This is a genomic window from Cryobacterium sp. CG_9.6 (genome assembly GCF_029893365.1).
Taxonomy (GTDB): domain Bacteria; phylum Actinomycetota; class Actinomycetes; order Actinomycetales; family Microbacteriaceae; genus Cryobacterium.
The window spans coordinates 1,267,718-1,383,060 of sequence record NZ_JARXUZ010000001.1 but is presented as its reverse complement, the minus strand read 5'-3'; the positions used below and the strand labels follow the sequence as shown (position 1 = coordinate 1,383,060).

The 115,343-nt window shown below is 63.6% G+C and carries 98 protein-coding genes and 2 tRNA genes (2 of these 100 running past the window's edge); 31 read left to right on the top strand and 69 right to left on the bottom strand.

The window, feature by feature from the left end:
• The 4 genes from infB to H4V99_RS06225 all read right to left on the bottom strand — a co-directional run.
• Positions 1-2,289: the 5' portion of a translation initiation factor IF-2 gene (gene infB, locus H4V99_RS06240; protein WP_280676504.1), read on the bottom strand. 603 nt of this gene lie to the left of the window's left edge; 2,289 of the gene's 2,892 nt are visible here — the first part of the coding sequence; its start codon is at positions 2,287-2,289; its stop codon lies off the left edge, out of view.
• Positions 2,290-2,365: 76 nt separating this feature from the next.
• Positions 2,366-2,623, bottom strand: a complete 258-nt coding sequence (locus H4V99_RS06235; protein ID WP_280676502.1) for a YlxR family protein — start codon at positions 2,621-2,623, stop codon at positions 2,366-2,368.
• An 8-nt stretch (positions 2,624-2,631) separates the two neighbouring features.
• Complete coding sequence (nusA, locus tag H4V99_RS06230; protein ID WP_280676500.1) at positions 2,632-3,642, bottom strand: transcription termination factor NusA; 1,011 nt, start codon at positions 3,640-3,642, stop codon at positions 2,632-2,634.
• Positions 3,643-3,758: 116 nt separating this feature from the next.
• Positions 3,759-5,540, bottom strand: coding sequence for a proline--tRNA ligase (locus tag H4V99_RS06225; protein ID WP_280676498.1), 1,782 nt, complete (start codon positions 5,538-5,540; stop codon positions 3,759-3,761).
• 659 nt (positions 5,541-6,199) lie between these two features.
• Here H4V99_RS06225 and H4V99_RS06220 point away from each other — a divergent pair.
• The gene (locus H4V99_RS06220; protein WP_280676496.1) at positions 6,200-7,687 is read left to right on the top strand and encodes an HNH endonuclease signature motif containing protein; all 1,488 of its coding nucleotides are present in this window, start codon (positions 6,200-6,202) and stop codon (positions 7,685-7,687) included.
• Between the two features lie 293 nt (positions 7,688-7,980).
• On the top strand, positions 7,981-8,886 hold the full coding sequence (locus H4V99_RS06215; RefSeq protein WP_280679859.1) for a transposase: 906 nt from the start codon (positions 7,981-7,983) through the stop codon (positions 8,884-8,886).
• 368 nt (positions 8,887-9,254) lie between these two features.
• Here the strand turns inward: H4V99_RS06215 and ispG are convergent, their stop codons facing one another.
• On the bottom strand, positions 9,255-10,406 hold the full coding sequence (gene ispG / locus H4V99_RS06210; RefSeq protein ID WP_280676494.1) for a flavodoxin-dependent (E)-4-hydroxy-3-methylbut-2-enyl-diphosphate synthase: 1,152 nt from the start codon (positions 10,404-10,406) through the stop codon (positions 9,255-9,257).
• Between the two features lie 159 nt (positions 10,407-10,565).
• On the opposite strand from ispG, the gene H4V99_RS06205 reads away from it, so the two are divergent.
• Entirely contained in the window at positions 10,566-11,750 is a 1,185-nt protein-coding gene (locus tag H4V99_RS06205) for an acetyl-CoA C-acetyltransferase (protein ID WP_280676492.1), read from the top strand.
• A 40-nt stretch (positions 11,751-11,790) separates the two neighbouring features.
• Here H4V99_RS06205 and H4V99_RS06200 read toward each other — a convergent pair whose 3' ends face one another.
• Positions 11,791-12,663, bottom strand: coding sequence for a histidine kinase dimerization/phosphoacceptor domain-containing protein (locus tag H4V99_RS06200; RefSeq protein ID WP_280676490.1), 873 nt, complete (start codon positions 12,661-12,663; stop codon positions 11,791-11,793).
• Between the two features lie 73 nt (positions 12,664-12,736).
• Positions 12,737-14,113 (bottom strand): site-2 protease family protein, encoded by a 1,377-nt coding sequence (locus H4V99_RS06195; RefSeq protein ID WP_280676488.1) that lies wholly within the window; start codon positions 14,111-14,113, stop codon positions 12,737-12,739.
• Between the two features lie 109 nt (positions 14,114-14,222).
• On the opposite strand from H4V99_RS06195, the gene H4V99_RS06190 reads away from it, so the two are divergent.
• Both H4V99_RS06190 and H4V99_RS06185 read left to right on the top strand, forming a co-directional pair.
• Positions 14,223-15,509 (top strand): serine/threonine-protein kinase, encoded by a 1,287-nt coding sequence (locus tag H4V99_RS06190; protein WP_348522376.1) that lies wholly within the window; start codon positions 14,223-14,225, stop codon positions 15,507-15,509.
• Positions 15,506-15,994: a mucin-associated surface protein gene (locus H4V99_RS06185; RefSeq protein WP_280676486.1), complete on the top strand. Its 489-nt coding sequence runs from the start codon at positions 15,506-15,508 to the stop codon at positions 15,992-15,994. Before H4V99_RS06190 ends, H4V99_RS06185 begins: the two co-directional genes overlap by 4 nt.
• Positions 15,995-16,000: 6 nt before the next feature.
• Here H4V99_RS06185 and dxr read toward each other — a convergent pair whose 3' ends face one another.
• The gene (gene dxr, locus H4V99_RS06180) at positions 16,001-17,092 is read right to left on the bottom strand and encodes a 1-deoxy-D-xylulose-5-phosphate reductoisomerase (RefSeq protein WP_280676484.1); all 1,092 of its coding nucleotides are present in this window, start codon (positions 17,090-17,092) and stop codon (positions 16,001-16,003) included.
• 143 nt (positions 17,093-17,235) lie between these two features.
• Here dxr and H4V99_RS06175 point away from each other — a divergent pair, with 143 nt between their 5' ends.
• Together H4V99_RS06175 and H4V99_RS06170 are read left to right on the top strand one after the other, a co-directional pair.
• Positions 17,236-17,919 carry a lysophospholipid acyltransferase family protein gene (locus tag H4V99_RS06175; protein WP_280679980.1) on the top strand — a complete coding sequence of 228 codons (684 nt, stop codon included), beginning with the start codon at positions 17,236-17,238 and terminating at the stop codon, positions 17,917-17,919.
• 77 nt (positions 17,920-17,996) lie between these two features.
• The gene (locus H4V99_RS06170) at positions 17,997-19,343 is read left to right on the top strand and encodes an aminotransferase class III-fold pyridoxal phosphate-dependent enzyme (protein ID WP_280676483.1); all 1,347 of its coding nucleotides are present in this window, start codon (positions 17,997-17,999) and stop codon (positions 19,341-19,343) included.
• A 123-nt stretch (positions 19,344-19,466) separates the two neighbouring features.
• Here the strand turns inward: H4V99_RS06170 and H4V99_RS06165 are convergent, their stop codons facing one another.
• From H4V99_RS06165 to H4V99_RS06150, 4 genes are all read right to left on the bottom strand, one after another.
• The gene (locus H4V99_RS06165) at positions 19,467-20,552 is read right to left on the bottom strand and encodes a hypothetical protein (RefSeq protein ID WP_280676481.1); all 1,086 of its coding nucleotides are present in this window, start codon (positions 20,550-20,552) and stop codon (positions 19,467-19,469) included.
• On the bottom strand, positions 20,549-20,908 hold the full coding sequence (locus tag H4V99_RS06160; RefSeq protein WP_280676480.1) for a PadR family transcriptional regulator: 360 nt from the start codon (positions 20,906-20,908) through the stop codon (positions 20,549-20,551). Before H4V99_RS06160 ends, H4V99_RS06165 begins: the two co-directional genes overlap by 4 nt.
• 401 nt (positions 20,909-21,309) lie before the next feature.
• On the bottom strand, positions 21,310-22,971 hold the full coding sequence (locus tag H4V99_RS06155; protein WP_280676478.1) for a GMC family oxidoreductase N-terminal domain-containing protein: 1,662 nt from the start codon (positions 22,969-22,971) through the stop codon (positions 21,310-21,312).
• Between the two features lie 29 nt (positions 22,972-23,000).
• On the bottom strand, positions 23,001-24,785 hold the full coding sequence (locus tag H4V99_RS06150; RefSeq protein WP_280676476.1) for an aldehyde dehydrogenase family protein: 1,785 nt from the start codon (positions 24,783-24,785) through the stop codon (positions 23,001-23,003).
• A gap of 132 nt (positions 24,786-24,917) precedes the next feature.
• On the opposite strand from H4V99_RS06150, the gene H4V99_RS06145 reads away from it, so the two are divergent.
• On the top strand, positions 24,918-26,150 hold the full coding sequence (locus tag H4V99_RS06145) for a helix-turn-helix domain-containing protein (protein ID WP_280676474.1): 1,233 nt from the start codon (positions 24,918-24,920) through the stop codon (positions 26,148-26,150).
• A gap of 37 nt (positions 26,151-26,187) precedes the next feature.
• Here the strand turns inward: H4V99_RS06145 and H4V99_RS06140 are convergent, their stop codons facing one another.
• Positions 26,188-26,676, bottom strand: a complete 489-nt coding sequence (locus H4V99_RS06140) for an OsmC family protein (RefSeq protein ID WP_280676472.1) — start codon at positions 26,674-26,676, stop codon at positions 26,188-26,190.
• Positions 26,677-26,753: 77 nt separating this feature from the next.
• On the opposite strand from H4V99_RS06140, the gene gabT reads away from it, so the two are divergent.
• The 3 genes from gabT (at position 26,754) to ald (ending at position 30,422) form a co-directional block, all read left to right on the top strand.
• Positions 26,754-28,136, top strand: coding sequence for a 4-aminobutyrate--2-oxoglutarate transaminase (gabT, locus tag H4V99_RS06135; RefSeq protein ID WP_280676470.1), 1,383 nt, complete (start codon positions 26,754-26,756; stop codon positions 28,134-28,136).
• A gap of 45 nt (positions 28,137-28,181) precedes the next feature.
• Positions 28,182-29,174: an asparaginase gene (locus H4V99_RS06130; protein ID WP_280676468.1), complete on the top strand. Its 993-nt coding sequence runs from the start codon at positions 28,182-28,184 to the stop codon at positions 29,172-29,174.
• Between the two features lie 132 nt (positions 29,175-29,306).
• Positions 29,307-30,422: an alanine dehydrogenase gene (gene ald / locus H4V99_RS06125; RefSeq protein ID WP_280676466.1), complete on the top strand. Its 1,116-nt coding sequence runs from the start codon at positions 29,307-29,309 to the stop codon at positions 30,420-30,422.
• Here the strand turns inward: ald and H4V99_RS06120 are convergent.
• The 14 genes from H4V99_RS06120 to H4V99_RS06055 all read right to left on the bottom strand — a co-directional run bounded on the left by H4V99_RS06120 (position 30,419) and on the right by H4V99_RS06055 (position 55,103).
• The gene (locus H4V99_RS06120) at positions 30,419-33,400 is read right to left on the bottom strand and encodes an FtsK/SpoIIIE domain-containing protein (protein ID WP_280676464.1); all 2,982 of its coding nucleotides are present in this window, start codon (positions 33,398-33,400) and stop codon (positions 30,419-30,421) included. The two genes, ald and H4V99_RS06120, sit on opposite strands and share 4 nt — an antisense overlap.
• Before the next feature lie 109 nt (positions 33,401-33,509).
• Positions 33,510-34,064: an FHA domain-containing protein gene (locus tag H4V99_RS06115; protein ID WP_280676461.1), complete on the bottom strand. Its 555-nt coding sequence runs from the start codon at positions 34,062-34,064 to the stop codon at positions 33,510-33,512.
• Positions 34,065-34,081: 17 nt separating this feature from the next.
• Positions 34,082-36,436, bottom strand: a complete 2,355-nt coding sequence (locus H4V99_RS06110) for a transglutaminase domain-containing protein (protein WP_280676459.1) — start codon at positions 36,434-36,436, stop codon at positions 34,082-34,084.
• Positions 36,433-37,764 carry a DUF58 domain-containing protein gene (locus H4V99_RS06105; RefSeq protein WP_280676457.1) on the bottom strand — a complete coding sequence of 444 codons (1,332 nt, stop codon included), beginning with the start codon at positions 37,762-37,764 and terminating at the stop codon, positions 36,433-36,435. The genes H4V99_RS06110 and H4V99_RS06105 overlap by 4 nt, the downstream gene beginning before the upstream one ends.
• Complete coding sequence (locus H4V99_RS06100) at positions 37,757-38,731, bottom strand: MoxR family ATPase (RefSeq protein ID WP_280679978.1); 975 nt, start codon at positions 38,729-38,731, stop codon at positions 37,757-37,759. The genes H4V99_RS06105 and H4V99_RS06100 overlap by 8 nt, the downstream gene beginning before the upstream one ends.
• 49 nt (positions 38,732-38,780) lie before the next feature.
• Positions 38,781-44,720, bottom strand: a complete 5,940-nt coding sequence (locus H4V99_RS06095; RefSeq protein WP_280676455.1) for an Ig-like domain-containing protein — start codon at positions 44,718-44,720, stop codon at positions 38,781-38,783.
• A gap of 37 nt (positions 44,721-44,757) precedes the next feature.
• Positions 44,758-46,269, bottom strand: a complete 1,512-nt coding sequence (locus H4V99_RS06090; protein ID WP_280676453.1) for a serine/threonine-protein kinase — start codon at positions 46,267-46,269, stop codon at positions 44,758-44,760.
• A gap of 118 nt (positions 46,270-46,387) precedes the next feature.
• Positions 46,388-47,221 (bottom strand): protein phosphatase 2C domain-containing protein, encoded by an 834-nt coding sequence (locus H4V99_RS06085; protein ID WP_280676451.1) that lies wholly within the window; start codon positions 47,219-47,221, stop codon positions 46,388-46,390.
• A gap of 50 nt (positions 47,222-47,271) precedes the next feature.
• Positions 47,272-48,354, bottom strand: a complete 1,083-nt coding sequence (locus H4V99_RS06080) for an FHA domain-containing protein (protein WP_280676449.1) — start codon at positions 48,352-48,354, stop codon at positions 47,272-47,274.
• A gap of 83 nt (positions 48,355-48,437) precedes the next feature.
• Positions 48,438-49,673, bottom strand: coding sequence for a DUF4192 domain-containing protein (locus H4V99_RS06075; protein ID WP_280676447.1), 1,236 nt, complete (start codon positions 49,671-49,673; stop codon positions 48,438-48,440).
• 97 nt (positions 49,674-49,770) lie between these two features.
• Positions 49,771-51,735, bottom strand: a complete 1,965-nt coding sequence (locus tag H4V99_RS06070; RefSeq protein ID WP_280676445.1) for an ABC transporter ATP-binding protein — start codon at positions 51,733-51,735, stop codon at positions 49,771-49,773.
• Positions 51,732-53,465, bottom strand: a complete 1,734-nt coding sequence (locus H4V99_RS06065) for an ABC transporter ATP-binding protein (protein ID WP_280676444.1) — start codon at positions 53,463-53,465, stop codon at positions 51,732-51,734. The genes H4V99_RS06070 and H4V99_RS06065 overlap by 4 nt, the downstream gene beginning before the upstream one ends.
• Positions 53,466-53,475: 10 nt before the next feature.
• The gene (locus tag H4V99_RS06060; RefSeq protein ID WP_280676441.1) at positions 53,476-54,063 is read right to left on the bottom strand and encodes a helix-turn-helix domain-containing protein; all 588 of its coding nucleotides are present in this window, start codon (positions 54,061-54,063) and stop codon (positions 53,476-53,478) included.
• A gap of 77 nt (positions 54,064-54,140) precedes the next feature.
• On the bottom strand, positions 54,141-55,103 hold the full coding sequence (locus H4V99_RS06055; RefSeq protein ID WP_280676439.1) for an aldo/keto reductase: 963 nt from the start codon (positions 55,101-55,103) through the stop codon (positions 54,141-54,143).
• Between the two features lie 124 nt (positions 55,104-55,227).
• Between H4V99_RS06055 and H4V99_RS06050 the strand changes: the two genes are divergently transcribed.
• The gene (locus H4V99_RS06050) at positions 55,228-55,728 is read left to right on the top strand and encodes a methylated-DNA--[protein]-cysteine S-methyltransferase (protein ID WP_280676437.1); all 501 of its coding nucleotides are present in this window, start codon (positions 55,228-55,230) and stop codon (positions 55,726-55,728) included.
• Positions 55,725-56,321: a DNA-3-methyladenine glycosylase I gene (locus H4V99_RS06045; protein WP_280676435.1), complete on the top strand. Its 597-nt coding sequence runs from the start codon at positions 55,725-55,727 to the stop codon at positions 56,319-56,321. Before H4V99_RS06050 ends, H4V99_RS06045 begins: the two co-directional genes overlap by 4 nt.
• Positions 56,322-56,328: 7 nt before the next feature.
• On the opposite strand, the gene H4V99_RS06040 is transcribed toward H4V99_RS06045, so the two are convergent.
• From H4V99_RS06040 to prmC, 14 genes are all read right to left on the bottom strand, one after another.
• The gene (locus H4V99_RS06040) at positions 56,329-57,318 is read right to left on the bottom strand and encodes a malate dehydrogenase (protein WP_280676433.1); all 990 of its coding nucleotides are present in this window, start codon (positions 57,316-57,318) and stop codon (positions 56,329-56,331) included.
• A gap of 49 nt (positions 57,319-57,367) precedes the next feature.
• Positions 57,368-58,150 (bottom strand): peroxide stress protein YaaA, encoded by a 783-nt coding sequence (locus H4V99_RS06035; RefSeq protein WP_280676431.1) that lies wholly within the window; start codon positions 58,148-58,150, stop codon positions 57,368-57,370.
• A gap of 25 nt (positions 58,151-58,175) precedes the next feature.
• Entirely contained in the window at positions 58,176-58,439 is a 264-nt protein-coding gene (locus H4V99_RS06030; protein WP_280676399.1) for a F0F1 ATP synthase subunit epsilon, read from the bottom strand.
• A 2-nt stretch (positions 58,440-58,441) separates the two neighbouring features.
• Entirely contained in the window at positions 58,442-59,905 is a 1,464-nt protein-coding gene (atpD, locus tag H4V99_RS06025) for a F0F1 ATP synthase subunit beta (protein WP_280676397.1), read from the bottom strand.
• Positions 59,906-59,922: 17 nt separating this feature from the next.
• A complete protein-coding gene (locus H4V99_RS06020) occupies positions 59,923-60,828 on the bottom strand; it encodes a F0F1 ATP synthase subunit gamma (protein WP_280676395.1) in 906 nt (301 codons plus the stop codon).
• A gap of 48 nt (positions 60,829-60,876) precedes the next feature.
• Positions 60,877-62,514, bottom strand: a complete 1,638-nt coding sequence (gene atpA, locus H4V99_RS06015; protein WP_280679976.1) for a F0F1 ATP synthase subunit alpha — start codon at positions 62,512-62,514, stop codon at positions 60,877-60,879.
• An 84-nt stretch (positions 62,515-62,598) separates the two neighbouring features.
• The gene (locus H4V99_RS06010; RefSeq protein WP_280676393.1) at positions 62,599-63,396 is read right to left on the bottom strand and encodes a F0F1 ATP synthase subunit delta; all 798 of its coding nucleotides are present in this window, start codon (positions 63,394-63,396) and stop codon (positions 62,599-62,601) included.
• 3 nt (positions 63,397-63,399) lie between these two features.
• Positions 63,400-63,966 carry a F0F1 ATP synthase subunit B gene (locus H4V99_RS06005; RefSeq protein ID WP_280676392.1) on the bottom strand — a complete coding sequence of 189 codons (567 nt, stop codon included), beginning with the start codon at positions 63,964-63,966 and terminating at the stop codon, positions 63,400-63,402.
• Positions 63,967-63,996: 30 nt separating this feature from the next.
• Complete coding sequence (gene atpE, locus H4V99_RS06000) at positions 63,997-64,230, bottom strand: ATP synthase F0 subunit C (protein ID WP_035837596.1); 234 nt, start codon at positions 64,228-64,230, stop codon at positions 63,997-63,999.
• A 49-nt stretch (positions 64,231-64,279) separates the two neighbouring features.
• Positions 64,280-65,083 (bottom strand): F0F1 ATP synthase subunit A, encoded by an 804-nt coding sequence (gene atpB, locus H4V99_RS05995; RefSeq protein WP_348522375.1) that lies wholly within the window; start codon positions 65,081-65,083, stop codon positions 64,280-64,282.
• Between the two features lie 168 nt (positions 65,084-65,251).
• A complete protein-coding gene (locus H4V99_RS05990; protein WP_280676389.1) occupies positions 65,252-65,734 on the bottom strand; it encodes a hypothetical protein in 483 nt (160 codons plus the stop codon).
• Complete coding sequence (locus H4V99_RS05985) at positions 65,731-66,966, bottom strand: MraY family glycosyltransferase (RefSeq protein ID WP_280676386.1); 1,236 nt, start codon at positions 66,964-66,966, stop codon at positions 65,731-65,733. Before H4V99_RS05985 ends, H4V99_RS05990 begins: the two co-directional genes overlap by 4 nt.
• A 3-nt stretch (positions 66,967-66,969) precedes the next feature.
• Positions 66,970-67,755: an L-threonylcarbamoyladenylate synthase gene (locus H4V99_RS05980; RefSeq protein ID WP_280676385.1), complete on the bottom strand. Its 786-nt coding sequence runs from the start codon at positions 67,753-67,755 to the stop codon at positions 66,970-66,972.
• 50 nt (positions 67,756-67,805) lie between these two features.
• The gene (gene prmC / locus H4V99_RS05975) at positions 67,806-68,672 is read right to left on the bottom strand and encodes a peptide chain release factor N(5)-glutamine methyltransferase (protein ID WP_280679972.1); all 867 of its coding nucleotides are present in this window, start codon (positions 68,670-68,672) and stop codon (positions 67,806-67,808) included.
• A 129-nt stretch (positions 68,673-68,801) separates the two neighbouring features.
• Between prmC and cysK the strand changes: the two genes are divergently transcribed.
• Together cysK and epsC are read left to right on the top strand one after the other, a co-directional pair.
• Positions 68,802-69,740 carry a cysteine synthase A gene (gene cysK / locus H4V99_RS05970; RefSeq protein WP_280676384.1) on the top strand — a complete coding sequence of 313 codons (939 nt, stop codon included), beginning with the start codon at positions 68,802-68,804 and terminating at the stop codon, positions 69,738-69,740.
• Between the two features lie 21 nt (positions 69,741-69,761).
• Positions 69,762-70,352 carry a serine O-acetyltransferase EpsC gene (gene epsC, locus H4V99_RS05965; protein WP_280676383.1) on the top strand — a complete coding sequence of 197 codons (591 nt, stop codon included), beginning with the start codon at positions 69,762-69,764 and terminating at the stop codon, positions 70,350-70,352.
• A 785-nt stretch (positions 70,353-71,137) separates the two neighbouring features.
• Here epsC and prfA read toward each other — a convergent pair.
• From prfA to argS, 8 genes are all read right to left on the bottom strand, one after another.
• Positions 71,138-72,217 (bottom strand): peptide chain release factor 1, encoded by a 1,080-nt coding sequence (gene prfA / locus H4V99_RS05960; RefSeq protein WP_280676382.1) that lies wholly within the window; start codon positions 72,215-72,217, stop codon positions 71,138-71,140.
• Positions 72,217-74,673 (bottom strand): transcription termination factor Rho, encoded by a 2,457-nt coding sequence (gene rho, locus H4V99_RS05955; protein WP_280676381.1) that lies wholly within the window; start codon positions 74,671-74,673, stop codon positions 72,217-72,219. The genes prfA and rho overlap by 1 nt, the downstream gene beginning before the upstream one ends.
• Before the next feature lie 294 nt (positions 74,674-74,967).
• A complete protein-coding gene (gene thrB / locus H4V99_RS05950) occupies positions 74,968-75,915 on the bottom strand; it encodes a homoserine kinase (RefSeq protein ID WP_280676380.1) in 948 nt (315 codons plus the stop codon).
• Entirely contained in the window at positions 75,912-77,063 is a 1,152-nt protein-coding gene (gene thrC / locus H4V99_RS05945) for a threonine synthase (RefSeq protein WP_280676379.1), read from the bottom strand. The genes thrB and thrC overlap by 4 nt, the downstream gene beginning before the upstream one ends.
• A complete protein-coding gene (locus tag H4V99_RS05940) occupies positions 77,063-78,397 on the bottom strand; it encodes a homoserine dehydrogenase (protein WP_280676377.1) in 1,335 nt (444 codons plus the stop codon). Before H4V99_RS05940 ends, thrC begins: the two co-directional genes overlap by 1 nt.
• Positions 78,394-79,905, bottom strand: a complete 1,512-nt coding sequence (gene lysA / locus H4V99_RS05935) for a diaminopimelate decarboxylase (protein ID WP_280676375.1) — start codon at positions 79,903-79,905, stop codon at positions 78,394-78,396. Before lysA ends, H4V99_RS05940 begins: the two co-directional genes overlap by 4 nt.
• Before the next feature lie 189 nt (positions 79,906-80,094).
• The gene (locus H4V99_RS05930; RefSeq protein ID WP_280676373.1) at positions 80,095-80,850 is read right to left on the bottom strand and encodes a DUF2993 domain-containing protein; all 756 of its coding nucleotides are present in this window, start codon (positions 80,848-80,850) and stop codon (positions 80,095-80,097) included.
• A gap of 2 nt (positions 80,851-80,852) precedes the next feature.
• Positions 80,853-82,529 (bottom strand): arginine--tRNA ligase, encoded by a 1,677-nt coding sequence (gene argS / locus H4V99_RS05925; RefSeq protein WP_280676371.1) that lies wholly within the window; start codon positions 82,527-82,529, stop codon positions 80,853-80,855.
• A gap of 42 nt (positions 82,530-82,571) precedes the next feature.
• Between argS and H4V99_RS05920 the strand changes: the two genes are divergently transcribed.
• The 4 genes from H4V99_RS05920 (at position 82,572) to H4V99_RS05905 (ending at position 86,073) form a co-directional block, all read left to right on the top strand.
• On the top strand, positions 82,572-83,210 hold the full coding sequence (locus H4V99_RS05920) for an iron ABC transporter ATP-binding protein (RefSeq protein WP_280676369.1): 639 nt from the start codon (positions 82,572-82,574) through the stop codon (positions 83,208-83,210).
• A gap of 37 nt (positions 83,211-83,247) precedes the next feature.
• Positions 83,248-83,319: transfer RNA gene (locus H4V99_RS05915), tRNA-Arg, on the top strand.
• Positions 83,320-83,690: 371 nt separating this feature from the next.
• Entirely contained in the window at positions 83,691-85,088 is a 1,398-nt protein-coding gene (locus H4V99_RS05910) for a S8 family peptidase (RefSeq protein WP_280676367.1), read from the top strand.
• A 478-nt stretch (positions 85,089-85,566) separates the two neighbouring features.
• The gene (locus H4V99_RS05905; protein ID WP_280676365.1) at positions 85,567-86,073 is read left to right on the top strand and encodes a hypothetical protein; all 507 of its coding nucleotides are present in this window, start codon (positions 85,567-85,569) and stop codon (positions 86,071-86,073) included.
• A 300-nt stretch (positions 86,074-86,373) separates the two neighbouring features.
• Here the strand turns inward: H4V99_RS05905 and H4V99_RS05900 are convergent, their stop codons facing one another.
• On the bottom strand, positions 86,374-86,565 hold the full coding sequence (locus H4V99_RS05900; protein ID WP_280676363.1) for a hypothetical protein: 192 nt from the start codon (positions 86,563-86,565) through the stop codon (positions 86,374-86,376).
• 522 nt (positions 86,566-87,087) lie between these two features.
• Between H4V99_RS05900 and H4V99_RS05895 the strand changes: the two genes are divergently transcribed.
• The gene (locus tag H4V99_RS05895) at positions 87,088-88,512 is read left to right on the top strand and encodes an alpha-amylase family protein (protein ID WP_280676361.1); all 1,425 of its coding nucleotides are present in this window, start codon (positions 87,088-87,090) and stop codon (positions 88,510-88,512) included.
• A gap of 779 nt (positions 88,513-89,291) precedes the next feature.
• Here H4V99_RS05895 and H4V99_RS05890 read toward each other — a convergent pair.
• The 6 genes from H4V99_RS05890 to H4V99_RS05865 form a co-directional block, all read right to left on the bottom strand.
• Positions 89,292-89,657 (bottom strand): VOC family protein, encoded by a 366-nt coding sequence (locus tag H4V99_RS05890; RefSeq protein WP_280676359.1) that lies wholly within the window; start codon positions 89,655-89,657, stop codon positions 89,292-89,294.
• A 306-nt stretch (positions 89,658-89,963) separates the two neighbouring features.
• On the bottom strand, positions 89,964-90,191 hold the full coding sequence (locus H4V99_RS05885; RefSeq protein ID WP_280676357.1) for a hypothetical protein: 228 nt from the start codon (positions 90,189-90,191) through the stop codon (positions 89,964-89,966).
• 119 nt (positions 90,192-90,310) lie between these two features.
• Positions 90,311-90,778: a prevent-host-death protein gene (locus H4V99_RS05880; protein WP_280676355.1), complete on the bottom strand. Its 468-nt coding sequence runs from the start codon at positions 90,776-90,778 to the stop codon at positions 90,311-90,313.
• Positions 90,779-91,036: 258 nt separating this feature from the next.
• Entirely contained in the window at positions 91,037-91,951 is a 915-nt protein-coding gene (locus H4V99_RS05875) for a DUF1524 domain-containing protein (RefSeq protein WP_280676353.1), read from the bottom strand.
• 164 nt (positions 91,952-92,115) lie between these two features.
• Positions 92,116-92,892, bottom strand: a complete 777-nt coding sequence (gene heR, locus H4V99_RS05870; protein WP_280676351.1) for a heliorhodopsin HeR — start codon at positions 92,890-92,892, stop codon at positions 92,116-92,118.
• Between the two features lie 233 nt (positions 92,893-93,125).
• Complete coding sequence (locus H4V99_RS05865; protein ID WP_280676349.1) at positions 93,126-93,575, bottom strand: MarR family winged helix-turn-helix transcriptional regulator; 450 nt, start codon at positions 93,573-93,575, stop codon at positions 93,126-93,128.
• Positions 93,576-93,703: 128 nt separating this feature from the next.
• Here H4V99_RS05865 and H4V99_RS05860 point away from each other — a divergent pair, with 128 nt between their 5' ends.
• Positions 93,704-94,798 carry an alcohol dehydrogenase family protein gene (locus H4V99_RS05860; protein WP_280676347.1) on the top strand — a complete coding sequence of 365 codons (1,095 nt, stop codon included), beginning with the start codon at positions 93,704-93,706 and terminating at the stop codon, positions 94,796-94,798.
• Positions 94,799-94,833: 35 nt separating this feature from the next.
• Here H4V99_RS05860 and H4V99_RS05855 read toward each other — a convergent pair whose 3' ends face one another.
• Entirely contained in the window at positions 94,834-95,232 is a 399-nt protein-coding gene (locus H4V99_RS05855; protein ID WP_280676346.1) for a PPOX class F420-dependent oxidoreductase, read from the bottom strand.
• Positions 95,233-95,414: 182 nt separating this feature from the next.
• On the opposite strand from H4V99_RS05855, the gene H4V99_RS05850 reads away from it, so the two are divergent.
• A complete protein-coding gene (locus tag H4V99_RS05850) occupies positions 95,415-96,437 on the top strand; it encodes an NYN domain-containing protein (RefSeq protein ID WP_280676344.1) in 1,023 nt (340 codons plus the stop codon).
• Between the two features lie 58 nt (positions 96,438-96,495).
• On the opposite strand, the gene H4V99_RS05845 is transcribed toward H4V99_RS05850, so the two are convergent.
• Complete coding sequence (locus tag H4V99_RS05845) at positions 96,496-97,302, bottom strand: GntR family transcriptional regulator (RefSeq protein ID WP_280676342.1); 807 nt, start codon at positions 97,300-97,302, stop codon at positions 96,496-96,498.
• Positions 97,303-97,538: 236 nt separating this feature from the next.
• Here H4V99_RS05845 and H4V99_RS05840 point away from each other — a divergent pair, with 236 nt between their 5' ends.
• The 4 genes from H4V99_RS05840 (at position 97,539) to H4V99_RS05825 (ending at position 102,154) form a co-directional block, all read left to right on the top strand.
• Entirely contained in the window at positions 97,539-98,987 is a 1,449-nt protein-coding gene (locus H4V99_RS05840) for an APC family permease (protein WP_280676340.1), read from the top strand.
• 3 nt (positions 98,988-98,990) lie between these two features.
• Positions 98,991-99,911 (top strand): acetamidase/formamidase family protein, encoded by a 921-nt coding sequence (locus tag H4V99_RS05835; RefSeq protein WP_280676338.1) that lies wholly within the window; start codon positions 98,991-98,993, stop codon positions 99,909-99,911.
• 12 nt (positions 99,912-99,923) lie between these two features.
• On the top strand, positions 99,924-100,580 hold the full coding sequence (locus H4V99_RS05830) for a GNAT family protein (RefSeq protein WP_280676336.1): 657 nt from the start codon (positions 99,924-99,926) through the stop codon (positions 100,578-100,580).
• 62 nt (positions 100,581-100,642) lie between these two features.
• Positions 100,643-102,154, top strand: coding sequence for an HNH endonuclease signature motif containing protein (locus tag H4V99_RS05825; protein WP_280676334.1), 1,512 nt, complete (start codon positions 100,643-100,645; stop codon positions 102,152-102,154).
• 161 nt (positions 102,155-102,315) lie between these two features.
• Here the strand turns inward: H4V99_RS05825 and istB are convergent, their stop codons facing one another.
• Positions 102,316-103,047: an IS21-like element helper ATPase IstB gene (gene istB / locus H4V99_RS05820; RefSeq protein ID WP_280676332.1), complete on the bottom strand. Its 732-nt coding sequence runs from the start codon at positions 103,045-103,047 to the stop codon at positions 102,316-102,318.
• Entirely contained in the window at positions 103,044-104,525 is a 1,482-nt protein-coding gene (gene istA / locus H4V99_RS05815) for an IS21 family transposase (RefSeq protein WP_280679970.1), read from the bottom strand. Before istA ends, istB begins: the two co-directional genes overlap by 4 nt.
• 596 nt (positions 104,526-105,121) lie before the next feature.
• Here istA and H4V99_RS05810 point away from each other — a divergent pair.
• A protein-coding gene (locus tag H4V99_RS05810) for an IS3 family transposase (RefSeq protein WP_280676330.1) occupies positions 105,122-106,305 on the top strand; the annotation gives its coding sequence in 2 pieces (ribosomal slippage) (positions 105,122-105,383 and positions 105,383-106,305; 1,185 coding nt in all).
• Positions 106,306-106,512: 207 nt separating this feature from the next.
• Here the strand turns inward: H4V99_RS05810 and H4V99_RS05805 are convergent.
• On the bottom strand, positions 106,513-106,911 hold the full coding sequence (locus tag H4V99_RS05805; protein ID WP_280676328.1) for a helix-turn-helix domain-containing protein: 399 nt from the start codon (positions 106,909-106,911) through the stop codon (positions 106,513-106,515).
• 257 nt (positions 106,912-107,168) lie between these two features.
• On the opposite strand from H4V99_RS05805, the gene H4V99_RS05800 reads away from it, so the two are divergent.
• The gene (locus tag H4V99_RS05800; RefSeq protein WP_280676327.1) at positions 107,169-107,690 is read left to right on the top strand and encodes a GNAT family N-acetyltransferase; all 522 of its coding nucleotides are present in this window, start codon (positions 107,169-107,171) and stop codon (positions 107,688-107,690) included.
• Between the two features lie 163 nt (positions 107,691-107,853).
• A complete protein-coding gene (locus tag H4V99_RS05795) occupies positions 107,854-108,477 on the top strand; it encodes a maleylpyruvate isomerase N-terminal domain-containing protein (RefSeq protein WP_280676326.1) in 624 nt (207 codons plus the stop codon).
• Between the two features lie 245 nt (positions 108,478-108,722).
• Here the strand turns inward: H4V99_RS05795 and H4V99_RS05790 are convergent, their stop codons facing one another.
• The 4 genes from H4V99_RS05790 to H4V99_RS05775 all read right to left on the bottom strand — a co-directional run bounded on the left by H4V99_RS05790 (position 108,723) and on the right by H4V99_RS05775 (position 110,519).
• Positions 108,723-109,013: a transcriptional regulator gene (locus H4V99_RS05790; RefSeq protein ID WP_280676325.1), complete on the bottom strand. Its 291-nt coding sequence runs from the start codon at positions 109,011-109,013 to the stop codon at positions 108,723-108,725.
• Positions 109,014-109,018: 5 nt separating this feature from the next.
• Complete coding sequence (locus H4V99_RS05785; protein ID WP_280676324.1) at positions 109,019-109,282, bottom strand: hypothetical protein; 264 nt, start codon at positions 109,280-109,282, stop codon at positions 109,019-109,021.
• 173 nt (positions 109,283-109,455) lie between these two features.
• Positions 109,456-109,986 (bottom strand): GNAT family N-acetyltransferase, encoded by a 531-nt coding sequence (locus H4V99_RS05780; RefSeq protein WP_280676323.1) that lies wholly within the window; start codon positions 109,984-109,986, stop codon positions 109,456-109,458.
• A gap of 110 nt (positions 109,987-110,096) precedes the next feature.
• The gene (locus H4V99_RS05775; RefSeq protein ID WP_280676322.1) at positions 110,097-110,519 is read right to left on the bottom strand and encodes a GNAT family N-acetyltransferase; all 423 of its coding nucleotides are present in this window, start codon (positions 110,517-110,519) and stop codon (positions 110,097-110,099) included.
• A 299-nt stretch (positions 110,520-110,818) separates the two neighbouring features.
• Here H4V99_RS05775 and H4V99_RS05770 point away from each other — a divergent pair, with 299 nt between their 5' ends.
• Both H4V99_RS05770 and H4V99_RS05765 read left to right on the top strand, forming a co-directional pair.
• A complete protein-coding gene (locus tag H4V99_RS05770; RefSeq protein ID WP_280676321.1) occupies positions 110,819-111,382 on the top strand; it encodes an AAA family ATPase in 564 nt (187 codons plus the stop codon).
• A 124-nt stretch (positions 111,383-111,506) separates the two neighbouring features.
• Positions 111,507-112,391 (top strand): aminoglycoside phosphotransferase family protein, encoded by an 885-nt coding sequence (locus H4V99_RS05765; RefSeq protein ID WP_280676320.1) that lies wholly within the window; start codon positions 111,507-111,509, stop codon positions 112,389-112,391.
• A 300-nt stretch (positions 112,392-112,691) separates the two neighbouring features.
• Here H4V99_RS05765 and H4V99_RS05760 read toward each other — a convergent pair whose 3' ends face one another.
• The 4 genes from H4V99_RS05760 to gltX all read right to left on the bottom strand — a co-directional run.
• Entirely contained in the window at positions 112,692-113,465 is a 774-nt protein-coding gene (locus tag H4V99_RS05760) for a hypothetical protein (protein WP_280676319.1), read from the bottom strand.
• Between the two features lie 184 nt (positions 113,466-113,649).
• On the bottom strand, positions 113,650-114,234 hold the full coding sequence (locus tag H4V99_RS05755) for a GNAT family N-acetyltransferase (RefSeq protein ID WP_280676318.1): 585 nt from the start codon (positions 114,232-114,234) through the stop codon (positions 113,650-113,652).
• Positions 114,235-114,941: 707 nt separating this feature from the next.
• Positions 114,942-115,013: transfer RNA gene (locus H4V99_RS05750), tRNA-Gln, on the bottom strand.
• Positions 115,014-115,114: 101 nt separating this feature from the next.
• Positions 115,115-115,343 carry the end of a glutamate--tRNA ligase gene (gene gltX / locus H4V99_RS05745; RefSeq protein WP_280676316.1) on the bottom strand. It continues 1,307 nt past the right edge of the window, so 229 of the gene's 1,536 nt are visible here — the last part of the coding sequence; its start codon lies off the right edge, out of view; the stop codon is at positions 115,115-115,117.

Below are 115,343 nucleotides of genomic sequence, written 5' to 3'. Positions count from 1 at the left end.
GTTGAGCGACTCGACCTTGCCCTCTTCGAGTGCACGGGTGAAGTCCTCGAGGCTGATGCGCTTGCGGGCCTTGGCCAGCAGGGCGTTGCGCTCGGCGGCTTCACGCTTCTCAGCGATCTGACGTGCGGTGCGGTCTTCCTGAATCACGAGGAAGGTGTCACCGGCACGAGGAACGCTGGAGAGGCCCTGTACCTGAACGGCACGCGACGGTGTTGCCAAAAGAACAGCAACGCCGTTCTCGTCGGCCATTGCACGAACGCGACCATAGGCCGTTCCGGCAACAATCGAGTCTCCGACCTGCAGGGTTCCCGACTGGATGAGCACGGTTGCGACGGCGCCGCGACCCTTGTCGAGCTTGGCCTCAATGGCCACACCGCGAGCATCCTTGTTGGGGTTGGCACGCATGTCGAGTCCGGCATCCGCTACGAGAAGCACGGCGTCCAGGATTTCCTGGATTCCGGTCTTGTTCTTCGCCGACACGTCCACGAACATGACGTCTCCACCGTATTCTTCGGCGACGAGGCCGAACTCGGTGAGCTGCTGGCGAACCTTCTGCGGGTTGGCACCGGGCTTGTCGACCTTGTTCACGGCAACCACGATCGGCACGTTGGCGGCCTGTGCGTGGTTGAGCGCTTCAATGGTCTGGGGCATGATTCCGTCATCGGCAGCAACCACGAGGATCGCAATGTCCGTCACCTGTGCACCACGTGCACGCATGGCGGTGAACGCCTCGTGGCCCGGGGTGTCAATGAAGGTGATGGCACGGTCAATGCCCTCGTGCTCGGTGACCACCTGGTAGGCACCAATGTGCTGCGTGATGCCTCCGGCTTCACCGGCGGCAACCTTGGCGTTACGGATCGCATCGAGCAGCGCGGTCTTACCGTGGTCAACGTGACCCATGACCGTGACGACGGGAGGACGAACTTCGAGGTCTTCGTCGGTTTCGTCTTCGAGTTCCTGGTCGATGTCGATGTCGAAGGCCAACAGAAGCTCGCGATCCTCATCGTCGGGCGACACCATCTGAATCTTGTAGCCGAGCTCTTCACCCAGTACATCGAAGGTGGCCTCGTCGAGAGACTCCGTAGCCGTTGCCATTTCACCGAGGTGGAAGAGCACGGTCACGAGGTTTCCGGGGCTCGCATCAATCTTGTCGGCGAAGTCGGTGATCGACGCGCCGCGACGCAGGCGAACAACCGTTCCACCGTCTCCACGGGGAACGCTCACGCCACCCAGCGACGGGGCTTCGCGCAGTTCGAATTCTGCTCTCTTCGTACGCTTCGACTTGCGCGCCTTGTTCTTGCCGCCTCCGCGACCGAACGCACCAGCGGTTCCACCACCGGGGCCACGACCACGACCAGCGCCACCACCACCACCGGCGGGACGGGGCGGGCCGAAACCGGGTGCACCGGCCGGTGCACCACCGGGACGAGCGAAGCCGGGACGTGCGCCGCCGGCTCCTCCGGGTGCTCCACCGGGACGCTGGAAGGCGCCCGGACGCTGACCGAACCCGGTCGGGCGTGCCGCCTGGCCAGGGCCGCCGGGGCGAGGTGCTCCGGGGCGAGGCTGTGCGGGACGCGGGATGTTGCTCGGCGTGGGTGTTGCGGGACGCTGACCCATACCCTGTGCGCTCGCGAACGGGTTGTTTCCCGGACGCGGCGGCTGGGCGGGACGCTGACCCATGCCCTGGTTGCTGGCAAAGGGGTTATTGCCCGGACGTGCTGCTCCGGGGCGAGGTGCACCGGGCTTGACCGGGGTGGCTGAGCCTCCGGGAGTCTTCGCTGCGGGAGCGTCTGTACCGGTTGCGGCCGCGGGGGCTGCGGCAGCTGCCGCCTTCTCCGCTGCGGCAGCCTTTTCGCTGGCCGCTGCCTTCTCGGCAGCCTGCGCCTGGCGCTCGGCAACCGTGAGGGGTGCAACGGGAACCGGAGCTGCCTCAGCCGCTTCGGTCTGCTCCACAGCAACAGGCTGTGCAGCAGGCGTTGGACGCGCTCCGGGCTTGGCGCCCGGCTTCATCGCGCCGGGCTTAGCAGCCCCTGGCTTGGCACCGGCACTCGGGCGCGGCCCGGGCGCAGGCGCCGTTGTCGTGGTGGACGCCGCGGCGGCCGGGTTAGCGGCCTTGGCGCTTGCGCTCTCTGCTTCCAGAGCGGCACGAAGACGGCGCGCTACCGGGGGCTCAACGCTACTGGACGGTCCCTTGACGAACTCGCCCATTTCTTTCAATTTTGCAAGGGCAACCTTGCTGTCGACTCCGAGCTCGCTAGCGATCTCGTGTACGCGTGGTTTCGCAGCCACAATTCTCCTGTTCCGGGCCTGCACCCGGAAAGGGGCAGGCCGTTAGTAACGGACGGGTCTCATTTCGAGCCGCTCATTAGTTATCCATAAGCCAAGTCAGCCTGTTCTCTAGTTGTTTCGCGTCCAGCGAGCTGGTCACGCGAAGGGCACGCCCGAAAGCGCGGCGCCTCTGTGCGTCTTGGAAGCACGAGACGGTCGGATGAAGCCACGCACCCCGGCCGGGGAGAGTGGCGGTTTCATCCACCAGAATCTCTGAGTCCCGGGCAACAATCCTCAGAAGAGAGGATCGTGCGGCGCGCGAACGGCATCCAATGCACGTTCTAACGGAGTCCATCGTACCCCCTATTCGGCATCCTCCAGAATGCTATCGGGCTGAATGTCGATTTTGGCACCCGTGAGCTTGGCCGCAAGGCGAGCATTCTGACCCTCTTTACCGATGGCAAGAGAGAGCTGATAGTCGGGAACCAGGGCGCGAACGGCCTTGATCGATTCGTCAATGACGTACGCACTGGTCACCTTTGCGGGTGACAGCGCGCTGGCCACAAAGGTGGCCAGATCGGGTGAGAAGTCGACAATGTCAATCTTCTCATTGTTGAGTTCATTGGTGACGGCACGAACGCGCTGCCCGAGTTCGCCAATGCACGCACCCTTGGCATTCACACCGGGTTCGGTGGCCCGAACCGCGATCTTGGTGCGGTGTCCAGCCTCACGGGCCAGAGAGACGATTTCCACGACTCCGCTCGCGATTTCGGGAACCTCGAGTGCAAACAACTTGCGCACCAGTGACGGGTGCGTGCGCGACACGGTGATCTGCGGGCCCTTGAGTCCGCGCCCGACCGCCGTGACGAACACGCGGATGCGCGCACCGTGCACATACGTCTCGTTCGGAACCTGCTCTTCAGGAGGCATGATGGCCTCGATCGAACCCAGGTCCACGTGAATCATGCGCGGGTTGGGTCCCTGCTGAATGATCCCAGCAACAATGTCACCCTCGCGGCCCTTGAACTCACCGAGAACGGCATCATCCGCGAGGTCGCGTAGGCGCTGGTTGATGACCTGCTTGGCGGCGTAGGCCGCGATTCGACCGAAATCGGTCGGGTTGTCGATGGCTTCGCCAATGACGTTGTCGTCTTCGTCGTGCTCCGGCACATAGATGTCTACGTGCCCATTCTTGCGGTCGAGTACAACGCGTACTCCCGCCTCTTCCAAGGCTGCCTGCTTCGTGGGCTCATCCGGGTGGGTGTGCTTCAGATAGGCCGTCAGGATTGCCTGCTCAATAATCTGCACGAGTTCCTCAAAGGGAATCTCTTTCTCGCGCTCCAATTGCCGCAAAACACTGAGGTCGATGTCCATGGCCGGCCTCCTCTATTCAGATCTTGCCGCCGCGAAACTGCGCAGCGGGCTCACACTAACGGTACCCGACTCCGCAGGCCGTTGTCACCGCACGTGGCCCGGATCGCACCGCGTGTCTAGGCGAAGTGGGCAGCGACGTCGGCAACCGTCACCTGCTCGCGCTCCCCCGTGCTGCGGTTCCACAGCTCAACAATGCCGTCAGCAGCTCCGCGGCCCACAATGACGATCCACGGCACACCGATGAGTTCGGCATCACCGAACTTGACACCGGGCGAGACCTTGCGACGATCGTCGTACAGCACCTCGCGGTTGCTCGCTTCGATCGCGCCCACCACGAGCTCGGCCGTCTCGTAGACGATCTCATCCCGTCCGGTCGCAATCACGTGAACGTCAAAAGGCGCCACGGCTTCCGGCCAGATGAGGCCCTTCGCATCGTTGTTGAGCTCGGCGATGACGGCCAGAATACGGGTCACACCGATTCCGTAGGACCCCATGGTGACGGTCACCAGCTTCCCGTTCTCGTCCAGCACCTTGAGGCCGAGCACTTCCGCGTACTTGCGTCCAAGCTGGAACACATGCCCGATCTCCATTCCGCGAATGAGCTCGACCGGTCCGGAGCCATCGGGCGCCTGGTCTCCCGCGCGAACGTCGGACGCCTCCACAATGGCATCCACGGCAAAGTCGCGTCCGGCAACAAGGCCGAAGACGTGGCGTCCGGCTTCGTTTGCTCCGGTGATCCATTCCGTTCCAGCAACAACACGGGGGTCAACGAAGAAGCGGATGCCGGTGGCCGACTTCTCGCCCAGCAAGGGTCCCGAGGCGCTCCACGGGCCGATGTAGCCCTTGATGAGACCGGGCTTGCCCTCGACCTTGTCCAGGCGATCAAAGTCGCCCTCGTTCGCAGCCTCCACCTCGGCGGGACCAAAGGCCACCTCAACGCGTTTGAGGTCCACCTCCCGGTCGCCGGGGAGGCCGATGGCGATGATCTCGCGAGTTCCGTCGGGCTGGATGAGCGCCAAAACCACGTTCTTCAGCGTGTCGGCGGCAACCCACTCACGTCCGTCGGGCCGCGGGTGCTCGCGGTTGGCCATATCGACCAGCGTCTGAATCGTGGGGGTATCGGGCGTATCGAACACGGTGGGGGCGGGCAACGCGGTCCAGTCCACGGCCGGCGGGGCGATGGTGCGGAACGCCTCCACGTTGGCGGCGTACCCACCTGCTGAGCGCACGAACGTGTCTTCTCCGACCTCGGTGGGGTGCAAGAACTCTTCGCTCTTGGATCCACCCATGGCGCCGGCATCCGCTTGCACGATGGCGTACTCGAGGCCGAAGCGGGTGAAGATGCGCTCATAGGCGTCACGCTGGGCCTGGTAGCTGGCGTCCAGACCGGCATCGGTGTAGTCGAAGGAGTAGGCGTCTTTCATGGTGAACTCGCGGCCGCGCAGCAGGCCTCCACGGGATCGCGCCTCATCACGGTACTTGTCCTGGATCTGATAGATCGACAGCGGCAGGTCCTTGTAGGAACCGTAGAGGTCTTTCACCAGCAGGGTGAAGACCTCCTCGTGCGTGGGTGCGAGGAGAAGGTCGGAGCCCTTGCGGTCTTTCAGGCGAAAAATTCCGTCGCCGTACTCGTCCCAGCGGCCGGTGAGGTCGTAGGGCTCGCGCGGCAACAGAGCCGGGAAGTGCACCTCGTGCGCGCCCGCCGCCGTCATCTCCTCGCGAATGATGCGCTCCAGCTTCGCCTTCACCCGCAGCCCCAGGGGCAGCCAGGCAAAGATTCCGGGGGCCTGGCGACGAATGTACCCGGCACGCACCAAAAGGCGGTGGCTGGTCACCTCGGCGTCGGAGGGATCTTCGCGGAGTGTACGGAGGAAGTAGGTGGAGAGACGTGTAGGCACCCAACTACCTTACGGCGAACCGGGCGCCCGTTCGGCGACGGGTATCCGGCACCCACGAGCGCAACGTTGGCAAAAGGGGTGGCCTCACCGGTTCTGATACCGACCGGGAGAGTTTCTTCAGAGCGAAACGGGCCTCGATGGTCGAGCACCGACCCTCCCGCGGGTCGAGCGCGAGCCTGCGAGCAGTCGAGACCTGGTGAGCTGGTTTGCGAGGCTGGCTCACGGGGTCTCGAGACGCCGGCGAAAAGCGTGCCGACTCCTCGACCAGCGAGACCCACCCGCTGGTCGAGCGCGAGCTTGCGAGCGGTCGAGACCTCGGGAGCTGGTCTGCGAGACCGGCTCACGGGGTCTCGAGACGCCGGCGAAAAGCGTGCCGGCTCCTCGACCAGCGGGACGGGGAGCGCAGCCCGTGCAGAACGAATGGCGAGGTGGTTTGCGAGTGTTTAGGTGACGGTGCGGGCGTTGGCGGCAGCGTGGGGGGCCTGATTATGGCGGTCGGTGGGGTCTGTGGGTGGCGAGAACAGGCGTCAGGTAGGCGCATAGAAGCTCTGAAGGGCTCTGTTGGAGCCGATGCTGTGCGTGGAAATATTTACTAAGGTCACGAGTTTTAAACGTGAGTAAGTCTCGCTTTCTTGTTCTATTCGGGGTAAAATGGGGACATGTTCACGACGATGAAGTCCGGTCCCGAAGTGGTCGCCCTGCTGCAGCAGGCCAGCGATCTGATCGGTGACGCTCTTGACGAAGTGCATTTCACCCTCCTCGACGATGACGCCGCCCTGAGTGTGATGGGAGCGTTGGAGGCGGTGGGGCGCCGGGTGGATGGGGGCCGGATCTGGTCCGCCGCCGACGTGGGCATGCGTGCCGAAACCAGTAGAGGCCATGACTCGTTGGCGTGGAAGAGCGGATGCCGCACCAAGTACGAACTCATTACCGGCATCACCCGGGTGTCCGCCTCGGAAGCCAAGCGGCGGATGCGCCTCGGAGGCATTGTCACCGGTACTGCGGCGGCCACCAGTGGCCTGCTTGGCCAGAGCGTTCCGGTGCAACACCCCGCTGTGGCCGAGGGGTTGACGTCTGGGAACCTCGGTGTTGATGCCGCCGACGTGATCGTGGCGGCGTTGGAGCAGATCTCCTCCCGGGTCGCCCCGGACGACCTTGACCGGGCCGAACGCGCGCTTGTGGCCTCGGCAACCGGAGCGATCACCCCCGAGACCGAGGGCCTTCCCGGGGCAGGGATCGCGTTCTCGGCGGATTTGATTCGGGCGCAAGCACATGAGTGGGGCGCGATCCTCGACCCCGACGGCGCCGCACCGAGTGATGAGCAGACCGCCGCGACCAGCACTGTGGGGTTCGGACTCCTGAAGAACGGGTTGTATCCAATGCGAGGCGGAGTGACACCCGAACTGCGCGGCGTGATGAACGGTGTCTTTGCCACTTTCATTAGTGCCCACGCGACACCGGCGTTTCCGTCGGCGGAGGATCAGGCCCGCATGGAGGCCGGGGAACTGATCCCCGGTGCCGAAGACATCTGTGATGACCGCACCGGCGGGGAAAAGTGCGCCGACATCCTCCGGGCCGTCTTCGACAAGACAGCGCGGGACCCGAAAACACCGCGCGTGGGCGGTGCGGCGCCGACGGTGATGGTGCACGTGAATGCCCGAGATCTGAAGAACGGGCGCGGCGTCGGCTGGATCGATGGCGTGGATGCCCCGATCAGTCTGAAGGCGGTGCAGGAGCGACTGTGTGCGGGCGGGTATCAGCAGGTGATCATCGGTGAGAACGGCCAGGTCCTGCATCTGGGCGAAAAAGAGCGGTTCTTCAGCCCAGCGCAACGCCGGGCGATTGCCGCCCGCGATGGGGGCTGCGTTATTCCCGGGTGCACCATTGCGGCCGCCTGGTGCGAGGTGCATCACGTCTTCCCGTGGAAGTTCAACGGACCCACCAACATCGACAACGGATGCCTGCTGTGCTGGTACCACCACCACACCATTGACACGGCCGGGTGGCAGATCAAAATGGTGAGCGGCAGACCCTGGATTCGCGGGCCCGTGCTCTTTGACCCCGGCCAGAAGTGGCGACCCGCCGCTAGTCATCGGGCCAACACCCCCAGCACCGACCCGCCTTGGGCATCCGATAGCCAACGGTAAGACGGCTCACGAGGTCTCTGTAATGGTTATAGCTGGTCTGGTTATCAGCTGGCAGGCTGGTCTTGATTCGTGTGGGTTGCGTGACTCTTTTGGTCTCTGACTCTCTTCACGGAGGTGTCTTCGTCTCGACATGTCCGCTCCACGCATCGAATCAGGCCGGCCTGTGACCCTCAGAGTGACTTGATTAGAAGCCTGTCCGTACCCCCAACAGGGTCGTGACTCATTACAGAGATGTTCTCCGAGGAACCCCAGACCGGCACGACATAACACCCATCGAAGGAGTTATCGTGACCATGGTCTCACAGCAGTTCAGTTATGTCATCGGGGTGGATACCCATGCCAAGACACACACGCTGGTCGCCCTCGACCATCTGGGCGGGAAACACGGCACCGCGCAAACATTCCCGACAACTCCGCCCGGACTCAAACGGGCTCAGGCGTGGATCGAACGCGAAACAACAGGGCCGGTTTTGGTGGCCATGGAGGGCACCGGGTCCTACGGAGCCCAGTTCTGCGACCTCCTGACGGCCGCCGGCGTGCGCGTCACCGAAACCAGGCCGCCCAAGCGCGGCGTTCGCCGGGCCGGCAAAACCGACCCCATCGACGCAGAGCACGCCGCCCGCTACGCCCTCGCCCTGCCAATGGAGCACCTCATCACGCCCCGCAACCACGCTGGGCACCACGCAGCCTTGACGGTGCTACTGACCGCGCGCGCCGCCCTCAAGAAGGCCCACAGCGCCTCCAACAACCGCCTCACAGCGCTGCTGCGCGGGTACGGCTTCGGCCTGGACGTTCGCCTGGCCCTCACAGCCGAGCAAATCAAAGTCGTCGCAGCCTGGCGCGCCCATCGAAACGATGACGTCGGCATGGTCACCATCCGCGCCGAGGCTGCCCGCGAAGCGCGAGAGATCCTCAGCCGTCAAGCCGAGCTCACGGCGAACGAGAAGGGCCTCCTCAAGCACGTGAAAGCCCTCGCCCCCTACCTGCTGCTTGAGCACGGCGTCGGCGCGATCGTCGCCGCGCAGCTGATCGTGTCGTGGTCGCACCAGGGACGCATCCGCTCCGAGGCCGCGTTCGCCCGCTTCGCGGGCATCGCGCCCATCCCCGCGTCATCGGGCAACACCATCCGCTACCGTCTGCACCGCGGTGGCGACCGGGCGCTCAACACCGCCATCTGGGTCACCACGTTCTACCGCTAACACCACGACCCGGCGACCGCCGCCTACGTCGAGAAACGGACGAAGGAAGGCAAGACACCCAAAGAGATCCAACGCGTCCTGAAACGCTACATCGCCCGGCACCTGTTCCGCGTCCTCGATAACCACACCACCTAAAACGACACCACCGCCCAGCGGACAGGCCATCTTCGACGGCCCGCCCGCCACCCTCACGCGCCCAAAAACACGCCACACGACTCACGAAACATCATCAAAAAAGACCTCAACAGCTTGACAACTCCCATAGAAGCGTCGAGACGCCGGCGAAAAGCGTGCCGGCTCCTCGACCAGCGCAGTGGGCGAGGAAGTGGGCGAGGCGGGCGAGACCCCCGCCACCGCGGAAGAAATCGCTACTGGGCGACGACCACCGTGGGTGCACCGATCTCGGCAGCAGGCATCTCGGCCGCGAGGCGGTTGGCCTCTTCGATGAGCGTCGCCACAATCTCGCTCTCCGGCACGGTCTTGATGACCTCTCCGCGAACAAAGATCTGTCCCTTACCGTTACCGGAAGCAACACCGAGATCAGCATCACGGGCCTCGCCCGGTCCGTTGACAACACAGCCCATCACGGCCACCCGCAGCGGGACAGTCATGCCCTCAAGGCCGTCGGTGACATCGTTGGCAAGCTTGTACACGTCAACTTGGGCGCGTCCACAGCTGGGGCACGACACGATCTCCAGCTTTCGCTCCCGCAGGTTCAGCGACTGCAGAATCTGCAGACCCACCTTGATCTCCTCGGCCGGAGGCGCACTCAGTGACACTCGAATCGTGTCGCCGATACCCTCCCCCAGCAGAATGCCGAACGCCGTAGCGCTCTTGATGGTGCCCTGGAACGACGGTCCAGCCTCGGTGACTCCGAGGTGCAGCGGCCAGTCACCGCGCTCTGCGAGCAGACGGTAGGCCTTCACCATGATGACCGGGTCGTTGTGCTTAACCGAAATCTTGAAGTCGTGAAAGTCGTGTTCTTCGAACAGGCTCGCCTCCCAGACGGCACTCTCCACGAGCGCCTCCGCAGTGGCTTTGCCGTATTTCTCCATGAGGCTCGGCTCCAGAGAACCCGCGTTCACACCGATGCGCAGACTCACACCCGCGGCCTTGGCTGCGGCTGCAATCTTGCCCACCTGGTCGTCAAACTTACGAATGTTGCCCGGATTTACGCGAACCGCAGCACAACCGGCGTCGATCGCCGCGTACACATAATTCGGCTGAAAGTGGATGTCGGCAATCACCGGGATCTGGCTCTTCTTCGCAATGATCGCCAAAGCCTCGGCATCTTCCCGGGTGGGAACAGCCACACGCACGATGTCGCATCCGCTTGCCGTAAGTTCGGCAATTTGCTGGAGCGTGCCGTTGATGTTGGTCGTCTGCGTCGTCGTCATCGACTGGACGCTCACCCGAGCGTCACCACCAACAAGAACCTTTCCGACCTTGATCTGGCGAGACTTGCGTCTCGGAGCGAGTATCTCGGGTATTTTGGGCATTCCCAAATTAGTTGCAGCCACGACATGAGCTTACTCGTCGGTGCCCGCACGCACCTGTCCACCACCACAGCAAGTTCAGTGGGCGTTTGCACCCGATTACGTCACCAATCGTCAGGGTGTCAGAGGGCACTCACGCTGGAGCGGTACTGTCGAAACATCGCAGTAGACGAAGGAGTCCTCATGATCGCAATTGACGTCGTTATTCTTGCCGGGTCACGCACGCCCCAGGGCCGAGTGAACGGCCAGCTGGCCTCCCTGACCGCAGTGCAACTCGGCTCGGCCGCCATCACGGGTGCCCTGGAGCGTGCGGGTGTCGCCCCCGATCAGGTTGACGTTGTTCTCATGGGCCAGGTCCTGCAGGCTGGCGCCGGCCAGAACCCGGCCCGACAGTCGAGCATCGCCGCCGGCATCCCGTGGAATGTACCCGCCATGACACTCAACAAGGTGTGCCTGTCTGGCCTGGCCGCCATCATTGACGCAGCTCGCCTCGTGCGTCTCGGTGAAGCGGATGTCGTCGTGGCCGGCGGTCAGGAATCGATGACCCGCGCGCCGCACCTGCTGCCCGGATCACGCACGGGGTGGGCGTACGGAACGGTCTCGATGATCGACCACGCCGCACACGACGGCCTGACCGATGCCTTCGACGGCCTCTCCATGGGGCTCTCCACCGAACTGGCCAACGAGAAGCTGGGACTCACTCGCCTCGAGCAGGACGCCGTTGCTGCCGCCTCCCACCAACGCACCGCTGCCGCCATTGACGCGGATGTCTTCGCCCACGAAATCACACCGCTGAGCGTTCCGCAGCGCAAGGGTGACCCGCTCGTGCTCACGACCGACGAGGGCGTTCGCGGTGAAAGCACCACGGACACCCTGGGCCGCCTGCGTCCCGCCTTCTCGACCGAGGGCAACATCACGGCCGGAAACGCAGCACCCCTCAGCGACGGCGCCAGTGCCGTCGTCGTCACGAGCAAGGCCTGGGCCGAAGCACACGGCCTGAGCTGGCTCGCGGTCATTGAAGCCTCCGGTCAGGTGGCCGGTCCCGACAACTCACTCCATTCCCAGCCCGCCAACGCCATCGCAAGCGCCCTCACGAAGCAGGGCTGGACCGCCCAGGATCTCGACATTGTGGAGATCAACGAGGCCTTCGCATCCGTTGTGGTTCAGTCGTCGAAGGAGCTTGGCGTCTCGGCCGACAGGGTGAACATCCACGGTGGCGGTATCGCCATCGGTCACCCGATCGGCGCCTCGGGAGCACGCGTTGCCCTGCATGCCGCCCTCGAACTGTCACGCCGCGGTGGCGGCAAGGCTGCCGTTGCTCTGTGCGGCGGTGGCGGGCAGGGTGAAGCTTTGCTTCTCTCGCTGTAGACATCCACGTCAACACCCGCGTAAACGGTCACAGCCCAAATTATCGGGCGGACTCGACGTTCGTCTGCCCGAACTCGGTCGCCACATCGATGGTCAGACCCACCTCATCGTTTGACCGCAAGATTCCCAGCACCATCCGCACCTCCTCGAGAGCAGTTGTGCTGGTGGCTGTGATGCTCGAAAGCGCCTGCGCGGCCCTGTCGGGCTCAACGTCTATCAGCTGAAGTGCTAGCTGGGCCTGCGCATTAATCTGCGAGAGGGAGCGCGCCACAACATCGTGCAGCTCCCACGCGATGCGGACGCGTTCTTTTTGTTCCGCGTCAATGCGAAGGGCAGATGCCGATCGACGCAGCTCGCCGAGCCGGTCCTGACGAGACCTACTGAACTCCCCCACACCCATGAGCAGGGTGAGCGCAAGCGTTGTGAATGCCACACGAAGCGGATGCAGTTCGAGGTTCAGAATACTCGCCAACGCTATCGTGGCGACCCAGGTGGAAACCACGGTGGTGTAGACCCACACGCGGGCCCCGCCCCCGATTCCGAGCACGATGGCGAACGCAAGCGCAACCGGCGGCACGTCCAAATCGGGGTGCAGCAGAAGCAGCGCTCCGGCCGACCCTGCAGCCACGGCCACAACCTGGCCCGGAAACCGGCGTGCACCGATGAGCGCGACCGGGCCAGCGGCCGCAAGAACGACGGTGAGCACCCAACCGGCCAGACCCGAGTCACGCCCCGGCCACGTGAGCAGCACTATCGCGGGAACCTGCACGAGGAAGGACACAATGACGGGAACCCACAGCCTCACGCCGGGCGGCAGCCCACCAGACCACGTCTGTTCACCGGCGTAGCGATGGCCGGACTGTCCTGGTGCAGTCGGGTACCACGCTGCGTCAGAATCCCAGTGTGGAGGCATATGTCGATGTTACGTCTGCGCGACCGGATCGGCATCTTCTCCCGGAGCCGAGCACGTTATCTGAGCCCGCCACCTATCCGAACAGATTCACCGGCTTCACAATGTCGGCATAGATGAGCAGCAGACTCATGCCACCAAGCAGAATGACCACGGCAAGGGTGAGCGGCATCAGCTTGGCCATGTCCACCGGCCCCGGCTCGGGTCGCCGAAACAGCTTCGCAAATGCCCGACGGATGCCCTCCCAGAGTGCTCCCGCCACGTGACCTCCATCAAGCGGAAGCAGCGGCACCAGGTTGAACACGAACAGGGCGATGTTGACCGAACCCAGCACGCCGAGCAGGCTCGCCACCTTGTCGGCCACCGGAATGGTGTCGATGCTCGCGATCTCGCCCGCAACCCGGCCCACGCCGACCATGCTAATGGGGCCGTTCGGGTCGCGCTCCCCCGGACCAAACGCCGCATTTGCCACATCAACGAGACGCTGCGGCAAATTGATGATGATGCCGGCCGTCGACGCGATTGTTGACCCGACCGCGGGCAGGACCGCCGTGACGGGCTGGCGCACCGTTTCGACGGCGGCTCCGATACCCACGAAACCCACCTGCTCGGTGATCGGGTTTCCTGCGGCATCCTCGGTCGGCTTGCCTGCGGAATCGAGCACGTACCGCTCGGTGAGCCTGGGCGTGATGGTGAGATCCGTTGCCGTACCGGCCCGGTCAACAACCACCTGAAGCGCAGTGCCGGGTGCATCGCGAATGATCTGTGTGGACTGGCTCCAGCTCGTAATGGCGGTGCCGCCAATGCTCACAAACCGGTCACCCGGCTGCAGCCCGGCCGCCGCACCGGGAGACGCCTCATCGCCAAGGGCGCAGGTCTGACGGTCACTCGTGGCTGGGAGCACGCAGGCATTGACCGTGCCCACGGTGGTGCTGGTCTGGGGGGTCCCGAAACCCATGAGCACAATAGAGAACAAGACGATGGCGATCAGAAGGTTCATGGTGGGCCCACCCAGCATGATGATGATGCGCTTGAACACGGGAAGCTTGTAGAACGCGCGGTGCCCTTCACCCTCGCCGATGGACTCCGCACTGGCCTGCCGAGCGTCATCCACCATGGTGGCCATCGCACCCTGCTTCTTCTCAGTGCCGCCTTCCTGCACCAGGGTGTCAAAGAAGCCCGTACTTGCGCTTTGCACCGCCTCACCCTTTTTGGGCGGGAACATACCGATCATGGAGATGTAGCCGCCGAGAGGAAGGGCCTTGAACCCGTACTCGGTCTCACCCTTTTTCTTGGACCACAGCGTGGGTCCGAAGCCAATCATGTACTGCGTTACCTTGACGCCGAAGAGCTTGGCGGGAAGCAGATGCCCGATCTCGTGCAGGCCAATGGACAGGGCTATGCCGACGAAGATGACGGCGACACCGAGAATGAACAACAAGACAGATTCCACAGTCGTAGAGTAGCCGTCCCAAGCTGCAAAGCGGCTGGCCGTTTCGCCGCCGATCAACCCCGCGGATGATCCACTGTGTTTTGATTAGAGCAGTCATTGGAGGTACGCCCTGTCTACGAAACACTATTCCGGCCCGCTTGGTCTGCTCCTTGCCGACCGTTTTCACCTCGATCGCCTCGTGGGTACCGGCGGTATGGCATCGGTCTACGAAGCCACCGACACGTCCCTTGGTCGCACGGTGGCCGTGAAGCTCTTTCGCTCCGACAGCATGGACAGCGCCGGACCCGAACGCCAGAGCGGCGAAATTTCACTGCTCGCGAGCCTGAATCACTTCGCGCTCGTGACCCTGTACGACGCCGGAACCGCACACATCAACGGTTCACCGCGCACCTTCATCGTGATGGAATTCGTTGACGGGTCCGATCTGCGCACGCGCCTGATGGATGGTCCCGTCGAGCCCCGTGACCTCGCGGACATGGGAGCAGACCTCGCCGAAGCCCTGCACTACGTGCACGCGCGCGGCATCATCCACCGGGATATCAAGCCCGCAAACGTGCTTCTGACGCCCTCCGGTTTTCCCGGTCGAGCGATGCATGTGAAGCTCGCCGACTTCGGAATCGCCCGTCTGCTCGATGAAACCCGACTCACCGCCACGGGTGCCACGCTCGGAACAGCCAGCTATCTCAGCCCCGAGCAGGCCCTGGGCACCGCGCTCGGGCCCCCCACGGACATCTACTCTCTTGGACTCGTGCTACTCGAAAGTCTCACCGGCGAGCGCGCCTACCCCGGAACCGCCATTGAATCGGCCATGGCGAGGCTGCAACGCCAACCTGAGATCCCCCAGGGTGTGAGCCCGGGCTGGGCCGACCTGCTCACGGCCATGACCAGTCGGGACGCCGCCGACCGCCCCACAGCGTCGGCAGCAGCGGTGGTGCTTCGCAGCCTGGTCACCGACGATGGGCCCGGCGCGCTGCCCGGTGCGGTGCCGACCGCCCCCCTCCTCACGGACCTTGCGGAGGAAACTGGGCTCGCGACGGCGCTCATGAGTGCACCAGCAGATGCGCCCACTCGGCTTCTGCCCGCAGCAGTCACCGAGACAGCTGACAGTGCCAAACCGGACAGTGCCAAACCAGACAGCGACGATGCCGCAACCGCGCTGCTGCCCCCGAGCGACACCGGCACACCGGAACGTCCGCCGGGGCGGACGCGCCGAGCATCGGCATCCACTCTCTGGGCTCTTGTCGTGGGGATTTCACTGGGGCTGGCCATCGTTGTGGTTGTCGTGGTTATGCTCGCTCGGTCGAGCGCCCCGGAAGCCGTTGCGCCCACCTATCCCGCCGTCGAGGGTTCGCTCGGCACTCACCTGCAGCAACTTCAGGAAAGCGTGAACCCATGATTCGACGAAGACTGACAACAGTACTGGCCACGATCGCCCTGTCGACGCTTGCCCTCACGGGCTGCGCAGGTACCCCCGCCCAGCTGGAATCCGCTACCGCTGAGCAATTGCAGAGCGGAGTCCTGGACGTGTCCGAAGCCGCCGCCGCGGGCGATCTCACCGCCGCCCAGGACAGCCTCACGCGTGTGGAAGCCAATCTGCGCACCGCTGCCGCCGCCGGGCAGGTCACACCCGAGCGATCGGCCGAGATTCAGATCGCCATCAACCTTGTGGGATCCGACCTCAGCATGGCGGTCGCTGCCGCCGAGGCACAGGCCGCTGCGGACGCGCAGGCTGCAGCTGACGCAGCAGAAGCCGTGGCGAAGGCAAGCGCAGCTGCGAAGGCGGCTGCAGAAGCGGCTGCAGAGGCGAAGGCTGACGCAGAGGAAGACAAACGGGACAAGGCTCCGGACTGCAAGAAGAATGACGAGGAGTGCTCGGACTAGCGGCCATTACCTCCCGGCAACGGTGGCAATGCGGGTGTCGGCCGTGGCTCGTGCCCACGCTTCAGCCGCAGCCAGTGAGTCGCGCGTGAGCGGCCCGTCCTGCTCGTGCGACTCGACAACGTGCAGCACCGTGTCGACGATGTCCAGAAACCCGATTTTCATCGCGTGGAAGGCAGCCACCGCCTGCTCGTTTGCCGCGTTGAACACGGCCGGATAGCTGCCTCCCAGCCGCCCAACCCGCTTCGCGAGTTCCACGGCCGGAAACGCGGTGCCGTCCAGCGGCTCAAACGTCCAGGTCTGTGGGGTTGTCCAGTCCAGAGGTGTTCCCACCGCAGCCACCCGATTCGGCCAGTCCAGCCCGAGCGAAATGGGAAGTCGCATATCGGGCGGTGACGCCTGCGCAATGGTGGACCCGTCAATGAACTCCACCATGGAGTGCACAATCGACTGCGGGTGAACCGCCACGTCAATTCGGTCATAGTCCACGTCGAAGAGCAGGTGCGCCTCGATAATTTCCAGTCCCTTGTTCACGAGGGTTGCTGAGTTGGTCGTAACCACCAGTCCCATATCCCAGGTGGGGTGGTTGAGCGCCTCGCGCGGCGTCACGTTCGCCAGCTGATCGCGGGTGCGACCACGAAACGGGCCACCGGATGCCGTGAGCACCAGACGACGCACCTCACCACTCGTCCCCGAGCGCAGCGCCTGCGCAATCGCGGAGTGCTCGGAGTCAACGGGCACAATTTGTCCCGGGGCAGCGAGAGACTTGACGAGGTCGCCACCCACAATGAGTGATTCCTTGTTGGCCAGGGCGAGAGTGCGACCGGCCTTCAGCGCAGCGAGAGTGGGACCAAGACCCACCGAACCGGTGATGCCATTCAGCACCACGTCGGCGTCGATGTCTCGCACCAGCTGCTCGGCCGCATCCGCTCCGAGGGCCGTGGCGGTCACCCTGAACTCGGCGGCCTGCAGATCCAGCAGCTCACGGTTGTGCCCGGCCGCAAGACCGACCACCTCGAACCTGGTGGGATTGGCCCTGATCACGTCGAGGGCCTGCGTACCGATTGAACCGGTGGACCCAAGGATTATTACTCTGCGCACCCCCTCATGTTAGGTGTAGGTGCCGGGCAGAGTAAGGTCGAGCAGTGACCGGTGCCAATGAAGAACCTCAAGACGACGACGTAGTCGCCTCCCCCGCGCGGACGAAACGCCCGGGATTCGTGTACTTCCTGGGCTATGGAATCATGGCTCCCATTGCCAGATTCGTCTTTCGGCCCCGCATCACCGGCCGGGACAACATCCCGACAACCGGCCCGATCATTTTTGCCAGCAACCACCTGTCGTTCATTGACAGCATCGTTATCCCGCTTACCGCACCGCGTCGTGTGCAGTTCCTCGCGAAGTCAACGTATTTCACCGGGACCGGCTTCAGCGGGTGGGTCTCCCGAAACTTCTTCACGTCAATCGGTGCGGTGGGTGTGGAGCGCGGCGCCGGACAGGCCGCACAGGTTGCACTCGATGCCGGCCGCACCATCCTCGAAGACGAGAGCGCCTTCGCTATTTACCCGGAAGGTACCCGCTCACTTGACGGTCGCCTGTACCGCGGGCGAACCGGGGTTGCCTGGCTGGCCCTCACGACTGGCGCCGTTGTCGTGCCCGTTGGACTGATTGGCACACAGGAGATCATGCCCGTGGGCAGCAAGGTTCCCCGCATTCGCAAGATTACGGTGGCTTTTGGCACACCGATCGATCTGAGCCCACACGGCTCAGCCGAGTCGGGTAAGGCGCGTCGCCAGGCAACGGATGAGATCATGGCCGCGATTCATGCACTCTCGGGCCAGGAACTCGCCAAGTCGTACAACGAATCACCGCCCGCCGGAACGCTTCTCCGGCTTGCGGACAAGGTCTTTCCCCGCGAACGGGTCTAGCTTCCTGCCCGTTCGGTATTGGCGTTCAGTATTGGCGTTCGGTGTCAGCATCCAGCCGACGGCCCTAGGCTGACCCCATGACTGCCTCCTATTCGGTCCCCCAGCAACGCAAACTCGTCACCGCCCTTCCCGGGCCCAAGTCGGTTGAGCTGCAGGCACGACGCGAGCGAACCGTCGCCCGCGGTGCCGGCACCCTGGCCAACATCTACATGGATCACGGCGCCGGCGCGATTCTCGTTGACGTCGACGGCAACCAGATCATCGACCTCGGCTGCGGTATCGGCGTGACGACTATTGGCCACGCCCACCCGGAGATCGCCGCAGCGGCCGCCGAACAGGCCACCAAGCTCACCCACACACTGTTCACCGTCACACCCTACGAGAACTACGTTCGCGTGGCGGAGAAGCTGGCCGAGATCACCCCCGGCGATTTTGAGAAGCGTTCCCTTCTCGTGAACACCGGCGCCGAAGCGGTAGAGAACGCGGTGAAGATCGCGCGCAAGTTCACCGGTCGCCGTGCCATCGTCGCCCTTGATCACGCCTTCCACGGTCGCACCAACCTCACCATGGCCATGACCTACCGTCCCTGGCCGGAACGCGCCGGCATGGGACCATTCCCCGGTGAGATCTACAGCGTGCCCACGAGCTACCCCTTCCGTGACGGCCTCACGGGTGAGGAAGCGGCCGAAAAGACCATCGACTACATCAACACCCACATCGGTGCGACGGAGATCGCCGCCTTCTTTGTGGAGCCCATTCAGGGCGACGGCGGCATCGTGACCCCCGCCCCGGGGTTCTTTGAACGCATCCGCGAATTCTGCACCGACAATGGCATTGTGTTCGTTTCCGACGAGATTCAGGCCGGTATTGCGCGAACCGGAACGTGGTGCGCGATCGAACACCACAACGTTGTGCCCGACCTCGTCACCACCGCGAAGGGCATCGCCGGCGGATTCCCACTCGCTGCCGTCACCGGTCGCGCCGATATCATGGATTCCGTGCAGCCCGGCGGCGTCGGGGGCACGTTTGGCGGCAACCCGGTCTCGACCGCTGCGGCCCTCGCCGTCTTCAACGTGATCGAGCGTGATGGCCTGCTCGCGCAGGCACAGCGCGTCGAGAAGACACTGCAGGCTCGGATTGGCGATTGGGCCGAGCGGTTCCCTGTTGTGGGCGACGTCCGCGGTAAGGGCGCCATGTTCGGTGTCGAGCTCGTGCACCCTGGAACCAAGAAGCCCAACCCGGAGGCACTCACGGCCGTGATCAAGCACGCCACAACCAACGGCGTGATCGTGCTTGATGCCGGCAGCTGGGACTCGGTGCTGCGCATCATGCCCTCGGTCGTCATCTCCGACGAGCTCATCGATGATGCGGCAACCGTCATCGAGGAGGCCCTCGCGGCGCTGTCTGCGTCGTTCCCGGCGTAGTCCGCCGGTTACGCCAGTTTCGGACGCCGAGCCGTGGCGTTGGTTAGGCTGGGGCCGGAATGAGTGGGGAGCAGGTTGATGGCCGACGGGCTTCTGACCGCCCCCGCTCGGCGGCCGTTGGCATCATCCTCCAGCCGTCGGTTCAACGGATGCTGTGGGTCTCGGCGACGGTGTGGGTGATGGCTCCCCCGACGCCGGCACCTCGGTGAGCGGCTGCACCTGGGCATAGGGGAACGGCGACGACGTCGCATCCGCTTGGTAAGCCTGGCCGAAGACGTCATAGGTGTAGTCGATATCGTCCGATGTCACCAACCGAAGCGGAAACACGTTCCAGCCGCCGCCCGCCGGCACCAGCAGGCTCGGCACGACCATGTCTTTCTCACCGGCTTTGTCGAGCTGGGGCAGGTAGCTCGTATTCACCGGGTCATTGACGACGTTGAGCGCCCGGCCATCCTGGTCGAACAACTGCACGTCAGAAATCGGCTGACCGTCGGCATCGTAGGCAAAAACGTTGGTCACCTGCTCGCCGCTCTGAATGAGTCCGGGATTCGGTGCCGGAGTGTATTCCACGTAGGCACCGTTCTCCGAACGTGCTGCCTGTTGCACCGTGAACAGCAGCACAATCGGCAGCACGAGAACCGCGCAGACGCTGACAAGGGTGCGAAACCCGGGCAGCCAGCGCCACGGCAGCCAGCGGCCGCGACCCCACTGCACGCTCAAGACAACGAAGGCCGCGAACACGAACCACCGCACCGGATCGGACGGCACTGTGCTGATCGCTCCACCCAAAAATATCTCGGCGACCACGAAGACGACCCAGCCGCGCAGCACCCACCAGAGCGGGCGCAATACGAGCAGAAAATCGAGCAGTGCGGTGCCGGTCGAAGTCGAGCGGATGCGCTGCGCAGCATCCGCTCGTGCGTCACCGATCCAGGCTCGGAGCAGGCGCAGTCGAGGTACCCGAGCCGTAGGGCGCGTTCCCCGCAGCGGAAGCCCGGCAGCGCTGCGCAGCTCGTCGGCGTAAGCGACCGGATCGCCGAGGTCAAAGGTGGGCGCATCGGCAGCAGCAACCTCAGCTGCCTGCTCGGTCAGGTCGGCTTCGAGGTCATCCGTGAGATCATCGATATCATCAGCCGGGAGGTCGCTCAGGGCGGCCCGTACAGCCAGGGCAAAGTCGTGAATGGACGGTGTGGTGGCGGTTTCGCTCATGACTGGTCACCGATCGTAGGTAGGTGGACGGCGGGTTGCGGCTTCTCGAGCAGCTGGGTGAGGGTATCGGCGAAGGCAGTCCAGTTTGAACGTTGTTCGGCGAGCATTGCCCGGCCGTTCGCGTTCATTCCGTAATACTTGCGGTGCGGTCCGCCGTCGGATGGGACGACGTAGCTCGACAGCGCCCCCGCGCTGTACAGCCGGCGGAGGGTGCCGTAAACCGATGCGTCGCCGACCTCGTCGAGCCCGGCGGCGCGCAACCGGCGCACGATGTCATAGCCGTAGCCGTCGTCGTCGACGATCACGGCCAGGACGGCCATGTCGAGCACCCCCTTGAGCAACTGGGTGCTATCCATCGGCATCTCCTTAGGTCGGCGTGCATCTTCGTGCGGCGTGCATCTTCGTGCGGCGTGGATCTTCGTGCGGCGTGCGACTTCAACGCACCCCACACTACTACGCAAACCACACTACCGCGCCATACACGCTCCACATCTCCCGCGCCGCGCCCGAAGCCTCGGACGCTTTCCGTGCGGGAAAGTCGTCAGACTCGCAGCCCGGCACTGCGCTAAGCCGCTAGGCAGTGGTGACCGGCTCGTGCTCGACGGGGAAGCTGACGGAGGCAGCGATGAAACACTGTTCGGTGTCGAGCTCGTACACCCCGGAACCAAGAAGCCCAATCCGAAGGCACTCGCGGCGCTGTCTTCGGCGTACCTCACGGACTGACCCCTCATCGGGTTGCGTCGTGGAACGCCACCTCTCAGCTCACGGTGATCCTGTCCCGTCGACCGGCCCGTGCCGCGGCGATGATGAATTCAGCAGCCTTCTCGCCGATCACAATGGCGGGTGCGTTGGTATGACCGCGAATGATCTGCGGCATAACCGACGCATCCGCTACGCGGAGCCCCTGCACCCCGCGCACACGGAGCTCACCATCGACCGGAGCCGACGCATCTGACCCCATCCGTGCCGTACTGGTCGGGTGATAGAGCGTGTGCGACAGGGAATTGAGAGCGCTGGCTGCCCGTGTTGCCGTGTCGAGTTGCTCGCCCTTCATCGGGCGCATGTACTTCCCGTTAGAGACCGCCGTCATCGACGGGGTTGACAGGATCCGCTCGGCGATGGCGAGCCCGCGCATCATCACCGCGCGGTCCTCTCCGCCGGGATCCGACAGGTAGCGCGGATCAATGATCGGTTTGTCGAACGGGTCGGCCGACGCCAGCGTGACGGTTCCAGTGCTTTTGGGCTGGATCAAGATGGGACCAAGGCTGATGCCGTGGCCGGGGATTCCCGAAAGACCCTCATCGACATACGCTGCGGGTGCGAAAATCATCTCGAGGTCGGGCAACTCCACGTGGGCGCTGGAGCGGACAAAGCCGTACGCCTCCGCCACGTTGGATGTCAGCATTCCGCGCCGCCGGAGGAGATAGTTTCCCACCTCCCCCAGTCCGGTCGCTGTGAGCAGGGTCCCTCCCGGGGTCTCCACCGTGAAGAACGACACAAGATGGTCCCTCAGATTCGCGCCGACCTCCGGGGAGTCCACGAGCACGGGGATGCCCTGCGACGTCAGGTGTGCCGCGTCGCCGATACCCGAGAGCATGAGGAGCTGCGGCGTGTTCACGGCGCCACCGCAGAGAATCACCTCACCGCGCGCTTCGACCCGATGCAGGACGCCGGCCACCGAGTACTCCACCCCCACCGCGCGGGTTCCGTCAAAGACCACCCGTGTTGCCTGCGCCCCCGTTCGAACGACCAGATTCTTCCGGTCCTTGGCCGGTCGCAGGTAGCCGTCGACCGTGCTGTGACGTGACCCCTTCTTCTGGCTGAGCATCGTTTCACTGAACCCTTCGGGCTGCCGGGAGTTCGGCGGCACGACGGCGTACCCGGCTTCGGTGACCGCCCGGAGGAAGGTCGCGGTGAGCTCTCGCGGACTCCGCTGATGCTCCACGTTCATCGCTCCCGCGGCACCGTGCTCGGGATTGCTGGCATCCTGAACCCGTTCCACCCGTTGGAAGATGGGGAGCAGGGATTCGTAGGACCAGTCGGGGCCCGCCAGATCGGCCCAGCGGTCGTAGTCCGCCGCGAACCCGCGTACCCACATCATCGCGTTCAGCGACGATGAGCCACCCAGAACCTTGCCGCGTGGCCAATAAATGGTGCGACCTCCGAGGCCCGGCTGCGGGGTGGTCTCGTAGTTCCAGTCCAGATCCGTCTTGAACAGCCCCGAGAACGCCGCGGGAATGTGAACGCTCGGGTTCGAGTCGTTCCCACCGGCCTCCAGCAACACCACCGATGTCGACGGGTGAGCACTGAGCCGGTTGGCGAGAGCAGCACCGGCCGAACCCGCCCCCACCACGACGTAATCGAACGAACCACCGTCGCGGGTGGTCAGGAGGGTGCTGCCAGGACGTGTCTGGATCATGTCGACCTTTTTCATTGGAGTCGCCGGCCCTAAGCCCGGAAGGCAGAGAGGAAGATCGCGGGCAGCTTCGCCCAGGATGGCTTGGCCGCGAAGCCCGCGAGCAGAGCGCCGGTCTTCTGCGCACTGCGTGCCGTGACGAACCACGGAGGTTTCGGGAACAGCGCAAACTCACCGTGGGCGACGGACCGCGGGAACGGACGGAACGGACCGGTGACCACCGTGCGTTCCGGGGAATCGATCAGGAGTGCGTTATGCACCACCCCGATTCCCGACTGCACGTTGTCGATGGTGTGACCCGGGAAGGCGCCCCACGATGCCGTCGCCGTCAGAAAGCCCAGGCCCGTCCACGCGTTGATGGCGATCGTCCCGTACTCCAGGTTCGCGATGGCCGTGCGGAACCCGCGACCGAGCTTCCTGATCACCGACGGGTCTGCAATCAGATTGGCGCCGAGGGTTCCGAGGAAGTCCCGATTGACGGTCGCAACAGCACCATCAAGGAACACCTGACCTGATCCCGGAAGTTCGATCACTCCCAGCACCGGCGAAAAGGTCTCCGTCGTTTGCAGATAGGTGGCGTCCTGCTCGCCCGTGATTGACACGAGGAGTCGAGTGCCCGCGGCGAAGCGCTGAGCGTTCGGGTAACACACCGCGGCGGCAGACATCCGCGAGTCACTCCCGGGATACCACGCCGGGCGAGCGGGTGTGCGCTCCAGGGCCGCCGCCAATTCGGTGAGGAACTCGGCCTTCTGCGGCCAGTCGGCACTGAGCACCACGATTTGACCGGCGATGCAGTTGTAACCGCCGTTGTGCAGCCGCATCGTGGCCACGTGTTCGGCCTGATAGCGCAGATCGTGCGCGGTCCACCGGCTCGGCAGAATGATGATCGGTGCCACACCGCCGAGCTCACTCGTGATGGGCTTGTTCAGAAGCGGTGTTCCCGCCGCTTTGCGCGCGGCACCGTCTGCTCCGGGCCCCCAGACGACCACGTCGTGAGTGGCCGCGCTGCCCGTGATGTGAACGTGGTCGACCAGAGCGTTGTGCGCGAGATAACTACCCTCGGCGGCCCCGCCCTGAACCACTCGCAGCAGTTTCGCGGTCACGAGCGGCTCCAGTGCCGCCAAATACACGCTCATCATGCCCGCCATGATCGGGTTGAGCTTCAGGATCACGGCACGGTTGTTGGCCACAATTTCGTACAGAACATCCAGTGGAGGGATCGATGTGATGTTGCCGGCACCGAGCACGAGGCCCACTCCTCCGGACACCGTGGGGTTCAGCTCGCCCAGCCCGGCCTTCTTGACCGCGTCGGTGGCGGTAACTCCGGGCCTCAGCCACACCTCCGCGTGGAAGCCGTGCAGCAGCACCGCCTCATGTGCGGTGTGCGGAAGAACCGGGATCGTCACACGGTTACCCGGAGCAGTACCCACCCTGATGCCGGCCAGCGGTGACGTGCCTGCGGCGAGCGCAGCGACACTGTGAGCCAGGGTGCCCACGCCGGCAAGCGCGGCATAGGGACCAGAAATCCATTCCTCACCAACAAGCGGAGAGGAGGCATCCAAACCTTTGATGTCACGGGCCCGGATTGCCCAGCGTTTTGCCTGCCCAGCCATGGCGGAGTGGGTGGCAGCGAGCAGCTCCGCGCGCCGCGTGAGCGGCATGGCTGCCCACCGAGCGGCGCCGTCAACGAGATCGTGAAGAGCCGCGTCCAACTCGTCCCGGACAGCCCCGGACAACTCCGTGGTGCGCGGAGACATGGTGTGCGGAGACGCAGTAGAGGCGTTCACGTCCGGCGGGGTCTGCTCTGCAATGCTCATGGATCTCCTTTGATCGTGTGTCGATCATGCACCGTTTCAGGTCAGGATCCGATAGGCAGCGGCCCTGACCTGTGCTCGATGCATTGTGCCGCTGCACAACACGTCACGGAGAAATGACGCTACTGTTCCTGCATGCGCACTCTGGACTCCGCCATTGCACTGACCCACCGTTCGAACGATCCCGCCACCGTCTCGAACGGACTGGACGCGAACGCACGGGCGCTTTTCACGGACCTTCTTGATTCCGTGCCGGCCCTCTCCGCCCGAATCGTTGATCAGATTCTCCACGGGGAGCATTCCTATGCCGAGAGCACGCTTGAACTGCACGTCCTCGAGTCGGTGGTGACCGAAAACATCGAAGCCCTCCTTCGGGGCCTGGCCGGAAGCACTCGTTCGCTCGAGGCTCCGCGGCGGGCGGGACGCGTCAAGGCGGCATCGAATATTCCGATGGCCGGACTCCTGCACGCCTACCGCCTCGCCGGTTTGCTCTTATGGGAGGAGATGATGACGCGGTCGCTCACCTCCCCGCAAAGCTCCGAAACCCTCCTCCAGGTCTCCTCCTCCGTGTGGGGGATCATCGATGAGTATTCCAATGCGGCCGCCGAGGCCTATCGCGAGGTCATGGACGACCTCGACCGCAAGGACCAGCAGGCAAAAAGCGTGAAGTTGGCCAGCCTGCTCGAGGGCGACACCGCCACACGCGACATTCCCCGCGTGCTGCGCGCACTGGGCCTCCCCGAGCAGGCCACCTATCTTGTGGTCGCAGCGGAGGGTAGTGGCACAGGCGATGACCCGATGCCGGGAGTCACACCCCGACTACGTGCGGCCGGCATCCACTCGGCGTGGGCCACAGGGAAGGGTGAATTCGTGGGCCTGCTCGCGTGCGTCCTCGACACGGATACAGCGATTGCAGTTCACATCGTTTCCGAGCGTGCGGCATCACGTATCGGTGTCAGCCGAACCTTTTCGAGCCTTACCGGTGCCCGCGACGCGGTGACCCAGGCTCGCCTGTCCCTCCGGTGCATTCCGAACGGCAGCGTGGGCGCACACCGGTACGACTCCGCACCTCTGGACCTGCTGATCGTGCGCGACCCGGCCTCAGCGGCGGAGGCCCGCGCCACCATTCTCGGCTCCCTCAACGCGATCGGTGGCCGGGAATCCGACCTGCTGCTCGATACCCTCGCCGCCTGGTTCGAGGCGAACGGCTCCACCAGCGAAGCGGCCCGCCTGATTCACTGCCATCGCAATACGGTGCTGCATCGACTGACCAGACTCGCTGCGCTCACGGGCCGCTCGGTGACCCGCCCCGTGGATGCTGCGGAATTGTTCATAGCACTGCGCGCCGCGCGGCTTGCGCGCGACTGATGCCCCGTCCCGGCTGCACTGCTGAACGGCAGCGCGGCTACAGGGCTGCGACCGTTTCTGCCTGATGCAGAACGGGAAAGTTGACGGAGGCAGCGATAAAACATTCGCGGGCTGCCTCGGCGTGCAGGGACTGGGCGAAATCAACCTGTGCCGGGCCGGCAATACTCACGCGCGGTCGGAGCGTCACGGTCGTGAAGTGTCCCCCGCCGCCAGCAACCTGCTCCATCGTGCCGAGCGGGGCATCCGTGTAAGCGGTTACCGTCACACCATTGCGCGCCGCGACGTGCAGATACGACAGCAGATGACACTGGCTGAGCGCAGCGAGCAGGAGCTCTTCGGGATTCCACCGATCGTTATCCCCGTGAAATGTGGAATCCGACGAGCCGAGGATCGGAGGCTTAGCGGCGGATGCCCGCCCCGCCGGAGTAATCAGGTGATCACGGCCATACGCCTTGTAGTGGTTCGTTCCCGTGCCGCGATTGCCGGTCCACTCCACCCGCACCGCATATTCGTGCACTCCGTTCACGTGTCTCCCTCGCTCATACAAGATTCTTGCAGGCCCTCACGGTTCCACCAGCACAGGGTCGGTAAACTGAAGTCACCATGACAGACACTCTCGCCGCCGCGCCCGCCGTATCCCCCGCTCCCTCCGCCACCTACACGGTGCCGCAGGAACGAAAGATTGTGACCGCCATCCCCGGTCCGAAGTCGGCCGAGCTTCATGCTCGCCGCCTGAGCGTCGTGTCGAGCGGTGTTAACTCGATGCTCCCCGTCTACATCAAGAAGGCAAACGGTGCGATTGTCGTCGACGTTGACGGCAACCAGTTCATCGACCTGGGTGCCGGCATCGGCGTGACCACCATTGGCCACACCGAGTCGAGCGTTGTCGCTGCCGCGGTGGGCCAGGCCGAAGAATTCATCCACACCCTTTTCACGGTGACCCCCTACGAGGAGTACGTGCGCGTTGCCGAACTCCTCGCCCAGCACACCCCCGGTGATTTCGCCAAGAAGTCGGTGCTCATTAACTCGGGAGCCGAAGCCGTAGAAAACGGTGTGAAGATCGCTCGCAAGTACACCGGCCGACGCGCGGTGGCCGTTCTCGACCACGCTTACCACGGCCGCACGGTGCTCACCATGGCCATGAACTACAAGGCCGCCCCCTACGCCACCGGCTACGGCCCGCTCGCCAGCGACGTGTATCACGCACCGAGCTCCTACCCGTATCACGACGGACTCAGCGGAGCGGATGCCGCCACGCGCACCATCGCCTACTTGGAAAAGGTCATCGGCGCGTCCGACCTGGCCTGCCTCGTGGTGGAGCCCATCCAGGGTGAGGGTGGCTTCATGGTTCCCGCCGACGGTTACCTCCCGGCCCTGCAGGTGTGGTGCACGAACAACGGCGTTGTCATGATCGCCGACGAGATTCAGAGCGGAATGGGTCGCACCGGAAAGTACTTTGCCAGCGAGCACTTCGGTTTGATTCCCGACCTCGTTCTCTCTGCCAAGGGCATTGCCGGTGGCTTCCCACTGGCCGCCGTCACGGGCCGCGCCGAAATTCTCGACGCGTCACAGCCCGGCGGCCTGGGCGGCACGTTCGGTGGAAATCCCGTCTCGTGTGCAGCCGCCGTGGCTGTCTTCGAAGCAATCGAAGCCAACAACCTTCTCGCCGAGGGTGAGCGCATCGGCGCCACACTCACCGCTGGCCTCACCGCTTTGAAGAACAAGTACGACATCATTGGGGAGATTCGCGGACGCGGGGCCATGATGGCCATTGAACTCGTCCAGGCTGGCACCGGCGACACCACCAAGCTGCCCAACGCCGCAGCGGTATCCGCCATCTCCGCGTACGCCGCGGCTCACGGCGTGCTGCTGCTCACGGCTGGAACCTACGGCAACGTTCTGCGCTTTCTGCCGAGCTTGGCCCTGACCGATGTGCTGATCGCGGACGCCCTCTCGGTGATCGACGACGCCATGGCTGCGCTCTAAACCGCACACCGTCCGTCCGACAACCAGCAGGCCAGGAGTATTACCGTGTCAGAAACCTTCACCATAACGGATGCCGTCGAGCTCGCCGTCGTTGAGCGCAGCGGCTTTGTCGAGTCCCGGCATGCCGGTTCGGCTGTGGTGCTGGGGGCGAACGGTGAGGTTCTGCGTGCTCTCGGCGACATCGAGACACCGGTCTTTCCGCGGTCAGCCATGAAGCCCTTCCAGGCGATCGCCGTGATGTCCAGCGGCGTCGCTCTGCGCGGGGAAGACGCGGCAATCGCCACCGCCAGCCACGTCGGCACGACGAAGCACACCGATCTGGTGCGCGGGCTGCTGGCTCGTGCGGGCATCACCGAATCCGCCCTGGGCTGCCCGGCCGCCTGGCCCATCGATTCCACGACCCGGGACGAACTCGTGCGCGCCGGCGCCGGTCCCGCTGCCGTGCACATGGAATGCTCGGGCAAGCACGCCGCCATGCTGGTGGCGTGCGTGCAGAACGGCTGGGCCCTCAACGGGTATCTCGACCCGGAACATCCGCTCCAAAAGCGCATTCTCGACGTGGTGGAACGCTTTACCGGCGAGCGCCCGGTGGCCTCCGGGATCGACGGGTGCGGCGCTCCCGTGCATGCCCTGTCGCTGACCGGTCTGGCGCGCGGCATCGCTCGCATTGCCACGTCGAAGTCCACCTCACCCTTTGCCATTTACCGCGAGGCTGGTTTTCTTGCCGAAGCGGTTCGCGAAAACGGCTGGGTCATTGCCGGTCCCGGACATTCCGACAGCGTGATCATCGATCGGCTGGGTCTGTTCATGAAGGGTGGTGCCGAGGGAATCATGGTGGCATCGGCTGACAACGGCATGACGGTAGCGTTGAAGATTCTGGACGGCAACCTGCGTGCGGGTGCCGTTGTGGCTCTGAGCCTGCTGGCCGACGCCGGAGCCCTTTCTCGAGCAGATGTCGACGCGACGATTTCTGAGCTCGGACTCACGGTCACCGGCGGCGGCAAGCCCGTGGGTTCGATCCGTCCCAGCTACACCTAGCTGCTCGTCCCTACCTGCTCGCGCGTACCTGCTCCTGCCAAATTCATCCGTCGCAGGGACGTGCGCGGGGATAACCTAGTTTCAGGCAGGGACAGGGTCGTCCCCGGGCGATGCCGGTGATCGAGGAGCACCATGAAGGTTGCGATCCCCACAGAGGTGAAGAACAACGAATTTCGAGTGGCTGTCACGCCCGCCGGGGTTCACGAACTCACCGAGAATGGGCACGAGGTCTTCGTTCAGGCCGGAGCCGGCCTCGGCTCCAGCATTCCCGATGAGGCATATGAAGCGGCAGGCGCCGTGATCCTGGCGGATGCTGCCCGCACCTGGGCTGCTGCGGACCTGCTGCTCAAGGTGAAGGAACCCGTCGACAGCGAATACGCCTTCTTTCGGTCCGACCTGGTGCTGTTCACCTATCTGCACCTCGCGGCGGAGCCACTGCTCACGCAGGCGCTGCTGTCGGCCGGCGTCACCTCGATTGCCTACGAAACGGTGCAGCTTCCCTCCGGAGCGCTGCCGCTCCTCGCCCCCATGAGCGAGGTGGCCGGGCGCCTCGCGCCTATTGTGGGCGCCAACGTGATGCTCAAACCCAACGGTGGCCCCGGACTCCTGGTTCCCGGGGTGCCGGGCACCCACCCGGCACGCATCGTTGTGCTCGGAGGTGGCGTTGCGGGAACCGCCGCGATGCAGGTAGCCCTGGGACTGGGCGCCGACGTCACCGTGCTCGACACCAACCTGTTCCGGCTGCGCGAACTCGACGCCCTGCACTTCGGTCGGGTCAAGACCATCGCGTCGAACAGCTTTGAAATCGACAAGGCTGTCTCGGAAGCCGACATGGTCATTGGCTCCGTCCTCATCCCCGGGGCCCGTGCACCCAAGCTCGTGAGCAATGAGCTGGTGTCACGCATGCGCCCGGGCAGCGTCCTGGTGGACATTGCCGTCGATCAGGGCGGATGCTTCGCCGACTCCCATCCGACCACGCACGCCGAGCCCACGTTCACCGTGCACCGGTCGCTCTTCTACTGCGTCGCCAACATGCCCGGCGCGGTGCCCCACACGTCGACCTACGCATTGACCAATGCCACGCTGCCCTACGTTCGTGCCATTGCCAACCGGGGCTGGAAGAGCGCCCTCAACGCGGATTCCTCCCTCGCGCGCGGGCTGACAACCTACGCCGGGAGCATCATGAGCGCTCCGGTCGCCAGTGCACACGGTCTCGAGTGTCGCTCACTCGCCGATGTTCTCGCCTAGGCTGCATCTCCGCCCGGCGTTGGTGTGGGCGCTACCGGCAGGGAGCCCCGCACCACGGAGCCGTCGGGCTGAAGCACCCACACGTGCCCGCGATCCGGCGCGAGCGCTGGAGGCAGGTCGCGCCTCCGGCCGATGACGCGATAGTCCGCGAGGCTGGCGCGATCAAAGACGATCGGCAGGTGGGAACGGAGTGTGGACAGCAGCGCCCACTGGGCCTGCCACGCCTCGGCATCGCCAATCACCACCCGAGCGCCGTGACCATCGGAGAGCTCCAACCGATCTGAGGTCGTGAGGGTGGGAATACCCGTTATCTCAACGACCTGCACGCCCGGACCGCGTGCTGCGCGCCAGAGGGCCGCCGTTGCGGCCGGGACAGACGAAACCACGATCAGTGCCTGGTCGCCGAGGTGCGTCACCTCACGGACACAGGACGGCGTCGTGCCCGCAGGAGGGGCGAGTAACTGCACCCGCAACCCGTGGAGGCGACCACCACCAGCCGGAAGGGATGGATCAAAGTGTGCGGACTGCCCACCTGCTGCGAGGTGCTCCTGCAGGCTTGACATTCGTAAGAGCAAGACAGTGCTGCAGAGAGCCGTCAGGCTATTCAGCCCACCCGTGAGGCGCTGCACAGAAATGACCACGGTCAGTCCGCGGGCCGGACCATCACGGAGAATGGTTGTGAGCATCTCCAGCGCCTTGAAGCGGTGCTCCGCTTCCCACCTGGCGCACACGGAATCAAAGTCGTCGAGCACCAGGACGCGATCTCGATCCGGAGCTGATGCCGCCAGGGCCGAGTGGGCACGACTCAACCCGTCCCAGGTGGCTTCCACGTCGGCGGACACGAGGTCGACCGGCACCCGCCGCTGCTGAGTGGCGAGGGTTCGCAGCAGGCTGCTCTTGCCTGATCCGGCACAACCCACGACCAGAAGATGCCCGTCGCTCTGGGGATTCCACCGGGCCACTCGATATCGTTGCTGTTCCGGTTCGTCCAGGAGTCCCAGCAGAAAATCATTGCCGTGCTCCGCCGTCATGTCACCGTCCGTTCCGGCGAGATGCACATCGGTCAGGGTGCTCGGGAGCGGTTCGAGCCAGGGGCGTCGCACCCCGGTCAGCTGCGTTTTCGACACTGCCCCACGCGCATCCGCTATGTCTGTCGGCTCGGTGGTGGCAACCTGACACGACGTCGGCTCCCCTGCTGATGCCGCGATGAGACACCGACCCGGAAACTGTGGCGAGATGAGTGCCGCTGCATTCGTTCCGATGACGGCCTGACTATCAGCCCCGTTGTTGACTCGCAGCGAGAGTCGCAGGCTGCAGTTAGCCAGGAGGGCATCCTTCACCACCCCGGCAGGTCGCTGAGTGCACAGGATGAGATGCACGCCCAACGAGCGTCCGCGGGCGGCAATGTCCACGAAGAGCGCATGCAGCTCGGGGAAGGCGTTGATCATTGTGGCAAATTCATCAATCACGATGACCAGCCGCGAGAGACTCTGGGGGCCGTGCGACAGACGAGCATCCGTGACGTCGCTCACCTGCGCGGCAGCGAGAACACCCTCTCGATACCGCAGTTCGGCAGCGAGGCTCGAGAGAGCACGTGACGCTGCTCCGGCGTCGAGGTCAGTGATGAGGCCCACGCAGTGCGGCAGGGTCTGCAGGGGGCGAAAAGCCGCTCCACCTTTAAAATCCACGAGGAGAAACGTGACCTGCGCCGGCGAATAGCTCCCGGCCAGCGCCGTGATCCAGGTCACCAACAGCTCGCTCTTGCCACTTCCCGTGGTGCCGCCCACGACGGCATGAGGTCCGGAGCGCACCAGATCGACAATCACGTCGCCGCCGTCACTGCGCCCGAGCAGACAGGCCAGCGAGGACGATGCTCCCGGACCGTTCTCCGGCGGGTGAAGGTGACCAATCTCGGAGAGGGTCACCACCCGGGGCATGAGGGTACTTCCACCGTCAAGCCCCGCAGCCACAGCCTGCTCCCGCGCGTGGACAGCAAAGCACAGTGCCGCCTCGGTGGTAACAAGTTCGGGGTGAAACTCCAGGTTGTCGGTGTGCCGGTCTGCCGCCAGCAGCACGGCACGTTGCGGGCCGTGAACGCGCACCACGGTGGCCGGGCCGGGCGGGAGATCTTCGATGTGCTCCGCCAGAGTGATGACCAGCGCGGTGGACGTTCCCCCGGTTGCCGGCGCCGTATCAGGCAGCACCGTATCAGGCAGCGCCGTCGTCAGAAGGGTGCGCTCGGGCGCCTCCAGAGCGGAACGAGCCTCTACCACCACGAGGCAATAGGCACTGCCGTGCGTTGCCCCCGTGCGACTGTGGGGCAGGCCCGTCAGCCACTCCCAGCCGGGCAACGTGAGCGACGAGACCGCGCATTCGGTGGGCGGCAGCGCGTGACACAGCTGCACCAGGACGCATCGCCCCATGGCACGGGTGAGGGCGGGCGGACCAATGATCCCGATACCACCGACCGCGTCCACCGTGATCGGAGCCCCCGGGAGTATCGCGGCAAACTGCCGAAGTTCGCGCTGCTCCCCGGGTGTCGTGGCAGCCGAGAGCCGCAGATCGCTGTCGATCGTGCCGAGACCGAGACTGACGGTTGTCGCTCCTGACCTCCGCCACCGCCCCACGCCCACCGGCTGCTCCAGAATGCACGCGACCGACGGTGTGCGCCGGCACAACTGCTGGCGTTGCCCGTCGAGACGTTCCGCAACGCTCGTGCGCAGCTGCTCGAGTGCATCGGCATATGTGACGGCGTCACGAAGCGCTCGTTTGCGCTGGGTGCGTCGCGCGTCGGCCATACTCGCGATGGCAATCACCGGGCTCAGCACCGCGAACACCAGTGCGAAGGCAGAACCGGTCACGAACCAGATTAGTGCGGCGGCGCCCAGTGGCGCGAGCGTCGCGAGGAGCGGAAATGGGGGCGGTGGTGGAGGCACCGGCTTCGGCGGTAGCGTGAGCGGTTCATCGGGGAGAATCATGGTGACAGCACATCACGAGCGTGCACGTTCCGCCGCGGCGAGGGCGGCCAGGGAGCATAACCGATACTGCGTCACCCTGTGGAGGAGCGGAAGGCTGAGCCTGACCGGTTTAGTTCACGGTGAAGAACTGGTCTGCAATTTCAACCCGTGACCGGCGTGACACCCGATAGCGGCGCCCGGGCTCGCATCGGACGGGAGCCTCGTTGGGCCGGCGGAGCACGGTCCCATTACCGGAAAAACGATCACTGACCCAGAATTCACCATCGTGCTGACCGAATTCCAGATGAGTCTTCGACACCGACATTCCCGCGTCCGCGATGGGCAGAAGCACATCGAAGGACTCCCCCGGCTGAGGCATGGGGCGTCGGCCAATCAAGCCGCTCCCGCGAACAGAGACCGTTTCGCCGGTGCTGAATTGCAGAACAAACCCGGCGGGTGCGTTGACGCCCGGTGCTCTAGTAGGAGCAGGCCGCGGCGCTGCCCCCATCTCGACCGGGACCGACACAACGGTAGGCCGCGCCAGCAGGGGCGGAATGATGGTTGTGTCATTTGGCCGCGGGTCCGGCCGCTTCCGGGTGAGCGGGGTAGCGGTGCTGGAGCTACCGCATTCACCACAGAACATGGCTCCCTGCGGGAGCATGGCACCACAAATCTGGCAGGTCACGAGCCCGCTCCTTCCGTCTACGCTGTCCCTCCAGCGTACCGACTGAACGAGCGAAGACTGATGAGCGCCCGCACGCGTTCCCGGCGCGTGCGGCCCACCCCGAGCTCGCGGCGCAGGTCGTCGACGCAATGCCAGAGCGCGTCGGCATCCGCCGTCGTTGGTATGACCGGAGCGAAAATGGCGTGGTCCACGGCTCGGGCCACTCGGGCGGCATCCGCGCGTGGTTCGGCCGTCGGCACAGGGTTGGTAGTGAGGTCATCAACGGCCTCGGCAACCTCCAGTCGGGTGGCATTTTTCAGCATCGGCACCTGATGATCCGTGGCCGCATCGACAAATTCATGCCACGCGCCGGCAATCCGCGCCAGTGGTGTCGCCTGACGGCGCCGCAACCGACGCCGACGCAGCTTGGCGACAATCACCAGCAGCGCTGGGGACAGCACAATCAGGAGCCCGAGCAGCGTCCACCCCGCCACGACCGCGGCGGCACGCAGAAAGGCCAGCACGGGGCTCACCGGCACGACCGGGTCGTCCACGGTGCGTTCGGCCGGAACCGGATCCCGCTGCTGGGGCGTGTCAATCTCGGGCGGTGGAAGCACGGATTGGGGACGAGAGACGACGGTTGGGTCATCCGGTTGTTCCGCGGGAATGTCCCGGATGGCGGGTGTCGGGTCGATCGTCACCCAGTTCCCTGCGTTCGATTGCACCTCGATCCAGGCTGACGCGTCGGATCCTGTGATCTGGACGGGCTCCGTGGCTTCGGGGTCGATCTGCGGGGCGAAGCCGACAACGACGCGGGCCGGAAAGCCGATCTGCCGGGCCATCAGGGCTGCGGCGACGGCATACTGCTCCTCGTCGCCGAGCATGGGGATAGCGGTGAACAGTTCGGTGATGCGATCGGCACCGTGCCCTGAACGGCTGACCGGCTCATCGTCCCCCAGCCCATGGCTCACGTAGCCCGCGTTCGCGAGCCCGGCGAGCGCCTGCTGAAGTTGCAGCCCCGGCGCGGAGTCGGCACGCACGTAACTCTCGAGCGTCTCGACGAGTCCGTCGGGAATAAGACCGATGGGCGGTTGAACCGCCGAGCCCGGGCGCAGGGTGGAGAGCCCGGACACGGGCACCGGGGTGACCGACTCGCTCCGGTAGGAATCCCCGCGGGTCAAGCCGGAGAGCACCGCGCCGGAGCCGCCATTGTCGTTGTAGAAGAACGAATCGGAGCGGGCGATCGCGGTGGCACCGGAAAATTCAATCTGCTCCAGCTGACCGATTCCCGGCACCCACCGGCCCGTGTAGCCCTCGACCGTGACCGTGAGGGTGGTCTGTTCCCCCGCCACCTGACTCTGGTCGAGTCGATAGGGCAGGCGCGTGAAAGAACCCGACGCGCTCCTCGTGGTTGCGCTGCCCGCTGAGTAGACGATTCCGTCGTAGCTGTCGAGGGTCGCGAGCCGCAGACGACCCTCGGCGGGCAGACCGGTCACCTCCAGGAGGGTGTCGTCGGCGAGCTCCGGCTGCAGGTAACTGCGAAATTCACTCAGCGGGCTGGCATAGTCCTGCGGGTTGAACGGCTGTTGCACGCGGGCCCGCAGCACGTCACGCTCGCTCGCAGCGGGCAGGGCAACCGCCGCCACCGCTCCGATGGACACCGCGACCGTCATGATGGCCCCGGCGCTCAGCACGGCGCGCCCCCGAGAACGCCGTTCTTCTGTTGCTCCTGATGCCGTCCGGGTTGCAGCGGTGCGCATGTGACGCATCCACAACACCCACCCGAGCACGATGACGAAGAAGACGACACCCGAGAGGAGCGGCGTGAATTCGCTGGTGGGTCCGAGCGCGATTCCGGCCAGGAAGAAGGCGATCGGAGCCAGGACCGCATATTCCGGTACCCGGGCCCGCAGGGCAGTCGACAGCCCAGCGACCGTCGAAACGAGCACGAGGATCAGGAGGGGAACGAGCAGGCTCTGGTAGGAACCCACGGGCAGCACAATAGTGACCAGCTGCTTCCAGCTGAGCGCGCCGGCAGCGACGAGTTCGCTGATGCCGGCGCCGGAGGGCCAGATGCCGTTGATGGCCCGATCGGGAACGGCGAGAGGAACACCGCCGAGGAGGAAGCCGGCCAGGGTTGCCAGCATGACCACCCAGCCCGGCCACCGAAACACCGTGCCGCAAAGAGCGATGAGCGTTCCGATAATGAACGCGCCGAGCACCACCACGACAAATTGCCGGCTCTGATAGACGGGCCACAGGGTGACGGATGCCGTCGCCGTGGCGAGAAAAAGCGCCATACCATGCCCCACGATGAGGCGCCCGTCGAGGCGCCCCTTCTGGCGCGTCGACCGCCGCCGTGCCGGTACTGGAGCCTCCACTGTCGCGGTCATGTCGCCCGCGTTCGGGCGAGGCTTTTCTGCAGGTCGTCGAGGAACCCGATGGTGATCACACTGAGTTCACCCATCCGACGAAAACGTGGCACCGCTTCCGGATCGCACACCACGGCCACGACCTGCACACCGGTTGAGAACCGGTTCGCAACCGCACGAAGCTCGCGGGCGGTCAGGGTGGAACCGCACACGATGAAGGCCACCGAAATTCCCTGCACGGCCTCGGAGGCGAAGCCGGCGACATCCGCTAAGGGGAGGGCCGAGCCGTCTCGTTCGACCACGCTCAGGTCGTCGAGGAGTCGCATCCGCGTCACGGTGCTGAGGCTACGCATCGCCCCAACGCGGCGGCGATCCTGCTGCGGGGTCAACGCGCTCACGGACACGGACACGGTTCGGCCGTCACGAATGGCTCGCACCCCGAGTGATCCAGCCACACTCACCGCGAGCTCGAACTCCTCGTCGGTTGCGCACTCGTCGTCTCGGATACCCAGAACAACCATCAGCTCGCTGCGCCGGGTCTCTTCGAACTGACGCACCATGAGTGTGCCGGTCTTCGCCGAACTCTTCCAGTGGATGCTGCGGCGCTCGTCCCCCGACACGTATTCACGCAACGAATTGAACGATACGTCAGTGGTGGTGAGGTCGCGGGTGGGATTCCCTTCCAAATCGCGAATGAGCCCGGTGCTCATGCTCGGAATGGAGATGGTACGCGGATGAACGCGCAGCTCAATCTGATCGGCCCATACCAATTCCTTGCGCACCAGTCCGATCGGATCGGCGCGAACCGTTCGCACCGGTCCCACCGTGACCAACCCGCGCCGACGGGTGGGCACCACAAAGTCGTGACTGAAGCTGGCCAGCCGGCGAAGGGCGGGCATCTGAATGATCGACAGCGCCGATCCCACGGGAACCTCAACGTTGACACCCGGTACGCGGCCGCGCGCCGGGTTGTGCACCCGCACGTTCCCCGCCACAACGTCACCGACGACGGCCCGATTCGTGCCGAGCGTGAGACTGACGGCGTAGGCGGTACGCCCGAGCAGGTAGGCGAGAGCAACAACAACCAGCGTCAGGCCGGTCCACGCCATGACCACCAGTTCACTCCAGCCAGCGAGGTACCCCACCAGAAACGCCACGATCACGAGGGCACCCATGGCCGCGCCAAAGGGTGTGACAACGGCCGCCACCACACGCCGGGCGGCACGGATGTGCCCACGCAGCGCCAGCGACCGGCGCATCACCAGCGCAATGAAGCGCGCCAGGCGTCCCTCGGGCGCTTCTGGCCAACCGGCGGCAAACGTTCGCGGGGTGGCGATGGTGTCAGTCACGCTGGGCTCGTTCACTCGGCGGGGGTGTCTCGACCACAATTTGGGCAATCACCTGGGAAGCCGTGACCCCATCGAATTCACTCTCGGCATCCAGAAGGAGACGGTGCGCGAGCACGGGTTCCGCAAGTACCTTCACGTCGTCGGGAATAACGTAGTGGCGGCCATTGGCTGCTGCGAGGGTTTTGACCGTTCGAATGAGCGCGAGGGCACCGCGAACGCTCACGCCCAGCCGCACCTCGGGCGCGGTACGGGTGGCGTCCACCAGCCGGGACACATAGTCGGTGATGCTCGCGTCCACAAAGACGGTGCGCGCCAGGGTCGCCAGCTCAACCACGGTCTCCGCCGACAGCACCGGCGGAACCGTCACCTCGTGGGCACGGTGGTCGGCACCATCGAGAATACGAATCATCGACGTGTGGTCGGGATAGCCGATCGACGACTTCATAATGAACCGGTCAAGCTGTGCCTCGGGGAGCCGGTAGGTACCCGCCTGTTCGATGGAGTTCTGCGTGGCGATGACCATGAAGGGTGTCCCCACCTGGTGAGTCACACCATCCGTTGTTACCTGCCCCTCCTCCATCACTTCGAGCAGCGCCGATTGCGTCTTCGGGCTCGCGCGGTTGATCTCATCAGCGAGCACAATGTTGGCAAAGATGGGCCCGCGGTGAAACTCGAATGCCCCGTGGCGTTGGTCGTAGATGCTCACTCCGGTGATGTCACCGGGCAGCAGGTCGGGGGTGAACTGCACCCGGTTGCTCGTTCCGCGAACGCTCTGCGCGATTGCCCGGGCGAGCGAGGTTTTGCCGGTGCCGGGCACGTCTTCAAGCAGCAGATGCCCCTCGCTCAGCAACGCTGTGAAGGCAAGCCGAATGACGTGGTTCTTGCCGAGCACAACCTGCTCCACACCACGCACGAGCCGGTCGAAGGCGTCGGCGAACTGGGTGGCCTGCTCGGGGGTCATCGTCATGGGAACGTCTCTCTCAGTCATTCGTCGAAGTCATCATTCGTCATAGTCGTCATTCGTCAAAGTCATAGCTGTGGGTGTTCACGGTCACGGTCAACCGCACCGTGCCGGCTGCCGGTGCGTCCGGTACGGTGCAGGTGTTCAGTGAATCAGCCGCGGTGGGCTCGTCCACCGTGTCACGCACCGAGCAGGTGTAGCTCGCCGTCAGCGTGCCGTTGGGCGGGTCGTTACTCCAGGAGAACTGCCCGGTGGCCGCGTCGTAGGCTACTCCCGCAACGTCCAGCGTGACGGATGCCTCGGCGGCCGTTGCCGAAGCCGACCACGGCCCACAGCCACCCCAGGCATTGCAGCCGCGAACCTGCGCGGACACCACCTCTCCGAACGCTCCTCCGAGGAGCTCCCGGGGCCAGCCCGTTCCGCTGAAGGGCACGACGTCTCCGGTGCCGTCGGCGGCTCGCAGCTCAAACCGATCAGCCCCCACCACCGTTGACGCGGAAATCTGGTAATCCCACGCTGTTCCACGCGCGCGCATGGTGCCGGTCACAATCGGTGCGGTTGCCGGGTCCGGTCGGATAACAGCGGAGGCGACCTCTGATACCGCGCACCCCGCCCGGTTGTAGCCCCACACCACGAAGGAGTATCGCCCGTTGTTGCCGGAGAGCCCTTCAAATTGCGCGGAGGTTGTGCTGCCGGAGACGGAAAGCTGCGCGTCCACCACTCCGCCCGCAACGGGTGCGGTCATCAAACCGGGGGCCGGGGTCGTCACCGAGCACGCCTGCGCTCCCGATGGCGCCCGGTTACCGGTGATGCGCTGCACGAAATAGCCACCGATCGCATCACCGGAGTCGGGGAAGGCGCCCCACGACACGGTCACGGTGCCATCGGCGTCGCTACCCGAGGCCGTGATCGCGGTGGCCTGCGGAGCCCCGTAGGGAGTACCGGTGTCGCGGGCAGTCGCCCAACTGGACAGCTCCGGCAGGGCATCGTTCCGGGCGCTCACCGTGTACTCCACGCTCGCGCCGTTGGTCAGGCCGTTCACGTCGATACTGCACCGCGCCGCTTGACTGCAGGCCCCTCCGCTGGCGCTCACCTCCGGCTGCGCCCGACCATTCACGGTCACGACATAGCCGCGCACGGCGGTGCCCCCGCCGTTCGGCGGGACCGCAGCCCAACTCAGTCGAAGACCACCGTCGAGGGGGGCAGCCCGAAGCGCGGTCGGCGCAGCCGGCACGACGTCAGACCACACGATGGTGCGCAGTGCCGTGGCAGCGGATGCGCCAATCGCGTTTTGCGCGCTCACCGCTACGCGCACGGCATTGTCGCGTCCGTTGCCGCGGGTGAACACCTGGCACGACGTGGCCTGGCAGTCACTCGTTTCCACGATGGTTCCAGAATCGGCATCGCGAAGCGTGAGCTGGTACCCGGTGATCGCGGAGTTATTCGCGGCACCGGCGTTGAATGACACGCTCAGAGAGCCGTCACCGAACCCACCCACGGCGAGGTTTGAGACGGCATCCGGTACGTCCTGCACCGAGATGCGCACGGTACCCCAGGCATAACGATCGGGGTCTCCCGTGGCATCCGCTACCTGATACTGCAGGGTGGTGTCGGTGGGTGCGGCCTCGGCGGCCACGCGAATGCTGAGCCGACTCGAGTCTGCGCTCGGCGTGATCGTCACTCCCGGGGGAACAGAGGCACCATCCAGGCCACGCACCGCAACGACGCGCAGCGGAACCGAGGGGAACGGGTTGGCTGCCTCATCGTTGGCGAGCACGTCGACAACCGTGGTCTGCCCGCGGGGCGCGACCGCGGCATCCGCTGCCGGAATTGCCGTTGGCCGGGTGGAGGCGACGACGCGCATGTCGATGCGGCCGGATGGACCCGCGGCGAGGCTGTCCCGAACGCCGATCAGGATGGGGCTCGACGTCCCCTTGAGAGTGGCGCTCTCGGCGCGGAGGGTGAGTTCGTAGCCGCTGAGCGACCAGGTGAAGCCCGTGGGTTTCGGATCAAGAACCGTGAATGCCAGCTCCCCCACGTCGTCCGGGTACGGGTAGGAGGTGAGTTTGCGGAGGTCGATGACTTTCGACTGCTCAGGCTCGAAATCGATGACGGCGCCGTCGAAGGCGGGGGGCTGATTGTCGCGGGGGGTCACCGTGAGGGGAAGCACAATGGTGTTCCGGCGACCCTCCGGATCGCTGACGCTCGTTCCGTCGGTCACTTCAAAGGAGATGGATGCCGGTCCGAAGTACTGCTCGGCACTCGTAAACTCGAGCGTTGTCGGCGAGGTGGTGAGCGGGGCACCATCGGCGTGCGTGGCACGAACGGTTCCGGTGTCCGTGAGACGCACGAGCTTGCCGGAGACGGCCACCACATAATCGTTGATGTCGATGGTGAGTGCGGTCCCGCTCGTCACCGTGAGCGCCGGCATGCCGGCACGCACCTGGGGCAGGGCGTCTCGAAAACCGGGTACCCAGATGAACGCATACGACACAATGCTGCGGTCGTCGGGGTGCGTGACGGAGAACGGGATGATCTGGCTCTGTTCGGCGACGGTCACCTCAATGCTCTGGTCCGGTGTGACCCGGGCGTCGGCGGTGAAGCCGGGCAGCACGGCCAGATCGAGAGAGTTCGTTGGCCCGTCGGCAAAAAACACCTGAGCGAGCACGTCCACGGTGACCGTGCTGCGATCGAGAATGTCGCTGAGGGTAAGGCGAGTGTCCCCGGCCACGGGGTGAGACCGGGGTGCATCCCGGCTCACGACCACGGTGAGGAAGTTGGAACTCGTTCCCCCACGTTCGTTCTGAATGTCGTAAATGTAGCCGTACCGGCCTTCCGCCTCCGGTGCGGTCAGCGAGATGACGAGATTATCGATCACGGCCGAACCGGAATCTAGGGCCGGGTTGCTCGGCTCCACACTCACGAGGCTAAGCGCGCCACCGTCGGGGTCGGAGTCGTTACCGAGCACCTGCACGGACACGGTGCTGCCGGGACGCACCACCACCTCGTCGGGGGCGGCGATGGGGTTGCGGGCACCGTCCAGTCGCGCGCTGATACCCACGCGCACGGTTCCGGTGGCGCGGGCTCCGAGCGCATCGACCAGGGTATAGGTGAACGTGTCGGTGCCGGCGGAATACTCACCCGCCGTGTACTCGAACGAGTCGGCGGCCATGCCCGTGACGGCGCCCTTCTCGGGGTTGGTCTCCTGCCCGAGCAGCTGCACGGAGTCGCCATCGGGGTCGATGCCGCTGAGCGGGATCGGGATGGTCACGGTGCCACCGGCGAGAACGCGGGCGGTGACGATCTGGGGTTCCGGCGGGTTGTTGGTGGCGGCATCCGCTTCACGCACCAGAATTCGCACCTCGGCGTTAGCAAACTGCCCGTCGGGGGCCGTGACCCGGTAGACGGCGGTGTAGTTTCCGGCGGTGGCCGGAGCCAGGTAGCGCAGGACGGAACCGGAGGCAAAGAGCAGCCCGGCCTGCCCGGTGAGGCCCTCGGTGAGCACCGGGTCGAGGGTGAGCGGGTCACCGTCGGGGTGCTCGTCGTTGGCGAGAACCGGAATGTCGATGGCGTCGTTGACACGAACCGAGACCGTGTCGGGCAGCGCGCGGGGCGCCTGCTTCTGTGTGACAGCGGGCAGTTCGATCACCGTCACGCTGCCCTCGGATTCAAACAGACCGTTGCTCACCCGGTAGCCAAAGGATACCGAGCCGGTGGGCAGGGGCTGGGTGAGAGTCACCCGCAGGAGGCGCTGCTCCAGAATCTCCACGCGCAGGCCACTGTCTGCGGCACCCGGCACGAGTCCGGTCACGAGGAGCACGCCACCGGCCGGGTCGAAGTCGGTCGCCAGCACGTCCACGAGGGTCGGCTGGCTGCCGCGAATAAAGGCCGTGTGTGCAACCGTGACCGGCTTGCTGTCCACGTCTGCTGCGGCGGTGACCTCCACCCGCACCTGTCCGGTGACGGTCTGCGTGCCATCGGTCACGGCGTATTCGAGGTAGTGCGTGCCTACCTCTGCGCTCGAGAAACGGAAGGTGCCGTCGTCCCAGTTGGGTGTGATCGTCACGTTGGGCTTGGCCGGAACACTACTGAGGCGCAGCACACCGGAACCACCCCGCGCGTGTTCGAGGGGGGACAGCGTGATCTCTGCGTTCGCGGTGGCGAGAGCGGAAAACGAATCGGTGAGAATGGGTACCATGCCCGCCGGTCGAACGACGACGGTGAGCGTTCCCGCGCCCAGATCGCGACCGTCTGAAACGGTCAGCGCCACATCGGTACGGGTTCCGTCCGTTCCCGTGCTCGCTCCACCGTTCGTGTACGTCACCGCTCCGGCCGGCGTGAAGCCCACCTGATCCGGTGCGGCCGTGGTCGCGGACGCCAGGTACATCGGATCCCCATCGGGATCTACCCAGTCCCCCAGCACCTGCGTGGTCACCTGCCCGGCCACCTCGGCCGTGGCCCGTGTGCTGCGCGCCTGCACGGGGGCAGAGTTCTCCTCATCGCCCCGGACCGTGACCGTCACCGAGGCCGTGGCCGTTCCCCCGCGCCCGTCGGTGATCGAGTAGGTGAAGCTGATGGGTTCGGTCGCGCCGACCGGCAGCGTGAGCTGGATCTGCTGATTATTCGCGATGAGGTCGAGACGCCCGCGGTCTGCTGGCACCTCGCCGACGCTCTCGATCATCAGCACGTCGTCGTTGGGGTCGTAGTCGTTGAGCAGAACCGGGAGCACGGTGGCTCGTCCGGGGCGGGCGCCAAACTCATCGTCGACGGCCACGGGAGGCAGCTGCGTCTGTTCAAAGGTCGGAGGCGTGTCGCTGCTGTTCTCCTCCACCGTCTGCTCGGTCTGGTTGGTGTCAATGAGATCGGCCCAGTTGTCGATCAGTTCGTTGTTTCGCGCCACAGCCCAGGTCGCGCCGTTCTGGGCGTCGTTGAGCACAATGCCCTCGCCGTTGATCCGAAATTCAAGTCGTGCTCCGGCGGCAACGCCGTTCAGAGCCACCACCCCGGAGCCGGTGTCCCCGTCGCCGGTGCACTCACGCCAGGCTGTTCCGTCCGACCACGCGGCGTAGGAGCAGGGGCCCACGGATGCCGGTGCTGCGGCCGGTCCGTTACGCCCAGTCACGAGTTGCTGCAGTGTTCCGCCGGTGAGGTCCACCGCAACGAGGCCTCCGTCGTGGGCCACCAGAAACCGGTCACCGACGGTCTGTGCCTGCTGAATCCGGGGGTTGGCGGCGACTCCCAGATCGACATCGGCGTCGCTCAGAAAGACCTGTGCGGTGGTGGCGTTGAGGAGCGCCCACGCGCCACCGGCGCTGGAGACCTGGTAGTCGTCATCCGCGCTGCCAACACGTCTCTGGCCGGGCGCTGCGGCGGGCGCCTCACCGACCGCCGTTGTGGCGAGCGTCACCGTCGTGATCTGCGCGTTGTTGTTCGTGGTGTCGACCTGAAGCAGGCTGCCCGAGCCGGGCGTGAAGGCGGTGAGGAGTCCCGCCGGATCAAGGGCAACAACGGTGCCGGCGCCGAGGCTCAGCGCCGGCGTGGACAGCCCATCGAAGGCCGTGATCTCGGTGGCGGGCAGAGTCCAAATGTCGCCGTTTGACGCGACGACGGCCCGGTCGCTGCCGAGCAGAACGGTGGGGGCAAGGGGCGGCAACGGCACGCTGCCGGCGACCTGAGCCGTGGCCGCGTCGAGGATATCGAGCGAGCTATTAGCGTGATCGAGCACCAGCACGGTCGCGCCCTGCTGCACCACGTCGAGGCTCGTGCTTGGGGCCGGGACAACGGTGTTGAGTTCCATCACCGCCGTGTTGGCGCGGCCCACCGACTGGCGGGACTCATTGGTCACCCAGACGGCAGCATCACCCAGATCGAGGCGCTGGGCGGTATATCCACCGGACACCACGGCAACGGTGGTGACCAGTGCCGCAATCACGGTTGCACTCGTGATCGTGGCGATCCGTGAGCGGTGGGCGCGAACCCAGCTACCCCTCACCATGTCACTCCGGGCATCACTTCGAACATCACTTCGAACATCACTGGTTAACCGTGGCATCGACACATTTTTCGGCGCTTTGCTCCCCGCGCACGCCGGCGCGGTTCACGGTGACGGTGACGCACACCGTGCCCGTAACGTCGGGGTCAACACCGAATTCGGTGCCGCGCTGAATGCTGGTCTCACCGGACCGAAGCTCGACAACATAGGTGTCGCTCGACTGAACCCCGGGATCATCCCAACGAAAAACGATGGAGCCGTTTTGCTCGGCTCCCGAAATATCGACGACACGAGGGATCCCGGAGGTGCTATCGCTGGCCAGCATGATCACGCCCGTCCCCGCGACTGCCGCCAGAACAACGATCCCCGCCAGGAGTCCCCAGAACGATCCACGGCGTCGACGTCGTGTCACCCGGGTATAGGAGGAGTCACGTTGCCCGGTGCGGGTCTGTGTTCCTCGGGTCTGTGTGCCACGGGTGTGGGCCAGACGAGGGTGCGCCGCCTGGCGCTCCCGTGTGACCATCGCCGACCGCGAGGCCGCAGCGTTCCCCGAACGGCGACGCCCGGTCCCGGCACCCACGAGGGCCGCTGGGCCGGTGATGCGCGTGTGGTCGAGGGAGTCCACCGGGGTGGCCGCTGCCCAGTCATCGACCGAAACCTCCAGCGGGGTTTGGGCCAGCCCCAGATCTGCTTCGACCGATTGCAGTTCGCGGATCAGTTCCAGAACGCTGTGCTGGCGTTGGCCCGGCGAGCGACGCATGGTACGTGCCAGGATTTCGTTGAGCCGAGTCGGGACATCCGCTCGGTCAAGTGGTCGCACCGTGGCGCGACCAATACGTGCGGTCAGGGCGGCCGAATCGTTGTCGCCTCCCACGAGCTCAAAGGGCGAGTGGCCGGCCAGGAGTGAGTAGAGGGTGGCTCCGAGCGCCCAGACCTCTGTGGCGATCGAGCCGTGCACGTCGCCCTGCAAGACCTCGGGTGCCGACCAGGGAATAGAGAGCCCCACGACACCGGGGTGCGGCTCGTCTCGGCCGGCGCTCTGCGCGCTGCCGGTTTCGGCATCCGCGAGCGTGGCTGCGATGCCAAAGTCAGAGAGCACCGGATGCCCATATGCCGTAATGAGAATGTTCGACGGTTTGATGTCCCGATGCAGCACACCGGAGCGGTGCGCGCTTTCCACGGCGCTGGCAATCTTCACGCCGATGCGCAACACGTCGGGCACCGCGAGCGGCTCCGCACGGTAGCGCTGGCTGAGGTTCGCGGAGCAGTATTCCATCACGAGGTAGGGCCGGCCATCGGCCGAGACGCTCGACTGAAAGACGGTGAGAATAGACGGATGCGAGCCGAGCTGAGCCATCACGTTGGCCTCCGCACGAAAGAATTCCCGCACCTGATCGTTCACGACACCGGATAGCAAAACCTTGACGGCAACGGGGCGCCTGGGGAGGTTCTGCTCGTACAGGAAGACATCCGCAAATCCCCCGGAACCCAGGGCTCGAACGTAGGTGAAGCCCGGCAAGCTCGGAGGCGTTGACGGGAGACGCCGTGCCATGATCGCCTCCGTGCCTGTTACTGGTCGGCCGGGGGAAAAGACCGACCCCACGGTGTCCGAGAAACGACACCGTGAACCTTATTGTAAGCAGACTAAGCGATTATTTTCCCGGTAAAGCTTAGTTTTCCGCCAGCGCCGGGTCGGTCTCGGGATTCACCGTGGTGGGGAGGTCATCGATGCTGATGACGTCCAGCACGATCACGGTCACGTTGTCGCGACCGCCGTTTTCCAGTGCTGCCTCGAGGAGCGCCTCTGCCGCATGCTCTGCCCGAGGATTCGACATGAGGAAGTGACGGATTCCGTAGGAGGTGATCTCCTTCGACAGACCATCCGAGCAGACCAGAATGCGCATTCCCTCCTGCAGCGGCAGAATGCGGTAGTCGGGAATCGGCGGTTCATGAAACCCCACGGCGCGGGTAATGATGTTGCCGTGCGGGTGAACTTCGGCTTCTTCTCGGGTGATACGGCCGGCATCAAAGAGTTCCTGCACCACGGAGTGATCGGTGGTGACCTGCTCCAGAACCCCCGAATTGAGCTGGTACACGCGGGAGTCACCAATGTTGAAGGCGATCCACTGTGGTGCTCCCGACACCACGGCGAGCGCAACACCGGTTACCGTCGTTCCGGTTCCCTGATCGGTAACGCCGGGGCCTTTAGCCATGTCTTCGACGGCGAGGCTCAGAGCCGAGTCAATGGAGTGGGCGTCGAGCACTGGCTTACCGATGTGCTCGGCCAGGCGGGTGACCACGGCGGCGCTGGCCACGTCACCGGCAGAATGACCGCCCATGCCGTCGGCAACAGAAAAAATGGGCGGCTGTGCCAGAAGGCTGTCCTCGTTCACTTCGCGACGGTGCCCGACGTCGGTGAGGGCAGACCAGGCGAGGGTGACACTCTTACCGGTCGAGGGCAGCTCGACCGTGAATTCGGTCGAGCTTTGACCAATCTGGGTCACGGGTGATGCCTTCCAACGTCGAATCTACACAGAATAAGCCGGCTCCCGGTTCAACGGAGGACTTCGATGATATTACCGTCCCCGATGTCGACGCGCGTACCGGGACGCACCGCAACGGACTGCCCGGCGCGTAGCCGCTGACGGCGACCCCGGGCGGGGAACACCATTGTTCCGTTCGTGGACCCCACATCGGTGACGACGACCGCATCGCCGTCCTGACGTATCTCCAGGTGAGTGGCCGAGACCGCCGACGTGCGGGACGCCAGGGTAATCAGTCGCGACGGACGCCCGGCACCCACGCGCGGCGGCGTGGGGCGTCGTCCCAGAAGATACACCGTGTCGAGACGACGCTCCGTTCCGTCGGGCAGGCGAAAACCGTAGAGTTCGAACGGGGCGCCCGGCGCATCCGCTGCCTCGTCGAAGGGCGTAGAGCTGTGGATACGCGCCGAATCCGGCACCACTGGCCGCAGAATGGTGTCGTCATTGGCGGGCAGTGTGGCCGAGGCAGGAGCTCGGTCGAGTGGGTGAGGCACCCGCAGAATCGTGTCATCAAAATCGGTGGCGACCGCCGACGTGATAGGTTGCGTCTTCGGTACCGGCGTCCGAGCCGCTCCGGCAGCCTGCTCCGGAGCCAGAATCGACCAGAACAGGGTGCTTCCCGAGATGGCACCGATGTCCACCGTCTGGCCGGTATCGAGTTCGTCAGGACTCACTCGTGCGGTGCCCGGGATTCCAATGGCGAGTCCCGTCACCGACACAAAATCGGCCGACCGCCACGGTGGGACTCCCCCATCCGTGATGCGCCGGGATCCACCGGTAGAGAACACGTCCACCGCCACACCACCGTGAACGAGAACGGATGCTGACACGCCGTCGGAATCCGCCGGCTCCCCCACGATCACAATGGCACAGCTCTGCACGGCGTCATCGCCCTGCAGCGGAAGGAGCGCAGCGACGCGGTCAACCGTGGGCTGTGGCAGGCCCTCCCATTCACTCAGCGTCTCGAGGAGCGTCTCGAGCAGATGCGCCGGCGTGCCCACCGGAACGGCTGCAAGGAGGCCTGGTCCCACGATGAAGGTCCACTCGGGTGATGCTCCCGGCCCCAGAACACATCCCACTCGTCCAATGTTCATGTCGCACCTCTTTCTGCGAGCACTCACGTGCACTGTTCCCCGCTAAGCCCGCATATCCAGTATGTGCCGTCTGGGCGGCGAAATCATGTCGGCCCCGACCCACGCCCGGCCCCCCTGTCGTCGAAGGGCACCGCGTAGGCCCAATCGGGAAGGAGGCCGGCACACAGCATCCGATACAGCAGCTCCGCCATGCCATAGTCGGGGTCGATGGCCAAAGCCTGCTCCACGAAGATACCCGCGACGGACCCCCGGCCAAGTGCCCACGACAGCCAGGACAGCATGCACAGCGGGGCGAGTCGCGCTGCTTTCGGGGCACTGGCGACCACGGTTTTCAACAGCGCGATGGCGCGCTCAATCCGCTCAGGGTCGGGCCGCGTGTCGGTCAGCCCCAGCATGAGGTCGCCGACGATGACCGCCTCCGCGGGGCGGCGCTCCTCACCCTCCTCCTCAACCAGGTCATCGATTGTTCGGCCGGTGACGGCCTGAAGTGCCCAGTAGTACTGGTTCACCACCCGTGCAGTCTCGCCCGCTGCACGGCCAAAGGCGAATTGCAGCATGACCTGGTCTCGATTGCCGGGGGCCTGCAGCACAAAGAGAAGCTGCGCGATGGCGTCGGTATCGGGAGCCGTCACGTTCCAGGTAAGTGCTTCTTCCGTGATCTCCAGTGGATCAAGAACCTCCCCGACCACGGGAAGAAGCTCGGCCTGCGGGTCGGCGGAAGGTTGGAGCGCACAGTACCGGCGGTAGGCGCGGGCCACCCGCTCCCGCCGAGCCGGGGCCACCCGGGGTAGTTCCGTTCCACTCGCGAGCGTCCCCAGACTCCCCCGCCCCAAGACGGGGAGCGACTCGTGCACAGTCGACGCCGCAATCTCGGTGAGTGGGCGGCCACCGGGCGGACACTCCGCATCAAGGTAGGACCCCCACGCATCAGCTCCCACGCACAGGGCATCCCGCACCAAAAAGCCACTCAGCTCGGCGCGTTTCACGAGGCAGCCCATGAAGCGTTCGTGCGGAATGGCGTGGGGAATACCGGAGGGCAGACCGGGCGCGGTCGCAAAGGACTCGGAGGTGTACGCCACCGGCACGACCGCATCGACACCCGGAATCTTGCAGAGGGTACCAATCAGGGTTGTCGCAATGCGCTTGTGCACCTTGCCGGCGGCATCCGGTTCGGGGAGGTTGAAGCGCAGTGCGCCGCAGGTGCGGTTACCTCGAAAGGCAACGAGAACCATGCTCTGCTCGGGCTGAAACCCAACGAGCTGGGGAACGAGTGCCAGGAAGTCATACGCTTCGCTGGTCTTGACGATTGTCGGCTGCATGGAGACAGACTGGCCGCCGACGCCTCGTGGGAGGCGGTCGACGGCCAATCTGCGGAGGACCCGCACAACAGCGAGCCTGTGAGGGGACAGCGGCCGGTTACACCTCGTCGGCGACCGGAGCGGCGAACTGTGCCGCATACAGCTCGTGGTACGCCCCACCCTGTGCCAGAAGATCGGTGTGGGTACCCTGCTCCACGATGCGGCCGGACTCCATCACGAGGATGAGGTCGGCGTCGCGAATCGTCGACAGTCGGTGAGCAATGACAAAGCTCGTGCGCTCGGCACGGAGGGCGCTCATGGCCTTTTGCACCAGCACTTCCGTGCGCGTGTCCACGGAGCTCGTGGCCTCATCAAGAATGAGCACGCTGGGCTGGGCCAGGAATGCCCGAGCAATGGTGAGTAACTGCATCTCACCGGCGCTCACGTTGCTGCCGTCATCATCCAGCACGGTGTCGTACCCGCCCGGCAGAGAGTGCACGAAGCGGTCAACATAGGTGGCCTTGGCTGCAGCGAGAATTTCTTCCTCGGTGGCGCTTGGCCGCCCATACGCAATGTTGTCGCGAATCGTGCCGCCAAAGAGCCAGGTATCTTGCAAGACCATGCCCATTCGGCCACGCAAATCGCGCCGGGTCATGGTGGCCACGTCAACGCCGTCGAGCAGGATGCGTCCCGAATCGATCTCGTAGAAGCGCATCATCAGGTTCACCAGTGTGGTCTTGCCTGCCCCGGTGGGTCCCACGATCGCCACCGTCTGCCCGGGTTCGGCCACGAGGCTCAGGTCGGTAATCAACGGTCGCTCCGGCGTGTAGCGAAACGACACATTCTCAAACACGAGACGCCCAGGCGTGTCCTCAGGTGTCACGGCATCCGCACGGTCTTCGCTCTGTTCCTCGGCGTCGAGCAGATCAAAGACACGCTCAGCGGATGCCACACCCGACTGCAGCAGGTTGGCCATCGACCCCAGCTGCGCGAGCGGCTGGGTGAACTGGCGGGAGTACTGGATGAAGGCCTGCACGTCGCCCAGCTGCATGGCACCGGAAGCCACCTGGAGTCCGCCGGCCACCGCGATGGCCACGTACACGAGGTTACCGATGAAGGTCATCGCCGGCATGATCAGACCACTGATGAACTGCGCACCGAAGCTCGCCTGGTACAGCTCCTCATTCTTTGCGGCGAACCGGGCTTCCACTTCCTTTTGCCGACCGAACACCTTCACGAGGGCGTGGCCGGTGAAGGTCTCCTCAATCTGACCGTTCAGTTCACCGGTGTTGGCCCACTGGCCCACAAAGAGTTTCTGCGAGCGCTTGGCAATGAATGCGGTGATCACCAGGGTGAGCGGAACCGTCACGAGAGCAATCAGCGCCAGCAGCGGTGACAGCAGGAACATCATCACGATGACACCGATCACCGTGAGCAGCGAGGTCACGACCTGACTCAGCGATTGCTGGAGGCTCTGCGAGATGTTGTCGACGTCGTTGGTCACCCGGCTGAGCAGGTCTCCGCGGGGTCGCTTGTCAAAGTAGCTCAGCGGCAGACGGTTGATCTTCGCCTCGATCTCCTCGCGCAGGCGATACACCGTGCGCTGCACAATGCCGTTGAGTACGTAGGCCTGCATCCAGCTGAACACGCTGGAGAAGATGTAGAGCGCGAGCGCCCAGAACAGCACCGTTGAGAGCGCCGCGAAGTCAATCCCCGACCCCGGCGTCAGCGTCATGCCGCTGAGCATGTCCGCTCGGGTCGTATCACCGGATGCCCGGAGCTGGTCGACCACGGCGGCCTGCGTCGTTCCCGACGGAAGAGTCTTGGAGATGATTCCGGAAAAGATGAGGTTGGTACCCTCGCCCAGAATCCGTGGGCCGAGAACGGCAAAGGTGACGCTGATGATCGCCAGCACGAAGACGAGCGCGAGCCACAGCCGCTCCGGCTGGAGCGTGCCGAGCAGGCGCTTCCCGGAGGCGGTGAAGTTCATCGCCTTCTCGGCCGGCAAGTTCATGCCGCCGAATGGACCGCCACCACGGGGTGGACGAGGCGCCGGCTTGTCGGTGGTGCTGGACTCGCTCATGCTGCTTCCTCCGCGGTCAGCTGGGACGACACAATTTCTTGATAGGTCGTGTTGCTCTCCAGCAGTTCTGCGTGGGTTCCTCGGCCCACGATCCGACCCTCTTCGAGCACCAGGATCTGGTCCGCATCGATGATGCTGGACACCCGTTGCGCCACGATCACCATGGTGGCTCCCTCCGTGCTCTGCTTGAGTGCCAGCCGAAGGCGGGCATCCGTTGCGAGGTCAAGCGCCGAGAATGAGTCATCGAAGATGTAAAGGTCTGGCCGTTTCACCAGGGCTCGCGCAATCGCGAGCCGTTGCCGCTGGCCGCCGGAGACATTGGTTCCGCCCTGAGAAATGGGCGCATCGAGTCCGCCCTCCATGTCCGTCACAAAATCCTTGGCCTGCGCAATGGTGAGAGCTCGCCAAATTTCGGCCTCGGTGGCGTCGGGCTTGCCATAGAGCAGGTTGCTGCGCACGGTGCCGGAGAAGAGGTAGGGCTTCTGCGGTACGAGGCCGATGTTGCCCCAGAGCAGGTCGGGGTTCAGGTCTCGCACGTTGACGCCGTCAACCAGCACCGCGCCGCTTGTCACGTCGAACAGGCGCGGCAACAGATTCACCAGAGTGGTCTTGCCGCTGCCGGTACTGCCGATGATGGCCGTTGTCTCGCCGTGGCGGGCAATGAAACTCACGTTCTGCAGCACGGGCTGCTCGGCCCCCGGGTAGGCGAAGCCCACGTCCAGAAGCTCCAGCTCGCCGTGCCCCACGGTCTCGTTCACGGGGTTAGCCGGTGGCACCACGCTCGAGGGGGTCGACAACACCTCGCTGATCCGATCCGCGGAGACCGCGGCGCGGGGAATCATCACGGCCATGAACGTGGCCATCATCACGGCCATGAGAATCTGCATGAGGTAACTGAGGAATGCGATCAGGGTACCCACCTGCATGGAGCCATCTTCGATGCGGAAGGCCCCGAACCAGATCACGGCCACACTCGACACGTTGAGCACGAGCATCACAATGGGAAACATGAGGGCCATCAGGCGTCCGGAACTCAGCGCCACCTCGGTCACGTCGCGGTTGGCGGCGGCAAAACGTTCGGTCTCCACGTCTTCACGCACAAAGGCCCGAACCACCCGGATGCCCGTGAGCTGCTCCCGCAAGACCCGGTTGACGGCGTCGATACGGGTTTGCATCTTGCGAAACAACGGCACCATCTTGACGATGATGAGGCCCACGGCGATGAGCAGCACGGGCACACTCACCGCAATGAGCCAGGACAGCTGCACGTCCTGACGAATGGCCATGATCACGCCGCCGATGCTGAGGATAGGCGCCGACACCAGCAGGGTGCACGTGGTGAGCACCAGCATCTGCACCTGCTGTACGTCGTTGGTGGAGCGGGTGATGAGCGACGCCGCACCAAAGCGAGTGACCTCCTGCTCGGAGAACTCCCCCACCCGGGTGAAGACCCCCGCGCGCAGGTCACGTCCCACCTTCATGGCCACCTTGGCACCGAAGTACACGGCCACGATCGCGCAGATGATCTGGGCGAAGGTGATGATCAGCATCAGGCCGCCAACACTCAGAATGTAGCCGGTGTCTCCCTTCGCCACGCCCTCATCGATGATGTCGGCGTTCAGAGTCGGCAGGAACAGTGACGCGATCGACTGGGCGAGTTGAAAAACCACCACCGCCACGAGTAGCGACCGGTACGGCCTGAGGTACTGCACGAGCAATTTCCAGAGCACGGGTGTTCTCCTAGGTGAGCGCGGGGTCGGGGAGCCGGCCGATAATGCCGTAGAGGATGATGTGGGTAACCTCGTCGTCGGTGAACCTCAGTCCGCCTCGGATTTGTTGCATGGATGCCGAGAGCGCCACCATGCGAATGATCTGGCCGGTGCGTTCGGCCCCAAAGTTCAGTCGCTCAAGGTCAGCTTCGACCGCCTCACCCAGAACGTCGGTGAATTCGTGCCGAGGGTCGTGAGCTGCCGGCGGGCCGAAGCGGCCGAGGGCGGTCATGATGGTGAATACCGTGGTGAATCGATCCCGCATGAGCGCGACAATGGCGGACACCTTGGCTTCGAGGGGAAGGGTGGCATCGATACTGCGCAGGCGCTTGCGGAACGGGTCGGGATCAAGCTGCCGGTCCACCGCGGCCTGAATGAGCTCGTCTTTCGTGCCAAAGGCGCGAAAGATGGTGCCTTCAGCGATACCGGCCCGCATGGCGATTTGTTTGGTCGTGAGCGCTTGGCCGTACTCGATCAGGAGCGGCGTCACAACATCGATCAGCATCTCTTGGCGGTCTTCGACCGACAGCGGGGCGGCTCGCGCTGGTTTCGTACTCACCCACAAACACTAACTGAGTGAGCACTCACTCACAATAAGTGGCGCTGTGAATTCGCCGCCAGTCCGGCGTGATCCGTTCAGTCAAATAGGTCAGAAATGTAGGCGATGTCGTCGGCAGTGGGCTGCCAGCTGGTGGCCGATACCGCGTTCTGCACGATCTGCTCGGGCCGGGTGGCACCGGCAATGACGCTGGTGAGTCCGGGCTGAGCGAGCAACCAGGCCAGTGTGGCTGCGAGCATGGTGACACCGCGTTCTGCGCACCACGCTTCGTAGCGTTCGATCGTGTCCCACGGAGCGTTCTCCACCAGGTGCGGCCGGATCATCATGATGCGACTGTCGGCGGGTCCGCCGTTCCGGGAGAACTTGCCGGTGAAGAGTCCGTTGTAGAGCGGGAAGAACGGCAAAAAGCCGAGCCCGTAGGCGTTGACGGCGGGCAGAACCTCCTCCTCAACTCCACGCTCCAGCAGGCTGTACTCGTTTTGGCTGGAAATAAAACGCGGGTGGCCCGCAAGTTTGGCGGTGAACTCGGCTTCGGCGATCTGCCAGCCGGCAAGGTTGGAGTGCCCGATGTATCGCACCTTGCCCTCGGTGATGAGGTCGTCGAGCGTGGACAGCGTTTCCTCGATCGGCGTGTTGGCGTCGGGGACATGCAGCTGGTACAGGTCGAGCCAGTCCGTCTGGAGGCGACGCAGCGAGGCTTCCACAGCCAAGCGGATGTAGCGGCGTGAGCCGCGGGCACCCCAATCCGGCCCGTTGACCCCGCCCATGTCCATGCCGAACTTGGACGCGAGCACGATTTGATCCCGCTTACCCTTGAGCGCGTGTCCCATCAGCGTTTCGCTCTGGCCGCGGTGGGCGCCGTAAATGTCGGCCGTGTCGAACAGGGTCACGCCCGCATCGATTGCGGCGTCAATCACCGCATTCGTGCCGCTTTGCGTCTCGCTCGCCGTGCCGGCGCGCCCGAAGTTGTTACACCCCAACCCGATCGTCGAGACGGTAAGTCCGGAATGTCCCAGTCTGCGGTATTCAATGTCAGCCATGTATCAACACTAGGTCGAGCGGATGGCGTCTGCACAGGTCCTCCACAGAATCGGAGCGCCCCACGTTGTCCCCCGAATCCACCTGCCACCGACCGCTGGCACGGGTGACGGCTACAGTGAAAATATGACCACTTCCGCTCCCTCGCTGATCCGCCTGACCAGCCCCATCGGTCGGGTGGAAATGACCGCGGATGCCACCGGCATCCTCTCGCTCTCCGTGGAGCGCAATGGCGCGCTGCCCCGTGATGGCTCTCCGGAATCCCCCTCCCCCGTGCTCCGCAAGGCCGCCACTCAGCTCAGCGAATACTTCGCCGGTACGCGCACCGCCTTCACTGTTCCGGTGAACCTCACCCACGGCACCGTCTTCCAGCAGAGCGTCTGGAAGGGCCTGCAAAACCTCCCCTACGGCGAGGTCATCTCCTACGGCGATCTGGGTGCCGCCATCGGACGCCCGGGGGCCGGCCGCGCCATCGGCGGGGCGGTGGGGGCCAACCCCGTGCCCATCATCGTGCCGTGCCACCGCGTTCTAGCCTCCACGGGTCGCATCACCGGGTACAGCGTTGGTGCCGGCATCCCCACCAAAGCCTGGCTCTTGAACCTCGAGGGTAGTGAGCACACGGAATGAGCGACGAGGCGCAACTCCCGGGCCCGTACGTCGTGCGCGGTGACGACGGTGTCTCCCGTTGCGGTTGGGTAGGGACCGACCCGGATTACATCAGCTACCACGACGAAGAGTGGGGGCGTGCACTCCATGATGACCAGAGACTCTTCGAGAAGGTGTGCCTGGAAGGTTTTCAGGCCGGGCTCTCCTGGATCACCATTCTTCGGCGTCGCACGGTCTTTCGTGAGGTCTTTCATGACTTTGACGTGGATCGGGTGGCCGACATGACCGCCAACGACGTGGACCGCCTGGTAGGAGACGCCCGCATTATTCGCCACCGGGGCAAGATCGAGGCCACCATCAGTAACGCACGCGTCACCCGGGAGCTGGGCGAGAGCCTCGGGGACCTCATCTGGAGCTTCGCTCCCGTGATCGCTCGGCCGCTGCCCGTGCGTACCTACGCGGACATTCCCGCGATTACCGCGCAGTCCACGGCGCTCAGCACAGAATTGCGGCGCCGCAGCTACACGTTTGTGGGCCCAACCACGATGTACGCCCTCATGCAGTCCGCCGGGCTCGTCGATGACCATCTCGTGGGCTGCCACCTTGCGCCCTGAGTCTGAACTACGAGGGCAGCAGGCCCAGTGCACGAACGGCTTCGCGTTCCTCCACGAGTTCAGCGACGGAGGCATCGATGCGTGGGCGAGAGAACGCTGAGATCTCGAGATCCGGAACAATAGTCCACTGTCCATCGACTGACCGCACGGGGAACGAGCTCACGAGGCCAGCCGGCACTCCGTACGATCCGTCTGAGACAACGGCGGCACTCGTCCACGCGTCCCCGGTGCCCGTTACCCAGTCGGAAACGTGGTCAAGGGCGGCGTTGGCCGCTGATGCCACGGAGGAGCCGCCACGCACGCGAATGATCTCCGATCCACGGTTCGCCACCCGCGGAATGAACTCCTCCGCCAGCCAGGCCTCGGTGACAACATCCATCACAGCCCGACCATCGACGGTGGCGTGAAAGAGGTCGGGGTATTGGCTGGACGAATGGTTACCCCAAATGCTGAGGCCGGCAATCGACGACACCGGTACGTTCAGGTGCCCGGCAAGCTGGGCGACACCGCGGTTGTGATCGAGCCTCGTCATCGCGGTGAAGCGCGCCGCCGGCACGTCGGGAGCGTGTGCCGACGCAATGAGGGCGTTCGTATTGGCGGGGTTGCCCACCACGAGCACGCGCACGTCATCGGCAGCACCCGCATTGATTGCCGCGCCCTGCGGACCAAAAATGCGTCCGTTGGCCTCCAGCAGGTCTGCACGTTCCATGCCGGGCCCGCGCGGGCGAGAGCCCACCAGCAGGGCCACGTTGGCTCCATCGAAGGCCCGTGTGGCATCATCCGTTACGTCAACGGTGCCAAGCAGGGGAAAAGCACCGTCCTGCAGCTCCAGCGCCGCACCCTCGGCGGCGTTCAGGCCCTGCGGAATCTCGAGCAGTCGGAGGTTGATGGGCACGTCGGCACCGAGCAGTTGGCCTGATGCAATGCGGAAGAGCATCGCGTAACCAATCTGTCCGCCGGCGCCGGTCACGGTCACGTTTCTGGCAGCTGTGGGCATGCTCAACACCCTAGCTACTTTCACGGCACGGCGGGCGAACCGTCTCGGCTCACGGCCAGAAGATGGTGAAGTCGGGTGCCGGCCCGCTGGCATCAACCACCAGTTCCAGTTCTCCCGGCGCTCCCGGTCGCAGAATGATGTGAGCGGATGCCGCCCAGTCGATCAGCTCCTGCGTCGACTGAAAATTCACGCCGCTCTGCATCAGGGCGCGCACAAATTCACCCTTGGACTTTTTGTTAAAGTGGTTGAGGGCGCGGGTTCCGCCGTTCACATCGGTCACCACCCGCAAGAACACGGACTCGGCACGCGTCGGTGCTGCGCCCAGAGCCACATAGGCCTCGGAACGAAGATCAAGCACCAAGCCCGACTCGTCCCGGAGGACTGTCGCCACGGGCAGGGACCAGTGCCGTTTCAGAACCAGGTCCGGAAGGCGGGAGTCGTGGGAGATGCGATAGGCCGGGATGGCGTCCAGGGCACCAATGGGCCCAAAAAGCGCGGAGTGCACGGCCACGTGGGATGCGGCGAAAGCACGTTCCTGCCCGGTGAGGGACGAGGCGTCGAGAGCGTCGTACAGCACGCCGGTGTAGCGATCCACTGCCGGGAGGGTAACCGAGGTGAGGAGAGAGCGGTTGCGCTCAATCTCCGCTGACTGTGTGCGGCCCAGTTTGAGTGCCACCATGGCGGCATCCGAATTCTGTGACAGGCGCACGAGGGCACGCGCCAGTGAGCGCCGCGCAGTCGTGAGTCCGGGAAACGCCAGGGATGACCAGTCCAGGGGTACAGCTTCGCCGCCGGAGCGTTTCGTCTCCGACGGCGGAAGCAGTACTAACATTCGGTCCTTCGATGAAGCTAGTGCACTAAACGAGTGCCGCCTCGCGGGCGACGATGGTGACAATGTCGTTGTCGACAGACAGGAATCCGTCGGCAGCTTCGGCCACAATCTTCGACCCGTCAGCCAGGGTGAGGCGAACCTCACCCGCGGCCAGAATGGCCAACATCGGCTCGTGGCCGGCCAGAATACCGATCTGACCTTCCACGGTGCGCGCTACGACCATGGTCGCCTCGCCGGTCCAGACCTGCTGGTCCGCCGAGACAACGCTGACGCTCAGCGGTGCTGCCATCGTTAGCCGTTCTCCTTCTGAATCTGAGCCCACTTCTCTTCGACGTCGTTGATGCCACCGACGTTGAAGAAGGCCTGCTCGGCCACGTGGTCGAAGTCACCGTTGGCAATGGCCGTGAATGATTCGATGGTGTCCTTGAGCGGAACCGTGGAACCCTCAACACCCGTGAACTTCTTGGCCATGTACGTGTTCTGGCTCAGGAACTGCTGGATGCGACGGGCACGGGAAACCGTGACCTTGTCTTCTTCAGAGAGCTCGTCAACACCGAGGATCGCGATGATCTCCTGGAGTTCCTTGTTCTTCTGCAGAATGGCCTTGACGCGAACGGCCGTGTTGTAGTGATCGGCACCTAAGTAGCGGGGGTCGAGAATACGGCTGGTCGAGGTGAGCGGGTCGACGGCCGGGTACAGGCCCTTCGACGCGATTTCACGTGACAGTTCGGTTGTGGCGTCGAGGTGGGCGAAGGTGGTCGCCGGTGCCGGGTCGGTGTAGTCGTCAGCAGGGACGTAAATCGCCTGGAGGGACGTGATCGAGTGGCCACGGGTCGACGTGATGCGCTCCTGGAGGATACCCATCTCGTCGGCGAGGTTCGGCTGGTAACCCACGGCGGACGGCATACGGCCGAGCAGCGTGGAAACCTCGGAACCGGCCTGCGTGAAGCGGAAGATGTTGTCAATGAAGAGCAACACGTCCTGCTTCTCAACGTCGCGGAAGTACTCAGCCATGGTGAGGGCGCTGAGGGCCACGCGAAGACGCGTTCCCGGCGGCTCATCCATCTGGCCGAAGACGAGGGCAGTCTTATCGAAGACCCCGGCTTCTTCCATCTCGGCGATGAGGTCGTTACCCTCACGGGTGCGCTCACCGACTCCGGCGAACACCGATACTCCACCGTGGTCCTGCGCAACACGCTGGATCATTTCCTGGATCAGAACGGTCTTGCCCACGCCGGCTCCACCGAAGAGGCCGATCTTTCCACCGAGAACATACGGCGTCAGAAGGTCGATGACCTTGATACCGGTCTCGAACAGCTGAGTCTTGGACTCAAGCTGGTCGAAGGGCGGCGGCTTGCGGTGGATGGGCCAGCGCTCCGTGATTTCAATCTTTTCGCCGGGAGCGGCGTTCAGCACATCTCCGATGACGTTGAAGACCTTGCCCTTGGTGACGTTTCCGACCGGAACCGTGATGGGGCTGCCGGTGTCCCGAACTTCCTGGCCGCGAACGAGTCCGTCGGTGGGGTTCAGGGCGATGGCGCGAATGAGGTCGTCACCGAGGTGCAGTGCAACCTCGAGGGTGATCTCGGTCGACACTCCACCAACGGTGATGGTGGTCTTCAGGGCGTTGTACATGCCGGGGATCGAGTCATGCGGGAACTCGATGTCGACAACGGGGCCGGTAACGCGGGCGATACGGCCAACAGAGCCGGCCGTATCCTCCGCGCCGACTGGCGCGGTTGCGGTGTCAGTCATTGCTCTCTCTTCTCTGGTTACTTCTTGGCGGATGAGAGCGCATCGGCTCCACCCACGATCTCGGAAATCTGCTGGGTGATCTCGGACTGACGCGCGTTGTTCGACAACCGCGTGTAGTCCGTGATGAGCTTGTCAGCGTTGTCGCTGGCCGACTTCATGGCCTTCTGACGGCTGGCGTGCTCGGACGCTGCGGACTGCAACATGGCGTTGAACAGGCGGCTCTCGATGTACACCGGGAGCAGACTGTCCAGTACCGTTTCGACGTCCGGTTCGAACTCGTACAGCGGCAAAACCTTGTTGTCACCGGCTGGCTCAGCTACACCCTCAACAACCTCGAGGGGAAGCAGGCGAACCACCTCGGGAACCTGGGTGACCATGCTCACAAAGCGGTTGTACACAATGTGAATCTCGTCGACGCCACCATCGGTGTAATCCCGAAGGAAGGTCTCGAGCAGGGCCTCACCAATTTCCTTGGCGGTGTCGAACTGAGGCTGATCTGTTCCGCCGGTCCATACCCGCTCTGACGCCCGGTTACGGAACGCGAAGTAGGCGATCGACTTACGACCGATGAGGAAGTAAACGACGTCCTTGCCCTGAGTGCGAAGCAGTTCGCTCAGCGCCTCGGCCTCACGCAGTACCTGAGAGCTGAATGCTCCGGCCAGACCGCGATCGGAAGCAAAGATGACGACAGCAGCGCGCTGAATGACCTCTGGTTCGGTGGTGAGGACGTGCTCAACGTTCGAGTACGTAGCCACCGCGGATACGGCGCGGGTGACCGCCCGCGAATACGGGGTTGACGCAGCGACCCGCGCCTGCGCCTTTTGAATGCGCGAGGCGGAGATCAGCTCCATGGCCCGAGTGATCTTCTTAGTCGTCTGGGCAGACTTGATTTTCTGCCGGTAGACGCGAAGTTGCGCTCCCATGTATCTCCTGGTTTCCTTGTCTGTCAGTGATTGATCGGGCGACGGCGCTTAGCGGCGGTGCTTGACGATCTTTTCCTGGGTGACTTCTTCGACGGCAATGGCCTCGAACTTTTCGTTGCCCACGGAAGCAAGAGTCTTGCCGTCGCCGGTCTGGAACTCGAGCTTGAACTTATCGATTTCCTTCGTCATGGCCGCGACGGTGTCATCGGTCAGAACGTTGGTCTCGCGCAGCGTCGACAACACGGTGGTGTTGCGCGTCAGGTAGTCGAGAAGTTCACGCTCGAAGCGCAGCACGTCAGAAACCGGAACCTCGTCGAGCTTGCCGTTGATGCCGGCCCAGATTGACACAACCTGGTCCTCAACGGGGTACGGCGAGTACTGGGGCTGACGAAGAAGCTCCGTGAGGCGTGCGCCACGAGCAAGCTGGCGACGGCTGGCGGCGTCGAGGTCGGATGCGAACATCGCGAAGGCCTCAAGCGAACGGTACTGGGCGAGCTCAAGCTTGAGCGTTCCCGATACCTTCTTGATCGACTTGACCTGAGCGTCTCCACCGACCCGCGACACCGAAATTCCCACGTCAACAGCGGGACGCTGGTTGGCGTTGAAGAGGTCGGACTGCAGGAAGATCTGGCCGTCGGTGATCGAGATCACGTTGGTCGGGATATACGCTGCAACGTCGTTGGCCTTGGTCTCGATGATCGGGAGACCGGTCATTGATCCGGCACCGAGGGCATCCGACAGCTTGGCACAACGCTCGAGCAGGCGAGAGTGGAGGTAGAACACATCTCCGGGGTACGCCTCGCGTCCCGGCGGACGACGCAGGAGCAGCGATACCGCACGGTAGGCCTCGGCCTGCTTGGACAGGTCATCGAAGACGATGAGAACGTGCTTGCCGGCGTACATCCAGTGCTGGCCGATGGCCGAACCGGTGTACGGCGCGAGGTACTTGAAGCCGGCCGGGTCAGAGGCGGGTGCGGCGACGATGGTGGTGTACTCCATCGCTCCGGCATCCTCCAGGGCACCCTTCACCGAAGCGATGGTGGAGCCCTTCTGGCCGATGGCGACGTAGATGCAGCGAACCTGCTTCGTCGTGTCGCCGGACTCCCAGTTGGCCTTCTGGTTGATGATGGTGTCGATCGCAATTGCGGTCTTACCCGTCTGGCGGTCACCAATGATGAGCTGACGCTGACCACGGCCGATCGGGATCATGGCGTCAATGGCCTTGATTCCGGTCTGCATGGGCTCGTGGACGCTCTTGCGGTCCATGACGCCGGGAGCCTGCAGCTCGAGGGCACGACGGCCTTCGGTCGCAATCTCGCCGAGACCGTCGATGGGGGCGCCGAGCGGGTCGACGACGCGACCCAGGTAGCCGTCTCCGACGGGAACGGAGAGTACCTCGCCGGTGCGGTGTACTTCCATGCCCTCAACGATTCCGGCGAACTCGCCGAGTACGACGACACCGATCTCGTCTTCGTCAAGGTTCTGGGCGAGGCCCAGAGTGCCGTCGGCGAATTTGATGAGCTCGTTGGCCATCACGCCGGGCAGTCCCTCTACGTGGGCGATTCCATCGCCTGCGGTGGTGACGTAGCCGACCTCGGTGGTGGAGGTCTTGTTCGGCTCGTAGGACTTGACGAAGTCCTGGAGAGCGTCGCGGATCTCATCGGGGCTGATCGTTAGTTCTGCCATCATCTTCCCTTTTCTGTACGGGTTGTACAGGTGTTTGCTGTTGTGAAACGCTGCCGTCTCGAGGTTTGTAGTGCGCTGCTCGTGTTAGCGAGCGAGCTGAAGTCTCAGGTCTGCGAGGCGGGTTGCGATGCTGCCGTCAATGACGTCATCACCGATCTGAATGCGCACGCCGCCAAGAACCGCCGGGTCAATGACCAGGTTGATGCTGAGCTTGCGTCCGTACCGCTCGGACAGGCTCGTGGTGAGTCGGTCGAGTTGTGCCGGAGCCAGGGCTCCGGCAGACGTGATGGTGGCGATCGACGTTCCCGCCTGATCCGCGACAACCGCGGCTGCATGCCGAAGCAGCTCGCCGATTCGGCGACCGCGAGGCTGCTGAACGAGGTGCCGCACAATGGCAAGAGTCTGACCAGACACCTTGTCGGCCAGAAGTTTCTCCACCAGTCCCGCTTTCGCGGAGGGGCGACCCAGCTTGCTGGCCAGAGCCAGTTCAAGCTCGGCGTCCGAGGACACCGCGGTCCCGAAGGAGAAGAGTTCCGCTCCAATAGACACCTCGACCGGGGCGGAGAGCGCAGTGGCTCGCAGACCCAGATCTTCGATGCCCGCGAGCAGATCTCCGTGGTTGGACCAACGTTCGGCCACAACGGAACCCAGAAGTTCGAGAGCCTGGGGTGTCACGGTGTTGCCGAAGACCGCTGTGACCAACGTGACCTTTGCCGCAGCGGATGCCGCGGGGTCAGCTAGAGCGGACAGCAGTTGCGACGAGGCACCGACGACACGACCGGCACTGAACAGGCTCTCACCCGTCGCCAGATCAATCGTTGCTCCCGAGCCGGACAAAGCCGATCTCGATGATGCCAGTGCTTCTCTGGTGGCGCTTCCCATTGACTACTTCTTCCCTGCCGACTCGTTCTCCGCGGCTTCGAGTTCAGCCAGGAAGCGGTCGACGATGGCGCTCGCCTTGGCGTCGTCGGTCAGGCTCTCGCCAATAACACCGGATGCCAGGTCGATCGCCAGCGTGCCCACTTCACTACGAAGTGACACAACGGCTGCCTGACGCTCGGCGTCGATCTGAGCTTTGGCGCTGGCGGTGACGCGAGCTGCCTCGGACACGGCCTGCTCCTTGTGCTCAGCAACAATGCGCTGGCCATCGGTACGGGCCTGGTCACGAATCTGTCCTGCCTCGGCACGCGCGTCAGCGAGTTGAGCCGTGTACTGCTCGAGAGCAGCTTCGGCCTTGCGCTGGGCGTCGTCAGCCTTGGCGATGTTGCCTTCGATGGCCTCTGCACGATTGTCAAGAAGCGTCTGCATCTTCGGAAGAACAAGCTTCCAGAAGAAGAACAAAATCACGACAAAGCAGACAGCCGACCAAATGATGTCGTATACAGCCGGGATGAGCGGGTTCGGCGCTTCCTCACCCGCGGCGGCGGCGGCTGCAATTACTGCGTGAAGCATCATGCCTCCTAACTGAGTAGTAAAGAGGGACTAAACGAAGATGAAGTAGGTGGCGATACCGATGAAGGCAAGCGCCTCGGTGAAGGCGATACCGATGTACATCAGAACCTGAAGACGACCGGCCAGCTCAGGCTGACGTGCAACGCCTTCAATGGTCTTGCCGACGACGATACCCACGCCGATTGCCGGGCCGATGGCTGCAAGGCCATAACCGACAGTCGCGATGTTGCCGTTGATTTCCGCGAGAACGGTTGTTGCGTCCACGTGTGTTTCCTTCCGTAGGGGTGAATGCGGCGAGTGCCGAATTCGATGTCTAGTGTTCCTCAGCCAGCGCGAGCTGGATGTAGACGGCGGTAAGCAGGGCGAAAATGTAAGCCTGAAGGACCGCGATCAGAACCTCAAAGAGGGTGAAGGCGAATCCGAAGACGAGGGTTCCTGCTCCGAAAAGCTTGAATCCTCCGTCGGTGGAGAAGAAGAAGAACTGTGTTGCGCTGAAGAACAGCACCAACAGCAGATGGCCGACGATCATGTTCATCATGAGTCGAAGCGTCAGGGTAACCGGACGAATCAGGAACGTCGAGATGAACTCGATGGGCGTCACGATGATGTAGAGAGCCGGCGGCACTCCGGGGGGGAACAGCGAGTTTCGGAAGAACTTAGCCGGACTTTTCTTCACTCCGGCATAAATAAAGGTTCCGTAGGAGATGACTCCGAGAAGAAGTGGCACTCCAATAACCGAGGTTCCGGCGATATTGAGGAACGGGATGATTCCCGTGATGTTCATGAACAGGACCATAAAGAAAATGGTCGTGAGCAGCGGCAGGAAACGCTTGCCGTCTTTTTTTCCGAGGAGATCTTCCGCGATGTTGACACGCACGAAGTCGAGACCCATTTCGGCCAGACTTTGCATACGGGTCGGGATGATCTTCATATTGCGGGTACCGAGCCAGAACAACAGCACCAGAACCGCAACCGCAAGAAAGCGGATGAGGATGATGCGGTTGATCTCAAACGGGGTGTCCGCGAAGAAGATCACATCAGGGAAGAACTCATTGATGGTTGGACCATTGAAGCCACCGTCGTCAGTTGCAGACGGGACCAGCAGGTTTACGGCGATTTTTAGCAGCGCTTTCTCCTGTTTCGGGGCGGTGAGCTCTGCTCGCGCATCGACGAATGTGGGACAGGTTTACGACGCTGTAGAAGAGCTGCAAACCAGGGGGGATCACATGTACTGTACCGGAAATACGGCCCTAGACCGAATCGACACTCGGTGTGACCCTTAGTGTCAGCCGTCGGTGGGCGCTGGCGGCAGCGTGACATCACTGACGTAGCTCATCCGGCTCTTCATCACGACCACGGCATCAACCACGAGTGATCCGATCACTCCGGCGATGATGCTGAGGAAGAGGACGATGGGTGAGATCCACGGCTGGTCGCGGAGGAGCACCATGAGCACCAGGAAAACCACAAATTTGAGCAGCCAGCCGCCCATGACTATTCCAAAGAAAGCACCGATTGCCGACTCCCGCCCGGCGAAGCGGTTCGCGAGCAGAATGCTCACCGCCGTGATGCCCATGAACACCACGGCCATGGCGGTCCCGATCAGGGCACTGACAACGCCCACGGAACCCTGAAAGATGCCGCCCAGAACGGCGCCGATCACGGCAATGCCCAGTGCCAGGAATCCGCCATAAACGAGAATGCGCCGCAGGATCGGGATGGACGTGGGCTGGGTCGGGGCGGCCTGGGGCAGGGTGGGGCGTGTCATGCGGTCTCCTCGGCAGGCTGAACAGCCTGCGCGGCCTCATCAAGAGGGTCGAGTTGGGCGGTTTCTTCGGTATGCGGGGAATCGCTCGGCGACAGCTGGCTGGTCCTCTCGTCGGCCTTGCGTCGACTCAGCGGGGCAAGGGTCACGAGGGTACAGGTCACGAGCGCCACGACGAGGAAGATCGTGGCGTACCAGGTGGGAAGACCGAGGTACACGGGCAGTACGAAATACAGGAGGCACCCGACGGATGCGGCGGCAGTCCACCCGTAGAAGATGAGCACGGCATGGAGATGGGAGTGCCCCATGTCCAGCAGCCGGTGGTGGAGGTGTTTCCGGTCGGCACTGAACGGTGACTTACCCGCCCGCACGCGACGGAACACCGCTAGCCCGAAGTCGAGCAGCGGGATGATGAGAATCGCGACGGGGAGCAGAATTGGAATGAACGCGGGGAACAGCTGCGACCGGTTGACCGCGGTGGGGTCTACCTGGCCGGTGATGGCAATGGCCGAGGTGGCCATGAGCAGTCCCACCAGGAGAGCGCCGGCATCCCCCATGAACATCTTCGCGGGGTGCCAGTTGAGCGGCAAGAAGCCCACGCACGCCCCCACGAGGATGGCGGCGATCAGAGAGGCGAGGTTGAAGTAGTTGGTGGGAGACGTGTCCCGCACCAACAGGTAGCTGTACACGAAGAACACTCCGTTGGCGATGAGTGCGACGCCGGTGACGAGGCCGTCCAGTCCATCGATGAAATTGATCATGTTCATGACCACCACGATGGCGACAACGGTGAACACAATCGACATCCAGCCGGACCCCACCGTGAGGCCACCGATGGGGAGCGAGTAGATCTGCACGCCCTGCCAGGCTACGAGGCCGGCTGCGATGAACTGACCGGCGAGCTTGGTCATCCAGTCCAGGTCCCACACGTCGTCGGCGACACCCACGAGCACAATCAGCAGGGCGGCGCCCAGAATGGCCAGAATCTGCTGCGGGTCGGCGAACACGAGTTGTAACGGCGCAAACTGTGACGACGCCAGATACGCCACGCCGAAGGCCACGAGAATGCCGAAGAACATGGCAATCCCGCCGAGTCGCGGGGTGGGGCGGGTGTGCACATCTCGATCCCGGATCTTGGGGTAAAGCTGATACCGATGGCTCACCTTGTAGACCACGATCGATAACCCGAAGGTCACGAGCGCCGACACCAGGGCGAGCAGAAGAAAGAGAGTCATGGGTCAGTCGCGGCTCGTGGGTTCGGCGGGTGGTTCCGGCATCACGTCGGACACCGGCGCGGCCTCGGGAACAGGTGCAGCTTCGGGAACAGGCGCGGCCTCGGGCTCGAGTGCGTCACCGATAACGGCTTCGATCTGCTCACGGCTCACGACTCCGCGTCGCACGATCACGAGCTTTCCACCGTTGGCCGCAAAACCCGTGGCGTCAATAATCGTGGAGGCCAGACCCACGGATGCCTCGGCATCCGTGCCGTATTCCGCTCCGGCCACTCCCCCATCGAGGTATACCGCTACCCGGTCGCCCAGAGCCTCCTCGGCCCCGGCGGCGTCCATGGCTGCCGGCTGGCCGCTGAGATTAGCCGACGATACGGCCAGCGGACCGGTCTGTTTCAACACATCGAGGGCCACGGCGTTGCTCGGCATGCGCAGTGCCACGGTGCCTTGGGTTTCACCAAGATCCCACACCAGTGATGGCTGGGCGTTGAGGATAACCGTGAGACCGCCGGGCCAGAACTCGGCCACAAGGTCACGGACCGGCTGCGGAATGTCGATGGCGAGGGCATCCATTGTGGTGACCGACGGGATGAGTACGGGCGGCGGGGAGGTACGTCCGCGCCCCTTGGCATCGAGAAGCTTCTGCACGGCACCGGGGCTGAACGCATCTGCTGCGATACCGTAAACAGTGTCGGTGGGGATGACGACGAGGGCGCTGCGGCCGATCGCCGAGAGGGCCATTCTCATGCCGGCGGCGTAATCAGCCTCGACCGAGCAATTATAGATGCGTGTCATTTCGAATAATTGTAGCGGAGGTAGCCTGACGCTCCGGCAAAAGACGCGCGTTAGGCGTTGCGAATGGCGGTGGTGGCGCGGTCCCGTGTTGTGTAGTCGCGGTGCGTTGCCGCTGCGCGCCAGCCATCATCGGTGAGGATGCGGCGGATGTCCGCGCCCTGCAGTTCGCCATGCTCGATCACGAGAACGCCGCCGGCACGCAAGAGACGGAGGGCCGTCTGCGACACCTGACGCACCACATCCAGTCCGTCGGCTCCGCCAAAGAGCGCGTGGGCCGGATCGAACAGGCGCACCTCGGGGTCGCGGGGAATCGCATCCGCTGGGATGTAGGGCGGGTTGGAGATCACAACGGCCACCGTGCCGTTGAGCTCGGTGAAGGCATCCGCTAAGTCGCCGAATGCGAGCGTGGCGTTGGTCGCACCCACCTCGGTGAAATTCCGGCTCGTCCACTCAAACGCCTCTGGCGAGTTTTCGACCGCGTAGACGCGGGCATGCGGAACCTCGGTGGCCATCGAAAGTGCAATAGCGCCGCTTCCGGTGCCGAGGTCGATGGCGATGGGGTCGGGATCGGGCATGGAGCGGAGGGCATCAATGGCGAACTGGGCAACCTGCTCCGTCTCGGGGCGGGGCACGAAAACGCCCGGACCGACCAGCAGGTTGAGGGCACGGAACGGGGCCCGACCGGTGATGTGTTGCAGCGGCTCCCGGAGTGCGCGGCGGTCGGCAAGCTTGAGGATGGCCAGGCAATCCGACTCGGCCAGCGGCGTGCGGAGGATGCTGGCGGCCTGCACCTGCCCGCGGCTCTGTCCCAGCACGTGACCGATCAGGAGGTCCGCGTCGACCTCGGCGTCGGAAATGCCCGCCAGAGAGAGCTGGTCAATGAGCCGATCCCGCAGGGAATCGACGCTCGCGGGAATAGAAGGCTGGTCTGGGTTGCTGGTATCTATTACGCGAAAGGTCACAGTGGAATCTATCGCACTCACCTGAACGCGCCACGGGCCGTAGGCTGATATTGGCCAGTGCCCCCGAGTGAAAGTTGACTCCGAATGACCCAAAGAATCTTCTCCGACATCACGAAGGCCGTCGGTGGTACCCCCCTCGTCAAGCTGAACCGTCTGACGGCTGGCCTTGATGCCACCGTTCTGCTCAAGCTTGAGTTCTACAATCCCTCCAGCAGCGTGAAGGACCGCATCGGCGTCGCCATTATTGACGCTGCCGAAGCAGATGGTTCCCTGCTGCCCGGTGGCACGGTCGTTGAAGCCACCAGCGGTAACACGGGTATCGCGCTGGCCATGGTGGGCGCGGCCCGCGGCTACAAGATCATCCTGGCCATGCCGGAGACCATGAGCAAGGAGCGTCGCGTCATGATGCGCGCCTACGGCGCCGAAATCGTGCTGACCAGTGGCGCAGATGGTATGCGCGGCGCTGTGGAGACCGCGAACTCCATTGTGGCGTCCACACCGGGTGCCATTCTGGCCAACCAGTTCGCCAACCCGGCTAACCCTGCCATTCACCGTGCCACGACCGGCGTAGAGATCTGGGAAGACACCGATGGAGCCGTAGACATTCTCGTTGCGGGTATCGGTACCGGTGGAACGATTAGTGGCACGGGACAGCTGCTCAAGGAAAAGAAGCCGTCCGTGAAGATTGTCGGGGTTGAGCCCGTTGACTCCCCCATCCTCACCGGGGGCAAGCCTGGGCCGCACAAGATTCAGGGCCTGGGCGCGAACTTTGTTCCGCAGACTCTCGATCGCGAAATCTACGACACGATCACCGATGTGACCCTGGCCGATTCCCTGGCGACGGCACGGGCACTCGGCACCGAAGAAGGAATTCTCGGCGGCATCTCCGGTGGAGCGGCCGTCTGGGCGGCTCTCGAGCAGGCCAAGCTCGCCGAAAACGCGGGCAAGACCATCGTCGTCATTGTTCCGGGTTTCGGAGAGCGCTACATCTCCACCGTGCTGTACGAAGACCTGCTCGACTAGTTCGGCCGGAGCATCCCGAGAATGTCGGTACTGGCGCGTGTTCGCGAAGATGTCGCGAACGCGCGCCGACACGACCCCGCATCACGAAGCAACGCCGAGGTTTTTCTGGCTTACAGCGGCGTCCACGCCGTCTGGGCGTATCGACTCACGCACCGGCTCTGGATCGGGCGGTGCTATCTCGCTGCACGTTTGCTCTCCCAATTTGCCCGTTTTCTCACCGGGATCGAGATTCATCCCGGGGCCACCATTGGACGCCGGCTGTTCATCGATCACGGCATGGGTGTCGTCATCGGCGAGACGGCCGTTCTCGGTGATGACGTCATGCTTTATCACGGTGTAACGCTCGGCGGCAAGAGCCGACACGGCATCACACCCGGGGACAAGAGGCATCCCACACTGGGTAACGGTGTCACGGTGGGTGCCGGGGCTCAGGTGCTCGGCGATATTACGGTTGGCGAGGGCAGCACCATCGGTGCGAACTCCGTGGTGACGAAGAGCGCACCGCCGTTTTCCCTGCTCGTGGGTCTTCCCGCCAAGGTTCGACCGGTGAAGTCCTCAACCACCGAGTCTGCTCGAGGCGGCATCTCCTGGCCCGAGGACTACTCGGTCTAGTCCGCGCCCTGTCGCTAGTGTGTCGCTAGTTCAGGAGATCCGGTCGCCGGCATCCGCTCCCCCGCGTGTTTCCGCGGGTCACACCAGCCCCAGCCGGCACATCTCCTGAACTGACGACCACACACCCGGGCAACCCGCACGCTCAGGCACCCAGTCACCCGACCGCCAAAGACTGCACATGCCCGCTGGCTCACCCGTCACGTGCCCGAGTACCCGCATCTGTGTCGCCAGTTCAGGAGATCCGGCTGCCGACATCCGCTCTCCCGCATGTTTCCGCGGGTCACACCAGCCCCAGCCGGCCCATCTCCTGAACTAGCAACCACACACCAGGGCAACCCGCACGCTCAAGCACCCAGTCACCCGACCGCCAAAAACTGCACATGCCCGCTGGCTCACCCGTCACGTGCCCGACTACCCGCACCTGTGTCGCCAGTTCAGGAGATCCGGTCGCCGGCATCCGCTCCCCCGCATGTTTCCGCGGGTCACACCAGCCCCAGCCGGCACATCTCCTGAACTAGCGACCACACCTCACCACACCCCGCCGAGCCACCTCACCACCGGCCCGCGGTCCTGGTGCGCGCGCTCTGTCGCTACTTCAGGAGATCCGGCCGCCGGCATCCGCTCGGCCCCGTGTTTCCGCGGGTCGCAGCAGCCCCAGCCGGCACATCTCCTGAACTAGCGACCACAACCCGCCAAGACGGGTTGCCGGAGACAATGGTGCCAGGCACACGCAGACGGACCCCGGCCGAGGCCGAGGTCCGTGTGCGTGTGTAACGGTTAGGAGGCTACTCCGGGTCACCCAGCTCGGCGAGACGGGTTTCCTCGTCGGCCGTGATGCACGAGTCGATAACCGCGTGCAGGGCACCGTTCATCACGGCGTCCAGGTTGTAGGCCTTGTAGCCCGTGCGGTGATCGGCAATGCGGTTTTCCGGGAAGTTGTACGTGCGGATGCGTTCGGAGCGGTCCATCGTACGAATCTGGCCCTTGCGAACCAGGCTCGCTGCGGCGTCAATCTCCTCCTGCTGGCGAGCAAGAACCCGCGCACGCAGAACACGCATACCCGCTTCCTTGTTCTGCAGCTGGCTCTTCTCGTTCTGCATGGCCACCACGATGCCCGTGGGCAAGTGGGTGATGCGAACGGCAGAGTCGGTGGTGTTGACGGACTGACCACCGGGGCCACTCGACCGGTACACGTCGATCTTGAGATCGTTCGCGCTGATCTCCACCTCTTCGGGCTCGTCGACCTCCGGGAACACGAGAACGCCGGCCGCAGAGGTGTGAATGCGTCCCTGCGACTCGGTTGCGGGCACGCGCTGAACACGGTGCACACCACCCTCGTACTTGAGGTGCGCCCACACGCCATCGGCGGGATCGCTCGATGAACCCTTGATGGCGAGCTGGATGTCTTTTATTCCACCCAGATCACTCGTGGTCTGCTCGATGATCTCGGTTTTCCAGCGGTTGGACTCCGCATAGTGCAGGTACATGCGCAGCAGATCGGCGGCGAACAGCGCAGATTCCGCGCCGCCCTCCCCCATCTTGATCTCCATGATCACGTCGCGAGCATCCAACGGGTCACGCGGAATCAACAGTCGACGCAGCTTTTCGGCTGTGATCTCGAGCTGTTCCGTGAGCTCCGGAATCTCTTCCGCAAATGCCGAGTCTTCCTCCGCGAGTTCGCGAGCGGCATCGAGGTTATCGCTCACTGCCTTCCACTCGTGATACGCAGCGATGATGCGACTGAGCTCGGCGTAACGCCGATTCACCTTCTTGGAACGGGCCGGATTCGCGTGCAGTTCCGGATCCGCCAACTGTGACTGCAGGTCGTCGTGCTCAGCCAACAGTGTGAGAACGGATTCGAACATTAGCGATCCTTGTCCGACCCGCTCAGGGTCGGCATCGACTTCTGCACCTGGGCAAGGAACTCAACGTTCGAGGCCGTCTCCTTGAGGCGACCCAGAATGAGCTCGAGTGCCTGCTGCTGCTCGAGGCCAGCGAGAGCGCGACGCAGCTTCCACGTGACCTTGACCTCATCGGCGCTCATCAGCATCTCTTCGCGGCGGGTACCCGATGCGTTCACATCGACAGCCGGGAAGATGCGCTTGTCGGCCAGCTGACGCGACAGGCGAAGCTCCATGTTGCCGGTGCCCTTGAACTCCTCGAAAATAACCTCGTCCATCTTGGAGCCGGTCTCGACCAGTGCCGAGGCAAGAATGGTGAGCGAGCCACCGTTCTCAATGTTGCGTGCCGCTCCAAAGAAGCGCTTCGGCGGGTAGAGAGCGGATGCGTCGACGCCACCCGAGAGGATGCGTCCCGACGCGGGGGCCACGAGGTTGTACGCACGGCCGAGACGAGTGATCGAGTCGAGCAGCACGACCACGTCGTGACCCAGTTCCACCAGGCGCTTGGCACGCTCAATGGCGAGTTCGGCGACGGTGGTGTGGTCTTCGGCGGGCCGGTCGAAGGTGGAGGCAATGACCTCACCCTTCACGGTGCGCTGCATGTCGGTGACCTCTTCGGGGCGCTCATCCACGAGAACGACCATGAGGTGAACCTCGGGGTTGTTCGTGGCGATGGCGTTCGCGATCTGCTGCATCACGATGGTCTTGCCGGCCTTGGGCGGAGCGACGATCAGGCCACGCTGGCCCTTGCCGATCGGAGCAACGAGGTCGATGATGCGCTGGGTAACCTTGCCGGGCTCGGTTTCGAGGCGGAGGCGCTCCTGCGGATACAGCGGAGTGAGCTTCTGGAACTCAACGCGAGTTGCGGCTTCTTCCACGGTCAGACCGTTGATCGAGTCCACCTTGACGATCGCGTTGTACTTCTGGCGACCGCTCTGGTCACCCTCGTGCGGCTGACGAATGGATCCCACCACGGCGTCACCCTTGCGCAGGTTGTACTTCTTCACCTGACCGAGGGAGACATACACATCGCTCGCACCGGGCAGGTAGCCGGAGGTGCGCACGAAAGCATAGTTGTCGAGCACATCGAGGATGCCGGCGACGGGGATCAGAATGTCGTCGTCGTTAACCTCGGGCTCGAACTCTTCGCCGGTGTTCGGTCCACGGCGCTTGCGGTCGCGGTAACGGTTGCGGTTGCCGCGGCCGTTGATGTCGTCGTCCAGTCCGACACGGTCAGGTCCCTGGTTACGGTCCTGCTGGTTGCGATCGTTCTGGTTACGATCGTTCTGGTTACGATCGTTCTGGTTACGATCGTTCTGGTTACGATCGTTCTGACGCTCAGCCTGCGCCTGGTTACGGTCCTGGTTGCGCTCGTTCTGACGCTCACCCTGAGCCTGGTTACGGTCTTGGTTACGGTCCTGAGCCTGGTTCCGGTCCTGGGCCTGGTTACGACCGCCGGCCTGACGCTGGTTCTGCTGGCGGTTTCCGTCGTCCTGCGTGCGGTCGTTCTGGTTACGGTCGTTCTGGTTACGGTCGTTCTGGTTGCGGTCCTGGGCCTGATTGCGGTCCTGGCCCTGCTGACGCTCCGGCTGCGCATTGCGGTCAGCGGCCTGCCCACGATCTCCACCGCGGCTGCGATTGCGGCTGCGGCCTTGGCGAGGCTGCTCCTGCTCCGCATCGTCCGACTGAACATCAACCTCGGACTCAGCTACCTCGACCGTTGCGGCCTCGGCCACAGCGGGGGTTTCCTCGGGGGTCACGGCGGGGCGCAGCGACGATGCGCGGCGCGGGTTGCGGCGCGATCCCGTGCTGGGTGCGTCACTCGTCACAGCCTCGGAGTTGGCTACAGCCTCGGAGTTTGCGACAGCCTCGACGGTGACGGCGACCACGTCGGCAGCGTCAGCTAGTTCAACGGGAGCAACGCGCACGCCGCGCTTGCGCGTCTGACGTGCCGGCTTCTCGTCGGACCCCGCCGCAGCGGTCGGTGCGGACTGCACGGTGGGCTTGGCTTCCGGAAGAATTATTCCGAGCAGGCCCAGGCTGTCGGCCGGAGAAACGACCGGAGCTCCAGCGGCAGCGCTGGCACGACGCGGTGCCCGCTTGCGCGGTGCGGCGGCTTCGGCCGGGGGAACCTGCTGCGCGACAGCCTCGACAACAGCGTCTGCGGCGGGCGTCTCGACGGGAGCAACAACGACGGGCACGTCGAGGGGGATCTCAAGAGTACTCGTGGTGTTCAGCGAAGCGCCAGCATCGGCGACCTTGGCTTGTTGCGCAACGATTGCGTCCACGAGGTCTCCTTTACGAAGCTTGGATGCGCCCTGGATCCCCAGTCCGCCGGCCAGAGCTTGCAGCTCGGCGACGCGGAGGGTGGTCAGGCGGGAAATTTCCGTACCAGTGGAACGGAGGTTGACATCGGTCACGAAGGGGGTTCCTTTCCCCTGACGCCATACAAAACGAGCCAGGAGAGATGTGTGCAGCGACTGAACGCGCTGCGAGTGAACCAATCCGACAAATGAGGGGGATTGGTATGAACACACACAGCCACGGTCGAACGACGCAATAGCAGTGAGTTACAGGGAATGCACCGGAGAAGAGGTCGCGATACTCGCGGTTTCTATCGGGTGCTCTTTAACCCTAGCACTTCTCTAAACGGCGGGTCCACCTCTCACGGCGTCTCGTCACAGCCGTGCCGCAACGAGACGCCCCAGAAGGCGTTACACGATGGCGTCGCTCAGAATCGATGTAACGGTGGCACCCTGAAAATCGACCGCCAGCATGAGTGCGCGCCACGGAGTTTCGGATTCCGTCGCCACCAGCTCGGCCGCAACAAGGCGCTGACCGGGATCATTGGCGAGCACAAGAATGGATGGCCCGGCACCGGACACCACAGCAGCAAAGCCCTGGGCGCGCAGAAGACTGATGAGCCGATTGGTCTCCGGCATTGCTGCCGCGCGGTAGCTCTGGTGCAGTTTGTCTTCAGTGGCGGTGAGCAGGAGCTCGGGACTCTGAATCAGTGCCGCAATCAGCAGAGCAGACCGGGACACGTTGAACACGGCGTCTTCATGGGGAACCGACTCCGGCTGCAGGCTGCGTGCCAGCGCCGTCGACATGACGAACTCCGGAACAAAAACCACCGGCTTTACACCACGATGCACCATGAGTTTCTTGTGCTTGGGGCCGTCGGGGGTCATCCACGCAATTGTCAGACCGCCGAAGAGGGCGGGGGCCACGTTATCCGGGTGCCCCTCCATCTCGGTGGCGAGGGAAAGCAGTGCCTCCGAGTCGATGTCCACGATTCCCTCGAGCAAACCCTTGGCCGCAAGGATTCCGGAGACAATCGCGGCACCGGAAGAACCCAGACCGCGACCGTGCGGAATCACGTTGTGCGCAATCAGGTCGAGACCGGGCATCCGCTGGTGATAGGCGGCAAAGGTGTGTGCAATGGCCTGCACGACGAGGTTGGTCTCGTCGGTGGGCACCTCGCCCTCCCCCACGCCGTGCACCTCAACGGTGACGCCGGGTTCGTCACGAACGCGCACCTCGAGGTGGTCGTACTTGGCCAACGCCATTCCGAGCGTATCGAAACCCGGTCCGAGGTTCGCCGTGGTGGCCGGAACCTGAACCGCTACGGCACGCCCGGCGAGCGAGGGAGTTTCGTTCATGCCGTGCCCAGACCAAGGACGCTGGCGATTTCTGCGGTGTCGACGGGCACAATGGTGGGCGTCACATCGGAGCCGTCGGCGGTGCGCAGTGCCCACTGCGGGTCTTTCAATCCATGACCGGTGACCGTGATCACGATCGTGGAACCGGCCGGAATGAGGCCGGCTTCGTGGCGTTCCAGCAGCCCGGCGACACCAATCGCGGAGGCGGGCTCCACGAAGATGCCGACCTCTGCGGAGAGGAGTCGGTGGGCCAGAAGAATCTTTTCGTCGGTGATGGATCCGAAGTAGCCGTTGCTGTCGGCGCGGGCCGCCAGCGCGAGGTCCCAGGATGCCGGGTTGCCAATGCGAATGGCACTGGCGATGGTGTCGGGCTTGTCTACACGGTGACCCAGCACGATCGGCGCGCTCCCTGCGGCCTGGAAGCCGAACATGCGCGGGAGTTTCGTGGTGGCGCCGCGGGCCACCTCTTCGCTGTAACCGCGGTGGTACGCGGTGTAGTTTCCCGCGTTACCGACCGGAAGGAACTGAAAGTCCGGAGCGTCGCCGAGAGTTTCCACGACCTCAAATGCGGCCGTCTTCTGGCCTTCGATCCGGTCGGGATTCACCGAGTTCACCAGGTGAACGGGGTAGTTTGCCGCCAGGTCACGGGCAATGTCGAGGCAGTCGTCAAAGTTACCCTGCACCTGCAGCAGCTGGGCATTGTGCGCCACGGCCTGGCTGAGCTTACCCATGGCAATCTTGCCTTCGGGAACCAGCACGGCAGCGGTGATTCCGCCGTGGGAGGCGTAGGCCGCCGCAGCAGCGGACGTGTTTCCGGTCGAGGCACAGATAACGGCCTTGGCGCCGTCCTCCATTGCCTTCGAAATGGCCATGGTCATTCCGCGGTCCTTGAATGAACCGGTGGGGTTCGTGCCCTCGAACTTAATCCAGACCTTTGCTCCGGTGCGGGCCGAGAGTGCCGGGGCGGGAATCAGCGGCGTGCCACCCTCACCGAGCGTGATGATGGGCGTGGCGTCGGTGATGTTGAGGCGGTCCGCATATTCGCGCAGCACTCCGCGCCACTGGCGTGATGGGGGTGACGTGACGGCGGCCACAACGGACTCCTCCGAGGTGGACGACTTCAGGCTGGGCTCTCGTACGACGGACATCAGGCTCCTTCAACTCTTAAAACGGATGCGATGGTGGTGACAAATCGGTTGGCCGCCAGATCGCGCACGGTCGCGGCCAGGGCGGCTTCCGTGGCTTCGTGGGTTCCGATCACTAGGGTAGCCGTGGCGGACACGGCCGCACGACTGACGGTTTTGGGTACGGCTGGCGTCATGGATTGTTCCACGAGCGCGAGGGATACATGGTGGTTACTGAAAACGCTGGCAATCTCGGCCAGAACACCGGGCTCATCGGTCACTTCGAGGGTGACCGCGTAGCGGGTGGTGACGCTTCCAATCTCAAAGACGGGCAGTCCCGCGTGACTCGACGCGGCGACTCCCGGTCCACCGGCCACGTGGCGACGGGCAAGCGACACCAGATCGCCCAGCACGGCCGATGCCGTTTCCACTCCCCCGGCACCAGCGCCGTAAAACATCAAGCTGCCGGCCGCTTCGGCTTCCACGAAGACCGCGTTGTTGGCACCGTGAACGGCGGCCAACGGGTGAGTCCTCGGCACCATGGCCGGGTACACCCGCGCCGAGACACCATCCACGCCATGCGCGTCGGTGAATCGTTCGCAGATCGCCAGCAGCTTCACGACGTAACCGGCCTTGCGTGCCGACTCGATCTGGGCGGGGGTCACCGAGGTGATTCCTTCTCGATAAACGGATGCCAGTGGCACGGTCGTGTGAAAAGCCAGACTGGCGAGAATGGCCGCCTTCTGAGCGGCGTCGTACCCGTCAATGTCGGCGGTGGGGTCTGCTTCCGCGTAGCCGAGAGCCGTGGCCGAGGCCAGCGCCTCCTCGAGGGAGTCTCCCTGTTCGTCCATCCGGTCGAGGATGTAGTTCGTGGTGCCGTTGACGATTCCGAGGATCCGCACCACCCGGTCTCCGGCGAGGCTCTCGCGAAGCGGACGCAGAATCGGGATGGCTCCGGCAACGGCGGCTTCGTAGTTGAGCTGGGCACCCACCTGGTCGGCGGCGGCGAAGAGTTCGGCACCGTGCTCGGCCAGTAGCGCCTTGTTCGCCGTCACCACGTCGGCACCCGAGTTGATGGCCAGCAGAATGTAGCTGCGGGCCGGCTCGAGGCCGCCCATGAGTTCAATCACGACGTCGGCGCCGAGAATCAGGGATTCGGCATCCGTTGTGAAGAGTTCCTTGGGCAGATCCACGCTGCGCTCGGCATCAACATCGCGCACGGCGATGCCCACCAGTTCGAGGCTGGCACCCACCCGATTCGCCAGTTCCTCGCTCTGCTCGAGGAGGAGGCGGGCAACCTGGGCGCCCACGGAGCCACCACCAAGAAGTGCAACACGCAGGTTGCGGTATTCGATCATCGGATGGTTCCTTCATCGTTGTCGCTGGTCGGGCTGGTCGGGCTGGTCGGGCCGGAGCCGGTCATGACCGCGCCCAATTCGCTGGTCGAGCTGGTCGAGACCGAATCCAACGTGCTGGTCCGCGTCATCCGTGGTCCGGCGTCGCGGGCCAGCAGGTCGGCAATGGTTTCTCCGCGCACGAGCGTGCGGGCGTTCCCGCCAAGAACGGCCACCACGGGCGGTCGCCCCAGGTAGTTGTAGTTGTTCGCCAGCGACCAGCAGTAGGCACCGGTGGCGGGAATCGCCACCAGGTCTCCGGGGGTCACATCGCCGGGCAGATAGTCGGCGTTGACCACAATGTCGCCGCTTTCGCAGTGCTTACCCGCGAGGCGCACCAAAACCGGGTCGGCCGCCGACACACGGTTGGCGAGGCGAACCGTGTAGTCGGCACCGTAGAGCGCCGGACGGATGTTGTCGCTCATTCCACCGTCGACGCTCACGTACAAGCGGGTGTTGCCCGAGACGTCGACCGGTTTGGTCGTGCCCACCTCATAGAGCGTGGCTCCGGCCGGTCCAATGATCACCCGTCCCGGTTCGAACGCGATAACGGGAACGGGAATGTCCAACTGGGCGCACTCGGCGGCAACAATGTCGGCGAGTGCCACGGCCAGTTCGCCAATGGGGGTCGGGGTGTCGACGCTCGTGTAGGCAATACCAAATCCGCCACCCAGGTTGAGTTCGGGAACGGGGCCACCCTCAAGCAGCGCGGCATGCACGCGCAGCAGACGCGACGCGCTTTCCGCGAAGCCGTCAGCACCGAAGATCTGTGAGCCAATATGACAGTGCAGACCAATGAAGCGCAGTGACGGCTCGGCACGAATCAGGGCGACCAGTCGCGCGGCGTCGTCGAGAACCACACCAAATTTCTGATCCTCGTGCGATGTGGCCAAAAACTCGTGAGTGGATGCGTGCACTCCGCTGTTCACGCGCAGCCGCACGTTCAGCGTGACCCCGTGCCGCGCTGCGGCTGCAGCCACTCGGGCAATCTCGATCTCGCTGTCGATCACAATGGACCCGATGCGCACCCGTGCGGCTTCATCGATCTCGGCGAGTGACTTGTTGTTGCCGTGGTAACCCAGACGTGACGGCTCTGCGCCCGCCGCTAGGGCAACCGCCAGCTCACCGGTCGTGCAGACGTCAATGTTGAGTCCGGCATCGAGCATCCACTGCACGATCTCAATCGAGAGAAAAGACTTGCCGGCGTAATACACGTGTACCTCGGCACCGATGCGGGCAAATTCGGTCTCGAACACGTGGCGGAGCGTTTCGGCGCGACTGCGGGCATCCGCTTCGTCAATGACGTAAAGAGGAGTGCCGAACTCGGCCACGAGGGCGGAGACGGCCACGCCACCAATCTCAAGTTCGCCGAGCGCTGTGCGCCGGGTGGTGGCAGGCCAGAGGCCGGGGGCCAGCGCGTTGGCGTCAGAGGGCAGGGCTAGCCATGCGGGGGCGAGCGGATTCGGTGCCACGAGTGTAAACCTCAGAAGGATCGGGTGCGCGAGCGGTGGTGCACGAGCGCTGATGCACGGACGGGACTGCGCGGGATTGATGACGCTCCGAGCGAGCGAACCCGGATTGGTCCCTGAAGCCGAGCTCGCAACCGCGGGGTGCGGGCGAGCTGGTATGAATTCTAGCGAACCGGGATGTGGGTGCCGAAATCAGCTGGGGCAGCTGCCCAGGGTGGCGAGCGACTGCGTGGTGAGCACCATTGTGCTTGAGTCAAGCGTAATGCGTGCCCGGTCGGGCGTGACGCTCACGCTACTCACGGCGACTTTTGCGGGAAGGTACTTGGCAACGCATACGCTGATCGGGTTTTGGGCGAGAACTGTGGGGAGAATTGCCCCCAGATTAAGTGTGCCGAGGTCGCTGGTGATCTGCGCGTCGGTCGGTGTGAACACCAGCGAATCGGGAGTCGTGGATGGCGTCGCGGTAGCCAGATAGCCGATGGTGAATCCGGCCACGGCAATGTCACCCGTGTAGGTGACCTCGTCGGTGCCGAGCTCCAGTTGAGTTTCCGCCGGCGTTCCTGCCGCGTGGGCGAGGGTGTTGAGCGACTCGGACGTGAGGTCGAGGGTCGCCTGCACCTCACCAATGGTGCCGCCCAGTTTGGGCTGCACATCGGTAGCAACGATATGAGCGGATGCCGGCACGCCGTCCACGGTGAGCTGCGGCGCCTTGAGCTGAACCTCATCAAAACTGCCGGTCAGGTACTGGGCAATCACCGAGGCGCCCCCGATCGATACGGTCACCTCACCTGTGACCGACGCGGGGAGGGCCGCTCGAATCTGGTTCTCAGCCTGACTCTGGGCAAACGCACGCAGCCCGGAATCGAGCAGAAAAAACGCCCCGACCAGAAGCGCCACCAGCACGCCGAGCATGATGAGGCAGCCGGGACGACGGCGTCTTTCGGCCATGGTTACATCTTTTCCGGAGCAGTCACGCCGAGGAGGCCAAGACCGTTGCGAATGACCTGGCCTGTGGCGTCGTTCAGCCAGAGGCGGGTGCGGTGCACGTCGGTGACGGGTTCCTCACCGAGCGGAATCACGCGACAGTTGTCGTACCAGCGGTGGTAATAACCGGCGACCTCTTCGATGTATCGGGCCACGCGATGCGGTTCGCGAAGTTCTGCGGCTTGGGCCACAACGCGCGGGAACTCCTGCAGCACACCGAGCAGGGCTGATTCGCTGTCGTGGGTGAGCAGTTCCGGGGCAAAGATGCTGCGGTCCACGCCGGACGCGGCCGCGTTGCGGGCGACCGAGCACGTGCGGGCGTGAGCGTACTGCACGTAAAACACGGGGTTCTCGTTGGTGCGCTTGCCGAGCAGGTCAAGGTCAATGTCGAGCTGCGAATCGCTCGAGGAGCGCACGAGGGAGTACCGGCCGGCGTCCACGCCCACGGCATCAACGAGGTCGTCGAGGGTCACGATGGTTCCATTCCGCTTGCTCATGCGCACCGGTTCGCCGCCCTTGAGCAGGTTGACCATCTGACCGATCAGAATCTGCAGGTTGACGCCCGGCTCATCGCCGAATGCGGAGACCATCGCCATCATGCGTCCCACATAGCCGTGGTGGTCCGCCCCGAGCATGATGAGGTTCTGGTCGAACCCACGTTCGCGCTTGTCCAGGTAGTAGCCGAGGTCGCCCGAAATATAGGCAGGTTCGCCGTTGGAGCGGATGATGACGCGGTCGCGGTCATCGCCGAACGTGGTGGTGCGCAACCAAATGGCGCCATCCGCTTCGAAGATGTGGCCCTGTTCGCGCAGGCGGGCAATCGCGCGATCCACGGCGCCGGACTCGTGCAGGGAATCTTCGTGGAAGAACACATCGAAGTCCACGCCGAAGCCGTGCAGCTTGTCTTTGATCTCGGTGAACATGAGGTCGACGCCGACCGAGCGGAAGAGCTCCTGCTGGTCGTCGCGGGCCAGTGTCGCCACGTCGCCGTCGTAGAGTCCCACCACGGTGTTAGCGATGTCACCGATGTACGCTCCGCCGTACCCGTCTTCGGGCGTTGGCTCGCCAAGGTAGCTGGCCAGCACACTGCGAGCGAAGCGGTCGATCTGCGAGCCGTGATCGTTGAAGTAGTACTCACGCGTGACATCTGCTCCCTGCGCCGTGAGCACACGGGCGAGGCTGTCCCCCACGGCGGCCCAGCGCACTCCGCCCATGTGGATGGGGCCGGTGGGGTTCGCCGAAACGAATTCGAGGTTGATCTTGATGCCGTCGTAGATGTGGCCGGTGCCGTAGTCGGGGCCAGCCGCGACAATTTTCTTCGCGAGCGCGCCGGCGGCGGCGGCTTCGAGGCGAATGTTGATGAAGCCGGGTCCGGCCACCTCAACGGATGCGATGTCGTCAAGCTTTTCGAGTCCGGCGGCCAGTTCTGCGGCGATTTCACGCGGCGAGGTCCCGAGGGGCTTGGCAATTTTCAGGGCGATGCTCGAGGCCCAGTCGCCGTGGTCGCGGTTGCGCGGGCGGTCCAGAGTGACGTCAGACACGACGAGGCCAAGGTCTATGGCTGCGTTCTCACCGTCTCGTCGACGTTCACTCGCTTCGCTAATGAGGTCGAAAAGGGTCTGGGAAAGTTCGGCAGGAGTCACACTTTCAATCTTACCGGCCCCTCCTCTTGGTAAGGTCAACGCGTGACTGACTCTCGTGCTACCCCCGTTTCTGTTCGTGCGCGTCGACGTCACGTCGGCGTTACTGTGGCCGGGAGCGTTTTTGCGCTCCTCGTTCTTACCGGATGCTCGCCCGCCGCATCGACGCCGCCCACCGCATCTGCCACCGCTTCGGCGAGCGCATCGGCTGAGCCGAGCGCAACGCCCACACCGACTCCCACGCCAGAGCCCACCGGCACCCCGGTTGCTTTCGTCTGCGACCAGATTCTCACGGCGCAGGACGCGTACGACTTCAATCCGAACTACGGCACCGCTCCCGCCTACGAGCCTGCTGACGGCAGCCTTGCTGCCACAGCCGTGAAGTACAGCGGTGTGGCGTGCGGCTGGTCGAACCAAACGAGCGGCGAGGTCATTGCCGTCTCGGTTGCCCAGCCGGAAGAGCGCCTCAGCACCTCGCTGAAGGATGCAGCCATTGCGGACAGCCAGGTTGTTCCGACCTACAGCACGTCCGCCGACATCGAGGGGTTCTTCACCGTCGTCGACGGTTCCGGTCAGGTGCAGGTCTTTACCAGCACTTACTGGATCACGCTCAGCTCCCCCGCCTTCTTCGAGCCTGGCGATGCCCAGTCGCTCGTGGCAACAGTGCTGAGCAACCTGGGCTAGCCGAGCTCCACAGGGTGCTAACGTTATAAGCACCTTGGCCCCCATAGCTCAGGGGATAGAGCACTGCCCTCCGGAGGCAGGGGCGGCAGTTCGAATCTGCCTGGGGGCACAGAATATAAATACTGTTCATAGGTACGTTCAGAAGCTGACCTTGGCCTCATCAGCGTGGGCCTCGTCACAGTCGTACGCTCCGGCATTGCCGAATCGAATGGTGCTGTAAGCAGCTGCCCCAGGAGCAAGTTGCACCACCTCCGGCAGACCACTGTCTGCCGCGCGCTTCCCTACGACCGCCCCACCCCCCAAAGGCTAAACATTGGGCTGTATCACAACAGCCCGCGAAGCGCAGTCCCCTCATGAGCCGACTTGTGACCATCTGCGGCACGTCATAGCTTTCAATTGGGCCTGTCTTGAACGCTCAATATGGGCAAAGTCACTGGTGACTACTTGGCAATCCACTACCCACAAGGAAAAGGATTTTTCATGCTTAAAAGATTTTCGGAACAAAAGCGTCTCAAGGTCTTCACCGCAGCGGCTGCCTCGTCGGCGATCGTGATCGGCATGACCGGACTGGCCCTGAGCGCGCCCGCTTCGGCCGCTCCCGCCCCACAAGCCAACAGCACTGCTGCTGCCGCAGTCCCCGACGAGCTCGTCGTCGGCTACGTGGCCGGCGCCTCCGCCGATCAGCGCGAGCGTGCTCGCGGCTCCGCCTCGGCACGGTTCGCCGAGCGCATCGTCGTCGCCGCCGCCGAACGCACCGAGGTCGAGCTCGTCCGTCTGCCGCAGGGCAAGAACCTGGACGAGGCGATCGCGCAGCTGAAGAGTGACCCCGCCGTCGCCTACGCCGAGCCGAACTACGTTCTGACCCACCAGGCCACCGCCACCGACCCCATCTTCACCAGCACCAATACCTCCCAGGACCTCTGGGGCATGTACGGCGACGCCTCGACCCCCGCCAACTCCTTCGGCAGCCAGGCCGCCGAGGCCTGGACCGCTGGCCACACGGGGTCGAAGAGCGTCTACGTCGGGATCATCGACGAGGGCATCCAGTACACCCACCCCGAGCTCTCCGGGCAGGTCTGGACCAATCCCTACGACATCGCGGGGGACGGCGTGGACAACGACGGCAACGGCTACGTCGACGACGTCAACGGCTGGGACTTCGCCAATAGCGACAACTCCATCTATGACGGTGGCTCCAGAGGCTCGGCCGACGACCACGGCACGCACGTGTCCGGGACCATCGGCGCCAAGGCCAACAACGGGCAAGGCGTGGCCGGCATGAACTGGGACGTGACCATGATCAGCGGCAAGTTCCTCGGCAGCCGGGGCGGATCCCTGGCCGATGCGGTCAAGTCGGTCGACTATTTCACCGACCTCAAGACCCGCCACGGCCTGAACATCGTGGCGACCAACAATAGCTGGGGCGGCGGCGGCTTCTCCCAGACCCTGCTCGACGCCATCACGCGCGCCAACGCCGCGAACATCCTGTTCGTCGCGGCCGCCGGTAACAGCGGCACGAACAACGACACGACGGCGTCCTACCCGTCCAACTACAACGTCGCCAACGTCATCGCAGTCGCCGCCATCGACCGCACTGGGGCGCTGGCATCCTTCAGCCAGTACGGCGCAACGACCGTCGACCTCGGCGCCCCCGGAGTCGGTGTGTGGTCGACGACCGCCTTCAACACCTACTCGTCCTACAACGGCACCTCAATGGCCACGCCACACGTCACGGGCGCGGCCGCCCTGTACGCTTCCACGCACCCCGGTGCGACAGCGGCGCAGATCAAGAGCGCGATCCTGAGCTCGGTTGTCCCGACGGCCTCCCTCAGCGGCAAGACGGTCACCGGCGGACGGCTCAACGTCAGCGGCTTCTGACCTGAAAGACGGTCAGCGGGTGTGGTCGGGGCGAGAGCCCGGACCACACCCGCTTCTCGTTGCCGAACGCCGTCTCAAAGACTCACCGAAAGATCACGACGCCGCGCTCCAGAAACCCGTTCACGTTGAAAGTCGGCGACAATGTCACCTCTGGCTGGGACTCCGACCCAGCGACCACGTCAAGTGATTGGACCCCAATCGCCTGTTCACTCTCTGTCAGGCTGAGATGAGATACCCCGTTTGTTGAGGGGTGACCCCTTGAGAGGCTGGGGATTCAACATAATCATGTTGAATCCACAAACCCCAGAACCATCGCTAGTCGATGGTGTTGATCCGGCAACGAAGTCGACCAGGCGGTCCTTCACACCGGAGTACCGGGAAGGTATTTTGGTCTACATTGAGGTGGCTCCTCGTAGGGAGAAGTCCGCAGTGCTGCGGCGTAAGGGGATCCATCAGACCCGGGTTGCCGAGTGAGCCAGTGCCCTGCATGCGGCGGCGGCCGGCGGTGAGAGGCGCGACTATTCTCGATGGGGCGTTCACCGCGTTGATCGCCCTGTCAGTCACCGCGGTGATGACGTGCGCGTTGTCCGGCTGGTCCCCGGCCTCCCAATACCGGTCGGCGGATCCGCCGGCACCAAAGACGAACCCGGTGACCCAGGCCGAGCGGGCCAAACCGCCGTCGACGCTGTTTGAGGACGAACGGGCAGGCGTGTTGGCGGTGACCAATTCGGCGCAGTATGCGGATTTGTCGATCTGCCAGATCTGGGCTCGTGAGCCCGACGCGGACCGGGATCACGCGTCAATATCGACCATGTCTCGGATTGCGTGGGCTGCCGGGCAGACCCGCGAACGCAGACGTCTGGCAACGCATCCGGCGAAGGTCAAGGCCGAAATATTGGCCACCGTGCCCTCGCAAGTCTGGTCGTGTTATGCCGACATTGTGATTATGCCGATGTTAGTCTCCGTTGCCAGGTTTCGGGCTTGACGCGTGCCGGGGGCTCGGCCTGAGCACGCCGCTCCCCGGTCTCGCTTGGGTCCCCAACAGTCGATGCATCGTCGCTACCGAGCACAGGTAGGTGCCCTCGTCGAGGAGAATCGCCTGGATCTCTGCCGGAGCCTTGTCCACGAACCGGTCCGACCGCAGCACCTCCACAAGAGCGACACGCTCAGGCTCAGTCAGCGAGCGCGGTTGCTTCACCGGCTCCGGCCGGGGCCGCGGAGAGCGGGGGTGCTGATGGTGGCGTCGATCATTTCTCGGTGCTCGCCACACAGGTCACGCCACGTGTCAACGAAGGAAGAATACAGCTTTTCTCGGCGGCAGCGCGCCGCGGCCGTGCCGATCGAGGCTGTCGTACACGGTGAGAAAGTCGCGCTTGTACTTGGCCGTATAGGTCCACCACCGAGCAGGCTCGGGAACCTGGGAATCGGGAACATCGTCTATCCCTACAGCCCGCCTCGTCAAGATGAGATCTGCCATATTTTCATTCGTCAAGGGGACGTGACCCTTCGATTTCAGTGTCTTGTTCGCGGACCCGAAGAGGCTGCGCATGCCAAAGCATCTCCCGTGTTCAGAAGACTTGAACGCGAATTTCTGGAGGTGCTTCAGCGCCAATCGCGGGCCCTGATTCCGCAGCGCGGGTGCACCAGCATCCTGCTGAATGGTGATGCTGCTGGGGTCTGGAGTTCAAGCCGCTCCCCGTTGGCGCGGTCAGTGGCTAGGTGGGTGCCTGTGCGGAATCGATGAAGCGCTGGAACCCGTCCTTGTCTGGTCGACCTTTCGGCTTCATCGCCTTCGGACTCGTCTTTCGGGCGAGCATTAGGGGGCTGGCGCACAATTCCTCGGCATTCGCTTGCACTATTGCAAACGCTTGCAGTAGCGTCATCCGAGGGTTTAGTACCTCGTTTACCGGGTTCCGCTTCCGCGGCCCGCTCGTACTCGTCCGTTACCAATGAAGCGCGTCGGCGTGGTCTGCTGGCGCGCCCAACAAGGAGTTTCATCGTGCGCAGATCAACCCGCCAGTTGTTTGCAGCTGTGGCCGGCCTGGCCCTCGTCCTGACCCTGAGCCTCGATGTCGGAGTGTCAACGCCCCAAGCGGATGCGAGTCCGCCGGGTGCCAAGGACGTCACGGCGACGCTCTTCGAGTGGTCCTTCGCCTCGGTCGGCCGTGCCTGCACGAATACCCTCGGTCCCAAAGGGTATGGATTCGTCGAGGTCTCGCCTGCTCAGGAGCATATCCAAGGCTCGCAGTGGTGGACCTCCTACCAGCCGGTCAGCTACAAGATCGCCGGGCGACTCGGCAATGAGGCCGCCTTTTCGAGCATGGTCAGCACCTGCCACACCGCCGGTGTCAAGGTCGTCGCCGACGCGGTGATTAACCATATGAGTGCGGGTTCTGGCACGGGCACGGGGGGCACCGTCTACAGCAAGTACGACTACCCGGGCTACTACCAGAGCCAGGACTTCCACTCCTGCCGGACCCCGATCACGAACTACAGCGACCGCTACAACGTGCAGAACTGCGAGCTCGTCGGCCTCGCCGATCTCAACACGGCGAGCACCTACGTGCAGTCCACCATCGCGGCGTACCTCAATCACCTCAGCGCCCTCGGCGTCGACGGTTTCCGGATCGACGGCGCAAAGCACATGGCCGCGGCCGACCTCTCCGCCATCAAGGCAAAACTGACCAACCCGAACGTCTACTGGGCGCAGGAGGTCATCGCTGGCGGTAACGAAGCAGTCCAGCCGGGCGAATACACCTTGACCGGCGATGTCGACGAATTTCGTGGGGCGTTCGACCTCAAGCGTATGTTCACCAGCGACAGAATTGCCTACCTGAACACATGGGGCGAGTCCTGGGGCTACCTCGCGAGCAACAAGGCGCGGGTCTTCGTGGACAACTGGGACACCGAGCGCAACGGCTCAACTCTCAGCTACAAGGACGGTAACACTTACACGCTCGCGAACATCTTCATGCTCGCCTGGCCCTACGGCTCGCCTAACGTGTACTCGGGCTATGAATTCAGCAACACGGATGCCGGACCGCCGACTGGCGGCACGGTCAACGCCTGCTACACCGACGGCTGGAAGTGCCAGCACGCCTGGCGCCAGATCGCGAATATGGTCGCCTTCCGCAATACCGTGGCGGGCACACCGGTGACGAACTGGTGGTCTAACGGCAACAACGCAATCGCCTTCGGTCGAGGGAGTGGGGGCTTCGTCGTGATCAACCACGAGGGTGGCGCGATCAGCCAGACGTTCAAAACCTCCTTACCGTCAGGAAGCTACTGTGACGTTCAGCACGGCGACCCGGGTGCGGGCGGCTCCTGCTCGGGCCCAAGCTACTTCGTCGCCGCCGACGGAACCTTCACCGCTACCGTGGGCGCCGGCGACTCGATCGCCCTGCACGCCGGGGCCCGCACGTAAGTGGGTAGCCAACGGCATGGCTAGGGCTTCTGCGGCCTCGATGACTGACCAACACCAATATGCCTTCCATCTCCATATGGAGATCGTGATGTGCGTTGAGAAGAGCGTGTGTCCGACCTCGGTTCCTCTTCGCGTACGTCACCATGCCGCTGTGCCATCGGTGTACGCAGGGACTCGTGCAGTACCACGATCGGTGGAGTGAACCGCATGGCAGGCACAGGACGTGGGCGGATTTACGCTCGGCAGTGGAATCGGACAGCGTTCGTGATGACGGTTTGGGGTGGTTCGTTGGTTATACCCCTGTTGGCCGGTGCCGCCGTCATGCTTACCGGGGGCAAGGCCAGCGGCTGGGCAACACAATGGCGGTCCTTATCGTGCTGTATGCCCCACCGGGGCTCTATTTCAAGATCAGGGACAGACCAAATCCGCGGTCTTAAGCGGCGCCCGGATCGCCGCGAGCCCGCGGCCGGACACGGTGGGACTAATGGTTTGCTGCGGGTCCAGTCGTGGCGCTCTGTCGTGGTCGCAGGAACCGTGGGTCATGTCCATAGCGATCTGAGCGTTGACGGTCGAGACGCTAAGCTCAGCCACGGCTGGCGCCGCTCCAATCACGGGTTGACCAAGCAGGCCGCCGACGAGTCGATAGGCAGCGGAGTCTCGTCTTGCGTTGATGCGCCCGCGACAGTCGACCTGCACAGTTTGTGGCTTGCCCAGTCGTGGGCGCGGCAGACGTCGATTTCACTCGAGGATCCTCGACAGGGCCAGCAAGAAAGTGCGGATCAGTCGTTCGGCCGAATCAGGCAGAACGGATGTCCCGCGGGATCGAGAAATACTCGGAACGCATCAGTTGTCGACCCTGTGGACCGTGCTCCGATCGCGATCGCCGCCCGCTCGCCTTCGTCGAGATCATCGACCCTCACGTCGATGTGCGACTGCTGCGGATGCTCCTGCCCTGGACACTCAGGCGCAGAATAGTTCTCGACCTGCTGAAACGCGATGATGGGGCGGTCGTCCGGTCCAGACATGATCTCCGCCCAACTCGGATCATCCGCTACTTTGCGCCAACCGAGCAACTCGGCGTAGAAGTCTGCAAGCCGACCAGGCTCGGGGCAGTCGATCACGAGGACATCGAAGGTGCCTATCATTCGACCCCTATAGGACCGCCATCGCGATCGGTAAAGTATCCGCCCTCTCCGCGGACGCGCGTTTCATCGTTCGCTAGCACTCTCACACTCCCACCGTCGTGCAAGTAACACCGGCGGGGCGGGGCCCGGGGCCGTTGATGATGACGGGTTCAACGCGTGGCACCAGGAGTCGGCGCGGGCCGGATACTCAACCTGGGGCGCGAACTTGAGCCCCTGGAGCCGTCAAGTGACAGTTGTGGAGTATTCGGGGAAACTTGAACTTGTCACTCATCACGGGGGCAGCCAAGGGCAGGGTTCGTTGCTACATCACGTCTTCGTCGCGTTCGGATGATGGGTATGGACCTGTTCTAGGAATACATCCTGCCCGTCCACGTAGAACCATATTCGGGCGTCGCCGTGGGCCGTGGGTTTGTGCTGCCAGCGCTCAAGGTTCTTGCCGTCTCGCTGGACGAATCCCAATTCTCCGCGGAGCGGGTAGTTGGTTGCGGTGCGCTCGGTGGGCGTCTTCGTGAGGAAGTCCCATGAGTCTGCCATCGGGTTTCGGATCGTCGCAGCCAAGTCGCGCCATCCTTTTCGCGCACCGACCGACGCGAACCGAATGGTGTACTCAGTCTTCTTCGTGGGCCTGGCAACGAAGTCGTCTTTACCCACCGCTAGGGACGCTCAACCAGTTCAGGGGTATCGAGCCACTGGAGACCCTCGACTGGGTGGCTGGCCAGTCCAGCAGCGATCGCGGTTGCCGTCTCGCGCCACGAGGTGAGTTCGGCGATCGCGAGGTGCGCCTCGCCGGTGGCGAACGACGCTCGTGCAGAATTGACGAGATCTTGCGCGCACTGCGCCTGATCCCCCGGCGACAACGCCAGCATCCACTGGAACCTCTCAGCCATTCTCGATGCGAGAGCACCCTCGTCATCGAGTGTGACTGTGATGAGGTCTGCTGCGAATTGCAGAAGCACCGCTCGAGCATCGGCTTCGCGCTGCGACATCAGCACCAGGGGTTCCCCATCCCGCCGAGTAATCTGCACAGCGTGATCTTCGGCCTCCGCGAACACGTCGGCCGAGTGCTTGCTCAGGTCTGATGAGCGCCGAGTCGTGGTGCGAGCATTGCTGATCAAAGTCATGTGATCATCGTATTCGGAATGCATTCGGAAGTCGAGAGGCTTAAGACTCCGTGGGTCCGTCATGACGCAGCATTGGGTGGAATCTCTGATCAAGGTCCGACTACCGGCACCGGCGGCAAACGCCTCCGGAATACGCCATTTCCTAAAACGCGGCCCACCACGAGTGCCAGCGCCGCGGCATGAGCCAGGCCGATCTCGCCGCCCGCACAAGCCAGTGTCTGATGGCCGTCAGAAGAGCTTAAGTCGCAGCGGCACGTTTTAGGTATCGCAGCCGATTCCATCGTTGTCGCGATCAAGTGCGCTGCTGTAGCCGGGATCCCCCGCGTAGAGCGGAGCAGCTCCCGCAGCTCGCACCGCGTCGCAATTCGCATACGACACCTCAACTGATACAGCCACCGGATCGGGTGCGAACGAGGAGGTTACGGCCGGCTCTCCCGGACAACCACTGAGGATACCGGTCATCGCAGTGTGCTCAGCCCGGGTAACCCACAGACCATAGGTGGCCTTCACGGATACCTGACGCGCGACATAGCCGCAGCGGAATGCCTTGTTCGACGGCAACCAGGTTGCGGTATCGCCATCGCCTTTCTGCGCATTCGAGCGACCATCCACGGCCAGGAGATTAATGGGATCGTTGGCCAGAGACATCCGCTGCGCCTGTGTGAGCTGTTGAGCACCCGTTTGCCACGCGTTCGAGAGCGCCACTACGTGGTCGATCTGCACGTGAGCAGATGTCTCCTCACCTCGAACGAAGTCGATGGAGGCAGCCGTGAAGGGCGAGACAAGGGTGCCGGTCATCACTCGACAGGTTCCCGAACGAGTGGTTGAAGTGAGGTCCCGGGCGAGGATGTCGTTACGGGTGTCGCATCCGTTTCGATCAACGTCCAGCCAGGCAGAGCCGAACATGCCGGTGCGGTCGTAACCCGTGCGTGCAGCCTTGCCCTTCACCGGAATGGTGGACAGGAGCGCCAGGGCTGTGGTGTCGGTCGCGGTGGATGTTGCGGGGCCACCCGGTGACCCTTCGGAAAATCCTGGTTCTGGCGTTGCCGTGGCCGCTGCCGGAGCCTCCGGAGCTGCAGGTGAAAACCCTCCGGCAACTGCGAACACAAGGGCGATGACAGCGACGATGGCTCCGATGACCCAGGTGCTGCGAGTGGGCCTGAACCACACCATTCTCGCCCGACGTGTCGTACCGATGTGATCCCCCGTTGCGCCGAACAGCAATGCACTGCACTCAGGTTCGAGCGCAGGCGTTCTGTTCTGACGGTACTGCAGACCGGAACCTGTTCGTGGCTATACCTGCCAGAAGCGGTGATTCCGGTCTGCGACCACAGCGTTTATGAGACGAGCGACACCGCGAAGATGTTCCAGGCCAGCAGAGACTTTGCGGCCAAGCTGAGCACCAGGTAGGTCTTCTCACCGAAGGCATAATCCGCCCACCGGCCAATTCCCCGGTACTGAAGCCACTGGTTGAGACCGAAGCAGAAGAAGAAGATTCCCTGAACAATCAGGATGACGAAGATGTATCTCGGCGCATCGCTGTACAGGGGAATGTTGATGAACATCGCGATCCACGGTGTAATACCCACGAGCGCGCCGAACCAGAAGGGGATCATGCTGGTTGACGTACGGCCTGGAGGGTTCATTCGTTCCTGCAGGTAGCCGAAACAGATCATGGCGATGTTGGCACCGGCAACGACAATGAGGGCGTTAATCGAGACGACACCCCAGTACACCGCAATGACAATGACCATGAGAGTGGCGCTGACGGAGTATTCGGCCCATCGGAAGCGGTTGATTCCGCGCTTGAGGTCACGTTCGTAGATTCCGCGCCCGATCGTGGCCGTCAGGAGGTGATCTAAGCCGGCAAGAGCAAGGAAGGCAGCAACGACATACCCGATGGTCAGGTTGAAGAGGGTCGCGGTGACAAGCCCGGCTCCTTCACCAGATCCTGGAGGGCCGTCGATGTACGAGGTCAACACCGGAATCGCGAAGTCGGTCGTCAGCACGAGTATCGCTACGGCCTGGCCCAGGTGCAGAGCAGCAAGGCCACCGTTCCAGCGACGAAGGTTCTTCAGCCGCTGAGGGGTCACCCCCACCGCAGTGGCAGGCATGGTCAAATTTTCAGTCATGGTGTCCCTCAGCAGAGTCGTGGCAGTGGTCGGTGGTTCAACGAACGGCCACCACATCATTCCCAGACGAAACTGATTCAGCGTGAGCGGCCGTGATCAAAAGAATAACAGGAGATTGTAAATATTATTAGCAATTGAGTAAGTTTCTTCCTGAAATCCCCACACGACGAAACGCGAAGACGCGCAGCCGAGTTCCCTCACGGAGTCTGTTCGGACTACAGCTTCGCTTCGCGCAGCGCATCCTCATACAGGCCAACAAGACTGTGCAGAAATCCTGCAACCGTCGATTGCTCGGCGGGGGTCAGCGCTGCCGCGCGCTGGTCGATACCCACCATTACCGGATTGGCGGTCTTATACGCCGTCACGAGAGATGCCGGCGCTGGCACAACAACCACCTTGCGCCGGTCGCTCGGGTGCGGTTGCCGGGAGATGTGTCCAGCGTTCTCAAGCCGATTCAGCACCAGCGATGTCGCCGCAGTCGATCTTTCCAGATTGGCCGCGATTGCTGTGGGAGTGTCCGACCCGGCACCGGCCAGGTGAATCATGGCGGTCAGCCCGGCAGAATCGACTCCCAACTCTTCCTGAACGTGTCGACGGAACCTCAGCTGCCGATCAAGGAGCTGCATGAGAGAGTCACGGATCCCTGCGTCATCACTTTCAGCCATATATCTAACTTTAGAGCACGCGCTGTCAGGAGCGAAAGTGATAAAGGATATTGCTAATCTCAGCACATGTCCAGATCACGGTGCGTCTACCCAAGCGGAGATCTGCTACTTCCTGAGACACTTGAAGCATGATCCAGCGGCATGGCAGTTCGGTCCCCCTGCCCAAGACGGCGACCATGACCGCTGTTGTCACTCAGGGCGTTGGGGACTTTGACCAACTTGTGCTGAGCGAGGTTGCCCAACCAGCGGCCGGGCCGGGTGAGGTGCTGGTTCGTGTCCTCGCGGCAGGCGTGAACAACACTGACATCAATACAAGGCTCGGCTGGTATTCGTCGTCTGCCTCAACCGCCACAGACGACTCAGCAGATGACCGCGAGAGCGGCTGGAAGGGAGCCACACCGTTTCCGCTGATTCAGGGCAGCGATTGTTGTGGTCGTGTTGTTGCCGTTGGCCCGGGGGTCGATGAGGGTCTCGTGGGCGCTCGTGTCCTCATCCGCTCGTGTATGCCTCTCGGAGACGGTTCAGATTCGCACAGCACGGAGTGGCTCGGTTCCGATCTGGATGGCGCCTTTGCCCAGTTCACGGTGGTGCGAGCCCGGGACGTGTTCCCGGTTGAGAGCGCCTGGAGTGACGCCGAGCTGGCCACAATTCCCTGCGCGTACGGCACCGCGGAGAACATGGTGAGCCGGGCAGGAATCACGGTGGGCACGCGAGTGCTCGTACCCGGCGCCTCCGGCGGGGTGGGATCGGCCATCGTTCAACTGGCAAAACGACGTGGCGCCTACGTCATCGGTATTGCCAGTGCCAGTAAACGCGATCGTGTGCTCGAGATTGGGGCGGATCGAGTTCTGGAGAGAGGCCAGGACCCGCTCTCTCAGTTGGGTGCCCGAAGCGTGGACGTCGTGATCGACAACGTAGCCGGCCCGGGGTTTAGCAGCATGCTCGCCGTACTGCGTCGCGGTGGTTGCTACGTCACCTCTGGGGCAATCGCTGGCCCCCTCGTCGACCTTGACTTACGCACCTTGTACCTCAGCGACCTGCGCATCATCGGCTGCACGGCGTGGGACGAGCATGTGTTTGCCGATGTGGTTGGCTACGTCGAGCGCGGCGAGATTCGTCCGCTGCTCGCTCGCACCTATCCCCTGCGCGAGATTGCCACCGCCCAGCGCGACTTCCTGGAGAAGCGCCACGTGGGAAACCTCGTGCTGATTCCTCCGGCATGACGCTGACACACTGAGCATCCGAGCGGATGCCGGTCTCAGGCGGTCGTGATTCTCAGCATGACGCGATCCTGGCGGCCCTTCTTGCCGAGGCGCTCAATAAACATGAAAATTCTGTATTCGAGCTTGTACTTTGCGAGAAAGATGACGGTTAGTTGGTCTTCCACGTCGCTGCCGGCCACAATCTCTGCCTGTGCCGAGACGGAGACTGCTCCCGGCGCCACCTTGCCCATTCGGTCGCAGGGGCGCAGCACAACCCGCCCACTGTTGCGCAGCCGCTTCACCTTTCCGCTGCCCTGCGGGGTGGTAGCCACGAGGGCATCACCGTCCCTTGCTATCCACACCGGAGTCGACACCTCTTCGCCGGTCTTCCGAAAGGTTGTGAGCGAGACGAAGCGCTCGTCTCCAAGGGCGTTGAGAGCAAAGTCATGAGTCACGCTGCAAGGTAGCACGCCTGTGGAGTGGCTTTCAACGGCCCACTCCGAGCGCCAAACTCACCCCTCAACGTGGCCCCCCGCGCGCGGGGTCAGTATCCGAGTTGCTGTTGCGACCTCACTCCCCTCAGACTGGAGGTACCGGATCGCAACTGAGTCTTCCGCAGGCGGCTAAGGAGCTCACTATGACCGAACCAAACGATGCACGCGTTGGCCTCTATATCGACTTCGACAACATCGTCATCTCCCGCTATCAGCAGCTGCACGGACGTAATGCGTTCCAGCGCGACGGGATTCGTGATTTTGACAAATTGCGAGCGGATGCCGACCCCGAGATCGCAGCGCGACTCGCTGCCGCCACGGTCGACTTCAATGCCATCATCGATTTCGCAGCGTCGTTTGGCGCACTTGTGGTCAACCGCGCATACGCGGACTGGTCTGTTCCAGTCAACGCGAATTACCAGCGTCAGCTGATGTCGCGAGCGGTGGACCTCACCCAGCTGTTCACCGCGACAACACGGGGAACGAAGAACGGTGCAGACATCCGCCTCGCCGTTGATGTGGTCGAGGACCTTTTTCGCCTGCCCGACCTGACCCACGTCATCATCGTTGCCGGTGACTCCGATTACATCGCTCTGGCCCAGAAGTCGAAGCGGCTGGGTCGCTTTGTGGTGGGTATCGGCGTAGCGGGTTCGACGAGCACGTCACTGGCGGCAGCCTGCGACGAGTTCGAGGATTACGATTCTCTTCCGGGGATCGAGAAGGTCACTCCGTCGTCCCTCCCCGCTTCCTCCGGAAGCGATCGGCGCCGGTCGAGCAAGAAGGCGTCGGAGCCTGTGGAAAAGCAGCCGGAACCCGCCCCCGCAAAGACCCGCACGCTCACCACAATTCCGATGTTTTCGCACACCGATGACCTCCCGTTCGACGATCTCGACCCGGCCGAGGACACCGACCCCCAAACGGTTGCCACGGAGCTCCTGGTGCGTGCGCTACAGATCGGTCACGCCAAGGGTGATGCTGACGAGTGGCTCAACACGGGCACGGTCAAAAACCAGATGCGTCGCATGGACCCCGCGTTCAACGAGAAGCCGCTGGGCTACCGTTCCTTCACCGATTTCCTCGCCTCGCGCAGCGATCTCGCCGAACTTCAAGAGGATGGCCCCCAGCGCTTGATTCGCCTTCGCCCCGAGGCCGGCGGCCAGCACTGAGTTTTTCATCGCTCCGGCGCCGCAGCGCCGGAACGTGATGTGACACCGGCGTCGTGACCTACGTGTTCGCGGCACCGGCTCGGAGCAGTACGTCCTCCATCAACTCGATGTCTATGCGTGCGTGCTCGAACGCAATGGAACCGGCATCGGCAGCCCGCTGATCACAGATGGCGTCGACGAGGTTTTCATGATCGACGAGAGCACGCTCTTCCATGGTGCGCATTCCGTCCGTTGCGCCCCAGAGGTGTGCCGGGGCTGCAATGCTCACCCGGGATTCCAGGTCGAGGAGAACGGATGTGAGGATCTCATTGTGGGCAGCCGCACAGATGGCAATGTGCAGCAGCTCGTCGGCGCGCTGCGACTGGGGACCTGACTCTGCCTCCCGAAAGAGTTCCAGGTGCCGGCGCAGTTGCGTCACATCCTCGTCGGTTCGCTTCTCGGCGGCTGCTCTCGCAATCGTTCCCTGAAGTCGACCTACCGCCTCATAGGTGTCCCGGATCACGTCCCACCGCGCGGACAGGGTTCGGTGCACGGAAGCGTTGGACGAAGACGCCCACTGCTCTCGCACAAAGGAACCGCCGCCACGGCCGCGCTGAGTTTCGAGCAACCCCTCCTCCACGAGGCGCGCAATTGCCGACCGCACCGTCATCCGGCCCACTCGTAGGGATGCTGCCAATTCTCGTTCGGTGGGCAGTTTTGATCCGGGCAGATACTCACCGATAGCGATCGCTGTGATGAGACGGTCCGTGATCTCATCCGCTCGCAATGTGGGACTCAGGGGTGTCGCAAGCGTGCCCGTGAGGTCGGTTCGCGATGGCGGGAACGTCAGTTCGGGTGGCGGCTGTGCCGGAGTCGGTGCGGTCATCAACGTGCTCTCTGGTCGGATTTTCGGGCCATGAGGTGAGTCGGGATGTTTCGTCCATATTAAACCAGATAAATGGTCTTGTAACGAGACCCTTTATACGACAAGCTAAGCGTCAGCCCTCCTCTGCACCCGACATTGAGGGAATCCAGTGCACACATCACGGATCCGCGGGCCCTCTCACTACGCTCCGATTGATTACTGACGCGTACCCCCTTCTTCCACAGAAAGAACACCCGATGACCGCATCCCCCAGCTCACCGGAACTCAACCCGCAGCAACAGCTCGAGTCCTTTGGATACAAACAGCAGCTGAAGCGCTCCGTCTCCACCGCCGATCTCCTTGTTTATGGGCTCATCTTCATGGTGCCCATTGCCCCCTGGGCCATTTTCGGCACCGTCTACAACGCGTCAGAAGGAATGGTGCCGCTGGTCTATCTCATTGGCCTCATCGCCATGATCTTCACGGCTCTCGCCTATGCGCAGATGGCGAAGTCAATCCCTCTCGCCGGCTCGGTCTTCTCCTACGTGGGGCGCGGTATCCACCCCACAGCCGGATTCTTCGCCGGCTGGGCCATTCTGCTGGATTACCTGTTGGTCCCCACCCTTCTCTATGTCTTCGCGGCCGAATCCATGATTGGGATCTTCCCTGAATCCCCCAGGTGGATGTGGGCGCTCATCTTTGTCGGGATCAATACGGCCATCAACCTGCTCGGCATCACATCCATCAAGCTCATGAACCGCGTCTTCCTCGCCATTGAGCTCGTCTTTGTCGTGATCTTCGTCATCATCGCGGTGAACGCCCTGTCCAACGGTTCGGTCCCCGGCGCAGAGTTCACGATCACCCCCCTGTGGGACGCAAGCAAGGTGAGCGGCCCACTGATCGCAGCCGCTCTCTCCATCGCCGTGCTCAGTTTTCTCGGTTTCGATGGAATCTCCACCATGGCCGAAGAATCAACCGGCGGTCGCAACTCCGCCGGTAAGGCCATGATCTGGGCACTCTTCATCGTGGCGTTCCTCTTCATTCTGCAGACCTGGCTCGCCAGCGCCCTGTCTGCCGGGCGCGGAACGTTTAGCGACAGTGAGGCCGGCAACGCGTTCTTCACCGTCGTGCAAGCCGCTTCCAACAGTGGGTGGGCGACCGCATTCTTTGTCGTCAACGTGCTGGCGATTGGTATCGCGAACGCGATGGCCGCTCAGGCCGCCACGTCTCGACTGCTCTTCTCGATGAGCCGGGACCGACAGCTGCCCCGGTTCCTCAGCGAGATCAGTGGGCGACAGGTTCCCCGCAACGCCATTCTTCTCGTGTCGGCACTTTCCGCCGTCCTGGTGCTGTTCTTCGTTGGTCAGATCGACCTGATCGCCGCTCTGGTGAACTTCGGCGCTCTCTTCGGGTTCATGCTGCTGCACGTCTCGGTCGTTGTGCACTACATCGTGCGAAAGAAGTCGACGAACTACCTTCTGCATCTTGTGGCACCCACTCTCGGATTCCTCATCATCGGCTACGTCCTGCTCAACGCCAGTGACCTGGCCAAGATCGGCGGCCTCGTTTGGCTTGTACTCGGGCTGGGTGTCTTCCTGTATTACCGCTTCACGGGGCGCACAACGGCACTGTCCGGCGACGAAGGCGACGGCGATGGCGATGGCCCACTTGAGGCACCCGCCACCGGCGAACGGGCTGCGGTCTAGGTCGTGGATCACTTTCTCGATAAAAGCCACGGTCAGGCCGGCTTCTCCGCTGACATAGCCCCCGCGCTTCGCATTGTTCCCGGCACTGGTGAGCGCATAGGATTCGAAACCAGCGACGAGGTTTATGCGCAGCTGCACGAACACCACGACATGGCGCGCCTCACGGCACAGATCAACCCGGTCACCGGGCCGGTCTACGTGGAGGGTGCTGAACCGGGCGACGCACTGGCGGTCACTATCCATGACATTCAGCTGAAAGACTGCGGCTGGTCCGTCAGTCTCCCCGGCACGGGCGCACTGCAGCACGTCATGGGAGAGGGCATGTTCACACGCCGCGTTCCCATTGACGCCGACGGAGTGCATGTCACCGAGCGTCATGTCTTCTCGGCACTGCCCATGATCGGCTGCATCGGAACCGCTCCGGCGGTGGGAACCAATTCAACAATCATGCCGTCCTATCCTCAGGGCGGAAATATGGACGTTACGGACTGTCGCCCCGGTTCGGTCGTCTACCTGCCCGTGATGGTCGACGGCGCGTATCTGTCGATCGGTGACATCCACGCCATCATGGCCGAAGGCGAGTCGTCGTTCGTGGCCATCGAGGCCGAGGGAATCGCGGTGGTGAGCATCGCGCTCATTAAGCAGATGTCCCTCCGCGCGCCGCGGGTGGAAACCGACAGCGAGTGGATCTTTGTTGGCCTGGGTGATCCGGTTCAGGAAAGCATTACCCGCGGGTTTGAGGATATGTTCCACTTCCTCGTCACCGAGCAGGGCTGGACAACGGGTGATGCTTATGCGGTGATGAGCGCCGTTGGGCACTCGCGTCTCGGTGGCCCGACCGGCTCGTCCTCACCGGACCCGCTGCATCCGTTCACCGCTGTTGGGGCCGTCACCGTGCATCGACTGCCCAAGAGCGTGCTCTGATACGGTCGGGTCATGGAACTCGTGGACGTGTGGCCGCTGTTTGGTTTGCGCTTGCTGACACCCCGGCTGGAGCTTCGCCTTGTGCGAGACGACGACATTGCGGGTCTTATCGAGTGCGTTCACGCGGGAATCCATGATCCCGCAGCCATGCCGTTTGCCGTGCCGTGGACAGAAGCTGAGCCCGACGAACTGCGTCGAAACTTCGCGCAGCACCAGTGGCGTCAGCGAGTGCAGGTGCGGCCAGACAACTGGTCGCTCAACTTCGTGGTTCGCCTTGACGGGGTACCGATTGGCATTCAGGACATGAGCGCGATCGACTTCGCTGTTCTCCGAACCGTTGTAAGCGCATCCTGGCTCACTCGCAGTCGCCAGGGTGTCGGAATCGGCACGGAAATGCGTGCGGCCCTGCTGCTCTTTGCCTTCGATTACCTCAACGCGGAGGTGGCAGAATCCGATGCTGTGTCCTGGAACGCTGCCTCCCTCGGCGTCTCCCACCGCCTCGGGTATGCGAGGAATGGATTCACCCGCGTCAGTGCGCGGCCGGGCGAGGTCAATGAGGAAGTCAGGTTGCGGCTCCCGAAGGCTGAGTTCGTGCGCCCCGATTGGGACCTGCGCGTGGAGGGTTTCGACGCGGCGCGACGGGATCTGGTTGGAGAAATAAAGTACTAACCTCGCTGTATTATTTGTGAGGTTTACTCGTGTTTATGTGCTATCGGGAGTAAAATGGTGGCATGGAAACCACAGGTGAACCAGAGGAACCGCCCCCGGCGTGGCCGGGTGACGCGGAGCGTGATGCCTTTCTGACAAGTTTCGTCTCCCCCTCCGACATTGAGGATTTTGAGAACTTTTTTGATTTTGATGAGGGGCTGAGTCCGGAGGGCGCGAGGCGGGCGGCGGCGTTTGACGCCGAGGACCGCCTCCGGTTGGCGGGGGCAACGTCCTGCACGGAGGGGACCTCGGGGTGTGAGGCGCGCGAAGCGCTGCCGGATGCGCAACTGGCGTTGGCGTTTTTGGTTCTGCCCAGTGAAGCCTTCAGTACCGGGGCGACGGCGAGCCCGGCGGCACTCATTGACCGGGTGGTCTATTTTGAGAAGGTCATCGCCTGGGCTCAGGCGGGCAAAGCCACCGCCGTGGACGACGCTGTCACCCGCGCACTCGCTAATGCCGAAACCGGTAAAGCCACCGGCCACGACCGGTGGGAAGCACCGTATGCAGCTGAACGTGCGGTGACGGCGGAGATCGCGTGCGCCCTGCGCATCCCAGAAGGCACCGCGTGCGCCCTCATCCGCGACAGTCGCAGCCTCACCCACGCCCTACCCGCCACCCTCGCCGCATTGCGGGCAGGCCAGATCAGTGAACGCCACGTGCACCGCCTGATCGATCACGTCTCCTCCCTGCCCGCACTGAGCCAGCCAGAATTCGAAGAGGCACTGCTGCCGCTAGCGAAAACATTGACGGTGGCAAAGTTTGACCTGAAAGCACGCCGCCTTCGAGAAGCCCTGCACCCCGACACCATCGCCGAACGCCGCCTGACGTGCCTGGCCAACCGGCGCGTGGCCCTCTTCCCCGGCCAAGACAGCATGTCCACCCTATGGATTTCGGCGGCGTCCGATGACCTCCAAGCCATCTTCACCCGCCTCACCGACACGGCCACCAGTTTGCAGGGCACCGACGAACTCCGAAACCGCGCCCAACTCACCGCCGACGTGGCCGTTGACCTGCTCCTCACCGGGGTCACCGAAACAGGCCTCGGCGCCGGCATCAGCGCCCACGTCAACGTCACCGTCCCGGTACTCACCCTGCTCGGCCGAAGCGAGGAACCCGGGTCCCTCGAAGGCTACGGACCCATCGACCCCGAAACCGCCCGCCGCCTCGCCGGCACCGCAACAAGCTTCACCCGCATCCTCACCCACCCCGAAACAGGCATCGTGCTCTCCGTCAGTAACGAACACTTCGCCGTCCCCGCCGCCCTAAAACGCTACCAACAGATCCGCGACGAAACCTGCCGCTTCCCCGGCTGCAACCGAACCGCCCGGCACAGCGACCTCGACCACACCATCGCCCGCCAATTCGGTGGCCCCACCACCAGCACCAACCTCGCCCACCTCTGCAAACCCTGCCACGCCCTCAAACACAACACCAACTGGACCGTCACCCAAACCCCCAACGGCAACCTCCACTGGACCTCCCCCGCCGGCAAACACTACGCCATGTGTTTTGTCAACTTGAACCCGGCCATTTGATCGCTAATTAACCGGCCACTTCAGCACCGTTTCCGGCCATTTGATCACGGTCGTTGCAGCGCTCGGTTTTGGGGGTTGTTTCGTCGTGCTGACCGGCGGCAAAGTGGCCTTCTAGTGGCTCGGTCGGCTTCAGGATCGAGGTCGGCCGATCCGGTTCAGGGCTATTTCATGAGGGCGTGCTTCACGCGGTAGGACTCGCCGCGAAACTGGAGGAGTCGGCCGTGGTGGACGAGCCGGTCGATGACGGCCGCGGCCATGTTGTCGTCACCGAACACCGTTCCCCAGCGCGAAAATTCTAAGTTTGTCGTGATGATCAGGCTTCTTTTTTCATAGCCGTCGGCGATGACTTGGAACAGCAGTCGGGCGCCTTCGGTGTCAATCGGGAGGTAGCCAAATTCATCAATTGCGACGAGCCGGTTTTTCGCTATGTTAGCCAGCTCCCGATCGAGGCGGCCTTCGTCCTTGGCGCGGCGCAGCTGCATCACCAGCGACGACGTCGTGTAAAAGCGCGCGGGGATTCCTTCGCGGCAGGCGGCGGCGATCAGCGCACTGGCGAGGTGGGTTTTGCCGGTGCCGACATCGCCGTAAAGAACCAGGTCTTCGGCTCGGTTGATGAAATCCAACGACGTCAGCTCCTCCCGGCCGTAATCCTCAGGGAACTTGACGCTCGAGTAGTCAAAACCCGTGAGCGATTTCAACGCCGGCAGCCGGGCGGCGCTCAGCAGTCGTTGGCGTCGTGATGCTTGCCGGGATTCGTGCTCGGCCAGGAGCACTCCGTGGAGGTACTCGCGTTGTTTCGGGGTGCCCTTCTCGGCCCATTCGACCAACACGCTGTGGGTCAGCGACGCCTGCCGGCCGGTCTCGACGATGTCCTGCGCAGTGACGAGGGTCATGCGATCTCTCCCGTCAGAGTGTTGAGGGTGGTGAAGCTGCCGGTGGTAAAGATGTCATAGACGCTCAGGTCCACGTTCTCCACTGCCGGGCTGGTTCTGTCGGCCAGGCGCCGGGCGAGCATGCCCAACGCGGCGATCTCGGGGGTGTCGCCTCGTTGGATGAGTAGGTCAGCAGCAGTGATGGCGGCATCGAACCCGGCTGATCCTGATGCGGCATCGACAGCGCTGAGCAGGCGGCGCCGGTTGGTGGCGGTGGCGTTGTCGAGCCAGTCGCGCACTGGCCCCGGGACCAACGGCCGCAGCTGGGAATGGCTCCAGGCGCCGGGCTTGGTCGCCAGCAATGGCAGCAGCGCCGCGGGCTCGAAGATCGTCTCGGCTTGCACTCCGAAAGCGCGGGGAAAGGACCGCACCGGCGCGGAATACTCATCGAGGATCTCGACCACGTCGTGGCGGAGCCCAACGGTGAGGGTGCGGCTGTGGAAGGAAGACCCGGCCGCGTAGGTGTTGCCGTCGATGAGCATGTTCCCCTTTTTGTCAGCCGTTCGGGACTCATAACGCACCGGGTCAAACCCCACGCCGGGCAGCGCCAGACTGGCGGCAACGTCCTGCGCGAAGAGCTCGCTCACGGGCAAGCCTTTCCGGTAATGCGTGGCCTCAGCCAACGCCATGCACCGCGTCAGCAATATGTTGTTCAGGCCCTGCAGGGTGGCTGCTTCTGGCTCGGGGACCATCAGGTTGCGGCGGAGGAACCCGACGGCGTTTTCGACGTTGCCTTTCTCGTTGCCGGAGTATGGATTGCAAAACCTGGACTCGGATCGGTAGTGCAGTTTGAATGCGCCGAACAGTTTGGCCTCGATGACTTTGGTGCCGACGCGGCGTCCGATGCCGGTGGCGTTGTCAAAGACCAGGTGCCGGGGTGCAGCGCCGGTGTGATCGAACACGGTGCGCAGGCCGTGGCAGACGCACTCGGCGGTCTCGCCGCGGTAGGCCTGCACGAAGCGCATGTTCGAAAACGGGAACGTCACGACGAAGATGTGCAGGATCTGGCGGATCCCGCCGATGATGGCCTCGGCCTGGCCGAAGTCGACCTGCGCAGTTCCGGCCGGCCAGACCAGCTCCGTGAAGCCCTCCCCGGCCTGGCGGTGCTGGTCGTTCCACTTCCGCACAAAGCGTTGCACCGGGGAGTAGCTGCCGCTGTAATTCTCCTCGTTGACCAAGCGATCAAAGACCCGCTTGGCAGTGTGGCGTTGCTTGCGCGGTCGGCGCTGGTCCTCGGTCAACCACGTCTCGATGGTGTCTTCAAGCCCGCCCACGGCTGATCCGGCTGGCCTCGGAACGGGCGTCGGTGGCTTGGGTGAAAAGTTCTGTTGCCCGGTGTATTTCGTCACCGCGTCCCGGCTGACTCCCAATCGGCGGGCGATTTCACGGCCCGCGATTCCGTGGGAGTCGAGAGTTCTGATATTTTCTTGCACGGACATGGGTACCGTCATCTGCTTCCTGGTTCCTTCCGGCGCGACCGCTTGGCAGTAGACACGCCTTTAGGAACCTATCTGGGGGTGGCGGGCCCATGTCTCCAGCTCGCTGAAGAGGGCCACGGCCACCGGTGATCTCAATCTCTGCGCATCCCAACCCCATTTCTTGGGCGGGATCTGCTGGCCTGATTTTTAGCGCTCTTTTGGCAGGAAACCAGCCGCTAACTTGGCCGGATTCCAGCGCCGAAACGGCCTACAAAGAGTTGATCACACACACATCGATCGGACGACGCCCAACCGTCCGTTAGTGGAACGCATATCGGAACGTACTCCGGGCAGTTCTCTAGCCAGGCTGAACGGCGATGTTAATGGCGTTCACTACGGATCGGGGCTGACCCACGGTGAGAACCAGTCGTGCGTAGTGCTCGTTGATGAGTTCAATCACGACCGTTTCGCTTGGAGCGCTGACGTTCCAAAACGACTTGTCGCCGTCCTTGTTGAATGTTCCGGCCCATTTCCCCGGTATCGCCAGTTGAGCTGCCGCGGATATCTCGGACAGCGGGCCCTCTTAAAATGAGAGTTCACTGAAAGTAGAGATCAGCATGGCCGCAGCACGTAGGCGTTTCACCCAAGAGTTCAAAGACGAGCTGTGCCGCGAGGTGATCAATACCTCCAAACCGATCAAGGACGTCGCCACCGCATACGGCGTCGGGCCCGAGACGCTCCGGAACTGGCTCAACAAATACCGCGAGGCCAACGGCGGCACCGAAGCGGACCTGACAGTGTCGGAACGGGCCCGTCTGAAGGAACTCGAGCGGGAAGTTCAAGAGCTGCGGGCGGAGACCGCTTTCTTGAAAAAAACCAGCGCTTACTTCGCGCGGGAGCAGCGGTAGTGAGCAAGTACGAATACATCGACTCCCAAAAATCTGAGCCCACCAACCGGAATTCGGTGGTGAAAATGTGCCTCTGGCTGGCCGTGTCAACGTCCGGTTTCTACCACTGGGCGATCCGGCCGCAGTCCGCGACCGCGGCCCGGCGAGAGGCCCTGATCGCGCGGATTCAACACTTCTTCGAGGAGTCCGACGGCACCTACGGATACCGCCGAATCCACGCCGACCTCGCCGCGGAGCAGACCGAGTGCTCGCCCGAACTGGTGCGGCAGCTTATGCGCCAGATTGGCCTCGTAGCCTGCCAACCACGGCCTTTCCGCATCACTACCGAAGCCGATGCCGAAGCGGCCGCCAACATGCCCGACCTCGTCAAACGCGACTTCACCGCCGACCGCCCCGGGGTGAAGTTCGTCGGCGATATTACCTACATCCATACCTGGCAAGGATTCATCTATCTGGCCACCGTCATCGACTGCTATTCCAAGAAGGTTGTCGGCTGGTCCATCGCCGATCACATGCGCACCGAGCTCGTCGCCGACGCCCTCCGCAACGCCGCTGCGACGACCGTGATCGAGGCCGACGCGATCTGGCATTCCGACCGCGGCAGCGTCTATACCTCGGCCGAATTTCGGGCTCTCGTGTCCGGCCTGGGGATGCGTTCCTCCATGGGCCGCACCGGCGTGTGTTGGGACAACAGCATGGCGGAAAGTTTCTTCTCGATGCTCAAGAATGAGCGTGTTTATCGCACCGCGTATGCCACGAAATCACAAGCTCGCAGCGACGTCATTCGCTATATCGAAGGCTTTTACAACAGCCGACGCCGGCACTCAGCGCTTGGTTACCGCAGGCCTAATGAAGTCCACTATGGTTATCAGCAGCCAGCATTGGCAGCGTAGAAGAATCCACTAATTCCGCTGTCCGAAATGCCCGCGGCAGCTCAAGTCCTGGGGCGCGGAGTCCTTTGGGTTCCTGATTAGCACCGGGATCGAATGTTGCACCGCGGACGTGGTTCAACGGGATTTCGAGTTTGCGCGTGAAGGACCAGAGTTTGTCCACTCCCTGTGGCTCAACAACAAGCGCCGTGTCAGTCAGAGTGATGATGTTCATGCGGAATCCTTTGTTGTGGCTTCGTCGGTTAGTGGTTCGCGGGCGCGCTCGAGGAGTCGCTCCCCGAGCGATTGAGGGGTGCGCCTGGGTGCCACACCGGAGAGGATGTCGAAGGCGATGGATCGAATTTCTGGGTCCCGCGGTGCGAGTTCCATAAGGGCGACGAGTAGCAAATCAGTTGAATCATCCGTCGGGATTGCTGGCCCGGCACTCTGCCTAAGCGCCAAAACGAAGAGGCCGCGTTTACTTCCAAAAGCTTTGTACAGGCTCCCACGATGCAGGCCCGTCGCCTGAACGAGGTCGTCTATCGAGGTTCCTTCATAACCAGTGCTGCGAAAGACTTCGGCGCATTTAGCCACGATGTCGGCTTCGATAAACGTTCTGTTCCTACCCATGCGCTCAGACTACATATAGGGAAACGATCAGTCAAGAACGACCAGTCAAGAATCCTGACGCTCATGTGCGCGACTCCAACGAGTGCGGCCCGCAAGGGGGAGGGCCAGCGGACGGGTTTTCAGGTGCTCACCAGAGCGCGGTCGAGGCCCTATTTCGACGGGCAGGGCCGCCCGCAAGCCGAACCTTCAACGCCGCAGCACACGTACCCACCTCATCCGCGTGGGTATCGCTTGAGAAGCAGGCCAGAATAGAGCGCATGCCGCTGCCAGTTGCTCCACCGGATCGCCTTGCGGCCGGCCCGTTCGAATTGCGGGTGATGGTTGAAGCGGACTGGGCCCTCGAAGTGGCCCTCTCAATGGATCCCGACGTGCTCCGGTGGACTCACTATCGCCCGCAAATGACCGAGGAGACAGCGAGAGCGCGCCTGCGTCGGAGCAATTCGGAGGGCGCCTCCGCTGACACCTATCGTTACTTGATCACGGACGGCCGGGACAACTTGGGTGTCGCAGGTGTGTTCGCGGATCCCGGCGAGGTTCCGGAGATCTACTATGCGCTCCTCCCAACAGGTCGCGGTCGAGGTGCTGCCTCACTCGCGACCCGGGCCCTCACCGACTGGGTGCTCGCCAACGGGAGCCGAGTGGTGACCCTGGTGATCTTCGAAGGCAATACCGCGAGTGAGGCGGTCGCCTTGCGCACCAGCTTTTCCCTTCAGAGACGGGCGACGGCGAATCATCAGGGAGTGCCCACGGAGACAACGGTTTGGGAGCGGACGATCTGAGGTGAGGATCGACGCCGAACGCTGGCCAGTCCACGCCTGGAAACCTGAGCCCCGAAACAGCGCCTCCGCGAAACAGGACATTGGCCACCCAGTAATGCGGACGGATGAGCTGGTGGGGTGGCAGGCTGACAACGCTGAGCCCAAGATGAGGAGTCGTACTTTCGTGGATCTTGAGAGCAATCCGGATCGAGCATCCCAACTGTGCTCCGACGGGCAGGCGCGCTTGCTGCGCCGCGTGGCGCAACTGTCGAACACGGATGTCCAAGCACCGAGTCTTCTGCCTGGCTGGACCGTTGGACATGTCCTGACACATCTTGCTCGGAACGCCGACGCCCATGCACGGCGCCTCTCGGGGTCGCTGCGCGGACATGATGCTCCGAAGTACGCACACGGCCAAGAACAGCGCCGACGCGAGATAGAGGACGGAGCTGTCAGGCAAGCCGAGGAAATCATCGCTGACCCCCGGTCCAGCCTGTCGAATCTTGAGGAGGTCTTCGCCCAATGCGCGGCTGCTGGGTGGCCCAATGGCCACTTTCTCGGAGGAGGTGATTACGGCGTAGCTGCCTGCCCGGCGCACCGGCTTCGTGAAGTGGAGATGCACCATGTCGATCTCGGTCTTGGCTACACCAGTTTGGACTGGCCGGATGAGTACGTGGCGTGGGATCTACCAGTGTTGCTTGCCACCGCCGCCGACCGGCTCGGCACTTCCCGTGAGCGACGGTTATTCATGGCCTGGCTAGCTGGCCGGGGTCCGTTGGGCGTGGAGACAACATTGGCGGCCTGGTAGCGAGGGCTCCTGAGCAGGCGTACGACGGATTCGTCGTCCCTCTTCCTGCTGCCACGCTCATAGGTCTGAAAAGCGTCCCGTTAGCCGGACGATCAACGGACGAAATTTCCCGCCCCGCGAGAACACGCTCTGGACCACTTTTGCCCGGATCGGCCGCCCGTAAGCGGAACCCCCTACGGGATTGCATTGAGTCCGGTGCGCCGTCGACTCGGAGGTCCTCGAAGGGATCACGGGGCCGGAAGGTCCTACAGGTTCGTCATTTGGCGCAGGGCTCGGATGTGGGATTTGTATGCCGTTCGGCCGTCCCTCGTCAGTGCGACCCAGGTCCAGGCCCGTCCGTCATGTGTCCGTTTGTAGACGCGCACATAGCCTGCCTCTCTGAGAGTGGCGAGATGCTTGCTCAGGGACGAGTCGCTGATTAGCAGCGAATCGCGAAGAGCAGAGAACTCCGCCTCCACCATCTCGGCCAGGAAAGCGCAGATCGCCAATCGACGGGTGGGATGAATAGTCTCATTGAGCTCGGCTATCCCCGTCACGATCGTTATCGCCTCGTCTTGGATGCCAGTGTTCGCTCGAACACCCAGCCGCTTGCCACCAACAGGACGCAGACGACCGGGCCGACAACCCAGGCAACCCAGGCAACGTCGCGCTCGATGACGAAGGCCCAGCCCGCTGCCAAAGTCGCCAGGCTGAGCATCAAAAACACGGCGGCATACGCTGTAGCCCGACCGTGACCGAGTTCCGTGGTCCGGGTGCCCGTCACGCGTCGTCGCGCGAATTCCAGGAGCATCGTTGAAACAGCCATCAGAATCACGGCGACGCATCGGCGATCGCCAGCGATTCCTCAGCAAAGCGCTCATTTTCCATACAGGAAAGTAGACATCCGTATCGACAGCATGTCAACCCGATCGGGAGCCACGTCCTGCACGACGACCAAAAAGGACCTAGCCCGCGCTCCGCAAGCGGAACCCATTGCGGTCAGAACTCTCGGACGGTCAGCAGGCTGCGGCCGTCGACGGTTTCGCGATTCACTCGGCCCGTATCGCGGAACCCGAGTTTCTCTAGGACCCGCCGAGATGCGACATTCCAGTCCCACACCGTCGCCCACAACTTTCGATAGCCGGCCTCCTCCGCCCAGGCGATCACCGCCCGGCCTGCCTCGGTCGCGTAACCGCAGTTGTGAACAGCGCGCAACAACTCGAAGGCTAGCTCGGGCTCCTCGTTCGACGCGTTCCCGTTGAAGACCAGCCCGCAATACCCAATGGCACCGGCCGTTCCCGTTCGCTCCATCGCCAGCAGCCCCGGCCTCGAAGCATCGCGCTCTTCCCGGATCTGCGCGGCGATGTCCTCCTCGGTTGGGCGTCCCTCGAGACTTATTCGTCGGTGCGGAGGCACCCGCACATCCCGCTCAGTCCATAACTGATGATAAACGGCTGCGTCGCTGACGCTCTGGCGCCGCAGCGTCAGGCGATCGGTCTCCAAGGTGTTCAGTACGGGCGGCGGCGACATAACCACATTGTCTCAGCACCAACACTCGACTGGGCGCCCTGGCACGGGGAGCGTTCGCTGACAGAATCGTGATTCGATGAATCCTGAACGTGCAGCGGATACTCAACGGGCTACTGTTGCGCCACCCTCTGCATCCACTTTGAGGGCATATCCAAAGGCTCGAATCCGAACTTGGAATAGAGACCGTGCGCATCCCCCGTTGATAGAAGCATTCGCTTCAGATTCAACGGCTCGAATACATCAATGATGCCTTCGATGAGGGCGATGCCGAGGCCCTGCCCACGCACTTCACAGGCCACAAAGACGTCGCAAAGCCACGCGAACGTGATTCCATCCGTGACGACGCGTGCATAGGCAACTTGCTGACCTGAGATCGTCTCGTAGACGCCGAAGTTGCGGGAAGCATCGATCGCTTGGTCCTGCGTTGCGGGGGATCTTCCCTTTGCCCAGTAGCTCTCCTCGCTGAGCCAGCGGTGAACTCTTGCGCGATCGATATCGGAACTGTCGGAAGAGAAACGGTAGGTCGAATCCATCCCACTATCCAACTACAGTTCCTCGAAGCGAGCAGCCAGCCTTTCGTGGACCTCGTGGAACAACCTATCGAGGCGTCAGAGACTGGATCGCAAGCGCGGGCGCTGATCCTGCGCGCCGCCGGTGGACGCCTGTCCCGATAGCCGGACGATCAGCGGACGGTACTTTCCGCCCTCGCGAGAGGGCGCTCAAGGCCACGTTTCGACCGGTTCGGCCGCCCGTAAGCGGAAGGCCAAGTGGAACCTTGAGCGTCCAGGCTCCCTGTCGGATCGGGTTGGCGTCGAGGGTCTACGCTCAACAGGTGTTGTGCGCACGAGACTCCCTTCCGGCAAGACCTCGCCGAGTACTCGTTGCCGGCGTTTCCGGTGTGGGAAAGTCGACGCTGGCTTCACGGATCGCAGCGATCACCGGTGGACCGCACACCGAGATCGACTCGCTTTATCACGGCGCCGGCTGGGTGCCGCGGGAAGATTTTCTCCCGGACGTCGAGAGGTTCACGAGCGAGGATGCGTGGACCACGGAGTGGCAATACCCGTCCGCCCGCGCCCTGCTGGCGGGCCGGGCAGACCTGCTGGTCTGGCTCGACCTGCCATTCCCGGTGACTTTCGCTCGCATAGTCCGGCGTACTCTCCGTCGCCGATTACTCCGAGAAGAGCTGTGGAACGGCAACGTGGAGCCGCCCCTGCGCACGGTCTTCACCGCCCGAGAGCACATTGTGCGCTGGGCGATCGCGACCCGCAATAACTACCGCTCAAGCATCCCGCAGGCAGATCGCGAAAACCCCGATCTGATCATCGTTCGGCTCCGGTCGCAGAAGGAGGCCGAACGCTGGCTCGACGGCCCATTGGTCGACGCGTCTCATTGAGGCGCACGAGACAACGGCAACGCGACGCCCTGAGAGATCCGGTCTGACTGCTTTGTCGCTCGTGCTTTGTGCACGGGATTCTGTGTCTAGGCGGTCATTTCGTCTCTCGCATAAGCTGCCACTCATGATTACCGTGCCGCAGTCCTTTCTGGATATGCCGAGATGGTGGAACGACACCACTGGAAGCGTTTGGCTGGATCAGCTCCCCTCGCTCGTGGCGGAGCAGTGCTCGCGATGGTCACTCACGCTCGACGGCCATGTTTCACACGGCTCGAATGCCCTGGTCGTCCCGGTACGCCGAGCGGGCGAGCTAGGGGCACTTCGCCTCGCTCCACCTGGTGATGACGTCACTTCGGAAGCTGCAGCGCTCTCTCACTGGAACGGGCGCGGAGTCGTAAAGCTGCTGGACTTCGCGCCAGACGCAGGGGCTTCGTTACTCGAGCGGTTGGACTCCGAACGCTCTCTGCTGAATGAGCCAATCCTCGAGTCCGTCGGGATCCTTGGCGGGCTTGCTCGCCTTCTCGCGATCCCCGCCCCTCAGACCGCACAAAGCACCCAGCAAATTGCGGCCGATGCGGAAATATCCTTCTCGTTGGACTGGCACAACCTCCACCGTCCAACGCCACGGGCTCTGCTCTACAAAGCGTGTGCTGCAGCATCGACACTCGCAAATCGATCTCCACAACTACTGTCCGTTGATGGAGACCTGCACTTCGAGCAAGTTTTGGGTGGCACCCGGTATCCCTGGATCGTTGTCGATCCGGTCCCTTTTCAAGGCGATCCCGAATACGATCTAGGCCGCGTGCTGTGGTCGCGTCTCGACGAACTCGCCACCGACCAGCAAGTATTCGATGCCTTTGACGCGTTTGTCGCCGCTGCCGATGTTCCCGCGGATCGGGCGCGATCTTGGGTGGTGGTCCGGGCCATGTCCTACTTGCTGTGGGGTCTGCACCATGGCCTCACTTGGGACCCACCAAAATGCCGACGGCTACTCGAGCTCTTCACCTGAACACCGCAACATCGCCGCTGAAAATCGAAGTTCGCATACTACGAAAGAAGCGCGGAAACACCCACCATGTGTCTCACAACGCGAACGGGCAAGCCTGAGGGGTCAGCGCACACCATGTCGCTCGGTGGTGACCGCCCGCAGGGGAACCCTCGTCGGGGCAGAGGCGTCTTCTTTGTCGATCGCCCTGCCCGACCTACCAGAAGAAGCCGCCTGAGCGCCGGCAAAGCGCCGCACCGAGAGGGCACCAAGTGGCACCTCGACGCCGCCCGCATCCGACAAGCGGGGCGGACGAGTTGCGGCTCAGCGGTTGGCGACGAGGAGGTTGAGCCGCTCGCCGTCGTGCAGGATGGCCTGTTGGGGTTCGGGCAGCCGAACCGTGTTGAGGTAGCCGATGTCGTCGACCGTGATGCGCAACCGGGCGGCGACTTCCTCGATGAGATCGCCCGGAGCGACGACATACGCAACGGATGCGCCGTCGCGCGTCTCGACGATGCCGCGAGCACCACCGGTTTCGCCGGAATCGGTGGCGCGGAGGTCGGGACGCAGCGGCGCGAACGTCCACTTGATGTCGGCACGGGCAACGATGGTGGCCAGGCAATCCCCGTCGACGGCCAAGCCGTACGGTGTCGTGAGAATGACCTGATCAATGCCGGTGGGGTCGCCCCCGACGAAGCGCAGCTCTTGCCCCTCCTGGGCGCTGTTGCCGGCCCCGGCGGGGCCGAAGCTCATGCGCGGGCCACTGTCGAAGCAGGTCCGCCCGGCGGGGAGCGGCCGAACTGCCGCCATCGCATCCACCTGGGTCTGCGTGGGCAGAACCAGATCGTGCAGCGACAGCTTGAGGAGCTGACCGTCGGAGTCGAAGCGCACCGTGCCCGTCACGCCGTCGTTGGAGGTGAATGTTCCGCTGCCGATGGTGCCGATCGGTGCCGTGGGCGCCGACCGGTCCGTTGCTGTGTCAACGTGCGACGAACCCGGCGTCGGAGCGGAAGGCCCGGCGCCGCCGACCCCTGCCGTGCAGCCGGCCAGGAGCACCAGCATCCCCGCCGCGCCGCACACCGTTGCGATTCTGCCCATAAAGCACCCCCTGTGGCGAATCTTAGCGGCGACGCGCCGCGGCCATCCCGTCCTCCACTTTCCCTGACCGCAATCCGGTCCGGCGAGGTGAGGGTGACGGTCAGACCGTCGGGCCTTCACGGACGCACATCCGGCGCCAATTCGCTGAAGTTCCGAAGTGTCGGGGGAATGGCATTTGGGAACGTTAAACGTTCTCGATCAACCAACGCAGGGCATCGCCCCCGAGATCCCGATCTGAGAAGATCTCCCCAGTGATGCCCGCTGCGGCTGCAGCCATTGTTGGCCCTGCCCAGACCTTTCTCAGACCGGCACGGACGGCCACCTGCGCAGAGGCAGGATTATTGGAGAGTACACGGGCGGTGATGGCAACCGAGTCACTTTTCGCTCGGACGGCAGCGACCGCAGCGAGGGCGATTTCCGTCGCGAAACCTCGCCCCCACGTCGTCGGCGAGAGACGATACCCGAGGTTCCAGACGAGCGCTGGAGTCATGTTCACTCCACCCGTACCGATGAACGTGCCAGCTCTCAGCGAATCGTCTGATCCCTGGTCGCCCACGCGAACCGCCCATTGACCAATGTCATGTTCTCGCCTGCTCTTGATAGCGTCGTCGACGATCCTTCTAGACTGCTCTCGAGTGTTGTGACGACCCACGGGCAAGTGCTGCCACGTGTCGGGATCGCTGTAGACGCCAAAAACTGACTCGAGATCGTCAGGAGTCAGAGGTGAAAATGCAAGGCGAGCCTCCTGCGCTAAATCTAAATTCGTCATCGACACCATTGTTCCCAATCGCACCGACATTGAGCTGCGGGCTGTCCGCAAGCCGGACGGAGACCGGGACATGCTAACGCTCATCGGGGGCCGCCGACGCTTCTCATGAATCCTCAGGGCTTGATTCCCGTATGACCCGCCCGAGAAACTGCCCGGACGCTATTCGGGCCACTCCGAATACGCTGCGCCGGCTTCGACGCCCTGCACCGGAGGCTCGCCTAACCAAACGAAACGATACTCGACGAGGGCTCGCACGTGGAATATAGATTCACACTCCGCGATCTGTGCAGAGTTACGGGAATCGCAGAACGAATGTGGCCATTCTTGTGCCGTTTATGGCCACTCACTCTGCCTTGCCGGCACAGGGCTGAAAACAGGGCACAAGGAAAGACCTGATCATCAGGTTTTTCTCACGGGCGAAACGGCTAGGTCGCCGGGACTCGAACCAGGACTATTCGCATCTTTACTGCCCGCGAGCACAAACGGCTCCAGATTGCCCGTGACATTCTAGCATCCCAGCCGGTGACAGTTTCCGAAGATCAAACGGCAAATAAGTCCGCGCAGTGCCCGCAGAAAATTACCCGTAATTACAGGTAGACAATGGCTCATTTACGCGTTTGTGACACCGAAAGTGGCACTTCCGGTGGCGATACGCGCGACTGCAACCAAAAAAGCCCCTGGTTTCCGTGGAAACTCAGGAGCTAAAGCTGGGGTACCTGGACTCGAACCAAGAACAAATGAACCAGAATCATCCGTGTTGCCAATTACACCATACCCCAATGCCTGGTCTATGACCGGGCCGTGGTCCACTCTAACCTACTCACGCGGCCCACCACAAAACGGATGGCCACACCGGCGTGTTCGCCGGTGTGGCCATGCCTTATTCGCTGGGAACCACGGCCGCCAGTTGCTGGGCGAGACGATCGAGGCGATCGAGGGTTTCGACCTGTCCCAGGATCTCCATCGATTCAAACAGCGGCGGTGAGACCTTACGACCCGAAATCGCTACGCGCAGCGGGCCGAACGCAACGCGCGGCTTGAGCGCGAGGCCCTCGAGCAGCGTGTCATTCAGAAGCGTGTGCACCCGATCCGTCGTCCACTCCCCCACG

Coding starts and splice junctions, on each gene's coding strand:
- H4V99_RS05990 (WP_280676389.1), bottom strand. CDS start 65,734: ATGACACGCCCCACCCTGCCCCAGGCCGCCCCGACCCAGCCCACGTCC.
- H4V99_RS05900 (WP_280676363.1), bottom strand. CDS start 86,565: ATGGCAGATCTCATCTTGACGAGGCGGGCTGTAGGGATAGACGATGTT.
- H4V99_RS06165 (WP_280676481.1), bottom strand. CDS start 20,552: ATGAGCGAAACCGCCACCACACCGTCCATTCACGACTTTGCCCTGGCT.
- H4V99_RS05755 (WP_280676318.1), bottom strand. CDS start 114,234: ATGACGAATTTAGATTTAGCGCAGGAGGCTCGCCTTGCATTTTCACCT.
- gabT (WP_280676470.1), top strand. CDS start 26,754: ATGACAGACACTCTCGCCGCCGCGCCCGCCGTATCCCCCGCTCCCTCC.
- H4V99_RS05980 (WP_280676385.1), bottom strand. CDS start 67,755: ATGACACGCATCTATAATTGCTCGGTCGAGGCTGATTACGCCGCCGGC.
- H4V99_RS06075 (WP_280676447.1), bottom strand. CDS start 49,673: ATGCAGCCGACAATCGTCAAGACCAGCGAAGCGTATGACTTCCTGGCA.
- H4V99_RS06120 (WP_280676464.1), bottom strand. CDS start 33,400: ATGATTCTCCCCGATGAACCGCTCACGCTACCGCCGAAGCCGGTGCCT.
- H4V99_RS06200 (WP_280676490.1), bottom strand. CDS start 12,663: ATGCCTCCACACTGGGATTCTGACGCAGCGTGGTACCCGACTGCACCA.
- istA (WP_280679970.1), bottom strand. CDS start 104,525: ATGTCCGTGCAAGAAAATATCAGAACTCTCGACTCCCACGGAATCGCG.
- H4V99_RS05830 (WP_280676336.1), top strand. CDS start 99,924: ATGGAACTCGTGGACGTGTGGCCGCTGTTTGGTTTGCGCTTGCTGACA.
- H4V99_RS06215 (WP_280679859.1), top strand. CDS start 7,981: ATGGTCTCACAGCAGTTCAGTTATGTCATCGGGGTGGATACCCATGCC.
- H4V99_RS06170 (WP_280676483.1), top strand. CDS start 17,997: ATGACTGCCTCCTATTCGGTCCCCCAGCAACGCAAACTCGTCACCGCC.
- H4V99_RS06010 (WP_280676393.1), bottom strand. CDS start 63,396: ATGGGAAGCGCCACCAGAGAAGCACTGGCATCATCGAGATCGGCTTTG.
- H4V99_RS05800 (WP_280676327.1), top strand. CDS start 107,169: ATGCCGCTGCCAGTTGCTCCACCGGATCGCCTTGCGGCCGGCCCGTTC.
- H4V99_RS06035 (WP_280676431.1), bottom strand. CDS start 58,150: ATGTTAGTACTGCTTCCGCCGTCGGAGACGAAACGCTCCGGCGGCGAA.
- H4V99_RS05875 (WP_280676353.1), bottom strand. CDS start 91,951: ATGGTGTGGTTCAGGCCCACTCGCAGCACCTGGGTCATCGGAGCCATC.
- H4V99_RS05765 (WP_280676320.1), top strand. CDS start 111,507: ATGATTACCGTGCCGCAGTCCTTTCTGGATATGCCGAGATGGTGGAAC.
- H4V99_RS06175 (WP_280679980.1), top strand. CDS start 17,236: ATGGCTCCCATTGCCAGATTCGTCTTTCGGCCCCGCATCACCGGCCGG.
- H4V99_RS05840 (WP_280676340.1), top strand. CDS start 97,539: ATGACCGCATCCCCCAGCTCACCGGAACTCAACCCGCAGCAACAGCTC.
- istB (WP_280676332.1), bottom strand. CDS start 103,047: ATGACCCTCGTCACTGCGCAGGACATCGTCGAGACCGGCCGGCAGGCG.
- prfA (WP_280676382.1), bottom strand. CDS start 72,217: ATGTTCGAATCCGTTCTCACACTGTTGGCTGAGCACGACGACCTGCAG.
- H4V99_RS05805 (WP_280676328.1), bottom strand. CDS start 106,911: ATGGGTAGGAACAGAACGTTTATCGAAGCCGACATCGTGGCTAAATGC.
- H4V99_RS06160 (WP_280676480.1), bottom strand. CDS start 20,908: ATGGATAGCACCCAGTTGCTCAAGGGGGTGCTCGACATGGCCGTCCTG.
- H4V99_RS05985 (WP_280676386.1), bottom strand. CDS start 66,966: ATGACTCTCTTTCTTCTGCTCGCCCTGGTGTCGGCGCTCGTGACCTTC.
- ald (WP_280676466.1), top strand. CDS start 29,307: ATGAAGGTTGCGATCCCCACAGAGGTGAAGAACAACGAATTTCGAGTG.
- H4V99_RS06045 (WP_280676435.1), top strand. CDS start 55,725: ATGAGCGACGAGGCGCAACTCCCGGGCCCGTACGTCGTGCGCGGTGAC.
- H4V99_RS06040 (WP_280676433.1), bottom strand. CDS start 57,318: ATGCCCACAGCTGCCAGAAACGTGACCGTGACCGGCGCCGGCGGACAG.
- H4V99_RS05775 (WP_280676322.1), bottom strand. CDS start 110,519: ATGGATTCGACCTACCGTTTCTCTTCCGACAGTTCCGATATCGATCGC.
- cysK (WP_280676384.1), top strand. CDS start 68,802: ATGACCCAAAGAATCTTCTCCGACATCACGAAGGCCGTCGGTGGTACC.
- H4V99_RS06080 (WP_280676449.1), bottom strand. CDS start 48,354: ATGAACATTGGACGAGTGGGATGTGTTCTGGGGCCGGGAGCATCACCC.
- H4V99_RS05780 (WP_280676323.1), bottom strand. CDS start 109,986: ATGTCGCCGCCGCCCGTACTGAACACCTTGGAGACCGATCGCCTGACG.
- H4V99_RS06050 (WP_280676437.1), top strand. CDS start 55,228: ATGACCACTTCCGCTCCCTCGCTGATCCGCCTGACCAGCCCCATCGGT.
- H4V99_RS06005 (WP_280676392.1), bottom strand. CDS start 63,966: ATGCTTCACGCAGTAATTGCAGCCGCCGCCGCCGCGGGTGAGGAAGCG.
- H4V99_RS06185 (WP_280676486.1), top strand. CDS start 15,506: ATGATTCGACGAAGACTGACAACAGTACTGGCCACGATCGCCCTGTCG.
- H4V99_RS06020 (WP_280676395.1), bottom strand. CDS start 60,828: ATGGGAGCGCAACTTCGCGTCTACCGGCAGAAAATCAAGTCTGCCCAG.
- H4V99_RS06095 (WP_280676455.1), bottom strand. CDS start 44,720: ATGGTGAGGGGTAGCTGGGTTCGCGCCCACCGCTCACGGATCGCCACG.
- H4V99_RS05785 (WP_280676324.1), bottom strand. CDS start 109,282: ATGGCTGTTTCAACGATGCTCCTGGAATTCGCGCGACGACGCGTGACG.
- H4V99_RS05760 (WP_280676319.1), bottom strand. CDS start 113,465: ATGGGCAGAATCGCAACGGTGTGCGGCGCGGCGGGGATGCTGGTGCTC.
- H4V99_RS06145 (WP_280676474.1), top strand. CDS start 24,918: ATGCGCACTCTGGACTCCGCCATTGCACTGACCCACCGTTCGAACGAT.
- H4V99_RS06070 (WP_280676445.1), bottom strand. CDS start 51,735: ATGAGCGAGTCCAGCACCACCGACAAGCCGGCGCCTCGTCCACCCCGT.
- H4V99_RS06090 (WP_280676453.1), bottom strand. CDS start 46,269: ATGGCACGGCGTCTCCCGTCAACGCCTCCGAGCTTGCCGGGCTTCACC.
- thrC (WP_280676379.1), bottom strand. CDS start 77,063: ATGTCCGTCGTACGAGAGCCCAGCCTGAAGTCGTCCACCTCGGAGGAG.
- H4V99_RS05885 (WP_280676357.1), bottom strand. CDS start 90,191: ATGGCAGACTCATGGGACTTCCTCACGAAGACGCCCACCGAGCGCACC.
- H4V99_RS05880 (WP_280676355.1), bottom strand. CDS start 90,778: ATGACTTTGATCAGCAATGCTCGCACCACGACTCGGCGCTCATCAGAC.
- H4V99_RS05940 (WP_280676377.1), bottom strand. CDS start 78,397: ATGATCGAATACCGCAACCTGCGTGTTGCACTTCTTGGTGGTGGCTCC.
- H4V99_RS05890 (WP_280676359.1), bottom strand. CDS start 89,657: ATGATAGGCACCTTCGATGTCCTCGTGATCGACTGCCCCGAGCCTGGT.
- H4V99_RS06235 (WP_280676502.1), bottom strand. CDS start 2,623: ATGGACTCCGTTAGAACGTGCATTGGATGCCGTTCGCGCGCCGCACGA.
- nusA (WP_280676500.1), bottom strand. CDS start 3,642: ATGGACATCGACCTCAGTGTTTTGCGGCAATTGGAGCGCGAGAAAGAG.
- H4V99_RS05825 (WP_280676334.1), top strand. CDS start 100,643: ATGGAAACCACAGGTGAACCAGAGGAACCGCCCCCGGCGTGGCCGGGT.
- H4V99_RS06055 (WP_280676439.1), bottom strand. CDS start 55,103: ATGGCTGACATTGAATACCGCAGACTGGGACATTCCGGACTTACCGTC.
- H4V99_RS06205 (WP_280676492.1), top strand. CDS start 10,566: ATGATCGCAATTGACGTCGTTATTCTTGCCGGGTCACGCACGCCCCAG.
- H4V99_RS05910 (WP_280676367.1), top strand. CDS start 83,691: ATGCTTAAAAGATTTTCGGAACAAAAGCGTCTCAAGGTCTTCACCGCA.
- H4V99_RS06155 (WP_280676478.1), bottom strand. CDS start 22,971: ATGATCCAGACACGTCCTGGCAGCACCCTCCTGACCACCCGCGACGGT.
- H4V99_RS05865 (WP_280676349.1), bottom strand. CDS start 93,575: ATGGCTGAAAGTGATGACGCAGGGATCCGTGACTCTCTCATGCAGCTC.
- H4V99_RS05845 (WP_280676342.1), bottom strand. CDS start 97,302: ATGACCGCACCGACTCCGGCACAGCCGCCACCCGAACTGACGTTCCCG.
- epsC (WP_280676383.1), top strand. CDS start 69,762: ATGTCGGTACTGGCGCGTGTTCGCGAAGATGTCGCGAACGCGCGCCGA.
- H4V99_RS06110 (WP_280676459.1), bottom strand. CDS start 36,436: ATGACCGCGACAGTGGAGGCTCCAGTACCGGCACGGCGGCGGTCGACG.
- thrB (WP_280676380.1), bottom strand. CDS start 75,915: ATGAACGAAACTCCCTCGCTCGCCGGGCGTGCCGTAGCGGTTCAGGTT.
- heR (WP_280676351.1), bottom strand. CDS start 92,892: ATGCCTGCCACTGCGGTGGGGGTGACCCCTCAGCGGCTGAAGAACCTT.
- H4V99_RS06220 (WP_280676496.1), top strand. CDS start 6,200: ATGTTCACGACGATGAAGTCCGGTCCCGAAGTGGTCGCCCTGCTGCAG.
- H4V99_RS06100 (WP_280679978.1), bottom strand. CDS start 38,731: ATGACGATGACCCCCGAGCAGGCCACCCAGTTCGCCGACGCCTTCGAC.
- H4V99_RS05850 (WP_280676344.1), top strand. CDS start 95,415: ATGACCGAACCAAACGATGCACGCGTTGGCCTCTATATCGACTTCGAC.
- atpD (WP_280676397.1), bottom strand. CDS start 59,905: ATGACTGACACCGCAACCGCGCCAGTCGGCGCGGAGGATACGGCCGGC.
- H4V99_RS05930 (WP_280676373.1), bottom strand. CDS start 80,850: ATGGCCGAAAGACGCCGTCGTCCCGGCTGCCTCATCATGCTCGGCGTG.
- H4V99_RS06030 (WP_280676399.1), bottom strand. CDS start 58,439: ATGGCAGCACCGCTGAGCGTCAGCGTTGTCTCGGCGGACCAGCAGGTC.
- atpA (WP_280679976.1), bottom strand. CDS start 62,514: ATGGCAGAACTAACGATCAGCCCCGATGAGATCCGCGACGCTCTCCAG.
- H4V99_RS05860 (WP_280676347.1), top strand. CDS start 93,704: ATGATCCAGCGGCATGGCAGTTCGGTCCCCCTGCCCAAGACGGCGACC.
- H4V99_RS06150 (WP_280676476.1), bottom strand. CDS start 24,785: ATGAGCATTGCAGAGCAGACCCCGCCGGACGTGAACGCCTCTACTGCG.